General features: G+C 67.5%; 91 protein-coding genes, 1 tRNA gene, 2 rRNA genes and 2 pseudogenes (2 of these 96 cut by a window edge). 55 read left to right on the forward strand and 41 right to left on the reverse strand.

Annotation, left to right across the window (positions count from 1 at the left end):
* The 3 genes from ACCD06_RS03080 to ACCD06_RS03090 all read left to right on the forward strand — a co-directional run.
* Positions 1 to 1,644, forward strand: a 23S ribosomal RNA gene (locus ACCD06_RS03080); it begins 1,102 nt to the left of the window's first position.
* 146 nt (positions 1,645 to 1,790) lie between these two features.
* A 5S ribosomal RNA gene (gene rrf, locus ACCD06_RS03085) occupies positions 1,791 to 1,906 on the forward strand.
* A 78-nt stretch (positions 1,907 to 1,984) separates the two neighbouring features.
* A tRNA-Met gene (locus tag ACCD06_RS03090) sits at positions 1,985 to 2,061 on the forward strand.
* A 236-nt stretch (positions 2,062 to 2,297) separates the two neighbouring features.
* On the opposite strand, the gene ACCD06_RS03095 is transcribed toward ACCD06_RS03090, so the two are convergent.
* From ACCD06_RS03095 to ACCD06_RS03120, 6 genes and pseudogenes are all read right to left on the reverse strand, one after another.
* Positions 2,298 to 2,945 carry a TetR/AcrR family transcriptional regulator gene (locus tag ACCD06_RS03095; protein WP_413338699.1) on the reverse strand — a complete coding sequence of 216 codons (648 nt, stop codon included), beginning with the start codon at positions 2,943 to 2,945 and terminating at the stop codon, positions 2,298 to 2,300.
* 260 nt (positions 2,946 to 3,205) lie between these two features.
* On the reverse strand, positions 3,206 to 4,426 hold the full coding sequence (locus ACCD06_RS03100; protein WP_413338701.1) for an ABC transporter substrate-binding protein: 1,221 nt from the start codon (positions 4,424 to 4,426) through the stop codon (positions 3,206 to 3,208).
* 69 nt (positions 4,427 to 4,495) lie between these two features.
* Positions 4,496 to 6,649, reverse strand: coding sequence for a 3-hydroxyacyl-CoA dehydrogenase NAD-binding domain-containing protein (locus tag ACCD06_RS03105; protein ID WP_413338703.1), 2,154 nt, complete (start codon positions 6,647 to 6,649; stop codon positions 4,496 to 4,498).
* Positions 6,650 to 6,675: 26 nt separating this feature from the next.
* Positions 6,676 to 7,883: pseudogene (locus ACCD06_RS03110) on the reverse strand (acetyl-CoA C-acetyltransferase).
* 111 nt (positions 7,884 to 7,994) lie between these two features.
* Positions 7,995 to 9,575: a class I adenylate-forming enzyme family protein gene (locus tag ACCD06_RS03115; RefSeq protein WP_413338705.1), complete on the reverse strand. Its 1,581-nt coding sequence runs from the start codon at positions 9,573 to 9,575 to the stop codon at positions 7,995 to 7,997.
* A gap of 345 nt (positions 9,576 to 9,920) precedes the next feature.
* Complete coding sequence (locus ACCD06_RS03120) at positions 9,921 to 10,799, reverse strand: LysR family transcriptional regulator (RefSeq protein WP_413338707.1); 879 nt, start codon at positions 10,797 to 10,799, stop codon at positions 9,921 to 9,923.
* A 336-nt stretch (positions 10,800 to 11,135) separates the two neighbouring features.
* On the opposite strand from ACCD06_RS03120, the gene ACCD06_RS03125 reads away from it, so the two are divergent.
* From ACCD06_RS03125 to ACCD06_RS03150, 6 genes are all read left to right on the forward strand, one after another.
* Positions 11,136 to 12,668, forward strand: a complete 1,533-nt coding sequence (locus ACCD06_RS03125; RefSeq protein ID WP_413338709.1) for an acetyl-CoA acetyltransferase — start codon at positions 11,136 to 11,138, stop codon at positions 12,666 to 12,668.
* Positions 12,665 to 13,471, forward strand: coding sequence for an enoyl-CoA hydratase-related protein (locus tag ACCD06_RS03130; RefSeq protein WP_413338711.1), 807 nt, complete (start codon positions 12,665 to 12,667; stop codon positions 13,469 to 13,471). The genes ACCD06_RS03125 and ACCD06_RS03130 overlap by 4 nt, the downstream gene beginning before the upstream one ends.
* Before the next feature lie 144 nt (positions 13,472 to 13,615).
* A complete protein-coding gene (locus ACCD06_RS03135; protein WP_413338713.1) occupies positions 13,616 to 16,090 on the forward strand; it encodes a CaiB/BaiF CoA transferase family protein in 2,475 nt (824 codons plus the stop codon).
* A gap of 61 nt (positions 16,091 to 16,151) precedes the next feature.
* Positions 16,152 to 16,754, forward strand: coding sequence for a MaoC family dehydratase N-terminal domain-containing protein (locus ACCD06_RS03140; protein ID WP_413338715.1), 603 nt, complete (start codon positions 16,152 to 16,154; stop codon positions 16,752 to 16,754).
* On the forward strand, positions 16,751 to 17,245 hold the full coding sequence (locus ACCD06_RS03145; protein ID WP_413338716.1) for a hypothetical protein: 495 nt from the start codon (positions 16,751 to 16,753) through the stop codon (positions 17,243 to 17,245). The genes ACCD06_RS03140 and ACCD06_RS03145 overlap by 4 nt, the downstream gene beginning before the upstream one ends.
* The gene (locus ACCD06_RS03150) at positions 17,245 to 18,381 is read left to right on the forward strand and encodes an acyl-CoA dehydrogenase family protein (RefSeq protein WP_413338718.1); all 1,137 of its coding nucleotides are present in this window, start codon (positions 17,245 to 17,247) and stop codon (positions 18,379 to 18,381) included. The genes ACCD06_RS03145 and ACCD06_RS03150 overlap by 1 nt, the downstream gene beginning before the upstream one ends.
* Positions 18,382 to 18,398: 17 nt before the next feature.
* On the opposite strand, the gene ACCD06_RS03155 is transcribed toward ACCD06_RS03150, so the two are convergent.
* Together ACCD06_RS03155 and ACCD06_RS03160 are read right to left on the reverse strand one after the other, a co-directional pair.
* The gene (locus tag ACCD06_RS03155) at positions 18,399 to 19,514 is read right to left on the reverse strand and encodes an NAD(P)-dependent alcohol dehydrogenase (protein WP_413338720.1); all 1,116 of its coding nucleotides are present in this window, start codon (positions 19,512 to 19,514) and stop codon (positions 18,399 to 18,401) included.
* A gap of 3 nt (positions 19,515 to 19,517) precedes the next feature.
* Positions 19,518 to 20,963 carry an aldehyde dehydrogenase family protein gene (locus tag ACCD06_RS03160; RefSeq protein ID WP_413338722.1) on the reverse strand — a complete coding sequence of 482 codons (1,446 nt, stop codon included), beginning with the start codon at positions 20,961 to 20,963 and terminating at the stop codon, positions 19,518 to 19,520.
* Between the two features lie 236 nt (positions 20,964 to 21,199).
* Here ACCD06_RS03160 and ACCD06_RS03165 point away from each other — a divergent pair, with 236 nt between their 5' ends.
* The 3 genes from ACCD06_RS03165 to ACCD06_RS03175 all read left to right on the forward strand — a co-directional run bounded on the left by ACCD06_RS03165 (position 21,200) and on the right by ACCD06_RS03175 (position 26,519).
* Positions 21,200 to 23,050, forward strand: coding sequence for an AMP-binding protein (locus ACCD06_RS03165; RefSeq protein ID WP_413338724.1), 1,851 nt, complete (start codon positions 21,200 to 21,202; stop codon positions 23,048 to 23,050).
* Between the two features lie 193 nt (positions 23,051 to 23,243).
* Positions 23,244 to 24,482, forward strand: a complete 1,239-nt coding sequence (locus ACCD06_RS03170) for an NAD(P)/FAD-dependent oxidoreductase (protein ID WP_413338726.1) — start codon at positions 23,244 to 23,246, stop codon at positions 24,480 to 24,482.
* A 261-nt stretch (positions 24,483 to 24,743) separates the two neighbouring features.
* Positions 24,744 to 26,519, forward strand: coding sequence for a DUF1302 domain-containing protein (locus ACCD06_RS03175; protein ID WP_413338728.1), 1,776 nt, complete (start codon positions 24,744 to 24,746; stop codon positions 26,517 to 26,519).
* Positions 26,520 to 26,632: 113 nt separating this feature from the next.
* On the opposite strand, the gene ACCD06_RS03180 is transcribed toward ACCD06_RS03175, so the two are convergent.
* Positions 26,633 to 26,950 (reverse strand): 2Fe-2S iron-sulfur cluster-binding protein, encoded by a 318-nt coding sequence (locus ACCD06_RS03180; protein WP_413338730.1) that lies wholly within the window; start codon positions 26,948 to 26,950, stop codon positions 26,633 to 26,635.
* 137 nt (positions 26,951 to 27,087) lie between these two features.
* Here ACCD06_RS03180 and ACCD06_RS03185 point away from each other — a divergent pair, with 137 nt between their 5' ends.
* The gene (locus ACCD06_RS03185) at positions 27,088 to 27,723 is read left to right on the forward strand and encodes a TetR family transcriptional regulator (protein ID WP_413338732.1); all 636 of its coding nucleotides are present in this window, start codon (positions 27,088 to 27,090) and stop codon (positions 27,721 to 27,723) included.
* 307 nt (positions 27,724 to 28,030) lie between these two features.
* A complete protein-coding gene (locus ACCD06_RS03190; RefSeq protein WP_413338734.1) occupies positions 28,031 to 30,547 on the forward strand; it encodes a LuxR C-terminal-related transcriptional regulator in 2,517 nt (838 codons plus the stop codon).
* Between the two features lie 70 nt (positions 30,548 to 30,617).
* On the opposite strand, the gene ACCD06_RS03195 is transcribed toward ACCD06_RS03190, so the two are convergent.
* A complete protein-coding gene (locus ACCD06_RS03195) occupies positions 30,618 to 32,306 on the reverse strand; it encodes a methyl-accepting chemotaxis protein (protein ID WP_413338736.1) in 1,689 nt (562 codons plus the stop codon).
* 281 nt (positions 32,307 to 32,587) lie between these two features.
* Between ACCD06_RS03195 and ACCD06_RS03200 the strand changes: the two genes are divergently transcribed.
* Together ACCD06_RS03200 and ACCD06_RS03205 are read left to right on the forward strand one after the other, a co-directional pair.
* Positions 32,588 to 33,841, forward strand: coding sequence for a cytochrome P450 (locus tag ACCD06_RS03200; RefSeq protein ID WP_413338738.1), 1,254 nt, complete (start codon positions 32,588 to 32,590; stop codon positions 33,839 to 33,841).
* Between the two features lie 300 nt (positions 33,842 to 34,141).
* Positions 34,142 to 34,280 (forward strand): annotated as a pseudogene (locus ACCD06_RS03205) (DDE-type integrase/transposase/recombinase); the annotation flags it as partial.
* 184 nt (positions 34,281 to 34,464) lie between these two features.
* On the opposite strand, the gene ACCD06_RS03210 reads toward ACCD06_RS03205, so the two are convergent.
* The 9 genes from ACCD06_RS03210 to ACCD06_RS03250 form a co-directional block, all read right to left on the reverse strand.
* Positions 34,465 to 35,757 (reverse strand): gallate dioxygenase, encoded by a 1,293-nt coding sequence (locus ACCD06_RS03210; protein WP_413338740.1) that lies wholly within the window; start codon positions 35,755 to 35,757, stop codon positions 34,465 to 34,467.
* A 159-nt stretch (positions 35,758 to 35,916) separates the two neighbouring features.
* Entirely contained in the window at positions 35,917 to 36,852 is a 936-nt protein-coding gene (locus ACCD06_RS03215) for a DUF1932 domain-containing protein (protein ID WP_413338742.1), read from the reverse strand.
* A 17-nt stretch (positions 36,853 to 36,869) separates the two neighbouring features.
* A complete protein-coding gene (locus ACCD06_RS03220) occupies positions 36,870 to 37,583 on the reverse strand; it encodes an ABC transporter ATP-binding protein (protein ID WP_109074124.1) in 714 nt (237 codons plus the stop codon).
* Positions 37,576 to 38,331 (reverse strand): ABC transporter ATP-binding protein, encoded by a 756-nt coding sequence (locus ACCD06_RS03225; protein WP_109074125.1) that lies wholly within the window; start codon positions 38,329 to 38,331, stop codon positions 37,576 to 37,578. Before ACCD06_RS03225 ends, ACCD06_RS03220 begins: the two co-directional genes overlap by 8 nt.
* Positions 38,331 to 39,356 carry a branched-chain amino acid ABC transporter permease gene (locus ACCD06_RS03230; protein ID WP_413338745.1) on the reverse strand — a complete coding sequence of 342 codons (1,026 nt, stop codon included), beginning with the start codon at positions 39,354 to 39,356 and terminating at the stop codon, positions 38,331 to 38,333. Before ACCD06_RS03230 ends, ACCD06_RS03225 begins: the two co-directional genes overlap by 1 nt.
* A gap of 47 nt (positions 39,357 to 39,403) precedes the next feature.
* Positions 39,404 to 40,270: a branched-chain amino acid ABC transporter permease gene (locus ACCD06_RS03235; protein ID WP_247871201.1), complete on the reverse strand. Its 867-nt coding sequence runs from the start codon at positions 40,268 to 40,270 to the stop codon at positions 39,404 to 39,406.
* A 30-nt stretch (positions 40,271 to 40,300) separates the two neighbouring features.
* Complete coding sequence (locus tag ACCD06_RS03240) at positions 40,301 to 41,488, reverse strand: ABC transporter substrate-binding protein (protein WP_109074127.1); 1,188 nt, start codon at positions 41,486 to 41,488, stop codon at positions 40,301 to 40,303.
* A gap of 61 nt (positions 41,489 to 41,549) precedes the next feature.
* Positions 41,550 to 42,260, reverse strand: coding sequence for a 4-carboxy-4-hydroxy-2-oxoadipate aldolase/oxaloacetate decarboxylase (locus ACCD06_RS03245; RefSeq protein ID WP_109074128.1), 711 nt, complete (start codon positions 42,258 to 42,260; stop codon positions 41,550 to 41,552).
* Positions 42,257 to 43,006: a PIG-L deacetylase family protein gene (locus tag ACCD06_RS03250; RefSeq protein ID WP_413338748.1), complete on the reverse strand. Its 750-nt coding sequence runs from the start codon at positions 43,004 to 43,006 to the stop codon at positions 42,257 to 42,259. The genes ACCD06_RS03245 and ACCD06_RS03250 overlap by 4 nt, the downstream gene beginning before the upstream one ends.
* 214 nt (positions 43,007 to 43,220) lie before the next feature.
* On the opposite strand from ACCD06_RS03250, the gene ACCD06_RS03255 reads away from it, so the two are divergent.
* Both ACCD06_RS03255 and ACCD06_RS03260 read left to right on the forward strand, forming a co-directional pair.
* Positions 43,221 to 43,880, forward strand: coding sequence for a TetR/AcrR family transcriptional regulator (locus tag ACCD06_RS03255; protein ID WP_413338750.1), 660 nt, complete (start codon positions 43,221 to 43,223; stop codon positions 43,878 to 43,880).
* Between the two features lie 21 nt (positions 43,881 to 43,901).
* Positions 43,902 to 44,999 carry a 4-oxalomesaconate tautomerase gene (locus ACCD06_RS03260; RefSeq protein ID WP_413338752.1) on the forward strand — a complete coding sequence of 366 codons (1,098 nt, stop codon included), beginning with the start codon at positions 43,902 to 43,904 and terminating at the stop codon, positions 44,997 to 44,999.
* 116 nt (positions 45,000 to 45,115) lie between these two features.
* Here the strand turns inward: ACCD06_RS03260 and ACCD06_RS03265 are convergent, their stop codons facing one another.
* The 3 genes from ACCD06_RS03265 to ACCD06_RS03275 form a co-directional block, all read right to left on the reverse strand.
* Positions 45,116 to 47,005 (reverse strand): sensor histidine kinase, encoded by a 1,890-nt coding sequence (locus ACCD06_RS03265; protein WP_413338754.1) that lies wholly within the window; start codon positions 47,003 to 47,005, stop codon positions 45,116 to 45,118.
* A gap of 24 nt (positions 47,006 to 47,029) precedes the next feature.
* Positions 47,030 to 50,227, reverse strand: a complete 3,198-nt coding sequence (locus ACCD06_RS03270; protein ID WP_413338756.1) for an ATP-binding protein — start codon at positions 50,225 to 50,227, stop codon at positions 47,030 to 47,032.
* Positions 50,228 to 50,341: 114 nt separating this feature from the next.
* Positions 50,342 to 50,875, reverse strand: coding sequence for a response regulator transcription factor (locus ACCD06_RS03275; protein WP_413338758.1), 534 nt, complete (start codon positions 50,873 to 50,875; stop codon positions 50,342 to 50,344).
* A 183-nt stretch (positions 50,876 to 51,058) separates the two neighbouring features.
* Between ACCD06_RS03275 and ACCD06_RS03280 the strand changes: the two genes are divergently transcribed.
* A complete protein-coding gene (locus ACCD06_RS03280; RefSeq protein ID WP_413338760.1) occupies positions 51,059 to 51,715 on the forward strand; it encodes a response regulator transcription factor in 657 nt (218 codons plus the stop codon).
* A gap of 31 nt (positions 51,716 to 51,746) precedes the next feature.
* Here the strand turns inward: ACCD06_RS03280 and ACCD06_RS03285 are convergent, their stop codons facing one another.
* The 6 genes from ACCD06_RS03285 to ACCD06_RS03310 all read right to left on the reverse strand — a co-directional run bounded on the left by ACCD06_RS03285 (position 51,747) and on the right by ACCD06_RS03310 (position 58,974).
* Entirely contained in the window at positions 51,747 to 52,253 is a 507-nt protein-coding gene (locus ACCD06_RS03285; protein ID WP_413338762.1) for a helix-turn-helix domain-containing protein, read from the reverse strand.
* Positions 52,254 to 52,380: 127 nt separating this feature from the next.
* Entirely contained in the window at positions 52,381 to 53,496 is a 1,116-nt protein-coding gene (locus ACCD06_RS03290) for an FAD-dependent monooxygenase (RefSeq protein WP_413338764.1), read from the reverse strand.
* A gap of 14 nt (positions 53,497 to 53,510) precedes the next feature.
* A complete protein-coding gene (locus tag ACCD06_RS03295) occupies positions 53,511 to 55,781 on the reverse strand; it encodes a xanthine dehydrogenase family protein molybdopterin-binding subunit (protein WP_109074136.1) in 2,271 nt (756 codons plus the stop codon).
* Complete coding sequence (locus ACCD06_RS03300) at positions 55,778 to 56,269, reverse strand: (2Fe-2S)-binding protein (protein WP_109074137.1); 492 nt, start codon at positions 56,267 to 56,269, stop codon at positions 55,778 to 55,780. The genes ACCD06_RS03295 and ACCD06_RS03300 overlap by 4 nt, the downstream gene beginning before the upstream one ends.
* Positions 56,266 to 57,588 (reverse strand): c-type cytochrome, encoded by a 1,323-nt coding sequence (locus tag ACCD06_RS03305; RefSeq protein ID WP_109074138.1) that lies wholly within the window; start codon positions 57,586 to 57,588, stop codon positions 56,266 to 56,268. The genes ACCD06_RS03300 and ACCD06_RS03305 overlap by 4 nt, the downstream gene beginning before the upstream one ends.
* Before the next feature lie 174 nt (positions 57,589 to 57,762).
* Positions 57,763 to 58,974: an acetyl-CoA C-acyltransferase gene (locus tag ACCD06_RS03310; protein WP_413338767.1), complete on the reverse strand. Its 1,212-nt coding sequence runs from the start codon at positions 58,972 to 58,974 to the stop codon at positions 57,763 to 57,765.
* A gap of 155 nt (positions 58,975 to 59,129) precedes the next feature.
* On the opposite strand from ACCD06_RS03310, the gene ACCD06_RS03315 reads away from it, so the two are divergent.
* On the forward strand, positions 59,130 to 59,717 hold the full coding sequence (locus ACCD06_RS03315) for a TetR/AcrR family transcriptional regulator (protein ID WP_413338769.1): 588 nt from the start codon (positions 59,130 to 59,132) through the stop codon (positions 59,715 to 59,717).
* A 13-nt stretch (positions 59,718 to 59,730) separates the two neighbouring features.
* Here ACCD06_RS03315 and ACCD06_RS03320 read toward each other — a convergent pair whose 3' ends face one another.
* Positions 59,731 to 60,039 carry a putative quinol monooxygenase gene (locus ACCD06_RS03320; protein ID WP_136703316.1) on the reverse strand — a complete coding sequence of 103 codons (309 nt, stop codon included), beginning with the start codon at positions 60,037 to 60,039 and terminating at the stop codon, positions 59,731 to 59,733.
* A gap of 274 nt (positions 60,040 to 60,313) precedes the next feature.
* On the opposite strand from ACCD06_RS03320, the gene ACCD06_RS03325 reads away from it, so the two are divergent.
* A complete protein-coding gene (locus tag ACCD06_RS03325) occupies positions 60,314 to 62,617 on the forward strand; it encodes a mechanosensitive ion channel domain-containing protein (RefSeq protein WP_413338771.1) in 2,304 nt (767 codons plus the stop codon).
* A gap of 217 nt (positions 62,618 to 62,834) precedes the next feature.
* Entirely contained in the window at positions 62,835 to 63,332 is a 498-nt protein-coding gene (locus ACCD06_RS03330; protein ID WP_413338773.1) for a BLUF domain-containing protein, read from the forward strand.
* Between the two features lie 2 nt (positions 63,333 to 63,334).
* Here ACCD06_RS03330 and gcvA read toward each other — a convergent pair whose 3' ends face one another.
* A complete protein-coding gene (gene gcvA / locus ACCD06_RS03335) occupies positions 63,335 to 64,288 on the reverse strand; it encodes a transcriptional regulator GcvA (protein ID WP_109074144.1) in 954 nt (317 codons plus the stop codon).
* 208 nt (positions 64,289 to 64,496) lie between these two features.
* On the opposite strand from gcvA, the gene ACCD06_RS03340 reads away from it, so the two are divergent.
* The 9 genes from ACCD06_RS03340 to tkt all read left to right on the forward strand — a co-directional run bounded on the left by ACCD06_RS03340 (position 64,497) and on the right by tkt (position 73,921).
* Positions 64,497 to 65,246, forward strand: coding sequence for an SDR family NAD(P)-dependent oxidoreductase (locus ACCD06_RS03340; protein ID WP_085091592.1), 750 nt, complete (start codon positions 64,497 to 64,499; stop codon positions 65,244 to 65,246).
* Between the two features lie 25 nt (positions 65,247 to 65,271).
* Positions 65,272 to 66,129 carry a transketolase gene (locus tag ACCD06_RS03345; protein ID WP_413338776.1) on the forward strand — a complete coding sequence of 286 codons (858 nt, stop codon included), beginning with the start codon at positions 65,272 to 65,274 and terminating at the stop codon, positions 66,127 to 66,129.
* A complete protein-coding gene (locus ACCD06_RS03350; protein WP_413338778.1) occupies positions 66,126 to 67,130 on the forward strand; it encodes a transketolase family protein in 1,005 nt (334 codons plus the stop codon). The genes ACCD06_RS03345 and ACCD06_RS03350 overlap by 4 nt, the downstream gene beginning before the upstream one ends.
* Before the next feature lie 65 nt (positions 67,131 to 67,195).
* Positions 67,196 to 68,179, forward strand: coding sequence for a TRAP transporter substrate-binding protein (locus ACCD06_RS03355; protein ID WP_109074147.1), 984 nt, complete (start codon positions 67,196 to 67,198; stop codon positions 68,177 to 68,179).
* Positions 68,179 to 68,739 (forward strand): TRAP transporter small permease, encoded by a 561-nt coding sequence (locus tag ACCD06_RS03360; RefSeq protein WP_413338780.1) that lies wholly within the window; start codon positions 68,179 to 68,181, stop codon positions 68,737 to 68,739. The genes ACCD06_RS03355 and ACCD06_RS03360 overlap by 1 nt, the downstream gene beginning before the upstream one ends.
* Positions 68,736 to 69,995, forward strand: coding sequence for a TRAP transporter large permease (locus ACCD06_RS03365; protein WP_109074148.1), 1,260 nt, complete (start codon positions 68,736 to 68,738; stop codon positions 69,993 to 69,995). The genes ACCD06_RS03360 and ACCD06_RS03365 overlap by 4 nt, the downstream gene beginning before the upstream one ends.
* A gap of 46 nt (positions 69,996 to 70,041) precedes the next feature.
* Positions 70,042 to 70,944 carry an NAD(P)-dependent oxidoreductase gene (locus ACCD06_RS03370; RefSeq protein ID WP_413338783.1) on the forward strand — a complete coding sequence of 301 codons (903 nt, stop codon included), beginning with the start codon at positions 70,042 to 70,044 and terminating at the stop codon, positions 70,942 to 70,944.
* Positions 70,941 to 71,900 carry a D-2-hydroxyacid dehydrogenase gene (locus ACCD06_RS03375; protein ID WP_413338785.1) on the forward strand — a complete coding sequence of 320 codons (960 nt, stop codon included), beginning with the start codon at positions 70,941 to 70,943 and terminating at the stop codon, positions 71,898 to 71,900. The genes ACCD06_RS03370 and ACCD06_RS03375 overlap by 4 nt, the downstream gene beginning before the upstream one ends.
* A gap of 41 nt (positions 71,901 to 71,941) precedes the next feature.
* Positions 71,942 to 73,921, forward strand: a complete 1,980-nt coding sequence (tkt, locus tag ACCD06_RS03380; RefSeq protein ID WP_413338787.1) for a transketolase — start codon at positions 71,942 to 71,944, stop codon at positions 73,919 to 73,921.
* A gap of 6 nt (positions 73,922 to 73,927) precedes the next feature.
* Here the strand turns inward: tkt and ACCD06_RS03385 are convergent, their stop codons facing one another.
* From ACCD06_RS03385 to ACCD06_RS03400, 4 genes are all read right to left on the reverse strand, one after another.
* On the reverse strand, positions 73,928 to 75,499 hold the full coding sequence (locus ACCD06_RS03385; RefSeq protein WP_413338789.1) for a GMC family oxidoreductase: 1,572 nt from the start codon (positions 75,497 to 75,499) through the stop codon (positions 73,928 to 73,930).
* Positions 75,500 to 75,563: 64 nt separating this feature from the next.
* Positions 75,564 to 76,118, reverse strand: coding sequence for a twin-arginine translocation signal domain-containing protein (locus ACCD06_RS03390; protein ID WP_413338791.1), 555 nt, complete (start codon positions 76,116 to 76,118; stop codon positions 75,564 to 75,566).
* Between the two features lie 44 nt (positions 76,119 to 76,162).
* A complete protein-coding gene (locus ACCD06_RS03395) occupies positions 76,163 to 76,558 on the reverse strand; it encodes a VOC family protein (protein ID WP_413338793.1) in 396 nt (131 codons plus the stop codon).
* Positions 76,559 to 76,590: 32 nt separating this feature from the next.
* Complete coding sequence (locus tag ACCD06_RS03400; RefSeq protein WP_136703325.1) at positions 76,591 to 76,983, reverse strand: c-type cytochrome; 393 nt, start codon at positions 76,981 to 76,983, stop codon at positions 76,591 to 76,593.
* A gap of 502 nt (positions 76,984 to 77,485) precedes the next feature.
* Between ACCD06_RS03400 and ACCD06_RS03405 the strand changes: the two genes are divergently transcribed.
* From ACCD06_RS03405 to leuD, 21 genes are all read left to right on the forward strand, one after another.
* Positions 77,486 to 79,150, forward strand: a complete 1,665-nt coding sequence (locus ACCD06_RS03405) for an aromatic/alkene/methane monooxygenase hydroxylase/oxygenase subunit alpha (RefSeq protein ID WP_413338795.1) — start codon at positions 77,486 to 77,488, stop codon at positions 79,148 to 79,150.
* Positions 79,151 to 79,267: 117 nt separating this feature from the next.
* Complete coding sequence (locus ACCD06_RS03410; RefSeq protein ID WP_413338797.1) at positions 79,268 to 80,326, forward strand: NADH:ubiquinone reductase (Na(+)-transporting) subunit F; 1,059 nt, start codon at positions 79,268 to 79,270, stop codon at positions 80,324 to 80,326.
* 32 nt (positions 80,327 to 80,358) lie between these two features.
* Positions 80,359 to 81,498 (forward strand): aromatic/alkene monooxygenase hydroxylase subunit beta, encoded by a 1,140-nt coding sequence (locus ACCD06_RS03415; protein ID WP_413338799.1) that lies wholly within the window; start codon positions 80,359 to 80,361, stop codon positions 81,496 to 81,498.
* A 36-nt stretch (positions 81,499 to 81,534) separates the two neighbouring features.
* Entirely contained in the window at positions 81,535 to 81,891 is a 357-nt protein-coding gene (locus ACCD06_RS03420) for an MmoB/DmpM family protein (RefSeq protein ID WP_012977409.1), read from the forward strand.
* Positions 81,892 to 81,970: 79 nt separating this feature from the next.
* On the forward strand, positions 81,971 to 83,608 hold the full coding sequence (locus ACCD06_RS03425; protein ID WP_413338801.1) for a molecular chaperone GroEL: 1,638 nt from the start codon (positions 81,971 to 81,973) through the stop codon (positions 83,606 to 83,608).
* Positions 83,609 to 83,830: 222 nt separating this feature from the next.
* A complete protein-coding gene (locus ACCD06_RS03430; RefSeq protein ID WP_413338803.1) occupies positions 83,831 to 85,900 on the forward strand; it encodes a sigma-54-dependent Fis family transcriptional regulator in 2,070 nt (689 codons plus the stop codon).
* 48 nt (positions 85,901 to 85,948) lie between these two features.
* Positions 85,949 to 86,326: a ribbon-helix-helix domain-containing protein gene (locus ACCD06_RS03435; RefSeq protein WP_413338805.1), complete on the forward strand. Its 378-nt coding sequence runs from the start codon at positions 85,949 to 85,951 to the stop codon at positions 86,324 to 86,326.
* 220 nt (positions 86,327 to 86,546) lie between these two features.
* Entirely contained in the window at positions 86,547 to 87,440 is an 894-nt protein-coding gene (locus ACCD06_RS03440; protein ID WP_109074160.1) for a GntR family transcriptional regulator, read from the forward strand.
* 5 nt (positions 87,441 to 87,445) lie between these two features.
* Positions 87,446 to 88,690 (forward strand): ABC transporter substrate-binding protein, encoded by a 1,245-nt coding sequence (locus tag ACCD06_RS03445; protein ID WP_109074161.1) that lies wholly within the window; start codon positions 87,446 to 87,448, stop codon positions 88,688 to 88,690.
* 107 nt (positions 88,691 to 88,797) lie between these two features.
* Positions 88,798 to 89,670, forward strand: a complete 873-nt coding sequence (locus ACCD06_RS03450) for a branched-chain amino acid ABC transporter permease (protein ID WP_109074162.1) — start codon at positions 88,798 to 88,800, stop codon at positions 89,668 to 89,670.
* Positions 89,667 to 90,665 (forward strand): branched-chain amino acid ABC transporter permease, encoded by a 999-nt coding sequence (locus ACCD06_RS03455; protein WP_109074163.1) that lies wholly within the window; start codon positions 89,667 to 89,669, stop codon positions 90,663 to 90,665. The genes ACCD06_RS03450 and ACCD06_RS03455 overlap by 4 nt, the downstream gene beginning before the upstream one ends.
* On the forward strand, positions 90,652 to 91,398 hold the full coding sequence (locus tag ACCD06_RS03460) for an ABC transporter ATP-binding protein (RefSeq protein WP_413338808.1): 747 nt from the start codon (positions 90,652 to 90,654) through the stop codon (positions 91,396 to 91,398). Before ACCD06_RS03455 ends, ACCD06_RS03460 begins: the two co-directional genes overlap by 14 nt.
* On the forward strand, positions 91,391 to 92,104 hold the full coding sequence (locus ACCD06_RS03465; RefSeq protein WP_109151621.1) for an ABC transporter ATP-binding protein: 714 nt from the start codon (positions 91,391 to 91,393) through the stop codon (positions 92,102 to 92,104). The genes ACCD06_RS03460 and ACCD06_RS03465 overlap by 8 nt, the downstream gene beginning before the upstream one ends.
* 26 nt (positions 92,105 to 92,130) lie before the next feature.
* Positions 92,131 to 93,558 (forward strand): MmgE/PrpD family protein, encoded by a 1,428-nt coding sequence (locus tag ACCD06_RS03470; RefSeq protein WP_413338810.1) that lies wholly within the window; start codon positions 92,131 to 92,133, stop codon positions 93,556 to 93,558.
* Position 93,559: 1 nt separating this feature from the next.
* On the forward strand, positions 93,560 to 94,462 hold the full coding sequence (locus tag ACCD06_RS03475) for an isocitrate lyase/PEP mutase family protein (protein ID WP_413338812.1): 903 nt from the start codon (positions 93,560 to 93,562) through the stop codon (positions 94,460 to 94,462).
* Positions 94,459 to 96,201 (forward strand): hydantoinase B/oxoprolinase family protein, encoded by a 1,743-nt coding sequence (locus ACCD06_RS03480; RefSeq protein ID WP_413338814.1) that lies wholly within the window; start codon positions 94,459 to 94,461, stop codon positions 96,199 to 96,201. Before ACCD06_RS03475 ends, ACCD06_RS03480 begins: the two co-directional genes overlap by 4 nt.
* Positions 96,202 to 96,220: 19 nt before the next feature.
* Positions 96,221 to 98,293, forward strand: a complete 2,073-nt coding sequence (locus ACCD06_RS03485) for a hydantoinase/oxoprolinase family protein (protein ID WP_413338816.1) — start codon at positions 96,221 to 96,223, stop codon at positions 98,291 to 98,293.
* Positions 98,290 to 98,904, forward strand: a complete 615-nt coding sequence (locus ACCD06_RS03490; RefSeq protein WP_413338818.1) for a cysteine hydrolase family protein — start codon at positions 98,290 to 98,292, stop codon at positions 98,902 to 98,904. Before ACCD06_RS03485 ends, ACCD06_RS03490 begins: the two co-directional genes overlap by 4 nt.
* Positions 98,901 to 100,307, forward strand: coding sequence for an FAD-dependent oxidoreductase (locus ACCD06_RS03495; protein WP_413338820.1), 1,407 nt, complete (start codon positions 98,901 to 98,903; stop codon positions 100,305 to 100,307). The genes ACCD06_RS03490 and ACCD06_RS03495 overlap by 4 nt, the downstream gene beginning before the upstream one ends.
* On the forward strand, positions 100,304 to 101,710 hold the full coding sequence (gene leuC, locus ACCD06_RS03500) for a 3-isopropylmalate dehydratase large subunit (protein WP_413338822.1): 1,407 nt from the start codon (positions 100,304 to 100,306) through the stop codon (positions 101,708 to 101,710). The genes ACCD06_RS03495 and leuC overlap by 4 nt, the downstream gene beginning before the upstream one ends.
* 1 nt (position 101,711) lies before the next feature.
* Positions 101,712 to 102,323 (forward strand): 3-isopropylmalate dehydratase small subunit, encoded by a 612-nt coding sequence (leuD, locus tag ACCD06_RS03505; RefSeq protein WP_413338824.1) that lies wholly within the window; start codon positions 101,712 to 101,714, stop codon positions 102,321 to 102,323.
* Between the two features lie 11 nt (positions 102,324 to 102,334).
* Here the strand turns inward: leuD and ACCD06_RS03510 are convergent, their stop codons facing one another.
* Positions 102,335 to 103,195 (reverse strand): polyphosphate kinase 2 family protein, encoded by an 861-nt coding sequence (locus ACCD06_RS03510; RefSeq protein ID WP_413338826.1) that lies wholly within the window; start codon positions 103,193 to 103,195, stop codon positions 102,335 to 102,337.
* A gap of 216 nt (positions 103,196 to 103,411) precedes the next feature.
* Here ACCD06_RS03510 and ACCD06_RS03515 point away from each other — a divergent pair, with 216 nt between their 5' ends.
* On the forward strand, positions 103,412 to 106,732 hold the full coding sequence (locus tag ACCD06_RS03515) for a maltotransferase domain-containing protein (RefSeq protein WP_413338828.1): 3,321 nt from the start codon (positions 103,412 to 103,414) through the stop codon (positions 106,730 to 106,732).
* A 193-nt stretch (positions 106,733 to 106,925) separates the two neighbouring features.
* Here ACCD06_RS03515 and ACCD06_RS03520 read toward each other — a convergent pair whose 3' ends face one another.
* The 4 genes from ACCD06_RS03520 to ACCD06_RS03535 all read right to left on the reverse strand — a co-directional run bounded on the left by ACCD06_RS03520 (position 106,926) and on the right by ACCD06_RS03535 (position 109,576).
* The gene (locus ACCD06_RS03520; protein WP_413338830.1) at positions 106,926 to 107,165 is read right to left on the reverse strand and encodes a hypothetical protein; all 240 of its coding nucleotides are present in this window, start codon (positions 107,163 to 107,165) and stop codon (positions 106,926 to 106,928) included.
* A 138-nt stretch (positions 107,166 to 107,303) separates the two neighbouring features.
* Complete coding sequence (locus ACCD06_RS03525; protein WP_109074176.1) at positions 107,304 to 107,483, reverse strand: hypothetical protein; 180 nt, start codon at positions 107,481 to 107,483, stop codon at positions 107,304 to 107,306.
* 97 nt (positions 107,484 to 107,580) lie between these two features.
* Positions 107,581 to 108,588, reverse strand: a complete 1,008-nt coding sequence (locus ACCD06_RS03530) for an alpha/beta hydrolase (RefSeq protein WP_413338832.1) — start codon at positions 108,586 to 108,588, stop codon at positions 107,581 to 107,583.
* Positions 108,578 to 109,576 (reverse strand): ABC transporter ATP-binding protein, encoded by a 999-nt coding sequence (locus tag ACCD06_RS03535; protein ID WP_413338834.1) that lies wholly within the window; start codon positions 109,574 to 109,576, stop codon positions 108,578 to 108,580. The genes ACCD06_RS03530 and ACCD06_RS03535 overlap by 11 nt, the downstream gene beginning before the upstream one ends.
* A gap of 180 nt (positions 109,577 to 109,756) precedes the next feature.
* Here ACCD06_RS03535 and ACCD06_RS03540 point away from each other — a divergent pair, with 180 nt between their 5' ends.
* On the forward strand, positions 109,757 to 109,945 hold the full coding sequence (locus ACCD06_RS03540; RefSeq protein WP_085086595.1) for a zinc-finger domain-containing protein: 189 nt from the start codon (positions 109,757 to 109,759) through the stop codon (positions 109,943 to 109,945).
* Positions 109,946 to 109,973: 28 nt separating this feature from the next.
* On the opposite strand, the gene ACCD06_RS03545 is transcribed toward ACCD06_RS03540, so the two are convergent.
* Positions 109,974 to 111,746 (reverse strand): protein kinase domain-containing protein, encoded by a 1,773-nt coding sequence (locus ACCD06_RS03545; RefSeq protein WP_413338836.1) that lies wholly within the window; start codon positions 111,744 to 111,746, stop codon positions 109,974 to 109,976.
* Between the two features lie 74 nt (positions 111,747 to 111,820).
* Positions 111,821 to 112,657, reverse strand: coding sequence for a formate/nitrite transporter family protein (locus ACCD06_RS03550; RefSeq protein ID WP_109074179.1), 837 nt, complete (start codon positions 112,655 to 112,657; stop codon positions 111,821 to 111,823).
* Between the two features lie 661 nt (positions 112,658 to 113,318).
* Here ACCD06_RS03550 and ACCD06_RS03555 point away from each other — a divergent pair.
* A protein-coding gene (locus ACCD06_RS03555; protein ID WP_109074180.1) for an EAL domain-containing protein crosses the window boundary here: on the forward strand, positions 113,319 to 115,343 show its 5' portion. 33 nt of this gene lie beyond the right edge of the window; the window shows 2,025 of its 2,058 coding nt (coding positions 1–2,025); the start codon lies at positions 113,319 to 113,321; the stop codon falls past the right edge of the window.

Below are 115,343 nucleotides of genomic sequence, written 5' to 3' on the forward strand. Positions count from 1 at the left end.
GGCCTGCGCCGAAAATGTATCGGGGCTCAAGCCGTGTACCGAAGCTGCGGATGTGATCTTTGATCACGTGGTAGCGGAGCGTTCCGTAAGCCTGCGAAGGGTGTCCGTGAGGCCGCCTGGAGGTATCGGAAGTGAGAATGCTGACATGAGTAGCGACAAACAGTGTGAGAAACACTGTCGCCGAAAGTCCAAGGGTTCCTGCGCAAGGTTAATCCACGCAGGGTGAGCCGGCCCCTAAGGCGAGGCCGAAAGGCGTAGTCGATGGGAACCACGTTAATAGTCGTGGGCCTGGCGGAGGTGACGGATCGGAAAGCGTGTATGTCCTTATCGGATTGGACATGCTGTGGACCGGTTCCAGGAAACAGCCCCGCCGTATAGACCGTACCCCAAACCGACACAGGTGGACTGGTAGAGTATACCCAGGCGCTTGAGAGAATGGTGTTGAAGGAACTCGGCAAATTGCCCTCGTAACTTCGGAAGAAGAGGGCCCCGTTGTGGCGCAAGCCATGGCGGGGGGCACAGACCAGGGGGTAGCGACTGTTTACTAAAAACACAGGGCTCTGCGAAGCCACACAAGGCGACGTATAGGGTCTGACGCCTGCCCGGTGCCGGAAGGTTAAGAGGAGGAGTGCAAGCTCTGAATTGAAGCCCCGGTAAACGGCGGCCGTAACTATAACGGTCCTAAGGTAGCGAAATTCCTTGTCGGGTAAGTTCCGACCTGCACGAATGGCGTAACGACTTCCCCGCTGTCTCCAACACCAACTCAGCGAAATTGAACTCTCCGTGAAGATGCGGAGTTCCCGCGGTCAGACGGAAAGACCCCGTGCACCTTTACTACAGCTTTGCAGTGGTGCTAGGGACTTCATGTGTAGGATAGGTGGGAGGCTTGGAAGCATGGGCGCCAGCTCGTGTGGAGCCATCCTTGAAATACCACCCTTGAAGTCTCTGGCATCTAACCGTGGCCCGTGATCCGGGTCCGGGACCCTGCATGGCGGGTAGTTTGACTGGGGCGGTCGCCTCCCAAAGTGTAACGGAGGCGCGCGATGGTGGGCTCAGAGCGGTCGGAAATCGCTCGTCGAGTGCAATGGCATAAGCCCGCCTGACTGCAAGACTGACAAGTCGAGCAGAGACGAAAGTCGGCCATAGTGATCCGGTGGCTCCACGTGGACGGGCCATCGCTCAACGGATAAAAGGTACGCCGGGGATAACAGGCTGATGACTCCCAAGAGTCCATATCGACGGAGTCGTTTGGCACCTCGATGTCGGCTCATCACATCCTGGGGCTGGAGCAGGTCCCAAGGGTTCGGCTGTTCGCCGATTAAAGTGGTACGTGAGCTGGGTTTAGAACGTCGTGAGACAGTTCGGTCCCTATCTGCCGTGGGTGTCGGAGTTTTGCGAGGATCTGTCCCTAGTACGAGAGGACCGGGATGGACATACCTCTGGTGCACCGGTTGTCACGCCAGTGGCATGGCCGGGTAGCTAAGTATGGACGGGATAACCGCTGAAAGCATCTAAGCGGGAAACCCACCTCTAAACCAGAGCTCCCTTGAGAGCCGTGACAGACCATCACGTCGATAGGAGGCATGTGGACGGGCAGCAATGCTCGAAGCTAAGCCTTACTAATCGCTCGATCGGCTTGATCTCGACACCACATTACCGCGCCATGCGCAGCAGCAAGCCTGCTTGAGAGCAGTGCTTGACCAGCGCACCGCCGTTCGATACATCCTCACCTCACTTGCACTGAACAAGCTTAGCGCTTCGGAAGACGCGTCGGTCTTGAGCCTTGGTGACCTGGTGGTCATGGCGAGGTGTCAAACACCCGATCCCATCCCGAACTCGGCCGTGAAAAGCCTCCGCGCCAATGGTACTGCGTCTTAAGACGTGGGAGAGTAGGTCGCCGCCAGGTCACCAAGCCTCAAGAGACGCTCAATCACGAAGCATAAGCTTGCATCTTCACCGTCCGTCATCCCATATCAAGGACATCCGCGGGGTGGAGCAGCCCGGTAGCTCGTCAGGCTCATAACCTGAAGGCCGCAGGTTCAAATCCTGCCCCCGCAACCACCATTACAGAACGCACCTGTTCCCGAAGGCCGGCCGCTTCCGCAGCGCCGGCCTTCGGTGCGTTCGGGCTCAGCCCGAGGCTGAGCAACGCCACCAGATCGCCCTCCTGCTCGATCTCGACGCCGCCGGTACCGGCCGTGCTGAAGCGCACCGCCACCTGCTCGATCCGCGGGCGCAGTCGGCAGTGCGCTTCGATCCTTTCGTGCACGCATGTTGCTCTTTTGTCCGATTACCGCCTAATCGGTGTCCGTCCTATGCCAAGGGCGCAACATTCGGACGAGTTGGCGGCCAATATCCGACGGAAGTAGCCCCGATCCTGGCCGATACCAAGCCTGTGTCCAGTTCAGCGCGCCGAGGAAGTGCAAGCGGAAAATATGTGGATCGATGTTGTCCGGCAAACCCAGTGCGGAGATCAGGCCGGCGACAAGCTGCTCATAGTTGTCGCGCTGACGGACGAGTTCGTCGCGGTGCATTCCGATGGAGACCGGGAATTTCGGTACGACCATGACCATATATTCCCCCTTCTCCAGCAGGGCGGTGCAATGACCGGCCGCAGCCGCAGCCAGCCGATCCCACGGGTCATCGATACCTTCGATGGCGGCTTTTACTGCGTTGACCAGAACCTCCATACCGGCGGCGTGCACCCCGACGAAGATCTCCTCCTTGGATGCGAAGTGATGATACAGGGATCCGGAGAGAATCCCGCTTGCCGAGGCTATGTCACGGATGGAGGTCGCTTCGAACCCTTTGCTGGCGAAGAGGCTCGCGGCCTCGATGATGATCCGTTGGCGCCGGTCCACGGGTTCGACTATCTCGTGATCGGTGCCCGGGCGACGCTTGCCGCGGCTGGTCGGGGAGGGATGCATCACCGCTTTCGCTTTCATATCGCTTCCGTGCTGATGTCGGCAGGCCCGTTACACTAACCACACAACGGTGCGACGAAGTCCGACCAAGCTTCGTACCGCAGGCCGGACTCCACAAATAACGTCACCGGCCAACTCGCCTTGCCCCGTGGAACATAGAGGGGTGTATTCTTCCTAACAAGTGCTTGCTTGGGAAAGAATGCGGAAGATGCAGGGTGAATCCTTCGACGGTTCCAGCGGCAAGTCGGCTGGATGAACCGATCAGCCGCCGTTCCGCCGCATCATGATCGCGGGCTGTCCAAGCGTGTGCAGCCGCCGTCTTCGATGGGCCGAATGATGTCGGCGGCCTTGACGGTCCGGATGACCTTCAGGACATCCCATGGCCTCTGCATCTCCTCCTTGCCTTTCCCTTCGACCAGATACTGGTCGTTCATCAGCCGGCCATCGGCCCGGATGGTGGCTCCCGGCGCGAAGAAGTCGTCCAAAGGCGTTGCTTTCATTTGCCGCATCACCGTCAGGCCGTCGTGACTCTTGGCTGCCTGTACGGCGCGCAGGTAATGACGGACCGCGCTGTAGACCCCTGCATTCGGTTCGGACGGCATGGCTCCGTTCGATACCGCCGCATACCGTTTCGCGAAGGCACGGCTTCCGTCGTCCCGGTCCCAGTAATAGCCGGAGAGATATTGCAGCCCTTTCCCGATCTCCGGCCCGGCTGCCTTCATCATCTGCGTATAGAAAATGAACGTCGCGAATTTGGTATTGCCCGTCATGCCGAACTCCTGCGCCTGCTTGAGGGAGTTCAGGACGTCCTCGCCGGTGTTCAGGAGGCCGATGACCTTGGGTTGGGCGCCTTGGGCCTGCAGCAGGAAGGACGAGAAATCCTGGGTTCCCATGGGATGGCGCACGGAGCCCAGGACTTGGCCGCCCAGCGCCCTCAAGGTGCTCGAAACTTCAGTTTCGATCGCCTTGCCGAAGGCATAGTCAGCTGTCAGGAAGTACCAGCTGGTGCCGCCTTCCGCGAAAACGGCGCTGGTCAGGCCACGGCCGAGCGAATAGGTGTCGTACAGCCAGAGGGCTCCCGTCGGCGAGCAGGCCTTGCCGTACAGATCTGACACCGCCGAACCGACATGGACCACGATCTTGCCGCGCTCCCGCGCGATCTCCTGCACGGCGAGCGAAGCGGCAGAGTTGGCGATGTCGAAGATGGCGTCGACGCCATCCTGATCATAGGCCTTGCGGGCGGCAGCCGAGGCGATGTCGACCTTGGTCTGATGGTCTATGGCGATCACCTCGACGGGCGAGCCGTCGATGCTGCCGCCGAAATCCTCGATTGCGAGCTTCGCCGCCCTCACGCTGCCAAGGCCGGAAGCCCCGGACGAGACGCCCGTCTGGTCGTTGAGGACCATGATCCGGATCGGCTTGCTGTCGGCGTCCGCCGTACCGGCAACCGCAAGACCGATGGCCGCGCCCGCCAAACCACGCATGATCCATTTCGCACGCATCTTTTCCTCCCTGTTGGTCTTTATGAGGTGCGGACCTGAAAGGCGCCGGCCCCGGTCCCTCCGGCAAACTCAGCCGGCGGCTTCATGGAAGCGCCGATCCTGCGCGGCGCGGTCGAGGAGCCAGGGCGACGGCTCGAAGCGGGGGCCGTACAGTGCCGCCAGACGCCGGCATTCGGCGACGAATGCCCGGATGCCCACTGTGTCGATGAAGGACAGGGTTCCCCCGGTCCAACTCGGGTAGCCGAGGCCGAGGATCGAGCCGAGATCGGCCTCTCCCGTGTCGGTCACCACCCCTTCCTCGACACAGCGCGCACTTTCCAAGGCCTGGATGTAGAGCAGGCGGTTCTTGACCTCGCCCACATCCGGCTGCACCGCCTTCGTTGGCAACTCGGTCGCCAAATCCGGCCACAGCGCCTTGCGCCCGCCCGGCGGGAAGTCGTAGAAGCCGCCGCCGCTCTTGCGGCCCAGCCGGCCGAGTTCGTTCATCCGCCCGATCACCGGCTGCGCGTGCGTCCGCCGGAACTTCTCCGGCAGCCCGTCCTTCACCGCCTGCTCGACCACGAGCTTCTGGAGGTCGAGCGACACCTCGTCGGTCACGGCCAGCGGTCCCGTCGCGAAGCCGGCCATGCGCGCCGCATTGTCGATCAACGCGGGGGCGATCCCCTCCGCCAGCATCGCCATGCCCTCGTCGATGTAGGAGCAGAAGATGCGGCTGGTGTAGAAGCCGGGACTGTCGTTCACCACGATGGGCGTCTTGCGCAGCTGGCCGACCAGATCCAGCGCTCGGGCCAGCGTCTCCGGCGCGGTCTCCTTTCCCAGGATGATCTCGACCAGGGGCATGCGCTCCACCGGCGAGAAGAAATGGATGCCGATGAAGCGGTCCGGCCGGCTCGAAGCCTTCGCCAAGCCGGTGATCGAAAGGGTCGAGGTGTTCGACGCGAAGACCGCGTCCGGCCCCAGCACCGCCTCCGCAGCCCTGGTCACCTCGGCCTTGACCGCACGACTCTCGAACACCGCTTCGACCACCAGATCGCAGCCGTCGAGTGCTGCATAGGCGGTGGTCGGTGTGATGCGTGCCAGCAGCGCGTCCGCCGCCTCGCGGCTGGTCCGGCCCTTTTCGACGTCGCGCGCCAGGTTCCGGGCCGAATAGCCTTTCCCCTTCGCGGCGGCATCGTCGCTGCGGTCGAGCAGAACCACCTCGATCCCCGCAGCAGCGGCGACCTGGGCGATGCCCGCCCCCATCATGCCGGCTCCCAGCACCCCCAGCTTGCGGACCACCGCCTTCTCCACCCCGGTGGGGCGGCGTTCCAGCTTGTCGGCACGGCCCTTGTTGAGGAACAGAGTGCGCATCAGGTTGCGCGCGACCGGATTGCTCAGCAGCGTGCCGAAATATTTGGCTTCGATCCGCAGGCCGACGTCGATGGTGGTCTGGGTGCCTTCATAGACCGCCGAGAGGATAGCGAGCGGCGCCGGCCTGTTGCCCTGCGTTTCGCGCTTGATCAGCGAAGTGCCGGCCATGAAGCTGCGCGGGGCGTGCGCCGCCAGCGGCCCGGCCCCGCCGGGGATGCGGAAGCCCTTGACGTCCCACGGCTGTACCGCACCCGGATTGGACAGCACCCACTCCCGCGCTTCGGCTACCACCCGATCCGCCGGGACCACCGCGTCGACCAACCCGAGCGCCAGCGCCTCGGCCGGCCTGACATGCCGTCCGTCCAGCAGCAGCGGCAACGCCTTCTCGATGCCGATCATCCGCGGCAGCCGCTGGGTGCCGCCGGCGCCGGGCAGCAGGCCGACGGTCACCTCCGGCAGCCCGACGACCGCCTTGGGATGGTCGGCCAGCACGCGGTGATGGCAGGCCAGCGCCAGCTCGAAGCCGCCGCCGAGCGCCAGACCGTTCAGCGCGGTCGCCACCGGCTTGCCGCAGGTTTCCAGCCGGCGGTACAGGGCCGAGGCGCGCTGCGCCCAGCCGGCCGCCTCGGCGGCGGTGATGCCGCGGTCATAGGCGCCGACGAGATCCTTGAGGTCGGCTCCGGCCATGAAGCCGCCCGCCTTGCCCGAGGTGAGAACCGCGCCCTTGACCGCCGGATCGCCGGCGATGCGTTCGATGGTGGCGTCGAGATGGGCGGCGAAGGCGTCGGTGAAGACGTTCTGCGGGCGATCCGGCAAATCGATGGTGAGAAGGGCGACGCCGTCGCTGCCCAGCTCGAAGCGGATGGTGCTCATCTGTCGTTTCCTGTTCCTGCTGGCGTTCAGACGCGCTCGATGACGGTGGCGGTCGCCATGCCGGCGGCGGCGCACAGCGTGACGACGGCGGTGGTCAGGCCGCGTCGTTCCAACTCGTCCAGCACGATGCCGAGGATCATGCCGCCGGTGGCGCCCAGCGGATGCCCCATGGCGATGGAGCCGCCGGCGACGTTGACCCGGTCATGCGGCAGGTCGAACTCCCTCATGTAGCGCAGCACCACCGAGGCGAAGGCTTCGTTGACCTCGAACAGGTCGATGTCGCCGATCGCCATGCCGGCCTTGGCCAGCGCCTTGCGGGTGGCGGCGGCGGGACCGGTCAGCATGATCGCCGGTTCGCTGCCGATGGAGGCGTAGGCGCGGATGCGGGCACGCGGTTTCAGCCCGGCCCGGACGCCGAAGTCCCGGCTGCCGACCAGCACGGCCACGGCGCCATCGACGATGCCGCTGGAATTTCCGCCGGTGTGGATGTGGGAGATGCTCTCCACCTCGGGATAGCGTTGGAGCATGACGCCGTCGAAACCGCTCTGCTCGCCCATGGCGGCGAAGGCCGGCTTCAGCTTTGCGAGATCGGCCATGGTGCAGCTGGGCCGCAGATGCTCGTCCCGGCTCAGCACCACCTCGCCGATGACGTCGCGCACCGGCAGGACGGAGCGGTCGAACCAGCCTTGGTCCCAGGCATGGGCGGCACGGCGCTGGCTTTCCACGGCGAAGGCATCGACATCTTCGCGGGAATAGCCGTCCATGGTGGCGATGAGGTCGGCGCCGATGCCCTGCGGGATGTACCATGTGTTCCAGTTGACCTGCGGGTCGCTGTAGCAGGCGCCGCCGTCCGAGGCGATGGGAACGCGCGACATGGATTCGACGCCGCTGGCGACCACCCCGTCGAGCATGCCGGAGGCGACCTGCGCCGCGGCGAGGTTGACCGCCTCCAGGCCGGAGGCGCAGAAGCGGTTGAGCTGCTGGCCCGACACCGTTTCGGCGTAGCCGGCGTTCAGCGCGGCGACGCGGCCCATATTGCAGCCCTGCTCGCCGATGGGCATCACCACGCCCATCACCACGTCGTCGACCAGCGCGGTGTCGAGCGCGTTGCGGTCGCGCAGACCGGCCAGCACCTGGGTGGCGAGCTGGATCGGCGTTACTTCTGTAGCGCGCCGTCCGCGCGGCCACGCCCGCGCGGCGTCCGGACATGGTCGTAGAGATAGGCTTCGAGCATCGGCGGTCACCGTGAACTTGGCGTCGGCTTGGGCGCTCTCTCCGGGACGGGGCCTGGAGAGGTGCGGTGCGACGCGGGGAGTGGAAAGGGCGAAGGGGGAAGCCGGGCTCTTCAGGACGCCGCTTCGCCGAGTTCGGCGCGGAGTTCGCGCTTCAGCACCTTGCCGAGGGCGTTGCGCGGAAGTTCCGGCCGGATGTCGAGGCGTGTCAGCCGCTGGTGCTTGGCCAGCCGTTCATTGGCCCAGGCCATGATCTCTCCGGCGGTCGCCGTGGCGCCCTCGCGCAGCACGGCGATTCCGACCGGGGTCTCGCCCCATTTCTCGTGCGGCACCCCGACGACGGTGATGTCCAGGATGTCGGGGTGACTGCTGACGGTCTTCTCGATGTCGGCGGGAAAGATGTTCAACCCGCCGGTGATGATCATGTCCTTCTTGCGGTCCAGGATATAGAGGTAGCCGTCCGCATCCAGCCGGCCGATGTCGCCGGACCGTATGAAGCTCCGCCCTTGCTCGTCGCGCCAGATGGCGGCCTCGGTCTCCTCCGGCTTCCCGTGGTAGCGGGTGAGCAGTCCGGGGCCGTGGCCGGCGATCTCACCCGGTTCGCCGGGCGGCATTCGCTGCCCGTCGCTGCCGATGATCGCGATTTCCTGCCCCATCAGCGGCGCGCCGACCGACAGGAACTTCGTGACGTGCTCCTCGGGCTTCAGCAGGGTGGAGGACCCTTCGGTGAAGCCGTACAGCTCGTAGAAGGCGTGACCGAGATGGGCCAGCAGCTTGGCCTTCAGGTCGGGCCGCAACGGCGAGCCGGCCGAAAGCAGCGTGCGCAGGCTGCCCAGATCATAGCCGGGGTCGTGTTCCTCCAGACGCCCCTCGGTCAGGACCATGATGATCTGGCTCGGCACGACGAAGCTGTGGGTGATGCGTTCGCGCGCGACGGTCCGCAGGAACGCGTCTGGCGTGAAGCGGGGCAGGATATGCAGGGTGCCGCCGACGAACAGGACGGGCATCACCATCAGCCAGGTGCCGGCGGTGTAGAGCGCCGTGCTGGTCAGCGCGCGCGCCGTCGCGTCGAAGCGCATCTCGAAGCCGTTGGACACGCAGAAATACTGGCGCGCCCGGTGGCTGTGGACGACCCCCTTCGGCAGCCCGGTGGTGCCGGAGCTGTACATGATGCTGAAGGGGTCATCCATGGCGAAGCGGACGCCGGGCTCATCGGCCGGGGTGTCGGCGACGAAGGAGTCGTAGGAGCGCCAGCCCAGCATGTCGCCTTCCGCCGCACCGGTGCAGACGAACCCGTCGACACGCATGGTTGCCAGCCGGTCGCGGATCGGGTCGATCAGGGGGCGCAGATCGGGCGACACCAGCAGGAAGGTGGCGCCGCCGTCGTTCAACAGCGTGGCGAGCTGGTCGGACGTGAGCAGGCTGCTGACCGGAACCAGGCAGGCGCCGGACTTCACCACGCCGAACATGGCGACGACGGCCTCGACCGAGCTGGACATCAGCACCGCCACCCGGTCGCCCTTGCGCAGGCCGGCGCCCAGCAGTGCGTTGGCCAGCCGGTTCATGGACTCGTTGAAGCCGCGCCAAGTCAGGCTGTGATCACCGCACACCAGCGCGGTCTTTTCGGGAGTCCGACGGGCATGCCCGGCCCAGACGTCGGGCAGGAACAGGTTGATGTCGTCGAAGGCAGTCACGAAATGCTCCTCCCTCATTTCTTTGATTACGGATCTGGCCGGCTGGGCTGCCGCCAGGGCTAGAGCCGTCGCCGCGCTCAGGAAGGAGTGGCGCGCCGCGGCCTTTCGGGAGCGAGGCGCGAACCCTCCCTCCGCCCGGCGACGCACCCGGCGGCATCGCGACGCGGACTTGTGTCCTGCTATCCAATGGATTGGCATTCGCTGGAACGATCGCGGGCCGTCGGTTCCGGCAGCGGCACTTGAAACCGTTGATCAGCCCAGCGATCGATTTCATCCTACCAAGCGCTTGCTTGGTGTCAATGCGTTTTATCGGCCGGCTGTTCCGGCATCAGTTTGGCGATGGACTCACGCCGACCCGGTGGCCAGCCTCCAGGCGGTTTCCACGATCTTCGAACGGTCGCCGCGATGGCGGACGATGCTGAAGTCCGTCATGTCGACCATCAGGGAGCGCCTTTCCAGCGCAATGTCCTGCTTGGGAAGACCGGAGCAGGCGAAGATCGCCATCAGCATTTCCCCGCGGCCGACGCGCTCGCTCATGCTGCTGCTGATTTCCGGCATCTGGACGAGATCCGCGCCGGCCAGCGAGAGAGGCTTGAACAGCCTGTCGTGCAGCGTCGGATGGAGAGACCGGGTGAACACGCCGACCTTGCGTTTTGCCAACTGGTCCGGCCGGACCTGGCGTTCCCCGGCCAACGGGTCGTCGCCCGGCATCACCACGTCGAGGGCTATGCCCGTAAGCCGGTGCGCTTCCAGATCCTCCATCGGCGGCGGTGCCAGAGCGAACGCCAGATCGAGGTCGCCGCGCCGCAGGCGATCCATCAGGATCGGTGTCCAGCCGATGTCGAGTTCGATGACGAGGTCGCGGTCCTGCTCGGCCAGTCTGGCGATCAGGATGGAGCGCTCGGGGATTTCAGCGCTGTAGGGAGGCGCGCCGATCCTGATCCGGCGTTGGTCGCGCCGTTGCAACCGATCGGCCATCGCCTCCGCGCTGGTCAGCGCGTCGGCGATCCGCTTCGCCGCTTCCAGGAATTCGGCGCCACGTTCGGTCAGCTGGACACGGCGGGTGGTCCGGTCGAACAGCGGAAAGCCGAGATAGCCTTCCAGGCGGCGGATCCGAAGCGACAGCCAGGGTTGCGCGACCCGCAATCGGGCCGCGGCCTTGGTGAAGGACGCCTCTTCCGCAACGGCGGCGAACTGTATCAGGGCATCCGGATCGAGCTTCATCGCCGTGTCGTCATCCCCGGTGGCGGTCCCAACCGCGTGGCTTTCCCCCTGGGAGTGGAACGCGGTGGAGCGGTTTCATTCATAACGATCCTATATCAATGCCGGGGGCTCGCCAGTTGGAGATTCGCCGTCGGCGGGCTGCGGCGGCCTTGGCTTCCACGCCTGATTAAGATGGAAAGCATCTTAATCAGGGATGAATTGATATTGGACTGCCGATGCCGCCAGCTTGATGCTAGCCGCTGATGGTGGGGCACGCGAGCAATCAGGCCAACGCCCATGTGCAGCCCGGCAAGAACCGTGAGTCGCCGCCATCTTCGATTTGCCCGATCGCCGGCCTTGAAGGGCCGGAAAACAGAGATGAGGGTCCGCGTGTCCGAAGATCGAATTCCCGTCATCGTCGGTATCGGTGAGGTCAAGGACCGGCCGGATGATCCCATGGATGGGCTTGAACCGCTGGCGCTTATGGCGGCGGCGCTCGACCGAGCGCATCAGGATGCCGGGGGCGGCGTACTGGCAGCGGTGGATTCGCTCGATGTCGTCAATCTGACGAGCTGGCGCTATGCCGATCCGGCCCGCCAGCTTGCCTGCCGGCTCGGCATCACGCCGGCCCGTGCCGTCTACGGCGCGATCGGCGGGGAAAGTCCCGTCCGCTTCCTGCATGAGGCCGCCCTTCGGATCGCCCGCGGCGAGAGCGCCGCCGTGGCCATCGTCGGCGCGGAAGCGCAACACACCGTCAATCAGGCGCAGAAGGCGAAGCTCACCCTTCCCTGGACCGAGTTCGCCCGCGACGCGCCGGTCCCGTTGCGCGGCGCCGATTTCCTCCATCCCCTGGCCGTCAAGCTGGGGGTCGCGCAGCCGATTTCCGTCTATCCCTTCTATGATGCGGCGAGCGCGGCCCATTGGGGTCAGACACCGCGCGAAGCCCTCATGGAATCCGGCGATCTGTGGTCTGTCTACTCCCGCGTAGCGGAGACGAACCCGTTCGCTTGGCTGCCAAAACCCTATGCGAGCGACGACATCGTCACGCCGACGGCCGACAATCGCCTGATCGCCTGGCCCTACACCAAGCGGATGGTGGCCAACCCCACCGTCAACCAGGGGGCGGCGATCCTGGTCACCAGTCTGGCCCGAGCCAGGGCGGCCCGGATTCCGGATGGCGCTCTGGTCCATATCTGGGGTGGAGCCGCCGCCAATGAGCCCCGCGACTATCTCGACCGCGACCAGTTCCATGAAAGCCACGCGCAAGACGCGGTGCTCGATGCCGCCACAGCAATTGCGAGTGGCGACGCCTTCGACGCCCTGGAATTGTACAGCTGCTTTCCCTGCGTGCCGAAGATGGCCCGTCGGGCGCTCGGCCTCGGGCCGGATGTCCAGCCGACGGTGACGGGGGGCTTGAGCTTCTTCGGCGCGCCGCTGAACAACTACATGACGCACGCCGCTTGTGCCATGGTCCGCCGGCTTCGCATCGCGAATGGAGTTGGTCTGCTGTACGGGCAAGGAGAGTTCGTAACCAAGCATCATGCGCTGGTGCTGTCTTCCTCGCCGTCACGAAAGCCGATCACCGGCTGGCCGTCCTCGGTGCAGGACATGGCCGACAGCCGGCGGGGGCCGGTCCCGCCCTTCCGCGCCAACGTCGCCGGACCATGCCGGCTGGAAACCTTCACCATCCTCTACGGACGCGACGGCTCCGTCAGCCACGCCGTGGTGATCCTGCGCGGCCCCGGCGGAACACGCGGCATGGCCCGGGTTCCTGCTGGCGATGAACGAACCCTTGCCCGCCTGACCGACCTCGACGTGTCGCCAGTCGGGATCGACGGCGTTGCGGTGCCGGCCGTGGACGGGATACCCAACTGGAGAGCTTTGCCATGACCGATGGCTTTGAAACGACGACGTCCGATGACAGTCCGGTTCGTCTGCAGCTTCTGTCCGCCCATGTCGCGCTGGTGACGATCGACCGGCCGCTGGCGCGTAATGCGGTCGACGGTCAAGTCGCCCGGGGATTGGAGCGGGCCGTCCGCCAAACCGAACAGGACCCGGACGTCTGGGCGGTCATTCTGACGGGGGCCGGCGAGCAGGCTTTCTGCGCCGGCGCCGATCTGAAGGCGGTTGCCGCGGGGCAGGCCGAGACCCTGTTCACTGCGGACGGCGGCTTCGCCGGTTTCGTGCATCACCCGCGGGCCAAGCCCTGGATCGCCGCGGTGAACGGGTTTGCCCTGGCGGGCGGAACGGAAATCGCCCTGGCCTGCGATTTCATCGTCGCCTCGCAGACCGCGGTCTTCGGACTGCCGGAGGTGAAGCGCGGCCTGGTCGCCGCGGCGGGAGGGGTTTACCGCCTCGTTCGGGCGCTCCCGCGCGCCCTGGCGCTCGAACTCATCGCAACCGGCGCGCCGCTCGCCGCCGAGCGCGCGCAGGCCCATGGGCTGGTCAATCGCGTCGTGGCGCCGGACGCGCTCATGGCCGAAGCGCTCCGCTTCGCCGAGACGATCTGCGAGAATGCGCCGATCGCGGTGCGTGAAAGCCTCGGCATCGCACGCCGTGCCTATGACCTGCCGGACGATGCCCTGCGCCAGCTCAGCGAACAGGCCGCTCGGCGGATCAGGCTGACCGAGGATTTCCAGGAAGGCCCGAGCGCCTTCATCGAGAAGCGGCAGCCGCGCTGGCGCGGGCGATAATACAAGCGGGGGGCGGCCGGGGCGACTGACCGTCGGCCAACCTGTGCGTTTTGCTGAATTCATGACTGTCCGGTGAATGCCCGCCCCCGCTTCGGGTGGCGGCCGACGGCTGCCTATCATCAAAAAAACCGTGAAGGAACGAAAATGCCGGAGGAAACGACTGCGGAGAACCGTGCCGGAGAAGACCGGAACCTGCCGTTGGACGGCATGCTGGTCATCGACATGGTGAGCGGCACGCTGGCGGCGATCGGCCGCCGTCTGGCGGATCTGGGGGCCGACGTGCTGAGGGTGGAACCCCCCGGCGGGGCCGCGGATCGCCGGGACGGTCCGCTGTTCGACGGCGTCAGCCTGAGTTTCATCGCCGCGAACGCCGGGAAGTCGGCCGTTACCCTTGATCCCGCTGATGCGGTGGACCGCGAGCGCTTCGAAGCGCTGCTCGACCGCGCCGACATCCTGATCGAAAACACGCGACCGGGCTCGGCGGAGGCCGCGGCTCTGGATGTCGCCGGCATCCACCGGCGCAAGCCGGCGCTCGTCATCCTGTCGGCCAGTGATTTCGGCCAGGAAGGCGAATATAGCCGCTGGCAGGCGACCGCGCCGGTCATCCATGCGCTCTCCGGGGAACTCGCACGCTCGGGCAAGCCGGGCCGCGCGCCGCTTCTGCCGCCGAGCGAGCTGCCTTACGAGTGCGCCGCGTCGCAGGCCGTGTTCGCGATCCTCGTCGCCTTTCTGAACCGGCTGAAAACCGGGTGGGGAGACCATCTGGATTTCGCGTTGCTGGATGGGGCGAGCCAAGCGCTGGATCCGGGATTCGGCGTTGCCGGCAGTGCCACTGCCGGGGCATCGGCCAGCGCCCAGCCGCGAGGCCGTCCCGACGCCGGCCACCAGTACCCGATCCTTCCCTGTGCCGACGGCTATGTTCGGCTGTGCATCCTCTCGGTGCGCCAATGGCGCGGGATGTTCGAGTGGCTGGGGCGGCCGGCGGAGCTTTCCGACCCAGCCCTCGACGACATGCGCACGCGCTTCGCGTCGCCTCAGGTGACCGCCGCGATCGCCCGCCTCGTCATAGACAAAAGCCGCGCCGAACTGGAGGAGGCCGGCCAGCGGCACGGCGTGCCGGTCGCCGGGGTGCTGGAGTTGGCGGAGGCGATCGAAAGCGATCAGGTCCGGGCGCGGAACCTGTTCGTTCCGGTTCCGGCCGATTCCGGCATGACCGTACCATTGCCGGATGGGTTGATGGAGATCGACGGACGGCGGGTGGGTGTGCGCGGTCCGGCACCGGCGCTCGGAACCGGCTGGCCGCCCGCGCTGCCGTCCGCCGATCGCCCATGGAACGGCTTGCAGGATGCCGGGACTCCGGAGCCGGGGGAGAGACCGCTGGCGAGGATTCGCGTGCTCGATCTCGGCGTCATCGTCGTCGGGGCGGAGGCGGGGCGGCTGCTCGCCGACCAGGGCGCCGAGGTCATCAAGGTCGAGAATTCCGCTTTCCCGGACGGCATGCGGGAGTCGATCCGCAAGGTGAAGATGACGCCGAGCTTCATGGCCGGGCATCGGAACAAGAAGTCCCTCGGCATTGATCTGCGTCACCCGGAAGGCCGGGCGCTTTTGCTGAAGATGGTCGAGAAGACCGACATCGTCCTTTCCAATTTCAAGCCGGGAACCCTGGAGTCCCTCGGGCTCGGCCATGATGTCCTGAGCGCCGTCAATCCGCGCCTCATCATGGTCGACAGCTCCGCGTTCGGGTCGACCGGACCATGGAGCCGCCGGATGGGCTACGGTCCGCTGGTTCGGGCGGCGGCGGGGCTGACCACGCAATGGCGCTATCCCGACGATCCGCAGAGCTTCAGCGATGCGGTGACCGTCTATCCCGACCATGTCGTCGGCAGAGTCTGCGCCATCGGGGCGCTGGCCCTTCTCATCCGGCGTCTGCGTTCCGGCCGCGGCGGAACCGTCGGGGTCGCCCAGTCGGAGGTCATGCTGAACCATATGGCCGTCAAGATCGCGGCTGCGTCGCTGGCCCGGTCCGGTCATGCGCCGGACGCCGCACCGGAGCGGGATGCTCCCTGGGGTGTTTTCCCCTGCGCGGGCGAGGATGAATGGTGCGTGGTGACGGTCCGCGGCGATGGCGACTGGCAGGCGCTGTGCCGCGTCCTGCGGCGGCCCGACCTGGCTGGCGATCCCGCCCTGGCGACGGCGGCGCAACGCGATGCTCGGCGCGACCGGGTCGATCAGGCCCTTGTCGCATGGCTTCGGCAGCGCAGCCCGCAGGACGCGATGGGCGAGCTTCAGACTGCGGGTGTGCCCGCCGGTGCGATGCTTCGTGTCGCCGAATTGCCGGATTTCGGCCATTTCAAGGATCGTGGCTTCTTCCACCGGATGACCCATTCCCTGATCGCCGGCGCATTCCATGTCGAGAATGCCCCGGTCCGCTCGAAGAGGTTGCCTGATCCCAAGAAGAAGCCGGCACCGCTGTTCGGCGAGGACACCGTGGAGATCGCGCAGGACCTGCTCGGCTTGTCGCCGCGACAGATCGATGACCTCGTGGAGAAGGGTATCCTGGAGACTGGTGACACCCGCCACGCGAAGGGGGCCGGTGCCGCACTTGCGGGATCGGCTTGAAGGTATCGGCCCGGCCGTCGAGCAGGGGCCGGGCGCCATCCGTCTTTCAGGAGAGGACGACATGAACGATACGGTATCGACAGACACGCAGGATTGGGCGGCCGCCTGGCAGCCGGTGATCGCGTGCGTGGGCCAGGACTTCGCCCCCGGCCTCGATCCGCCGGACGCCGACCCCGTCGAACGCGGCGCCATCCGCCGCTATCTGGAGCCGCTGGAGTTCGACTGTCCACTGCACTACGACCCGGAGGTGGCGCGCGCCTATGGTTATGCCGACGTGGTCCTGCCCTGCACGGCGCTGATGACCTTCACGCTGGAGCCGGCATGGCGGCCGGGCGAGACCATCTTCGACAGCGCCGACCGCGATGCCCAGCCGCTGCGCAGCGCCGTCACCGGCGTTCGCTGTCCGCTGGAGCCGCCGACCACCGGCTTCTTCGCCACGGAGTATGACGTGGAGTATCTGCGCCCCGTCGTGGCCGGCGACCGGCTGGCCCGGCGAGGTGCCAAACTGCTGGCCTGCACGCCCAAGGAGACCAAGGTGGGCCGCGGCGCCTTCCTGACATGGGAGACGGACATCGTCAACCAGCGCGGCGAAGTGGTGGCGCACATGCGCTCCAGCTTCTTCCGTTACAACCCGCATCCTCGAACTTCCGGAGCCTCCGCATGACCCGGCGCATCGATGATCCCGTCTGGCAGGAGGTGGAAGAAGGAGAGGAGCTTGCCCCTCTCGCCTTCCCCTTGAGCGTCTACCGTCTGGTGATGGCGGCCGGCGCCAACCGCGATTTCAACTCCATCCACCACAATTCCGACTATGCCAGGGTAAGCGGAGCACCGGAGATCTACGCCAACAATTTCCTGCTGCAGGGCATGTGGGAGCGGCTGGTGCGCGACCGCATCGGCCTGGGCAGCGTGATCCGCCGGCTGTCTGGGTTCCGCATGCGCATCTTCAACACGGTCGGCGACACCGTCACCGTCAGGGGCCGCGTGCGCCGCAAGTGGCTGGAAGGCGGCGAGGGCGTTCTCGAGGGATTTGTGGAGTTCGAGATCTGGTCGGAGAATGCCGGTGGCGTTTCCGTCGGCCCCGGCACAATGGTCGCAACCATGCCGCTCGCCGCCGGGGCCGCTCATCGGCGCGACGGCTTGGCAGGGGAGGGCTGATGATGGACCAACTCGTCAACGAGGAACTGCGCATGCTGCGCGACACGGTCCGCCGCTTCCTGGAGCGCGAGGTGGTGCCGAATTGCGACCGCTGGCGCGGGGAGGGCCGTGTCGATCCCGCCGCGTGGCGGCTGGCGGGGAAGGCCGGGCTGCTGTGCCCGGCCGTGCCGGAAACCTATGGCGGCGGCGGCGGAAACTTCCGGCACGAGGCGGTCATCATCGAGGAGCTTTCCCGCATCGGCTTCCCGGACTTCGCCATTCCCCTGCACAACGGCATCGTCGCGCCGTACATCCTGCATTACGGCAGCGAGGAGCAGAAGCGGCGCTGGTTGCCCCGTCTCGCCAGCGGTGCGCTGATCGGTGCCATCGCGATGACCGAGCCGGGGGCTGGATCGGACCTGCGCGGCATGCGCTGCACGGCGGCGCGCACCGCCGACGGCTATGTGCTGAACGGGCAGAAGACCTTCATCACCAACGGCCAGATCGGCACTCTGATCATCGTCGCCGCGAAGACCGATCCGAAGGCCGGTGGCAAGGGGATCTCGCTGTTCGTCGTCGAGACGGACGAGACTTCCGGCTTCCGGCGCGGACGCGCGCTCGACAAGGTCGGGATGAAGGCGCAGGACACCTCGGAACTCTTCTTCGACGATGTGCGCCTGCCCGTCGACAGCCGTCTTGGCGACGAGGGGGATGGCTTCCGCCAGCTGACCGAACAGCTGCCGCAGGAGCGCCTGATCATCGCCGTGCAGGCGGTCGCCGCGATCGAGGCCGCGCTCGACCATACCCGGCGCCACGTCAAGGAGCGGCAGGCGTTCGGACAGCCGCTCATCGACTTCCAGAACACCCGGTTCCGGCTGGCGGAGGCGAAAAGCGAGGCCGACATCGCCCGCGTCTTCATCGATCATTGCGTGGAGCGGCTGGTCAACCGCGACCTGGACGTCGCCACGGCGGCGACGGCCAAATGGTGGACGACCGAGAAGCAGAACGAGATCATCGACCTGTGCGTCCAGCTGCACGGCGGCTACGGCTACATGCTCGAATACCCCATCGCCCGCATGTGGGCGGACGCGCGGGTCCAGAAAATCTATGGCGGCGCCAACGAGATCATGAAGGAGCTGGTGGCGCGTTCCCTGTAGCGCCACCGGACTTTTCCTCAGGGCGTGGTGTCAGGCAACAGCAGCACGGCCTTGATGCAGGCGCCGTGATGCTGGTCCTCCACCGCCTCGTTGATGGCGTCGAAGGGATAGGTGCGGATCAGCCGGTCGAAGGGGAAACGCCCGGCGCGATAATGGGACAACAGCTCGGGGATGAACTGGTCCGGTTCGCTGTCGCCCTCGATGATGCCGCGGATCGTGTGGCCGAGCATCAGCACCGCAGAGCCGATGCCCGGCGTGGGGGAGCGGGGATCGCGCGGCACGCCGACCAGCCCGAAGACACCGCGCGGGCGCATGGCGCGGATGGCGGCGTCCATGACGTCGCCGACGCCGGTGGTGTCCAGGCTGAAGTCGCACCCGTCGGGAAGGATGCGGCGGACGGCAACCTCCACCGCCTCCGCGGCGGGGTCGATCACATGGGTGGCGCCCAGTTCCAGGGCCAGATCGCGCCGTGACGCCATCGGATCGGAGACGATGATGGTGGAGAGGCCGCGCAGGGCGGCGGCCATCACCGCGGCCAGCCCCACCGAACCCGCCCCGGTGACCAGCAGGGAGCTGCCCGGCGGGCAATCGAAGCTGCGCAGGACGGCCCCGGCGCCTGTCTGGATGCCGCAGCCCAGCGGGCCGAGCAGTTCCACCGGCAGGTCGTCGGCCACCTTGACCATGTTGCGTTCGCCGGTCAGCACGTGGCTGGCGAAGGATGACTGGCCGAAGAACGGGCTGGACAGCCGTTGGCCCTGCCGCGTCATCGTGGTGGTGCCGTCCTTGCGGCGGCCGGCGTAGTTCAGCGCCGGCCCGGTCATGCAATAGGCCGAATCCCCGTCCTCGCAGCGCGGGCACGCCCCGCAGGAAGAGAAGGAGAGGACGACCTTGTCCCCGGGGGCGACCTTCGTCACGCCCGACCCGACGGCGACCACCACGCCGGCACCCTCATGGCCGAGAACGGCGGGCAGGCGGATGGGCATCGCCTGGTCGCGGGCGACGAGATCGGTGTGGCACAGGCCGACGCCCAGGATGCGGACCAGTGCCTCTCCGGCCCCAGGGGCATCCAGTTGCACCGTCTCCAGGCTGAAGGGGCCCTTGGCTTCGTTGACCACGGCGGCGAGAATGTCCATGGCTCAATGCTCCGTTTCGGTCGACATGACGATGGCCGGCATGACGATGGTTCGGGGGATACAGTATTCCAGCAGCCCGTCCAGGCCGTTCTCTACGCCGAAACCGGACTGCTTGTGTCCGGCGAAGGCGACGGTGGGGGCGAGGATCTGCACGTCGTTGATCCAGACCGTGCCGGTCTCCAGCCTCTCGGCGATGGCCTGGGCCCTGGCCGGATCACCGGACCAGACGGAGCCACCCAGTCCATACTCGCAGTCGTTGGCGCGGGCCACGGCACCATCGATGTCGTGGAACTTCAGCAGCGGCAGGACCGGACCGAACGCTTCCTCCCGCACGACGCGGGACGTTTCAGGCGGATCGTCCACCAGGGTGACGGGGATGAAGTAGCCGTCCCGCCCGCCGTCGATGTCGCCGCCGCACAGGAAGCGGTGCCCCTGGGCGCGGCAATCCTCGATGATGTCCTTCACCCGCTCGAACTGGCGGGCGTTCTGGACCGGACCCAGCTTGGTATCGGGCATGGCGCCGTCGCCCATCGGCAGGCTGGCGGCATAGGCGACCAGGGCCGCGGCCAGCCGGTCATAGATGTCGGCATGGATGTAGAGCCGCTTGGTCGCCACGCAGATTTGCCCGCTGTTGCGGAAGGCCGACCAGAAGATCCTGGGCGCCATGGCATCGACGTCGATGTCGGGCAGCACGATGGCCGCGTCGTTGCCGCCCAGTTCCAGGGTGATCCGCTTCAGCCCCTCGGCGGCCGAGGCCATCACCCGGCGGCCCGTCGCGGTCGAGCCGGTGAAGCTGACCTTGTCGATGCCGGGATGGGCGGTCAGCCAAGGTCCCAGATCGTCCCCACCACCGACCGCGTTGAGCACGCCGGCCGGCAGCACCGACTGCAACAGTTCCACCGCCTTCAGGGTCGCCAGCGGGGTGAAGGGGGACGGTTTGACCACCACCGTGTTCCCTGCCTTCAAGGCGGGAGCGATCTTCCAGAAGGCCAGCAGCAGCGGGAAGTTCCAGGGCGCTATGGCCCCCACCACGCCGAGCGGCATCTGGTGGGTCTCCGTCCGCCGGCCGGGACCGCTCTGGCCGACGGTGACGGGGATGTCCATGCGCGCGAAGGACTTCAGCCAATAGGCGGCACCCGCCACTTCGCCCGCTGCATCGTCCAGCGGCTTGCCCTGTTCGCGGGTCAGCAGCGCCTTGAGCGGTTCGGCATTCGCCGCCATCAGGTCACCGGCCTGCTTCAGCAGGGCGGAACGCCGGTCCGGTCCCAGGTCGCGCCAGGCGGGAAAGGCCGCACGGGCGGCCGCGACGGCGCGGTCCAGCAGTTCCGGCGTGCAGTCCGGGGCGGCGGCGAACACCTTGCCGGTCGCCGGATTGACGACCGGCAGGGTGGTGGACGTGGCGACGGGGCGCCCACCGATGCTCATCACGAAATCGCCATCGAAATTCATGGGTCTTGTCTTCCACCGGTTGCGGCGGCATCGGGCGCGAGTGGTTCGCGCAACCCTGGCCGCTCACGATTCCAAATCTTCGCTCCGAGCATCTGACCGGAGGCCCGGCGCCGCCGCCCCATCCGGAAGGATGGCCTGTTGGCTGCCAAAACAATCGACGACCCCCACTTTTCGGATGGGGGCGCTCGCGCCGGGCGCTGCCAGGGTGTCCCGAAATCACATCGGGGAGGCATGCCGTGAGCAGCATCGGGGCGCAGGCCCAACAGTTGAACGCGCGTGAGAGGGAGGCCCTGCGGGGCGTGGACGAACGGATCTTGGCGGCGGAGACGTTGGCAGACGTCTTCCTCCGGCTTGCCGAGGTCTATGGAACCGGCAGTGCGCTGACCATGGCCTGGACCTGTGCCGCGGACGGTACCGTGGAGAGCCTGGATCATGCGCGTCTGGCCGGCGAGGTGCTGCGGGCGGCCAACCATTTCCGCCGTCTGGGCATCGGCCCCAACGACCGGGTGTTGTTCCTCGCCCTGCCGACGCCGGAGGCCTATTTCGGCTTCTGGGGCGCGCAGGTGGCGGGTTGCGCCGTGCCGGTCAATCCCTTCCTGTCGGTCGCGGCCCTGGTGGACATCGCCCGCAATGCCGGTGCCCGCATGGTGTTCGCCAGCAGCGCCGCCATCAGCCAGCTCTGCGCCGACAAGGCGGCGGAGATCCTGCGTCAATGTCCCGGCATGCAGCTGGTCGTCTGCGACGATCCGGACGGTGGGTTCGCCCGTGCCCGCGCGGCCATGCCGGCCGATCGGCTGGAGGGTCCGGCACCGGGACCGGACGACATCTGCGCCTGTTTCCCCACCGGTGGGACGACCGGCAATCCCAAACTCGCCCGGATCAGCCATCGCGGCCTGCTCGCCAGCGCGCTGTCCTCGGCGCTGATCCATTCGACGGACCGTGGGCAGGTGGTGCCGAACGGCCTGCCGCTGTTCCATGTCGGCGGCGGCGTGATCGTGACCTTCCGCACCATCATGCTGGGCCAGCATCTGGTGCAATTGAGCCCGGCCGGCTATCGCGGCGAACATGTCCTGCCCAATTTCTGGGAGCTGGCGCGACGGTTCGGCTTCACCATGATGATCGCGGTGCCCACCGTCTTCACCGACGCCATCGACCGCTACGACGGCAAGGGCATGCCGATCCGCCTGTTCGTGTCCAGCGCCAGCAAACTGCCGGAAACGGTGTTCGACAAATATCGCCGGACCTTCGGCGTCGGGGTTCACGAAGGGTATGGCATGACCGAATGCGCCGGTCTGTGCGCCTCGACGCCGGTCTGGGCGACGCCCAAGCCCGGCAGCAGCGGTCCGGCGGCGCCTTTCTACCGGGTCCGCGTCGTCGAGGTCGGGCTGGACGGCGGCATCGTTTCGGACTGCCCGGTGGGGCAGGCGGGCATCGTCGCCGTGCGTGGTCTGCCCGTGTTCAGCGGCTATACCGACCCGGCGCTGACCGCCGGGAAGTTGCTGACCGATCCCGCCGACGGCAGTCTCTGGGTGGACAGCGGCGACATCGGCCGGTTCGACGAGGACGGGTTCCTGTGGGTCACGGGGCGGGCGAAGGACGTCATCATCCGCGGCGGCCACAACATCGACCCGGCCTGCATCGAGAACGCGCTGCTGGCGCTGCCGCAGGTGATCGACGCGGCGGCGGTCGGCATGCCGGATGCCCGTGTCGGCGAACTGCCGGTCGCCTTCGTGCAATTGGCACCCGGTGCGGCCGATCCCGAAACCTTGCGCGAACTCTGTGCGGCGAAGCTGGACGAGCGGGCGGCGGTTCCGGTGCAGCTGTTCGCCGTGGAGGCGATTCCCCGCACCGCCATGAACAAGACCTTCAAGCCGGAACTGCGCCGCATGGCCGCTGCCGCCGCCGTCCAGCGGATCATCGCCGATCTGCCCGTGGGAACCGTCTCGGGCTGGTCGGTCAGGCTGGACGACGGTGGCGGTCTCGGCGTCGAAATCGAGCTGTCGGCGATGGATCAGTCCAACGTCGTCGTCGAGCGGATCGGGGCACTCGGCCTGTCCTGCGCCATCGGCCCCTGCGAAGGGGCATGAGCCGTTGGCTGGCTGTGTCATATGCCGAATTGTTTCCAATGCCAGCAATACCATCCCAAAGGAGGGGGCGACCCGTCCGGCCGTCCCTCACTCTGCCGGCAGCTTCCTCGCATTGGGTACGGAGTAGCCTCTTGCAGACGATTGCCACCACCGCCCACTCCTCCGCCGGTGCCTTCGGGCCGAAGGGGGGAGCGTGACGACCCCCTCCGAGCGTGATCAGCGGATCGTCATCGTCGGTGCCGGGCATGCCGGCGGCGCCGCGGCGGCCTGCCTGCGACAATTCGGGTTCGCCGGCGAAATCACCCTGATCGGGGCGGAATCGCTGCCGCCTTACCAGCGCCCGCCTCTCTCGAAGGCCTGGCTCAAGGGCGAGGCCGGAGCGGCGGACCTGTTCCTGAAGCCGGCCGGCTGGTACGCCGACAACGGGGTCGATCTGCGCACCGACAGCGTGGTGACGACGATCGACCGCCCGCCCCGGCTGGTGCGGCTGGAAAATGGGGAGGTGCTCGGCTACGACCAGCTGGTGCTGGCGACCGGCGCCCGTGCGCGATCACTGCCGATCCCCGGCGGCGATGCCGACGGCGTGTTCTCTCTGCGCTCGGCGGCGGATGCCGAGGCCCTGAAGGGGCGTCTTGGCCCCGGCCGCCGCCTGGCGGTGGTCGGCGGCGGCTATGTCGGGCTGGAGGTGGCAGCGTCCGCCCGTGCGCTCGGCGGGGAGGCCGTGGTCGTGGAGCGGGAGGCCCGCATCCTGGCCCGCGTCGCGTCGGCACCCCTGTCGGCCTTCTTCCAGTCCTACCATGAGGCAAGGGGAGTCGCCTTCGCCTGCGGCGCGCAGGTGGAGGAGATCGTCGGCGAGGGCGGGCGGGTCCGCGCCATCCGCTTGACCGATGGGCGGGTCCTGCCTTGCGATGCCGTCCTGATCGGTGTCGGCGCCATACCGAACGATGAACTGGCCCGCGCGGCCGGGCTGGAGTGCGCCGACGGCGTGGTGGTCGATCAGCAGGCCCGGACGTCCGATCCCAGCATCTTCGCGCTGGGCGATCTGACATGGCGGCCCGTACCCCGCTATGGGCGCAGCTGCCGGCTGGAGAGTGTTCCGAACGCTCTCGAACAGGCCCGGCAGATGGCGGCGGCGGTGACCGGCCGTCCGCCGCCCGCGCCGGAGGTGCCGTGGTTCTGGTCGGACCAGTACGACATCAAGCTCCAGATCGCCGGCCTGCCGTTCGATGCCGATATGACCGTGGTCCGCGGCGACCCCCGAACCGCCAAGTTCGCCATCTTCCATCTCGCCGGTTCGGTGGTGCAGGCGGTGGAGGCCGTGAACGCCCCGGCGGAGTTCATGGCCGGCAAGACCCTGATCGCCGGCAAGGTGGCGCCCGATGCGGTGCAACTGGCCGATGCGGCCATTCCGATGAAGAGTTTTCTGCGCTGACCGAGGCGACCCGGCGGTCTGGGGTGGCTTGGCGCTTCAGCCCGCCGCCCTGATCCCGGCATTCCCACCGCCTTATCCCGGCCCCATCCGACGCGCTGCACATCGATGCCGGGCGGAAACGCCGCCACGTCAAGCGGGCGGCGGCTGAAGAAGTCTTTGAAATTTGAAAGGGGAGGAAACCAAATGACCAGAGATGTTCCGTCATCTCAGCCCGCTGCCGTCCTGTGCCGGCGCAGCCGTGGCCGCAGCCGGAAAAAACGAATGGCCGTTCCCGGCTGCCGGGAATGGATTGCCGTCGCCGTGCTGACGGCGGCCATGCCGGCCCATGCCCTGGACTTCGAGGCCGGGGATTGGACGGGGTCCGTCCGCTCCACCGTCACCGCCGGCACGGCCATCCGCACCAGCCGCACCGATCCTGCCCGCGTTCCCGCCGCCGACGCCGCGCTGGCGGGCATCCGCGGCACCGCGCCGGCAGGGGTCAATTCGGATGACAGCAACCTGAACTACAAGCGCGGCGATCCGGTTTCCACCGTCGCCAAGGCGGTCGTCGATTTCGAGGCCAACAACAAGGACGGCTGGGGCGGCTTCCTTCGCCTGAAGGGCTGGTACGATTACACCCTGTCCCATGACAGCGTCGTGCTGGGCAACGAGCCGAACCACTATGGCGGCGGGAGATTGTCCGACCGGGGCTTCTCCCGTGGCGCGAAATTCCGCGGCGTCTCACTCGCCGACGCCTATGTCAAAGGGCAGTTTGCCCCGGGCGGCCTTCCGCTGTCGCTCAAGCTGGGCCAGCAAACCATCGACTGGGGCCCCGCCTTCACCATTCCCGGCGGCCTGCGCGACATCAATCCGCGCGACTATGCGGCCCTGACCCGGCCCGGCGTGCAACCCCAGGAGGGCTGGGTGCCGTTCCTTGCCCTGTCCGGCAAGGTGGATGTCACGCCGCTGGCAAGCCTGGAGGCCTTCTATCAGTTCCTCTGGGAGCGTTCGACCCTGCCGGGTTGCGGGACCTTCGGCGCCACCGCCGACTTCATTGCTCCGGGCTGCGACAAGGCGATCATATCGAGTGCCTTCACCTCACCCGGGGCGACGTCAAGCGGGCGCTTCCTCAAGCGTGCCGGTGACCGGGAGGCGAGCAATGCCGGCCAGTTCGGCGTCGGCGGCTCCTACACCGTGCCGCCCATCGGCACGAAATTCTCGCTCTATTACACGATGGTCCATTCGCGCGACCCCTATATCGACGTCATCCGGACCGGCCGGGGCGGCACGGCGTTCCTCACGGGTGATCCCGACGGCCTCAATCCTCGCTACGCGACAGCTTTTCCCGAAAACATCAAGATGCTGTCCGGCAGCTTCGCCAGCAGCATTCCCTCCTTCAACATGAAGGTCGCCGGCGAGATCGATCACAAGTTCAACCAGCCTCTCTCGTTCAACTCCCTCGACATATTGCTCGGCTCGCTCGGGGCTGGCGGCGTCCTGGCCGGGGACTTCGACAGGACGCCGCTGGGCGGGACCTTGAAGGGATACGAGCGTTTCCACGTCACCCAGGGACAGGTCGCCGCGTCGAAGGATGTCCAGGATGTGCTTGGCGGCTCTCTGACGCTCGGCGGCGAGGTGGGCGCGAAATACGTCCATGGGCTCCCCGATCCCAATTTCCGCCGCTACGGTCGTGCCGACGTCTTCGGCACCGGTCCGCTCAACGGCGTCTGTCCCGCCGGTGCCGATCCGAAATTCTGCTCCACCCGGGGCTTCGTGACGCCCTTCTCCTGGGGATACCGCCTGCAGACGAGCCTGAGCTACCAGGATGTCCTGCCGGACCTGAACCTCAAGCCGTCAGTGGGGTTCATCCATGACGTCTCCGGCTGGTCGTACGACGGTGCCTTCAACAAGGGCCGCAAGGCCCTCCGGTTGGGTCTCGATGGCAGCTTCAAGACCAGCTATTTCTTCAACGTCACCTACCAGAGGACCCTAACCGGTCCCTACGATCCCCGTTCCGACCGGAACCTCCTCCTGGCGAGCACCGGGGTCAAGTTTTGACGCCTGCAGCCCTTGATCCCGACCCGTCTGGATCGAGGGCATTGTCGAGGGATTTCGAGGCGCCACCGCCCATCGCCGCACCGCAGCGGTGATGGGTGGTGGCGCCTCGTTGCCTATTGGGCTTCCGGAACCAGCACGCTCAATCCGTCCAGTTCCGCCGTCAGGACGATCTGACAGGCCAGCCGGCTGGTCGGCCCCGCGTCCTGCACATAGTCCAGCATGGACGCCTCGATCTCGCCGGCGGGCGGCAGGTGGCCGATCCACTCCTCGTCGACATGGACATGGCAGGTGGCGCAGGCGCAGGCCCCGCCGCACTCCGCCAGGATGCCCGGCACATTGGCGCCCACCGCCCCCTCCATCAGGCTGGAGCCGGACGCGGCATCCACCAGACGCACCACGCCGTCCGCCGTCCTGAAAGTAACCTTCGGCATATCTGTTCTCCTGATTGTCGCTGAAGCCATGGGGCGGCGGCGCCTGTTCGCATCGAAGGGGCCGCCGCGCAGATCCGGCTTGCCGAAAGTTAGTCAGCCATATAAATTATATCAACAGATAAATTGGAGTTGAGACAATGGCTGCAACCGCCTCATCGCCCCGGCAGCGCGCCGTACCGCGGACCGACTCCCGCGACCGCTTGCTAGAAGCGACGAGCCAGCTCCTGGTCGAGAGGGATACGCTGGATGTGTCGTTGCTCGACATCGCGGCGCGGGCCGAGCTGAATCATGGACTGGTCGGCTACTATTTCGGCAGCAAGGACGGGCTGCTGCTGGCGCTTTTGAAGCGCGACGCCTTCAAGGCGCTGGAAAGCCTGAAGCTGCTGGTCGAAGCGGACATGCCGCCGATCCGCAAGCTGCAGCTCCACATCGCCGGGATCATAAAAACCTATTTCCGACATCCCTACATCAATCCGCTGATCAACCGGCTGCAAGGCAGTGGCACCGACAGCGCCCGCGAACTGTCCGAGTTCTTCATCAAGCCCCTGATCGCGTTGCAGGGGCAGATCCTGTCCCAGGCGGAGGCCGCTGGCCAAATCCGGGCGATCGACCCGATGCTCTTCTATTACAGCACCATCGGTGCCGCCGATTTCCTGTTCCGCAGCCGCGGCACGCTGCCCTTCGCCTTCGGGATCGATGCGATCGACCAGGACTTGGCGGAGTCCTACGCGCGGCATGTGGTGAGCACCATTCTTCATGGGGTTTGTAAATAAAAAACGGAGAATTGATATTCGAGTATTTTAAAATCCGGAAAATATACCATTGCGGTAAATTCAAAAGAATAACGGCGGCAACACGCCATGAGAACGGGGGCAAGCAGCCCGTCACAGGTCGATTGGAACAGAGGGAGGAGAGACCATGGCAAGCAAGGCTGTCGCACCCATGGAAACCCGGCATGGCATAGGCGCTTTTCCGGCGTCAGTCCGGCCTGCGCCGAGTGGATCAAGCCCAACCGCCGATCAGGAGAGATTCGTCGAAACGCGGGCTCTGACGAAAGCCGCGGATCCCGACGGGCCGACCGTGACCTTCATCGCGGCCCCCGCCGGATTCGGGAAAAGCGCCCTGCTGCGTGAACTCTGCCGTCGCGCGTCGCGGGAGGGCCGGCCGACCGTCTGGTGCGATTACGAGACCGGGGAGGGTGAACTGCCCACCGATTGGCGGCCGACGGCTTTTGCCGACATGGCGAGCCTCCAGCGGAAAGCCCAGGCGGTGGGAGTGCGATCGCGAAAGCCGGCCTGGATCTTCGTCGACAACGCCCACCTTGCCGACCAATCCTCCCTGAGCATGCGCCTGCGCAGCCTGACGGCGGGCACAATGGGGGGAGTGCGCTATTTCTTCGCTGCGCGGTCGTTGCCGGACCTGAACTGGGTCGAGTTGGAACTGTCCCGCAGGGCTCGGGTGCTGCGCACCGAGGATATGGCGTTGACCTGGGAGGAGGCGCACGACTTTCTGCATCTCCATGCTCAACGCAGGCTGGAGACGGAGGTGGTGCAGCAGATTCATGGCACCACGGAAGGGTGGCCGATCGCCCTCCAGCTTTACGGCATGGCTGCAGGCGCGGTCACCGAATGGTCGCAGGTGCAGGAGGGGGATCTCCGGATCGAAGAGGCGCTGGAGCGGTACATCGATGCCGCCGTTCTCGGCCGCCTCAGTCCCAGGATGGTGTCCTTCCTGGCGGTGCTGGCGCGGTTCAACCGCTTCTCGCGCGACATGTGCGCGGCGGTGATGCCCGATACGGATGCCCCTGCTCTGCTGGACCAAGCCGTCCGGAAAAATCTGCTGGTCGTTCCGGCGGTGGGGAAGGGCCGGTGGTTCCGCTTGCACGCCATGGTCGCCTCCCACCTCCGCAACCATCCGGTGGCGTCCTGGTGCGACCCCGACGGCGACCTGCTGGACCGGGCGGCAGCCTGGTGCGCCGCCAACGGGGCGGTCGAGGACGCGGTCGACTATGCTCTGCTCGCCGGACGGCCCGAAATGGCGCAACGCCTGCTGCTGGAGAACGCGTGCGCCCTGATCCGCGAGCGCGGGATGCTGCCGCAGATGCTGGGCTGGGTCGGCGCGCTGGAGCGCAGCGGGATCGACATCGCTCCCATGCTGCACCTGTGGAAGATATGGTCCCTGGTCTTCCTGATGCGGCTCGACCATGCGCGGACGGAGTTCGATCGCCTGACTGCCGCGCTGCCGGATTTGCCGGTCCAGGAGGCGGAGGCCCTCCGCCCCCATCTGGAGCAGGTGCGCGGCAGTATCGAATTGCGTCGGGACCGGTTGACCGATGTGGTGGATCTGACCGGCCGGTGGCTGGAATGCTGGGACCACGGCGATCCCTTCCTGGTCGCCGCGGTGCTCGGAGCCAGGTCGATCGCCCGCTTCAACCGCCACGAGGAGGTGGCGTGCCGCCGCACCCTGGAGACCGCCTGGCGCGCGGCCCGATCCTCGGCGAGCGAATATGCCCAGGCGTGGCTGACGGTGCTGGAAGGGATGTTCGAATGCGCCAGCGGCCGCACCGTGCTGGCGACGCGCATCGTGGAGCAGGGCCTGTCGCAGGCGCGGACGACGATGGGGGCGTCGACGCCCGTGGTCTCGACCCTGAGCCTCGTTGCCGCCCGCCTGCGCTGCGAAGCCGGTGATTTTGCCGAAGCTCGACGGCATCTGTCGAAGGGGCTCGCCCATTTCCATGATCATGGCTTGACGGATACTGCCGTCATCGGCCTGGAGGCGGCGGCGGCCTTGACGGAGTACGAGCAGGGAGGCCAAGCCGCCCTGGCCCTGCTGCGCCGGTTCCTGGCCAAGGGCCGGCGCTATACCCTCCGCTACGATCTGGAGGCTCACCGGATTTCGGTTCTGCTGCTGCTGCGCCTCGGGGATGTGCGCGGTGCGAGGGAGGAGTTCACGGCCAACTTCGTCGACCGGGCGGCATCGGTGATGGACGCCACCTGGGACGAGGAGATGCGGCAGCTCTACCGCTGGCAGATCGATTTCCTCGAAGCGGCCTTTGCGCTGGCGGAGCAGCGGTTCGGCGCGGTCCTGGACCTCTGTGCCGGGCTGCTGCCCTATGCCGAAGCTCACGGGCGCACCCGCCGCATGGTGGAACTGCTGCTGCTGAAGGCGGCGGCGCAGGCGGGGGAAGGGCAGACGTCCGTCGCCATGCGCAGCTTCTCGCGGGCGATCTGGCTGGCGGCGGAGAATGCCTTGGCGCAAACCGTCTTCGAGCTGAACTGGGCCGTGCGTCCCCTGCTGACGGCCAACGGGTTGGGCACGGCCGACCGGACGGTGGTCGGATTCCTCGACGGGCTGCGCCGCCGGCTCAATCTCGCCGCCACCGTGCCGGAGGACGAGGCGCCGGTCGACACGCTGACGTCGCGTGAGCTGGAATTGCTGCGGGCGCTCGATTCCGGGCTGACGAACCAGGACATCGCGGAATGCTTCAGCCTCAGCATCGCCACCGTGAAGTGGCATCTGCAGAATGTCTACAGCAAGCTCTGCGTGGCCAACCGGTCGGGCGCCCTGGCGAAGGCCCGTTGCTTCGGCCTCCTTTGAGGGCTCCCGCCCGGGACCGCCCGCATCGTTGCCACCCGCATAGTCGGGGCGGCCCCGGTTCCGCTATGGATCACGCCGCCTCGAGACCGGACAGGAAGCGGTTCACTTCACCGCTCAGCGCATCGGTCTGCCCGGCCAATGTGCCGGCCTGCTTCAGCACCTCCTCGGCCGAGTGGCCGCTCTCGTCGGCGGCGGTGCTGACGCCGGCGATGTTCCTCGACACCTCTTCGGTGCTGACCGCCGCCTGCTGGATGTTGCGCGCGATCTCCTTCGTCGCGGCACCCTGCTGTTCGATCGCCGACGCGACCGCGATCGCGATTTCCTGCATCCGTTCGATGACGTGAACGACGTCGACGATCTCCTTGACGGCCTCCTCGGTGGCGGTCTGGATGCCGGAGACCTGACCGGCGATCTCGTCGGTCGCCCGGGCGGTCTGGGTGGCCAGGGCCTTAACCTCGCCCGCCACCACGGCGAAACCCTTGCCGGCGTCTCCAGCGCGTGCCGCCTCGATGGTGGCGTTGAGCGCCAGCAGGTTGGTCTGGCCGGCGATCGAGTTGATCAGTTCGACCACGGCGCCGATCTTGTCCACGGCGGTGGCCAGCCCGCCGATCTTATCGCTGGCTTGGCGCGCTTGCACGACCGCGTCGCTTGCCGTGCTGCGGGCATAGCCGATCTGGCTGCCGATCTCCGCCACCGAGGTGGACAGCTCCTCCGAAGCGGCGGCGACCGTCTGGACGTTGGACAGGGTTTCGCCGGTGGCGGTGGCCACCGCACTGGCAAGGTCGTCGGTCCTCTTCGCGGCATCGACCATGCTCTGCGCGTGCCGTTCGACCCGCCAGGTTTCGTCGGAAACCGAGCGGATCAGCGATGCGACGGTCCGTTCGAACGAGTCCGCGAGCTGGCGCAACGCCTGACGCTTTTCCTCGGCGGCCTTGTGTTCCGCTTCCGATTTTTCGGCTTCCAGGCGCTGCTTCGCCTGGGCGTTTTCCTTGAACACGCGGACCGCCCGTCCCATCGTCCCGATCTCGTCCCGGCGGTCGGCCTCGTCGATCGCATCCGACAGGTCGCCGTCGCTCAGCCGCCGCATCTTCGCGCTCAGGATCGTGATGGGCTGCGTGATACTGCGGCCGATCAGCATCGCCATGACGATGCTGAGCGCCAGCACGGCCGCGCCGATGCCGATGACGTGCAGCGCCAGCTGCCGGACTTCGGCATCGACGTCATCCATGGAAATGGACGCCGTGATCATCAAGTCCCAAGGCTTGAACAGCCGGGTCACGCCCAGCTTCGGCACCGGCGGTGCATCCGGAGATTTGGTCGTATGATAATGCAGCAGGCCGTAATCGGAGGATTTCACCATTCCGGCAAGCTCGCGAATGATGTATTTACCGTTGCTGTCCTTGAAGTCCCATGAATTCTTACCGATGAGGTCGGGGCGGAGAGGATGGGAAACCGCATAGCCGTCCGTCCTGACGAGATAGACATAGTCGTCCCTGTAGAACCGGATGCGATCCAGCGACTTTCTGATTTCGAGGATCGCGCCGTCATAGGTCATCGTCCCGGAAGCGACTTCCGTTTCATAGCGCTGGACGGTGCCATAGGCACTGTCGACCGCCGCCTTCAGCATCAGCTCCCGGCCATGTACCAGCTCCGTGCGCATGGCCTGGGCAGCCACCGCAAGGACGATTCCGATCCCGGCGGTGATGACAATCAGCAAAAGCCAAAGACGCCATTTGATCTTGAGATGTCCGAAGCGCATCGGTGAGTTCCTCCCCTGTCGACTGATCGAATCCCGCGGCTGCCGAAATTTCCTTCGCGGTCTGCGTGATGCCCGTTCCGTCTCCGCCTTGCCTCTTCGCAGGACGGACGCGGTCAGGCCTCGGTCATCCGCATACGAGGTTATGCGGCAATTGCGGTGTCGGCCCCGGACGAAAGGATGGGGTCCGGCACCGGCCGCCGATGCCAGTGTGCGGGATGCAGGACGACCAGCCGGGCCGAGGGCTTCGGGCGGAGATCCGGTGTCTGGAAGGGGAGCAATCCATGATGAATGACGTGTTGAGTGCGGACGCGCTCGCCTCGCCGAAGACGTTCGGCGATCCTGATCGGGTGCGGGCCCTCTATGCCCGGCTGCGCCGCGAGGAACCGCTGGCTCGGGCCGAACCGCAGGGCTACCGGCCATTCTGGGTTTTGACCCGCCATGCCGACATTCAGGCGGTCGAACGCGATCCGGAAACCTATGCCGCAGGCACCCGCACGGTGCTGATCCCGGAGAAGGTCGAGGCCATCTACCGGGCGAAGTACGGCGATCCGAATGGTCCTAAGCCGCTGACCCATATGGACGGGCTCCACCATCACCAGCACCGTGCCGTCACGCTCGAATGGTTCTCCCGCAAGAATTTGGGGGAGTTCGAAGCCCTGATCGCCGGAATCGCGAAGGAGTTCGTGGACCGGATGGAGGATATGGGCGGTTCATGCGACTTCGCCGCCGACATCGCCTACTGGTATCCGTTGCGGGTGGTGATGACCCTGCTGGGCGTGCCGAAGGAGGATGAGCCCGAGGTGCTCAGGATGACCCAGCGCCTGTTCAGCCCGGCGGACAAGCAACTGGGCAACCGGCGAGAGGGATCGGCGGAGGGGCAGGGGACGCGCGACGTCCTCGACGATTTCCGGTCCTATTTCGACGTGCTGACGGAAGACCGGCGGGCGAAGCCGCGCAACGACATCGCCACGACCCTGGCCAATGGCCAAGTCGGCGGCTGTCCGATGGCCGGCCATGAGCGGTTGAGCTATTACGTCATCGTTGCGACCGCCGGCCATGACACGACGGCGGCCTCAATCGGCGGCGGAATGCAGGGGTTGCTGGAATTCCCCGACGAGATGGAGAAGCTGCGCGGGAATCTCGGCCTTCTAGGCACGGCGGCGGAAGAGTTCGTCCGCTGGACCGCGCCGGTGAAGCATTTCATGCGGACGCCTCGCAAGCCCGTCGAGTGGCATGGCACGACCATCCCCGCCGGTGACACCATCATGCTGGCCTTCGCCTCGGCCTGCCGTGACGAAGCGGTGTTCGAGGAGCCTGACCGTCTTAGGGTCGACCGTTCCCCGAACCCCCACCTCGCCTTCGGCATCGGGCCGCATTTCTGCCTGGGCAAGTACCTCGCCAAGATGGAGATCGAAGCCTTCTACCGCGAGCTGCTGCCGCGTCTGAAGCACATCGAACCGGCCGGTTCGCCGAGCTTCGTCGAATCGGCTTTCGTCAGCGGGTTGAAGACGCTTCCGGTGTCCTACCGGTTCTGATCCGGCCGAGTTGGTCTTGTCCCGGCCGGGAGGATGGGGGAGCAAGGCGGATTGCCGCTCCTCTTATGGCGGAGGCTTGCATTTCCAAGTCGTTTGCGGGAACCGAATGGCTCCATCCATTCATGGACGCCGAGCACGCGTTCGGTAAAGGCCAAATCCTGCCCCCGCAACCAAATCACCAGAAAGCCCGCCTCCATCTGGAGCGCGGGCTTTTTGGTGTCCGCATGGTTCGGCCGGCTGGGCGTGACATCCGGCCGCTTCATTTGTCCAGGGCCCCGACGGTCGGGTGTGAGTAGCGCCAACAAGGGGCTCAACAACCGGGCGGAGAACTCACATCAGCCGACCCGACGACGCGAACGGCAGATGAAGTGCTTCAAGTCATCTCGGCAGGTGCAGCGCTTCCTGTCCATCCACGACCTGGTCAACAACCTCATCCACCTCCGTCGCGATCATCGCCCCGTTTCCGACCATCGTACCGCCCGAGTTCAAGACCCCCCGGTTTGGGCCGAGATGGTCGGCGCGCCGCTGGCCGCGTGATCGCCCCATCTATAGGACATTCTTGGTCAAGACGCGCTTACCATCACTGAGCGTACCTACAAGTTGACAGGGCCCACGAAGGCAGGTCAGTTCTTTTCCTTGTCCCAGGCCAGCGCCGCGGCATCCTTGCCGGCTACGGAATAGAGAGCGTCGGGGGCGTTCCGCGTCTTCTGGAACTCCTCCAGCGTCTCGCCACGCATGGCCGCGTAGATGTGCAGGTTGGAGGTGCCGACCACCGCCCCCAGCTTTTCCAACATGAAGAAGATCACTCCGTGATGGATCATGCCGCGCCAATTGCGGTCGCGGACCAGCCGGCGCTCCTCCTCCGTCAGGCCGGCTTCTTCGAAGGCGGATTCCGGATCGGCGAGGAAGCGGGCGCGGTGCGCCGGCTCCACCATCCGATGCAGGAAGCGGTTGAGACGGTAGGCCTTGGCGCTGGTGGCGTGGGTGAAGGGATAGGTGCCGGCGAGGTCCTCGGCGCCGGCCAGCTGGCGGGCCATATGGGCGCGATGCGTGCCGACGACGTCGGCCGGCGGCTCGATCGCTTCGTTCTCGTAGATGACGGTGGCGATGCCGGTCATCGAAGGCAGGTAATAGGTCTGGTGGATTTTGCGCACCGTCGCCGACATCGCCCCGCGCATCACCAGCCACATGATGACCTCCGCCCCCTCGAGCCCGCCGAGACGGGCGAAATCGGCGTGGGTCATGCGGGTCAGCGCCTCCGGGTCCTTCTCGATCATCTCCAGGAAGCGGGCGTCCCATTCGACATTGTTGAAGCCCGCGCGCTCGCCATGGACCTGGTGCGACAGGCCGCCGGTGGCGACGATCACCACCTTCAGATCCTCCGGATAGCTCTCGATGGCACGACGGAGCGCCTGACCCATCTTGTAGCAGCGCAAAGCGGTCGGGATCGGGAACTGCAGAACGCCGACCTGCAACGGCACGATGGGAACCGGCCAGTCCGGTTCGTGCGGCAGCAGCATCGACAGCGGCGAGAAACAGCCATGGTCGAGCGGCCGTTCCTGGAAGAAGGACATGTCGAACTCGTCCGCCATCAGTGAGGTGCCGATGTGGCGCGCGAGTTCCGCATGCCCCTTCACCGGGGGCAGCGTCCGCGCCCCGCCGCCCTCGTCGGCGACTTGATAGGATTCGCCGATGCCCAGCGTGAAGGCCGAGTAATGGTCGAAGAAGAAGGAGGTGACGTGGTCGTTGTAGACGAAGAACAGCACGTCCGGCTGCTTTTCGGCCAGCCATTGGCGGACCGGCTCATAGGCCGCAAAGATCGGTGCCCAGACGGGGTCGTTCTGCTTCTGCCGGTCGAAGGCGAAACCGATGGTCGGGGTGTGAGAGGTCGCGATCGACCCTATGATGCGTGCCACGTTGTCCTCCTCGGGGGGGTAGTTGGTTTTTTGTGAGTGGTTGTTTCGCTTGCCCCCACCCCGACCCTCCCCCGCCCAGCTCTCGCACAAAGCATTGCGTTGTGCGAGACCGGCGGGCGACCGTAGGTCCGCTGAGAGCAGGGGAGGATAGGTAGGGGTTTAACGCTGCACCTCACGGCGCTCCGCAAGCGCCGCCAGCACCTCGCGCGCGATGCGCCTTGCGTCGCTCGGCACCTCGCCGCCGAAGCGCTCCTTCACGCCCAGGTCGGAGACCCATTGCTGGTGGGCGGCGGTGGCGGTGGGGAGGAAGCCGCTGACGCCGGCATGGTCCAGCGTCGCCGCAACCTCGCGCATTTCGGCGGCGCGGCGTTTTCCGTGGACGACGACCCGTTCCATCACGTGATCGGCAAGGTCGGCGAAGTCGATGTTGGACAGCGACGAGGCGACCGACGGGATGATGCGGTCCTCGATCCCCAGCTTCACCGCGGCGGTGACGCATTCCATCGTCACGCTCTCGAAGCCCTTGATGGCGATGCTGCGGATCATCTTGATGGTGGAGGCGTCGCCCGTCCGCTCCGACACCAGCTCGACCTTCATGCCGAGCGCCGTCAGGATGGGGGCCGCCTTCGCCGCAGCCGGACCGCTGATCAGAAGCGGCGTCTGGTGCAGGCGGGGATGCACCGGCGCCATCACCGCCACGTCCACCGTGCCGGCGCCGTGCGCAGCCACCCGCTCCGCCGCGTCCGCCTTGCGGAATGGGGCGGCGGAGTTGATGTCGAGCCACAGCAGGCCCGGCTGCACACCCGGCAGCACGCTGTCCGCCGCGGTCAGCACCTGATCGGCGGTGACGGCGGAGATGACCATGTCGGCCTTCGCTGCTGCCTCGGCGGCGCCGGCGACCGGCTCCACGTCCAGAGCACGGCATTCGGCGCGCTTGGCTTCTGCATGGGCCGGGTCGTCGAACAGGATGTCGTAGGCGAGGACGGTGACGGGACCGCGCGAGCGCCAGCCGCGGGTGAAGGCCTGGGCGGCTTCGCCGAAGCCGATGAAGGCGATGGTCGGGGCAGGGGCGGGGGCAGGGGTCGGGTTGCTCATTCTGGTGTCCCGGTGGCTCAGTGCAGGGCGCCGCCGATGCCGCAGAGGGCGTCGAGCTTGGCGGGATCGTCGATCAGGGTCTGGCTGGCGCCGTCGAAGGCGATGCGGCCACGGCTCATCACCATGGTGCGCGGGGCGAAGGCGAGCGCCAGCTTGGCATGCTGCTCCACCATGATGATGGACAGGTTACCCTCGTCGCGCAGGCGCAGCAGCGCATGGAACAGCTGCTCCACGATCACCGGGGCTAGCCCTTCAAAGGGTTCGTCCAGCAGCAGCAGGCTGGGGTTCGTCAGCAGCGCGCGGCCGAAGGCCAGCATCTGCTGCTCGCCGCCCGACAGTTGGTTGCCCATGTTGGTCCGGCGCTGTCGCAGGCGCGGGAACAGGTCGTAGATGCGATCAAGCGTCCAGGCGCCGGGACGCAGGCCCACCAGCAGATTTTCCTCCACCGTCAGGGAGGGGAAGATCTCGCGTTGCTGGGGGACGAAGCCGATGCCGGCATGGGCGCGGCGGTTGGGCCGCAGCGCTGCGATGTCGACGCCGCCAAGGCCGATGCGGCCGGCATGCAGGCGGGTCAGCCCCATGATGGTGGCGAGCAGGGTGGTCTTGCCGACGCCGTTGCGGCCGATGATCGACAGCTTGCCGCCGATCGGCAGATCGAAGCTGAGATCCTCCAGCACCACAGTGGCGCCGTAGCCGGCGCGGATGTTCGACAGGGACAGCGCCTCAGGCATGGATGCCCTCCCCCAGATAGACGGACTTCACCGTCTCGTTGTTGGCGATCTCGTCCGGCGTGCCGCGGGCCAGCACCGCACCCTGGACCAGCACGGTGATGCGCTGGGCAAAGCGGAAGACGAGGTCCATGTCATGTTCGATGATCAGCACGGCGAGATCGCTGGCGAGGTTTTCCAGCACCTCGATCACCGTCCCGGTCTCCGTCGACGGGATGCCGGCGGCCGGTTCGTCCAGCAGCAGCACCTTCGGCCGCAGGGCCAGCGCGATGGCGATCTCCACCAGCCGCTGGCGGCCATAGGGCAGTTCCCGCACCTCGCGGTTGCCCCAGGGATCGAGGCCGAGGCGGCCGAGGATCTCGTATGCCTCGTCGCGGATCAGCCGGCGGCGCGACGGGCTGGGCAGCGGCCGCCAGCCCTGGCCGTGGAACTCGTCCAGCGCCAGGATGACGTTCTCCGCCACCGTCAGGTTGTTGAACAGCGTGTTGATCTGGAAGGTGCGGACGAGGCCGCGCTTCACCCGTGCCTCGATCGACAGCGCGGTGACGTCCTCGCCGTCCAGGATGACGGAGCCGGAGGTCGGCGGGACGAGGCCGGTCAGCAGGTTGACGAAGGTGCTCTTGCCGGCGCCGTTGGGGCCGATCAGCGCCTCGAAGGTGCCGGGCTCCAGCGAGAAGTCGATGGTCTGCGCGACGGTCAGCGCGCCGAAATTCTTCTGGAGCGCGTGTGTTTCGAGAATTGCGGCAGGCATCACGCGGCCTCCTTCCGGTGCAGCAGGGCCAGCAGGCGGTCGACCAGACCGATCAGCCCCTTCGGTGCGAACAGCACGATCACCGCCAGCAGCAGGCCGAGCCAGAAGTACCAGTAGGCGGGGTCGAGTGCCGACAGCCGGTCCTTGAACAGGGTGAAGACCACCGCCCCCAGCAGGGCGCCCCACAGCCGGCCGGCGCCGCCCAGCGCCACGATGATCAGGATCTCGCCCGACAGGCTGAAATGCAGGACGTTGAGGCCGACGAACTGCGATGTCTGGGCCAGCAGCGCCCCGGCGATGCCGGCCAGCGCGGCGGAGACGATGTAGATCGACAGCAGGCGGCGCTGCACGCCGGTGCCGATGGCCTGCATGCGCACCCGGTTCTCGCGGATGCCGACCAGCGAGCGGCCATAGGGCGAGCGCGTCATCAGCACGGCGAAGACCACGATGACGATCAGCACCGCCAGCGTGTAGAGGAAGGCGGTCAGGCCGAAGATGTCGAACTCGAACAGGCCGGCGACGGGGGAGACGATCATGCCCTGCAGGCCGTCGGCACCGCCGGTCAGGGGCTTGGCCCGGTTGGCGATCTCGTAGACCAGCGACGCGAAGGCCATGGTCAGCATCAGTTGCCCCAGGCCGCGGGTGCGCAGAACCAGGACGCCGGTGGCCGCCCCCAGCAGGGCCGAGACCGCGCCGGCCAGCAGCAGCGCGGACAGCGGCTCCGTCCAGCCGAGTTGGACCGACGCGATGCCGACCGCATAGGCGCCCAGCCCGAAGAAGACGGCATGGCCGAGCGTGACGATCCCGGCGAAGCCGACCAGCAGATCGACCGACAGCGCGAAGATCATGGTGATGGCGACCTGGGCGGCGAGCAGCCAGTAGGCCTCGCCGAACAGCAGGGTGGCAAGCGCACCGAGGCCGAGCAGGACGGCGATGACGAGGTCGCTGCCGCCCCGGCCCATCGCCAGCCCCCGCCAGGTGGAGGGCGCCGCGGCCCCCTGGTAGGAGACGGAGAGGCTTTTCACAGGTTCGTTCCTTGGGATTGGCCGGGACATCGGTCGTTCCATGGGTCTCAGCTCCGCACGCCGAAGAAGCCGGCCGGCTTCGCCAGCAGGATGGCGATGACGACGCCGTAGATGAAGAAGGCGCCGAATTCCGGGATCAGGTACTTGCCGGCCACATCGACGACACCGATGCACAGCGCCGCCAGGAAGGGGCCGAAGATGGAGCCCAACCCGCCGACCGCGACGACGATCAGGAACAGGATCAGATATTCCTGCCCGTAGGTCGGCGTGATCGACAGCACGTCGGCACCGATGCCGCCGCCGAGCCCGGCGATGCCGGTGCCGAGCGCGAAGGTCAGGGTGAACAGGAGGCGGGTGTCGACGCCGACGGCCTCCGCCATGTTGCGGTTGTCCACCGCCGCCCGGATGCGCATGCCCATGCGGGTGCGGCCGATCAGCAGCCACAGCGCAGCCAGGATGGTGACGCCGGCGACGATGACGAAGGCGCGGTAGGCCGGGAAATCGATCCCGCCCAGCGTCACCTGACCCGACAGGGCGGCCGGAATCTCCGGCTGCTGCTGCAGCGGGCCGAAGGCCAGCGTGAAGCCGGCGATGGCCATGAACAGCAGGGCGATGGAGAACAGCACCTGCCGCAGTTCGTCGGCGCCGTAAAGGGTGCGGACCACCAGCCGCTCGACCACCGCCCCGGCCAGCGCCACCGTGACGAAGGCGGCCGGCAGGGCCACCCAGAATTGCAGCCCCAGCGACCGGGTCGCCATGACCACGACATAGCCGCCGGCGGCGGCGAAGGCGCCATGGGCGAGGTTGGCGAAGTTCATCAGGCCCATGGTGATGCCGAGCCCGACGGAGACGATGTAGAGGACCATCGCGAAGGCGAGGCCGTGGAACAGGATGGTCAGAGCAGCCGTGATCACGGGGCCGCACTCCCTTTTTCAAGAGCGGTGTTACTTGGCCTTGCCCGGATCCTTCACCGCGGCGAAGGTCTCGAACTCGACGTTGCGCAGCGTGCCGTTCACCGTCTCCACCCGGCGGATGTAGATGTTCTGCACGATGTCGCGGGTCTCGGGATCGACGGCGATGGGGCCGCGCGGGCTTTCGGCGCTCCAGTGGCTCATCGCGTCCACGGCGGCCTTGCCGTCGCCCTTGCCCTTCATCGCCTTGATGGCGTGGTGGATGGCGGCCATTCCGTCATAGCCGCCGACGGCCATGAAGGTCGGCGTGCTGTCGGCGCCATAGGCGGCCTGCCATGCCTTCAGGAAATCGGCGTTGGCCTTGCTGTCATGCGCGGTGGAATAATGGAAGCCGGTGACCACGCCCAGCGCGGCATCGCCCATGTTGGGCAACTCGTCTTCCACCGTCACCTCGCCGGAGCCGATCAGGCGGATGCCGGCCTCCTTCAGGCCCAGGCCATGGTACGCCTTCATCAGCGCGGTCGACTGGGTGCCGCCGGGCAGGAAGACATAGAGCGCGTCGGGCTTGGCGTCCTTCACCTTTTGCAGGAAGGGGACGAAATCGGGGCTCTGGACCGGCACGCGGACCGACTGCACGACCGATTTCCCGTCACCCTTGAAGCCGGCGGTGAAGGCCTCTTCCGCCTCGACGCCGGGGGCGTAGTCGGAGACCAGCGTGTAGACCGTCCTGATGTCGGCCTGCTTGGACGCCCATTGCGCCAGCGGCTGGGTGAATTGCGGGATGGTCTGCGAGACACGGACGATGTAGGGGGAGGCCTTCGTCGTCGCCGACGCGGCGGCGTTCATGATGACGAAAGGAACCTTCGCCTGGGTGGCGATCGGGGCGATAGCGTTGGCGTTCGGCGTGAAGATGATGCCGGCCAGGAAATCGACGTGGTCGCGCACCACCAGCTCCTGCGCCAGCCGCTTGGCGACGTCGGGGGCCGGGCCGGTGTCGTCGCGCACGACCAGTTCGACCGTGTCGTCACCGAGGTCGGCCTTGTGCAGTTGTTCGTAGAGCCGCGCCCCGCGCTCGATCTGCTGGCCGAGCGAGGCGGTCGGGCCGGAGAGCGAGGCGATCAGCCCGACCTTGTAGGCCTTGGCGGCGGCGCTGCCCGCCATCGGCAGCAGGGCGGCGGCGGCCATGGCGGTGCCGAGGGTGAGGGTGCGGAAGCTGGTCATTGTGGTGGGTCCTCCCAGGGAATTTGTTGTGGGTGTGTTGGGTGGGGGTGAAAAAGGCGCGTCAGCGCCCCAACTCCTCCAGACGGTCGACATAGACCAGCCCCGCCTCGGCCAGTGCCGGGCGCATGTCGTACATGTCCAGGCCCAGTTCGCCGGACGCGAGGCGCTTGCGCTTGTCCTCCTCGTTGGCCGAGCGCTTCTGGGCAAGGGCAGCCACTTCCGCAGCGCGCGAGGCCGGCACTACGACGACGCCGTCGTCGTCAGCGACGATCACGTCGCCCGGATTGACCAGCGCCCCGGCGCAGACCACCGGAATGTTGACGGAGCCGAGAGTCGCCTTGACGGTGCCCTTCGCGGAGACCGCGCGCGACCAGACCGGGAAGCCCATCTCCTGCAGGCTGGCCACGTCGCGGCAGCCGGCATCGATCACCAGCCCGCGCACCTGCCGCGCCATCAGCGAGGTCGCCAGCAGGTCGCCGAACATGCCGTCGGTGTTGTCGGTCGTGACGCCGACCACCAGGATGTCGCCGGGGCGGCACTGCTCCACCGCCACATGCAGCATCCAATTGTCGCCGGGCTGGGCCAGCACGGTGACGGCGGTGCCGGCGACCCGCGCCCCCGGCCAGACAGGGCGCATGTAGGTCTTCATCAGCCCCAGCCGCCCCATCGCCTCATGCACAGTGGAGACGCCGAGCGTGGCGAGGCTTTCGACCGCCGCCCCATCGGCACGGTCGATGCTGCGGACAACGACGCCGAGCTTGGTCGGGATCATGCCAGCTCCTCCAGCACCATCGGGAAGACGCGCTGGTAGGCTTCGCCGTGGGTCATGCCCTGTCTGGTGCCATAGGTGGCGCCGCGCCCGGCGTTGCGGCCGCCCTGGGCGCCGCGCTGCAACGCCACGCGGGTGTAGTAGTCCCACAGATGCGTCTGGGCCGGCAGTGTCTCGAACGCCTTGCGTTTGATGTCCCAGACCTCGTCGATGTTCAGGATGACGTTCGGTTTGAAGTCGCACTGTTCGGGCTGGTGCGGCTCGAACAGGAAGACCGGCGGGGCGCCAAGCGTTTTCGCGCCGGGATCGTGGCCGGCGGCCTGGGCGATGATGCGGGCCTGCTGGGCGAAGCGGGCGGCGTCGGGGTGGTCGTGGTTGTAGGGGTCGGCCGCCGCATGAGTCAGGACGAAAGCCGGCTGGACATCGCGATAGATGTCGACCAGCCGGTCCAGCATCTCGCGGTTCAGCGCCAGCGGATAATCCTCCGTATCGAAGAACTCGATCTCGGCGCCGAGGATCTCGGCGGCACGCAGAGCTTCGTCATGGCGCTGGCGCTTCACCGCCTCCAGCGTGGCGCCCGGCTGCTTCCACGCACCCTGGCTTTCGCCGCGGGCACCATAGGACAGGCAGACGATCTTGACGTGGTAGCCGCGTCTGGCGTGCAGAGCGATGGCGCCGCCGGCGCGCCAGACGAAGTCTCCCGGATGCGCGCTGACGACCAGCGCGCCCTTTTGCGATTGCGTGCTCATGGCGGTGTGCGCCTGTGGTTCGGGGGTTTTGGTTGAATGACCGCCTTATTTGGACGGATGTACAAATGCTAGGCATCGCCGCAGTCCTGTGTCAACATGAATTTTACGGACGTACAATCGGCCAGATACTCCGTTCAAATTATTTGAACGGACGACCAAATGGCGCTAGGATGGCGGCAGTTGTTCCGCTCCATCCGATCCGGAGGTCGATCCCGTGCTGACCGCGCAACGCCAGAACTCGATGAGGGAGGCGATCCTTGATGCCGCGGAAGATCTGTTTTCCAAGAACGGCTTCCGTGCGGTGTCGATGCGGGAGATCGCCCAGGCGTCGGGCGCCAATCTCGGCAGCATCAGCTATCATTTCGGCTCGAAGGACGGGCTGCTGCGCGCGATCTACGAACGCCACTCCGGCCCGATGAACCGGCGCCGGCAGGAATTGCTGACGGAGGCGCAGCGCATCCGCGATCCCGACGACCGGCTGCAGGCGATCGTGCGCGCCTTCATCCTGCCGTCGCTGTCCCAGACGGAGGGCAGCATCGGCGGCGGCGCCCGCTTCGCCCGGCTGCGCGCCGTGGTGATGGCGGAGCGTCACGAGGAGGCGCAGAAGATCATCGCGGAGACCTTCAACCCCATCAATCTCGCCTTCATCGACGCGTTGCAGGCCTGCCTGCCGCATCTGGCGCGGGCCGACATCGTCTGGCGCACGCATTTCCTGCTGGGGGCGGTCAGCTACACGCTGATCAACCCGTGGCGGGTGACGCGCCTGTCGGACGGCGAGGCGAATGGCGAAAACACCGAAGAGGCGCTGGTCCAGATCGTCCGCGCCGCCGTCGCCGCCTTCCGCGCGCCGGCGGGGAGCGATCCCGCGCCCTGACTGATTAGGGAGCTTGAGACGATGACCGAGCAGATCGGCATCCGCTGTGCGCTGATGCGCGGCGGCACCTCGAAGGGCGCCTATTTCCTGGCGTCGGATTTGCCGGACGATCCGGCGGCTCGCGACCGCATCCTGCTGGCAGCACTCGGCTCGCCCGATCCGCGCCAGATCGACGGCATCGGCGGGGCGCATCCGCTGACCAGCAAGGTGGCGGTGGTGTCGAAATCCGACCGGCCGGACTGCGACGTCGATTACCTGTTCCTGCAGATCGTGCCGGACAAGCCGATCGTCTCCGACAAGCAGAATTGCGGCAACATCCTGGCCGGCGTCGCCCCCTTCGCCATCGAACGAGGGCTGATGCGGCCGGCCGGAGAGCGCACCACCGTGCGCGTCTATATGGTCAATTCCGACAGCAAGGCGGAGGTGACGGTTGAAACGCCGGGCGGGCGCGTGCGCTATGACGGCGACGTCGCCATCGACGGCGTGCCGGGCACCCATGCGCCGGTGACCCAGGCCTTCCTCGACACGGAAGGCTCGGCCTGCGGCGCGCTGCTGCCGACCGGGCGGACGATGGACGAGATCGACGGCGTGCCTTGTACCCTGATCGACAACGGCATGCCGGTGGTCGTCCTGCCGGCATCCGCCCTCGGCCTGACCGGTTACGAGGATGCCGACGCGCTGGAAGGCGATGCCGTCCTGAAGGAGCGGTTGGAGAGGATTCGGCTTGCCGCCGGGCCGCTGATGGGGCTGGACGACGTGCGGGCGCAGACGGTGCCGAAGCTGACCCTGGTGGCGCCGCCACGTGACGGAGGAATGATCTGTACCCGGACCTTCACGCCTTTCAGCCTGCATGCCTCCATCGGTGTGCTGGGCGCGGTGACGGTGGCGACGGCCTGCCTGCTGGACGGATCGCCGGCCCATGCGCTGGCGGCGGTGCCATCTGGCCCGTCCAAGCTCTGCGATGTGGAGCATCCGTCGGGCCGGCTGACGGTGGCGCTTGAGATCGATCCACCTGCAATCGACGGGGGCGCCGCGGACTTGAAGTTGCGCCGCGCGGCCCTGGTGCGGACGGCGCGGCTGCTGATGGACGGGACCGTGTTCGTGGCCGTCGCGCGCTGACCTCCTGGGGACGAGCCGCTTCAAAGGCGATCTCGACGAAAGCGACGAGCCACCGGAGTTCCAGCGATTGCCAGTCACCCGTCCAGGTCGCTGGCATATCTGAACTCCCGCCTCGGTCAGGTGAACGTGACACTGCCGTCCGCCGCGACGGGCAGGGTGAAGGTGAAGCGGCTGCCGCCGCTGTCACTGTCCGCCGACAGGGTCCCGCCATGGGCGGACATGACCGAGCGGCAGATGGACAGTCCCATTCCCATGCCGCTGTCCTTGGTGGTGAAGAAGGGATCGAAGATCCGCGCCAGGATGTCGGGGGAAATGCCGCTGCCGGTGTCGCCGATGCTGACCGCGAGTACGCCGTCGGTCACCCGGCTTTCGACCAGAAGCTCGCGCTGTCCGCCATGGTCGGCCATGGAATCCAGCGCGTTGGTGACGAGATTCAGAACCACCTGCTGCAGCTGTGTGCGGTCGCCCCGCACCTGGACGCCGTCGCTGCGGAGATCGGCGGTCAGGCGGACGCCGCGCTTGCAGATCTCGTCGGCGGTCAGGGTCAGCACCTCCTCCACCAGGGGATCGACGGACAGCGGCTCCAGCACCAGGGGGGCCTGCTTCGCAAGCGACCGCAGCGCGCGCAGGATATCGGCGACGCGCAGACCGGCGGTGCGGATGTCCTCCAGGTTCGACAGGGCCTCCGCCACGTCGGGAGTGGGGGCCTTCAGCCAGCGCAGGCTGGCGCCGGCGCTGGCGACGATGCCGGCGAGCGGCTGGCTGATCTCGTGGGTGATGGAAGCCGCCAGTTCGCCCATGACCGTCAGGTGGCTTGCCCGCGCCAGATCGGCGCGCGCGACACGAAGGGCCGCCTCCATTTCCTGGCGGCGGCGATTCTCCAGCATCAGGTCGGTGTAGAGCCGGGCCGCTTCCAGCGCGTTGGCTGCCTGCGGGGCCAGCACCTCCAGCATCGCCGCCTTGCGCGGCGTGAAGACGTTCAGCGCAAGGTCGTTTTCCAGATACAGGACGCCGACCAGCCGGCCCTGCTTGATCAGGGGCTGGCAAAGGAACGACCCCGCCTTCGCGCCGGCGGTCGCCGCATCGCCGGATGAGAGCGTCCGTCGGGTGCGCAGCACGGTGTGCAGGACGGCGGCCGGCACGCGATCCTCCGCCGGCACGTCGTCGGTCAGCCGGACCACGATGTCGCTGTCGACCACGGTCGCCGTCGCCTCCACCCGCGGTTCGTCACCGCGCATCAGCAGCAGGGCGCCGCGCCGGGCACCGGCATGGACGATCATGTTGACCATCAGCCGCTCGACCAGCCGGTCCAGCAGGATCTCCTCCGACAGGGCATGGGCCGTCTTCAGCACCAGCTCCATGTCCAGATCCTCGATGCCCTGACGGGCGTCGGCGGGACCGTCAGCGGCCAGGAAGGGGAATTCCGCCTCCAGCCCCTTCACCTTGGCCAACGCCCCCCAGCGCCGGTAGGCGGCCGACGCCAGCCTCAGCTGGTCGCGCGCGGCATAGCCAAGCTGCAGCGACCGGGCATGGCGGCCGGCCAGTTCGTGGGCCAGTCCCTGTTCATGGGAAAAGCCGGCCGCAGCCGCCGCTGCTGCGGAGTCGTCACAGAGACGCATCGCCTCGACGTCGCGTCCGTCCAGCCTCGCCATCTCCGCATCGACCAGGGCCAGCTTGTTGCGGAAGGTCAGCGGATTGATGTCCGCCCACAGGGCCAGCCGGCGGCGGCAGTGCGCCACCTCGTCCCGCGCCGCTGCGGCATCTGTCCCAGGATCCTGGGTGTGCAGCACGGCGTTGTAGAAGGTCAACTCGCCGACGGAGATATGGGCCGGCGCCGCCCAGGTCATGCCGAAGGCCGGCGTCAGATTGGCCCGGGCCAGGGCGAAATCGCGGTGGTAGAGCGCGGCCTGTCCGCGCAGCTGCCAGGTCCAGAAATACAGCGCCGACATCGGCGTGCGGCCCGGTGCCGTCGCGGGATCCTGGAAGGCGGCTTCCCAAGCGCCCACCGTCTGGCCGGCGTTCTCCTGCAGCTACTGCACATAGTCCTGTTGGGTCGACATCAGATCGACGATGTCGTCGAATCCCGCGTCCCGCGCGATGGCGATCAACGGGTCCGTCTCCTCCCGCACTGCCGACAGCCGCTCCCCCATCGCCAGCAGGTCGGAGACGATGTGGTTGCAGCTGTAGCAGAGCATCCGCAGCTCGGCGCACTGGTGCCCAACCTTCTTGGCCTCGCGCGCGCGGGCAAGGCCGTATGACAGCGGCTGCGTCCAGGGGCCGACCTGATCCAGCGCGACCAGCACCGGGGTGCGGTAGCGTTCGAAGCCATGGCGGTCCACCAGCTCCAGCGCCGCTGAGGCGTAGGCGAACCCTTCCACATACTCGTCGAAGACGGTCGCCAAGGAGACGCCGAACCACGCGATTCCCTGGGCCGAGGCGGCGGTCACGCCATGCGTCAGCGTCAGTTCCACCATCCTGGCGAAATGAAGGTGCAGCAGGTCCCCGGCCGGATAGAAGAAGGCCGCCTCCAGCGCCGTCAGCAGTGCCATGGCGGCTTCCATCCGCGGATCGTCCATCGGCGGCAGGTCGGCCAGGGCCGAGACCGGCCGGCCATCCAGCAGGCGCCTGATCCGGTCGTAAGTGGCGGCGACCGCCCCCGGCGGCGGATCGGTGGGCAGGTCGATCCCCAGCTGCGCCAATCCTTCCAGCGCCACCCGCACCGCGCCGCGGAAATCCGACGCCACGGTCAGCCGCGCCGCCTTCAGCCGGTACGCCTCGGCGCCGTCGATGGCGCCGTCGGCGTGGCGGAACAGCCCGTCGATGGCGCGGTCAGCCCCGGCCGCGTCGCCGCTCGCCAGCAGGCATTCGGCCGTCAGCACCGCCGCCCGCCAAGCCAACGGGTAGGATTGGGTCCAGCGTTCCTCCCCCAGGATGCGGTCGGCGCCTGCCAGATAGGTCAGTGCCCGGCCACGCGCGGCGGCGGCGACCGCCTGACCCGCCGCGTCGATCAGGGTGCCGGCGAACTGATCGGCCCGCTCGGTACACAGCGGGGCGCCGTATGACAGCTCGATCTGTGCGGCGATCCTGAAGAGTTCCTCCGGACCGCGGTCTGGCCACAGAGACAGCATGGCCGAGGCGATGGCCGCATGCTGCGCCGGGCGGTCCTCTACCGGCGTCAGCCCATAGGCGGCCTCCTGCACGCGGTCATGCACCAGCACCCAGCCGCCGGAATCCCCGTGCAGCACCAGCCCCGCCGCAGCCGCAGGCGCGAGCGCGGCCTGCACCGCGGCGGGCGGCAGGCCGGCGACCGACGCGAGGAGCCGGTCATCGGCGCCATTGCCGATGGAGGCCAGCAGCCGCACCGCGGTCCGGCTGGCGGCCGGCAACCGGCGCAGCCGGACGACCAGCAGGTCGGTGACCGTCTCGCCGCCCGGCAGCAGGGCCGCCGTTCCGGCCGTCCATGTCCAGGCCGAGCGGCCGGCGTCGTGGCGCAGCGCCCCGTCATCCGCCAGGGTGCGGAGAAGCTGCAGGATGTGCAGCGGGTTGCCGCCGGTCTTCTCGCCGATCAGCCGCAGCAGGTCCTCCGCCCGGTCGACCGGCTCGTCCAGCACGGCCGTGACCAGGGCGGCGGTCGCCTGCGGGCCGATCGGCCGCAGGGCGATCCATGCCGGCGCCGTCGCGTCATCCCGCAAGGCCGACAGGAAACCGAGGAAACCCGGCTGGATGTCGGCGCTGGTGTCCCGATAGGCGGCGATCACCATAAGGCCCGGCGGTGGACTGTCGGCGATGGCGCGAATGAAGGCCAGCGTCGCCTCGTCGGCCCATTGCAGGTCGTCCAGGAACAGCAGGACCGGCGCACCGGGACGGGCGAAGGCCTGCAGGACGCCGGTCAGTATGCGGCGGATGCGCAGCGGCTGCTGGCTCGACGGATCGTCCAGCGTGTGGGCGGCCGGTCCGGTCACCGGCTCGAATTCAGGCAACAGGTGGAGCAAAAGCGCCAGCTGCCCGTCCAGCCGTTCGGCCAGACCGGCGCGCAACGCCTCCAGTTCCTCCAGCGGACCGGCGACCACCGCGGCCGCCAGCCGGCGCAACGCCTGGAGCACCGGGGCGTAGGGGACGGCAGGCTGATACTGATCGGTCTTGCCGGCGGCGATGCGGGCATCCGCCGGAAGCCGGTGCCGCATGAAGCCGGCGACCAGCGCGGATTTGCCCGATCCCGGGGCGCCGCCGACGAAGACCAGCTGCCCCCGCCCGCCCGCCGCGGCACGGCCATAGGCATCGCCCAGCCGGCCGAGTTCCTCCTCCCGCCCCAGCAGGGCATCGGGCGGCACCAGCCGGCGGATGCGGTCGGCCCGCGCCAGTTCGAAGGCGGGGATGTCCCGATGGGCGGACCAGTCCCGCAGGCAGCGCGTCAGGTCGTCGGCCAGCGAAGCGGCACTCTGGTAGCGGTCGTCGGGCGCCTTGGCGATCAGTTTCAGGATCAGCGCGTCCACCATCGGCGGCACGTCCGGACGCAGGCTGCTGGGGCATGGCGGCCGCACCGCCATATGAGCGTGCAGCCATTGCGCGGCGGACTCGCCGCTCAGCGGCAGACGGCCGGTCAGCAGACCGAACAGCACGATGCCCAGCGAATAGAGGTCGCTGCGCTCGTCGCCCGGCTGTCCTTCCGGTCCGGCGGTTTCCGGTGCGGTGTAGGCGGTGGGGCGCCGTCCGGCCTCGCCCTCTGCCTGTCCCGCCTGAAATCCGGTCAGGCGGACCTTCCCGGCCGGGGTGAGGATCAGAGCCTGCGGATGCAGGGCGCCATGCAGCAGATGGCGCCGGTGGGCCTCGGCAAGAGCCCCGGCGGCCTGGGCGGCGACCTCCAGGAACTGGTCGAGGGGCGGCCTGTGCAGGGTGGACAATGGCTGTCCGCCATCGTCCGGATAGATCAGCGCCGGTCCGTCGCGGGTCAGCCGCAAATCCAGCGGGACCAGGGCCCAGTCCTCTTCCAGCAGGGATTTCAGGCTCAGCTCATGGTCAATCTGCCGGCCGGCGGCCTCGTTGGCCCAGCCGGCCCGCGCGGCCAGCCAACTGACCCCGTCCGCCCCCGTCAGCCGCAGCAGGCTGCGGTTTCCGTCCGTGGCCAGCAGCTCGGGCCGGGCGTCGTCCAGCCACTCGGCAGCCGGTGCCGCGGGCCGGGTGGAAACAGGTGTTTCCCTGTCCCGGAGATTATCGATACCGGACGCCATCGGACCTTGCTGGCTGCGTGAAAGGAATCACGATCCGGTGATACATCAGTCATCGACGGCGGTATAACCGCCAAACGGCTTATTTCCCTCTCCGAAAGGGATAGGGGCGGTGCGTCAGGCCGTTTCGCTGTCCTCCAGGATCCGGTGCAGGATGGCATGGAGATCGTCGGGATCGACGGGTTTCTCCAGGAACAGGCGGGCGCCAGATGCCATCGCCCGGTCGCGCATCCGCGGGTCCGGGAACGCCGTCAGCAGAAGGACCGGAACCTCCGGCATGCGGGCCTTGACGGCAACCTGCAGGTCCAGCCCGCTCATCCCCGGCATGGTGACGTCCGAGATCAGGCAGCCGACGCCGGCGGGCGGGCAGTCAAGGAAGTCCTCGGCGCAGGCGAACAGAGAGATGCGATAGCCGAAGGAGCGGATCAGGCTGCCCAGGCTGTTGCGGACGATCGGGTCGTCCTCGACGATCGCAATGGTCGCGCTGGCGGGGGCCGGATGCATCGCGGCTAACGGCCGGCGTCCCCAGCCGGAGAGGCTGCGGCCGGTGCGGACGGGAACGGGCAGCCCGATGGGCTCATGGCGGCGGCCTTGCTGACTGATGGAAATGCCGCCTTCACTATGGGTGACTTTATCGGCCGGCAGAACCATACGTCCGCGAGGTGCCTGCGAACCTTGGGTGGGGGAACCCCATACCAAAGGTTAGGTGCCGGACGCGGGGGCGCGGTTCATCATGGCGCGGCCCCTTCGCACGCCAGCCGGTTCTTCGGTTGCCCGGGCGTCGGAACCCTGCCGCCGCAACCCTGCCGCCGCAACAGCGAGTGATCGTAGACCATGCACCCCGCCACGGCCGGCCGACCGGCCGAGCAGACCATTTCGGACCGCAGGATCGTGCTGATCGTCGATGACGATCCGCTGCTGCGTTCATCGCTGGACAGCCTGTTCCGCTCGGTCGGGCTGGAAACCCGCCTGTTCGCCTCGGCCCAGGACGTGATGGATGCCCAGTTCTCCGACGTGACCTGCTGCATGGTGATGGACATCCGCATGCCGCGGATGAGCGGGCTGGAATTCCAGGCCCAGTTGAACGCGCGCGGCATCCGCGTTCCGATCATCTTCATCACCGGCCACGGCGATATTCCCATGTCGGTGCAGGCGATGAAGGCGGGCGCCTTCGATTTCATGACCAAGCCCTTCCGGGACCAGGAAATGCTCGACGCGGTGGAGGCGGCGCTGACCCGGGACGGCGAACGGCGCGGTCAGGACCGCATCCTGGCCGACGGCCGCGCCCGCTACGATGCCCTGACCCCGCGCGAGAAGGAGGTGATGGCGGGGGTGACCCGCGGCCTTCTGAACAAGCAGGTGGCGGCCAAGCTTGGCATCAGCGAAATCACCGTGAAGCTTCACCGTTCCAGCCTCATGAAGAAGCTGGGGGTACGGGCGCTCGCCGACCTCGTGCGTCTGGCCGAAGCGCTCGGCATAAACCGCGACTGAGACGGCCGCCGGCGCGGGGTTCGGTGGCGTGCTAACGCCGCGCCGCCTTGCGCCACCGCATCGGTGTCTGGCCGACTGCCCGGCCGAACAGGCGCGTCAGGTGGGCCTGATCGGAAAAGCCGCAGCTGCAGGCGATCTGGCAGAGCGGCTCGTCGGTTTCCAGGATCAGGCGCTGGGCCAATCTCACCCGCCGTTCGATGATGTAGGCGTGGGGTGTCACGCCCGTGCTGGCCTTGAAGGCGTCGGTGAAGCGTCCGCTGCTGAGCCCGGCGAGGGCGGCCAGCGTCTCCACCCTTATCGGCCCGGCGATGCTTGCCTCGATATGTTCGGTCACTCGGCGGAGCTGCCAGGAGGCCAGTCCTCCTCTGGGCTGGGACGGTGTGGCGATGGCTGCCGGCTCGTTCCGCCGGTCCGCAACCAGGGAGGCGAGCCGGTCGAGGCAGAGCCGCGCGCCGTTGGGATCATGGTCGAGCACGGCAAGGGCGCGGGTCACCAGCGTGGCGACCGTCCTGTCATCGGCGGCGACTGGCTGAAGCATCGGGGGACTCCCTGCGTGACATGGCGTGCAGGGAGTTTGGCCGGATTGGGGTGCGTCGCGGAATCGCACGCTGGGGTCGCCGGCCCCGTGCCATGGCTTTACGGCTGCTAGCCCTTGGTGTGATGGCTCACTCCAGCATCGCGCCCAGCCGGCGCCCATAGGCGGCGATGGCGGCGCCGGCGGGATGGCGCTCCTCGTTATAGGCTTGCAGGGCGATCTCGATCTCCCGGTGGGCGGACAGATGCCGTGCGAGTGCCATGGCGTCGCCCGCGGCCTTGGCGACGCCCATCGCCGTGTGCGGACGGACCACGAACGCCGCATCGCCCAGCAAAGCCACCCGACCGCGTGTCATCGCCGGCACCTCGTAATCGAAGATGGCCTGGACAAAGGGGCGGGGCTCCGCCGCGATCGCCGCCGCGAAGGGGGGCGGCAGCAGGTCCGCTGCATCCTGCCGCAGCCTCGCAGCCAATGTCCTCGGCACCTGCCCGGGCGCCAGCGAATAGGGATGGTGGCGTCCCTGGGCGTCCGTCAACAGCGCCGGCAGTTCGGCCGCCGCCACCCGCCGGTACCAGACCCAGTTGTAGCGCCGCTCCCCCACCGCGGTCTCCGCCGCCGGCCCGGTGACCAGATAGCCCAGTGTGTGCGATTGCGGCATGTCGTAGAAGGCGAAGCGGTCAAGCAGGATGGCGGCCTCCGCCGGCAGATCTCGTTCCGGCACCAGCCCGCGCCACGCGACATAGCCGGCATACTCGTTGGCAGCGTGCCTGCCCACCACCGCGCAGCGAACGATGGAGCCCAGCCCGTCGGCACCGATCACCAGATCGGCCTCCTCCCGGCTGCCGTCGTCGAAGCGCAGGCTGGCGGAGGTGGCGTCCTGCTCCACCCCCAGGACGGTGCGGCCCAGGACATAGGCGTCGTCGGGCACCTTGCTGCGCATCGTGGCGTAGAGATGATCCCAGGAGATCTGCATCTGCGGTGTCGCCTGCCGCTGCCGGATTTCGCCGGCGCGGTCGAGGAAGATGCGTTCATGGGCGACGACGCCGACATGGGCCACATGCTCGCATCCCACCGCTCGCAGCAGGGCGAAAAGGTCGCGCTGGCCGACCAGCCCGGCGCCACGGCCGGCGAGCCCGCCGCCGGAGCGCTCATAGAGGCGGACGTCATGCCCCTCCTGCCGCAGCAGGGCGGCGGCGAACAGACCGCCGACGGAGCCGCCGACGATCCTCACACGCAGGGTCTTCATGGTCTTTTCCCTTCTCATACCGGACCGAGTGCAGCCTTGAGCCGTTCGGGGCTGAGCGGCATGTCGCGCAGGCGAACGCCGGTGGCGTCGGCGATGGCGTTGGCCAGGGCGGCGGCGGACGGTCCCTGCGCCGCCTCGGCCGTGCCGAGGAACGGCGCGCCGGGGCGGTCCATCACCAGCACCTCGACCGATCCCGGCACATCGTCGAAGCGCAGGATGGGATAGCTGCTCCAATCGAAGCTGGCGCGGCGGTCGGCGGCGAAGCGCACCGCTTCCCGGCCGGTCCAGCTGAGCGATTGCACCAGCCCGCCCTCGATCTGGTTGCGCACGCCGTCGGGGTTGGCAGGCTGGCCGCAATCGACCGCGGCGACGGCGCGGCGGACCCGCGTCCGGCCGGTCTCGCGATCGACCTCCACCTCCATCGCCACCGCGCAGTAGGCGCCGAGATTCTTGTAGCGGGCGAAGGCCATGCCGCAACCGCGCCGGCCGTCGCCTTTCGGCCGGTTCGACCAGCCGAAGCGGTCGGCCGCCGCCTGCATCACGTCACGCGCCCGCTCGTCCCGCATATGGTCGAGGCGGATCGACAGCGGGTCGATGCCGGCCCCGGCGGCCAGCTCGTCCAGCATGCTTTCAATGGAAAAGACGTTCAGATGCGCGCCCAGCGACCGCAGGGCGGAAACGCGCGCCGGCATGTCCTTCAGGAAATGATAGACGACATGGGTGTTGGCGAAACTGTAGAGCGGGTTGGAATTGCGGCTGCCGTCGCCCTCCGGCATCGGGATCGGCTTGCCTTCGGGGGCGGGGAAGGGTGGATCGGCCTCGTTGCCGGCCAACACGCCGCCGGCCCCGACCGGGCGGTTGTTGTGCGGGTTGCTCCAGACCGCGTGGCGCCAAAAGACGATGCGGTTGTCGGCGCCCAGCGCCGCCTCCAGCTCCGTCATCATGCCGGGGCCGAGCGGTTCCCAGCCGAACTCCTGCTCGCGCATCCATTGCAGGCGGATGGGACGGCCGGGCAGGGCCTTGGCGATGACTGCCGCGTCGGCAGCCACGTCGTCGGCGCCGTTCTGGCCGTAGCAGCCGGCGCCCTCGGCATGGATGGCGTGGACCTTCTCCGGCGGCAGGCCGAGCAGTTCGGCGACGACGCGGCGGACGTCGAAGGTACCCTGGCTGTGGGTCCAGACCGACATCGTGCCGTCTACATACTGGGCGATGGCGCAGGACGGGCCGATGGAGCCGTGGCTGATCCAGGGCCGCGTGTATCGTGCCTTGACGGTGCGGACGGCCGGTCCCGCCGGTTCGCTGGTGTCCATGATCGGGATGTCGCGCGCCGGCAGAGCCTTCAGCGTCGCGGCCACGGCGTCGCCGGTGCCGTCCGTCGGCAGGGGCGGTTGCGTGGCGCGGGCGTAGGTTGCCCGTTGCAGGTGGCGTAGAGCTTGGATCGCCGTCCATTGCCGCTCCGCCACCACCGCCAGAAAGCCGCCTTGCCGGACGATCTTCACCACGCCCGGCATGCGGGCGACGGCGTCGAGATCGGGCGATTGCAGGCTGGTGCCGACGCTGGGGCCGCGGACGACGCGGGCGTGCAGCATGCCGGGCAGGCGCATGTCGTGCAGATAGGCGGCACCGCCGGTCAGCTTGGCCGGGATGTCGATCCGCGGCAGATCCCGGCCCATCGTGCGGTAGTCCGATGGCCGGCGCAGCGGCGCGTCGGGCATTGCCTGCACATGCAGCGACAGTCGGGCCGCGACCTCGCCATAGGGCAGGGTTCGACCGTCCGGCGCGCGCAGCCTGCCGTTGCCGCCGGTGGTCACCTGATTGGCCGGCAGTCCCCAGACCCGCGCCGCTTCGGCCGCCAGCAGCATGCGGACGTTGGCGGCGGCGTTCTGGATCGCGGTGCCACTGTCCTGCATGGAATGGCTGCCGGCGGTCAGCCCCTCGTCCGGCGTGCGTTCGGTGTCGGCGGTGACCAGGGTGATGGCGGCGGGCGGGATGTCCAATTCCTCCGCCGCGACCTGGGTCAGAGCGGTGCGGATGCCCTGACCCAGTTCCACCTTGCCGGTGAAGACGGTGACCCGGCCATCGGCGTCGATGCGGATCCAGGCGTCGAGCCAGGGCGTGGATTTCAGGCTGCCCTTCAGGTCGGGCGCCACGACGGCCGGGCCGGCGCCGCCCTCGCCGCCGCCGGCGAGCTGGGCGAAGGCCCTGGGCGCCAGGGCGAAGGAGACCACCAGGGCGCCGCCGGTCAGGAAGCCGCGGCGGGAGACGGATGACAGGACGGGGCTCATGGCCGCACCTCCTGCGCCGCTTGGGTACCCCTGCGCATGGCGACGGCGCGACGGATGGCGCGCAGGATGCGCATGTGGGTGCCGCAACGGCAGAGGTTGGTCTGCAAGTGGGCGCGGATCTGCGCCTCGTCGGGGTCGGGGACGCGGTCGAGCAGGGCCTGCGCGCGCATCAGCATTCCGGCGATGCAGTAGCCGCACTGGGCGGCCTGCTCCTTTTCGAAAGCCTGCTGCAGCAGGCCGGGGGCTTCCGCGCTGCCCAGCCCCTCCACCGTGCGGACGCGGCGGCCGGCGACGGCGCCGACCGGCGTCAGGCAGGAAAAGGCGGGCTTGCCGTCGATGTGCACGGTGCAGGCGCCGCACTGGCCCAGGCCGCAGCCGTATTTGGCCCCGTTCAGTTCCAGGTCGTCGCGCAGCACATAGAGCAGCGGCGTGGCCGGGTCGATGTCCAGCGCGTGCTCGGCGCCGTTGACGGTGAGGGTGACGGTCATGGCTGGGACTCCTCCTTGCGGACCGTGGCGGCCGCCGTCGCCAGCGAGGTCCAGGCCGGGCGGTCGCTGAAGCGGGATCGCAGATAGGCGGCGAGGTCGGCGACCTGCGCGTCGGTCAGGCTGGCGGCAAAGGGCGGCATCGTCGGTCCGGCCGGTCCGGTGGGCGGGCGGATACCTTGCAGGATGGCGCGGATCGCAGTGTCGGGTTGGTCGAGTTGCAGGGCGGTCACCGTCGACAGGCCGGGCCGGCCTTGCGTCATCATCGGCGCGCCGCCGTCGTGGCAGCCGGCGCAGGCCCCGGCGAACAGGGTGGCGCCGGCCGGGTTCGCCTTGGCCGCCTCCGCCGCGCGGTCCGGAGGGGAGGGCGCTTTCGGAGCGGCGCGGTTCGCCGACAGCGAGGCGATGTAGGTGGCGATGGCGCGGACGTCGGCCTCCGGCGCGCGGGACAGGCCATGCACCACCGGTCCCATCGGCCCGGCGGCGGCGCCATGGCGGCCGTCCACGCCCGTGCGCAGATAGTTGAACAGGTTGTCCGCGGTCCAGGGTAGGGCGGCCGGGCTGGCGCCGTTCAGCGCGGGCGCCACCCAGCCCTCGGCCATGCCGCCGGAATAGGCGCTGCTGCCCGTTTCCTCGGCCCCGGCCGGGTTGCGCGGGCTGTGGCAGCCGCTGCAGTGGCCGAGACCTTCGGCGAGATAGGCGCCGCGGTTCCACTCCGCATCGCGGTCCGGCCGCGGCGTGAACTCCTCCTGATGCAGGAACAGCAGCTTCCAGCCGGCCAGCAACGGGCGGAAGCCCAGCGGGAAGATCAGGTCGTTCGCCTTGGCCGGGGCGGAGGCCGCCGGGCGGGTCATCAGGAAGGCGTAGATCGCGTCCAGATCCCCGTCATGCACCCAGCGGTAATGGTCGTAGGGCAATGCGGGATAGAGATGACGGCCGTCACGCGACACCCCGTCGCGCATGGCGCGTTTGAAAGCCTCCTTCGACCAGCCTCCGATCCCGGTTGCCGGATCCGGCGTGATGTTGGTGGAATAGAGCGTGCCGAACGGCGTCGCCAATGCCCGGCCGCCGGCGTAAGCGACACCACCGTCCGCGGTGTGGCAGACGATGCAATCGCCGACCGTGGCCAGCGCAGCACCGCGGGACACCAGTTCCGCCGGGAAGTCGGAGGCTTTGGGCGTGGGAACGGTGGGCAGGCCGCTTCGGTAGGCGATCCCCAGGAACGCGCCGACACCGGCAAGGCAGGCCAATGCGCCACCGGCCGCCCATCTGCCTACCGTCCATCTGCCCACCGGACGGCCGGCCCATCGGGTTGGTTTCATGCTGCACCTCCTCTGGTCCGCCGCATGCCTTGTGGGCGGGCGGATAAGTCCAGGGAGGGTGCCGGAGCGTGCGGCAGTCGTATTGAAGATTGGACGCGGGATTTTTGAACGAAACCCGCACGCCCCTACGCCGTTGGTCCAGCGGTTTCGGTTCGCCCGGTCTGCCCGGAAGCCTCAGCCGATGCGCTCGATGGCGATGGCCGTCGCCTCTCCGCCGCCGATGCACAGAGAGGCCACGCCGCGGGTCAGTCCGCGCGCCGCCAGCGCGTGCAGCAGCGTCACGATCAGCCGCGCGCCGGTGGCGCCGATGGGATGGCCGAGTGCGCAGGCTCCGCCATTGACGTTCAGCCGGTCAGGCGCGATGCCGAGGTCGCGCTGTGCCGCCATGGCGACCACGGCGAAGGCCTCGTTGATCTCGAACAGGTCGACGTCCTCCACCGACCAGCCGATTTTGTCGAGCAGCTTGGCGATCGCCGGAATGGGGGCGGTGGTGAACCAGGCCGGATCCTGGCTGTGGGTGGCGTGGCCGCGGATCTCCGCCAGGATCGGCAGGCCGGCGGCTTCGGCGACCGAGCGACGGGTCAGCACCAGCGCCGCGGCACCGTCGGCGTTGGCGGACGAACTGGCGGCGGTGATCGTCCCGTCGCGGCGGAAGGCCGGTTTCAGCGCCGGGATCTTGTCGGGCGAGACCTTCAGCGGAATCTCGTCCTGACCGACCAGCCGGTCGCCGCCTTTCGCGGGCACGGCGACCGGCATGATCTCCGCCGCGAAGGCGCCGCTTTCCACCGCCGTCCGGGCGCGGGTCAGCGTCTGGGCCGCATAGGCGTCCTGTTCGGCTCGGGTGAAGCCGTAGGCCTCGGCCGTCGCCTCGCCGAAATCGCCCATGGCCCGGCCGCCCTCATAGGCGTCCTCCAGCCCGTCCAGCATCATGTGGTCCAGCAGCCGGTCGTGGCCGATGCGATAGCCGCCGCGCGCCTTCGCCAGCAGATAGGGGGCGTTGGTCATCGACTCCATGCCGCCGGCCACCACGATGTCGGCCGAACCGGCGCGGATCAGGTCATGGGCCAGCATGGTGGCCTTCATGCCCGAACCGCAGACCTTGTTGATGGTCGTGGCGCCCGTCGCATCGGGCAATCCGGCGCCGCGGGCCGCCTGCCGGGCCGGTGCCTGCCCCTGTCCCGCCGGCAGGACGCAGCCCATCAGCAACTCGCCGACGCTGGCGGGCGGCAGGCCGGCCCGTTCCACCGCCGCCGCGATGGCGTGGGCACCGAGTGCGGTTGCCGGCAGTGCCGCAAGCTCTCCCTGAAAGCGCCCAAGCGGCGTGCGGACGGCGGACACGATGACGACGGGATCCTGGCTGGAAGGAGGGATGGAAGGGGTGTGCATGGTTGCGGTCTCCGGGTCTGCATCCCGACGGGGGCTGTTAAATTATGATCGTCATGTTTGCATAATTGATGATGAACGTCATATAAATTGTCAATGGGTCTTCAGCCGATTTTCGGGAATGGCACCGGTCAAGGTCCGGTCACGGAAGGTGCATCATGCGGGTGAGCAAGGAGCAGGCGGCGGAGAACCGGCGCCGGGTCGTGGAGGTGGCAAGCGGGCTGTTCCGCGAGCGGGGCTTCAATGGGATCGGCGTCGCCGACCTGATGAAGGAGGCCGGGCTGACCCATGGCGGGTTCTACGGCCAGTTCGCGTCCAAGGAGGATCTGGCGGCGGAGGCCTGTGCCCGCGCGATGGATGTGATGGCGGAGCGCTGGAACGATTCGGCGGAGACGCCGCCGGGGGACAAGGCGCTGGCGGCCTTGCTGGACAGCTACCTGTCGCCGCGTCACCGCGACCACAGCGCCGCCGGCTGTCCCATTGCCGCGCTCGGCGTCGATGTGTCCCGGCAGGGCGGGGCGGTGCGCGGCGCCTTTACCCGGGGCCTGCGCCCGTTCATCGACAGGCTGCAACGGCTGGTGCCGGGCCGCTCGGCGGAGGCGAAGCGCAAGGCCGCCCTCGCCACACTGTCGGGCATGGTCGGCGCCCTGATCCTCGCGCGCGCCGTCGATGATCCCACCCTGTCGGAGGAGATTTTGGAGGCGGCACGCGAGAGTCTCGGCAGGTCGGGAGCGGCCGGCGAATAGCCGGCGGCTCGGGTCAGGCGATGCGGCGCAGCAACTCGATCCGCAGCGGTTCGCCCAGCAACCTATCGAACTGCGCGGCGAGGCCGGTGAAGGCCGCGCCCTTGGCATGGGTGTCGAGAGCGGCCTGATCCTGCCAGACCTCGTACATCACGATGGTACCGGGCCGTTCGCGGTTGACATGGGCGGAGTAGGCGAGGCAGCCCGGCTCCTTCAACACGGCCGGGACGATGGCGGTGATGGCGTCGGCCAATGCCTGCTCCTGACCGGGCTTGGCGACGAGATAGGCGACGAGTTGCACCTGATCGCTCGGCGGAACGCTCATTGCGGTGTTTCCCTTTGAGGTGGCTGACGGAACGGTGGCTGCGGCCAGACTGGCCCATGGACGGGTTTCTGGCAACCCGCCGCGGCGCGCCCGCACCCGTGCGCGAGGTTCGGCTGCCTCGGCGGCCGGACGCTCCACCCTGGCCTGTTGGTGATCGGCGTTCCTGCGTACGGGCTATGCCGTCCCAGAGCGCGTGGATGCGTGACAAGAGGCTTTTCCCGCTTGTTGTCCTCGGATCGCCCATCCACGCTTTCATCGAACGCCCCAGGAGACCATGGCTTTTGTCGAATGCAGCGCGCAAGCGCCCGCAGACCGCCGCGGACGGACGAACCGCCTTTTCACCACCCTGATCTGCCTCGCTTTCCTGTTCCTGTCCGCCATCGCCACGGCAGGCTCCGCCTTCGCGCAGTCCCCGCCCGTTGCGCCCGCGACGGCGCAGGACCCGAGCCCGAAAGAGATCGGACGATTGATCGATTCGCTGGAGACCCCGGCCAAGCGCGAGGCGCTGCTCGATCAGCTCAAGGCTTTGCAGCAGGCCGAACAGGCGGTGAAATCCGACCGGGAGCCGGAGGGGCTCGGCACCCGCCTGCTGACCCTGCTGTCCTCACGCCTGGACGATCTGGGGCAGGAGGTCCGGACGACCGGCGAGGTGGTGCTGAATGCTCCGCAGGGCATGCGCTGGCTGCAGCGGCAGGCGCTGGATCCGGCGCGGCAGGCGACATGGGCTTGGCTGTTCGCCGAACTGGCCCTGGTCGTGGTGGGCGGACATGCCGCCCGGCTGGTCGCGACGCACCTGCTGCGCCGGCCCCGGTCGGTCCTGGCGGCACGGCCGTTCCATTCCGCCATCGCCAAGGTTCCGCTGCTGCTCGTCCGTGCGCTGATGGATCTGGCCCCGATCGCCGCCTTCGCCGTGGCCGGCTTTGGCGTGCTGGTGCTGATTGACCCGCCCGGCACGGTGCGGCTGCTGGGGATTGCCTTCCTCAATGCCAGCCTGTTCGTGCAGGTCGTGGTCCTGGTGATGCGGGGGCTGCTGTCACCGCGCTCCACCAACCTGCGGCTGGTCCCGATGAGCGATGAGGCGGCGCGGCGGCTGCTGGTGTGGAGCCGCGCCATCGCGGTCTCCACTGTCTATGGCCTGTTCGCAGCCGGGACGGCGCGCACGCTGGGGCTGCCCGAGCAGTCCTACGACACGCTGGTAAAGCTGGTCGGCTTCGCCGATGCCCTCATGCTGACGGCGTTGGTTCTGCAAAGCCGTGCCGCCGTCGCCTCATGGCTGCGCGGGGAGATTTCGGCCGTTCCCCCGCCTGTGGAGGATGGGCCGGCCGCGGCGCCGGCGGCGAGAACGACGCGCCCAGGCCGCCTTCTGCGCGCCGCCGGCCGGCGTCTGGCCAATGTCTGGCATGCCGTCGCCATCCTCTACATCGTCGCATTGTTCGGCATCTGGGCGCTGGATGTCGAAGGTGGGCTGTGGTTCGTTCTGCGCGCCACCGCCGTGTCGCTGGTCGCGGTCGCGGTTGCCCGGATGGTCGGGCGCGGGATCGCGCGTGGCTCCACGGCGCTGCGGCTCCGCCTGGACCGCCAGCGTTCCACCTTGGGCGATCGGCGGATAAAGCGCTACATCGGGCCCGGCACGCGGCTGCTGCATTGGGTATTGGCAGCGGTGACCGGGCTGGTCGTGCTGGACGCCTGGGGGCTGGACGTGCGCGGGACACTGGAAACGGCGATGGGCTGGCGGTTCCTGGCGTCCGGCCTCGCCATCCTGCTGGTGGCCGCCATCGCGCTTGCGGTTTGGGAGCTGACCAACGCCGTGATCGAGCGGAATCTGGCGACCACCGACCGTTATGGACATGCCATCCAGCGAAGCGCGCGCATCCGCACCCTGCTGCCGCTTCTGCGCAACGCCCTGATGGTGGTGCTGCTCACCTTCGTGACGCTGATCACCCTGTCGGAACTGGGGTTGGACATCGGGCCGTTGCTGGCCGGTGCCGGTGTCGTCGGTCTGGCCGTCGGCTTCGGTGCCCAGACGCTGGTGAAGGACGTCATCACCGGTCTGTTCATCCTGTTCGAGGACACCATCTCGGTCGGCGACGTGGTCAATGTCGGCGGCAAGGGCGGGCTGGTGGAGGGCATCACCATCCGCACCATCCGTCTGCGCGATTTCGACGGAACGGTGCACACCGTGCCGTTCAGCGCGGTGACCAGCATCTCCAACATGACCAAGGATTTCAGCTATTACGTGTTCGACGTCACCGTCGCCTATCGGGAGGATGTCGACCGCGTGGTGTCGGTGCTGCACGAGATCGGGGCGGGGATGCGCGCCGACCAGCGTTTCGCCCCGTTGATCCTGGAACCGCTGGAGGTGCTGGGCGTCGATGCCTTCCAGGACTCCGCCGTCCTGATCAAGGCGCGCATCAAGACCCTGCCGATCCAGCAGTGGACTGTCGGCCGCGAATTCAACGGGCGCATGAAGAAGCGCTTCGGAGAGTTGGGGATTGCCATCCCGTTCCCGCAACGCATTCTGCACATCGCGCCGAATGGGATGTCCAGGGCAAGCGCCTATGGCGAAGCCGCGGAGTGACTGCAGGGAGCGGCCGCGTTTCCCGCCTAGGTCGGCCGGATCGCGGCCGCACGCTGCCTGACCAAAAGATCCGTGCGCAAACAGCCATTCGTTGTCGTTTCCGCACGGAAAGCGATCCTGCTTTTTTGCGCAGTGACAGGCTTTTCAATTCGAATAGTTTAATGGAAATCAGTCAGTGAATAAATAGTGCAGAGCTTCTCCGGTGGAGAGAACTGACATGTTGCAAATCGTCTTTCGCAGCCAATTGACGAAGTTACTATCTTACACCGATATTCAAAAGTTGTGTCTGATCTCCGCCAGGAACAACAGGAAGGCTGGGGTCACCGGGTTCATGGTCGAATGCGGCGGGGTTTTCCTGGAGACGATCGAAGGGGAAAGCCGCGCGGTCGACAAAACATTCAACCTGGTCTGTCAGGACACCCGCCGCGATCATTTAGAGATCGTCTATTCCGAAAAGGAAGTCGAACGGCGACGGTTTGGGGCCTGGGCCATGAACGTCATGTTCCTTGACGACGACATATTCTGGCAGACCGTGTTCGGAGCCGGCTTCTCCTGTGATGAGATGCTGTCTCCCCGGGCATTGGAACCGGCTTTTGCCCTTGGGTTGCTGGTCATGGCTTACCAGTACGCCTGCGCACAGGCCAAAATCGCGCCACACCCGTCTGGCGCAAGGCCGGGAAGAATCCCGCGGATCGGCCACATGCTCCGCCGTTGAGGTCAATCCTCGGCGGAACTGCCGACCGCGCCCAGGGAACCGAGATATTGCTCCTCCCATTCGCGTCCGGCTTCCAGCTCGCCGAACAGCCAGTCGCGGAACAGCTGGATCTTCGGCAACGCGGCGGTCGATTTCAGCGTGACGAAGCCATGCCCCTGCGCCCGCAGCCCATGGGTGGGGAAGGGGACGACGAGTTGGCCGGACTGAAGTTCCTGGCGGGCGAGGAGCAGGCTGTCCAGGCACACGCCCATCCCGTTGACCGCGGCGTTGATCGCCATGAAGGAGCGGTCGAAGCGCAGGCCGCGCTCCATGTCCAGATGGACGCTGCGATGGCGGCGCATCCAGTCGCGCCAGCCCAGGATGTTGACCTCCGAATGGATCAGGACGTGACGGCTGAGGTCCTTCGGCTCCCGGATCGGGTTGAGGCCGTTCGCCAGCGCCGGCGAGCACATCGGGACGATGATGTCCTCCGGAAACTGCTCCAGCACGCAACCGGCCGGCGGCGGCCCGGGGTTGTAGCGGATGTCGACGTCCACCGCCCCCGCCGTCAGGTCGATGGGCGAGACCGAAGCCTGCAGCCGGATGTCGATGGCGGGATGCAGCGCCTTGACCCGGTTTAGCCGCGGCATCAGCCATTGGGTGGCGAAGCTGGGCATCGACCGGACGGTGAGGATCGTCGTCCCGCTGCCGGTGCTGGTGACGTTGCGGGTGGCCGCATCCATGCGGGCGAAGGCGCCGATGATCTCGTTGGCATAGGTCCGGCCGGCGTCGGTCAGGGCAACCGACCTGTGAACACGATGGAACAGTGGAAGGCCCAACTGTTCCTCCAGAATTTTCACCTGATGGCTGATCGCCGACGGCGTCAGTCCCAAATCCTCCGCCGCGGTCGCGAAGGAACCCAGCCGCGCCGCGGCTTCGAAGGCTTGCAATGCCTTGATGGAGACCCGTTTCCGCATCGCACCCTTCAGATGAATTCAGCTCATCGATGAGCGATCTTATTCGTTTGTCGAATTCATCTCAAGACCATAGGATCACATCAATCATCGGCTGAACGAATCATCGGGCGGCCTGATCGAAATCACCACAACCGAGCGAAACCGACGCTCCGTCGCGGCACCCCCTGTGCCGCCACGGCGGAGCCTGCTTCGACAAGAGGGAGCGAGCATGCTGCTGTCCAACAAGGTCTGCGTGATCACCGGCGCCGCGTCGCGCCGCGGCATCGGCCGGGCGACCGCAAGGCTTTTCGCGCTGCATGGCGGGCGCGCGATCATCCTGGACCTCGACGGCGCGCAGGCGGCCGAAGCCGCCGCCGAGCTGGGCGAGGCGCATCGCGGCTTCGCCTGTGACGTGACCGACCGCGACGCCTGCTTCGCCGCCGCGACTCGCGTGGTGGAGGAGTTCGGCCGAATCGACGTGCTGGTCAACAACGCTGGCATCACCCAGCCGCTGAAGTTCATGGACATCGGCCCGAAGAATTACGAAGCGGTGACCGACGTCAGCCTGCGCGGCACGCTGTACATGAGCCAGGCCGTCGTCCCCCACATGCGCGAGCGCAAGTCCGGCTCCATCGTCTGCATCTCGTCGGTGTCGGCGCAGCGCGGCGGCGGCATCTTCGGCGGTCCGCATTACAGCGCGGCGAAGGCCGGCGTGCTGGGCCTCGCCAAGGCAATGGCGCGCGAACTGGGGCCGGACAATGTCCGCGTGAATTCGGTGACGCCGGGCCTGATCCAGACCGACATCACCGGCGGCAAGCTGACCGACGAACTGCGGGCGGAAATCCTGAAGGGCATCCCGCTGAACCGCCTGGGCGATGCCGAGGATGTGGCCCGTTCCTGCCTGTTCCTGGCGTCGGAGCTGTCCTCCTACATCACCGGCGCCACGCTCGACGTCAACGGCGGCATGCTGATCCACTGATCCCGAAATGCTGGAGACACCTTCCGTGGACACCGCACTCGACACCACCCCGCTCGGGCACAATGTGCCCTTGGCCGAACGCGCCTACCGCATCCGCCGCAACGCCCTGCTGATGGGCGAGGTGCAGGGGCAGGGCTATATCGGCCAAGCGCTGGACATCGCCGACGTGCTGGCGGTCTCCTACTTCCACGCCATGAAGTATCGCCCCGAGGACCCGCATTGGGAGGAGCGCGACCGCTTCCTGCTGTCCAACGGCCATTACGCCATCGCGCTGTACGCAGCATTGATCGAAGCCGGCATCATCCCGGCCGAAGAGCTGGAGACCTACGGCAGCGACGACAGCCGCCTGCCGATGTCGGGCATGGCCAGCTACACGCCGGGCATGGAGATGTCGGGCGGTTCGCTCGGCCTCGGCCTCAGCATCGCGGTCGGCATCGGCCTGGGGCTGAAGCGCAAGAATTCCGCTGCCCGTGTCTACACGCTGTTCTCCGACGGCGAACTGGACGAGGGATCGGTGTGGGAGGCCATCATGTCGGCCGCCCATTACAAGCTCGACAATATGATCGCCATCGTCGACGTCAACAACCAGCAGGCCGATGGGCCGTCCGGCCAAGTGATGGCGTTCGAGCCGCTGGTGGACAAGCTGGAGGCCTTCGGCTGGTTCGTCCAGCGGGTCGACGGCAACGACATGGACGCGGTGGTCGCCGCCTTCGACGCCGCCAAGTCGCACCCCGAGCCCAAGCCGCGGATGATCGTCTGCGACACCAGGATGGGCAAGGGCGTGCCCTTCCTCGAAGCCCGCGAAAAGAACCATTTCATCCGCGTCGACGCGCACGAATGGCAGCTGGCGCTGGATGCGCTCGACGCCGGGAGGACCGCATGAGCACCGCTGCAAACACCACCGCAAAGCCGCGCCTGAAGACCTCCGCCATGATTGCCTCGATCGCGGCGGAGGGGCAGCGGACCAGGCCGGCGCCCTTCGGCCATGCGCTGGTCGAACTGGCGAAGCAGCGGACCGAGATCGTCGGCATGACCGCCGACCTCGCCAAATACACCGACCTGCACATCTTCGCCCAGGCCTATCCCGACCGCTTCTATCAGATGGGCATGGCCGAGCAACTGCTGATGGGGGCCGCGTCCGGCATGGCGCATGAGGGCATGATGCCCTTCGTCACCACCTACGCCGTCTTCGCCTCGCGCCGGGCCTACGACTTCGTCCACCAGACGATCGCGGAGGAGAACCGCAACGTCAAGATCGCCTGCGCCCTGCCGGGCCTGACCTCCGGCTATGGCCCCAGCCATCAGGCGGCGGAGGATCTGGCGCTGATGCGCGCCATGCCGAACATGGTGGTGATCGATCCCTGCGACGCCCACGAGATCGAGCAGGCGGTGCCGGCCATGGCCGCGCACAACGGCCCGGTCTATATGCGGCTGCTGCGCGGCAACGTCCCGCTGGTGCTGGACGAGTACGATTACAAATTCGAACTCGGCAAGGCCAAGCTGCTGCGCGACGGCGCGGACGTGCTGGTCATCTCGTCCGGCATCATGACGATGCGGGCGCTGGAGGTGGCCAAGCTGCTGGAGGCCGACAAGGTCGGCGTCGCGGTTCTGCACGTCCCCACCATCAAGCCGCTCGACACCGAGACCATCCTGCGCGAGGCGGCACGCACCGGCCGCATGGTGGTGGTGGCGGAAAACCACACCGTCATCGGCGGTCTGGGCGAGGCGGTGGCCGGCGCCCTGCTGCGCGGCGGCGTTGCCCCGGTGTTTCGCCAGATCGGCCTGCCGGACGAGTTCCTGAAGGCCGGCGCCCTGCCGACCCTGCACGACCTCTACGGCATCTCCACCGACGCCATGGCGGCCAGCATCAAGGGATGGCTGTAAGGCGACACCCGCCCGACCCGATCACACCCGACCAACCAACAAACATCCATAGGGAGAGAGATCCGATGAAGAAGCTGCTTTTGTCGCTGGTGGTGGGCACCGCCCTGGTCGCGTCGCCGGCCGCCTGGGCCCAGCAGGTCCTGCGCCTGGCCCACAACGCGGCGCCGGGCAATCCGAAGGCGGAAGCCTCGCTGAAATTCGCGGAACTCGTCGCCAAGAAGACGGACGGCCGGGTGAAGATCGAGGTCGGCGGCAGCGCCCAGTATGGTGATGACGCCGAGGCGCTGACCAGCATGCGGCTCGGCACGCTGGCCTTCAGCGCCAATTCGCAGGGCACCGCCTCGGGCGTCGTGCCGGAATATGCCGTGCTGGGGTTGCCCTTCCTGTTCCAGTCGCTGCCGCAGGCGTGGAAGGTTCTGGACGGCCCGGTGGCGAAGAAGCTGGACGAGGCGTCGAAGGCCAAGGGGCTGGTTCTGCTGGCGATGTGGGACAACGGCATCCGCCATGTCTCCAACAACGTCCGGCCGATCACCAAGCCGGAGGATCTGGCCGGCATCAAGATCCGCACCCCGCCGGACCCGATCACGGTGGACATCTTCAAGGCTCTCGGCGCCAACCCGATGCCGCTGGCCTTCTCCGAGCTTTACATCGCGCTCCAGCAGGGCGTGGTCGACGGGCAGGAGAACCCGCTGATGAACATCTACTCGTCGAAGCTCTTCGAGGTGCAGAAATACATCTCGCTGACCGGCCACAAGTATGAATCGACCCCGCTGCTGGCCAGCAAGATCGTCTTCGACACCCTGTCGAAGGCCGATCAGAAGGCGGTGCTGGACGCGGCGGCCGAGGCCGGCAAGCTGAATCGCGAGATGTCCGCCAAGGCCGACAAGGAACTGCAGGCGAAGATGGAAGACGCCGGCGTGAAGTTCAACACGGTCGATCCGGCGCCCTTCATCGCCAAGACCAAGTCCGTCTATGACAAGTGGGAGAAGCAGTTCCCCGAACTGGTCGCCCTGGTCCGCAAGGAAGCCGCCGCCGGAGCGGCGCAGTGATGACGGTGTCCCACGAGCGGGAGCATGAGGTGGCGGGACTTCCCGCCACCCTTCTCCAGGCGGCCGACGGTGCCATCTCCGTCGTCTCCGCCGGCGTGGCGATCCTGTCCCTGATCGTGCTGTTCCTGGCGCTGGGCGCCGAGGTCGTCGTCCGTTACCTGACGACGCAAGGGCTGGGCTGGCCGTCGGAACTGCCGAACCTGCTGTTCCCCTGGCTGGTGATGGGCGGCGTGGTCCTGGCGGCGCAGAAGGGCGCGCACATCTCGGTCACTCTGCTGCTCGACCTGCTGCCCCGCCCGCTGGCCCGCGCGCTGCTGCTGGGGATGCAGGTGGTGGTGGGGGCGACCTTCTTCTACCTCGCCTACATCGGCCTCGCCGTCATCGAGATCACCGGCGCCGAGATTTACCCGGTGACGGGTGTCAGCGCCCGCTGGGCCTACCTGTCGCTGATCGCCGGCTTCGTCGGCGTCGGTCTGACCGCCGTCACCACCTTCCTGCGCCTGCTGATCGCCGAAGATCCGCGGTCCGTCCGCGCCCATGTGTCGGAGGAAGAGATATGACCGTCGTGATGGTCGCCGTCTTCGGCCTTCTCCTGCTGCTCTCCTTTCCCGTCGGCTATGCGCTGGTCATCAGCTCCGGCGCCGCGGTGATGACCATGGGGTCGGTGCCGACCGTGATCGCGGTCGTCAAGCTGTTCCAGCCGACCCAGAGCTTCCCCCTGCTGGCGATTCCCTTCTTCATCCTGTCCGGCGCGCTGATGATGAGCGGCACGCTGGGCCAGAAGCTGGTGCGTTTCGCCGCCGCCCTGGTCGGGCGCTATCCCGGCGGGTTGGCCCAGGTCACCGTCGTCGGTTCCACCATCTTCGGCGGCGTGTCCGGATCGGCGGTGGCGGAAGCTTCGGCGCTCGGGTCCATGCTGATCCCCTGGCAGAAGCGCGAAGGCTATCCGGCGGCCTTCGGCGCGGCGGCGACGGCGTCCTCGTCGGTCATCGCCGGGCTGATCCCGCCCTCGATCCCGCTGATCCTCTATGCCGCGGTGTCGAACGCCTCCATCGCCTCGCTGTTCCTCGCCGGCATCCTGCCGGGCCTGCTGCTGGCCGCCGGTATGATGGTGGTGTGCTATGTCAGCGGCCGGACCCGCAACTTCCCCCTGCTGAAGGACGGCGGTGGACTGCGGGCGCTGGCCCAGGCGACCGTTTCCGCCCTGCCGGCGCTGCTGATGCCGGCTTTCATCCTGGTGCTGCTGCGCTTCGGCATCGCCACCCCGACGGAGGTCAGCGTCGTCGCCGTCGCCTATGCGCTGCTGGTCAGCGTGCTGATCTACCGCGACCTGACCTGGAAGCGCATCCATGCCGCCCTGATGGGAACGGTGGTGACCACGGGCGTCGTCATGCTGGTGATCGCCGCGTCGAACCTCGTCGGCTATGTGCTGATCACCGAAGCGATCCCCAATGCGGTGGCCGCCTATGCGCAGACCGTGCTGCAGGAGCCGTGGCTGATCATCCTGGCGATGAACCTGATCATGCTGGTCGTCGGCATGTTCCTCGACCTGCCGGCGGCGATCCTGCTGCTGGGTCCGACCTTCGTCGCCGTCGGCGGCGCCATCGGCATGGACCCGATCCAGTTGGGCATCATGATGGCGGTCAATCTCAGCATCGGCCTGTTCACGCCGCCGATCGGCACCACGCTGTTCATCTCTGCCGCCATCTCCCGCGAGCCCATCGGCGCCATCGTGCGCGAGCTGTGGCCCTTCTATCTGGTGGCGCTGATCGTGCTGGGCCTCGTGTCCTACGTGCCGGCGACCATCCTGTACTGAGCCGGCGGCATCCAAATCTGCCGAGCAATCCAAGGATCATGACACGATGACGACAGTCGGTTTCATCGGCCTCGGTTCCATGGGGATGCCCATGGCGCGCAATCTGCTGGCGAAGGGCTTCGCCGTCCAAGGCTTCGATGTGCGGGCCGGGAGTGTCGGGACGCTGGAAGGCGTCGGTGGAAAGGGCGCCTCCAGCGCGGCGGCGGCAGCGGCCGGTGCGGACGCGCTGGTGCTGATGGTGGTCAATGCCGCGCAGGCCGACGCCGCCCTCTTCGCCGATGGCGCGCTGGAGGCACTGCCGGCCGGCGGCTCGGTGATCCTGATGGCGACCTGCCCGCCGGGCGCCGTCGCCGCCCTGGCCGAGCGGGTGGAGGCGGCGGGCCGCCGCTTCGTCGATGCGCCGGTTTCCGGAGGCGTTGTGGGCGCGGTGGCGGGAACGCTGTCGATCATGGCCGCCGCCGACACCGCGACGGTGGAGCGGGTACGCCCGATCCTGGCGGCGATGGGTGACAAGGTCTTCCATGTCGGCGAAAAGCCGGGGCAGGGGGCGACGGTCAAAACCGTCAACCAGTTGCTGTGCGGAGTCCACATCGCCGTGGTGGCGGAGGCCTTCGCGCTGGCCGCCAAGGTCGGGGTCGATCTCGACATCCTGCTGCAGATCATGAGCGGGTCGTCGGCGTCGAGCTGGATGCTGAAGGACCGCGGCCCGCGCATGCTGGAGGCGGATCCCGAGATCACCAGCGCGGTGGACATCTTCGTCAAGGATCTGGGGATCGTGCTGGAGGCCGGGCGCGACGCCAAGGCGGCGCTGCCGCTGGCCGCCGTCGCCCACCAGATGTTCCTCGCCACCTCCGGCCGCGGCGAAGGGGCGATGGACGACAGTCAGGTCATCCGCAGCTATCACGCGGTGAACGGCACCGCCGGGGGGCGGCCCGAGGGGAGGCAATGATGGAGCGCATCGTCTTCCTCGACCACGACACCATGGGGGTGGACATCGCGCTGCGCCGTCCCGCCGTTCCGCACGAGTGGAGTGAATACGGCCGCACCGCGCCGGAGCAGATCGTCGAGCGGGCGCGCGGGGCGACCGTCCTGATCGTCAACAAGGTGCCGATCCGCGCCGAAACGCTGGAGCAGCTGCCCGACCTGCGCTTCGTTGCCGTTGCCGCGACCGGAACCGACAATGTCGATGTCACCGCCTGCCGCGCACGCGGCATCGCGGTGTCGAATGTCCGCGCCTATGCCATCCACACGGTGCCGGAGCATGTCTTCGCCCTGATGCTGGCGCTGCGCCGGTCCCTGCCGGCCTACCGGGAGTCGGTGGCGGCGGGGGCGTGGCAGGCCTGTGGCCAGTTCACCCTGCTGGACCACCCGATCCGTGATCTGTACGGCTCGACGCTCGGCATCGTCGGGCGCGGCGCCATTGGGCAGGCCGTGGCAACCATCGCCCGCGCCTTCGGCATGCGCGTGCTGTTCGCCGGCCGCAAGGGGGAGGCGGCCAGCGGACCGGAGCATGTGCCGTTCGACGCGGTGCTGGCCGAAAGCGACGTGCTGACCCTGCATTGCCCGCTGACGCCCGCTACCCGCCATCTGCTGGGCGAGGCGGAGTTCGCCCGGATGACGCGCCGGCCGCTGGTCATCAACACCTCGCGCGGCGGGCTGATCGACGACATGGCGCTGGTCCATGCGCTGGAAGGCGGGTTGATCTCCGGCGCTGCCGTCGACGCCACGGCGGTGGAGCCGCCGCCGGACGACCACCCCTTCCTCCGCCTTGCCGGACGCACCGACTTCCTGCTGACGCCGCACATCGGCTGGGCCAGCGTCGAGGCGCGGCAGGCCGTCGCCGGGCAGGTCACCGCCTGCATCGAAGCCTTCGCGGCCGGGCGACCGATCAATCTGGTGACGTGACGGCGCCGCCCCGCACCATTCCGCATTCCCGAAAGGACCACATGATGACCAGCGTCGATCCGCGCCGGATGGCGAACGCGATCCGCTTTCTGTCCATGGATGCCATCGAGCGCGCGGGCGAGGGGCATCCCGGCACCCCGCTCGGCGCCGCCGACATCACGACAGCGCTCTTCACCCGGCACCTGAAGTTCAACGCCGCCGACCCGCTGTGGTTCGACCGCGACCGCTTCGTCCAGTCGAACGGCCATGGCTCGATGCTGATCTACTCGCTGCTGCATCTCAGCGGCTACGAGGCGATGACACTGGAGGAACTCAAGCGGTTCCGGGTGCTGGGGGCGCACACCGCCGGCCATCCGGAAATCCACCAGTCCTGCGGCATCGAGGTGACGACCGGCCTGTTGGGCCAGGGCATCGCCAACGCCGCCGGCATGGCGCTGGCCGAAGCCTTCCTGAACCGGCGCTTCGGCGACGGCATCGTCGATCACCGCACCTACGCGCTGGTCGGCGACGGTTGCCTGCAGGAGGGCGTGGGGCAGGAGGTCATCGCGCTCGCCGGGCATCTGCGGCTGGGCAAGCTGACCTATCTGTGGGACGACAACCGCATCACCGACGACGGCGGCATCGACCTTGCGCTGTCCGACGACATGGCCGCCCGCTTCCGCGCCAGCAACTGGCATGTGCAGGAGGTCGACGGCCACGACATCGATGCGGTGTCGGAGGCGCTGCGCCTCGCCAGGCTCGACCCGCGGCCGTCGATGATCGCCTGCACCACCAGCATCGGCCGTGGCCTGCCGCATGAGGGCCAGCGCGCCGCCCACAGCGCCCGGCTGTTCAAGGAACACACCGACGCCGCCCGCCGGGCGCTCGACTGGCCTTACGCAGCCTTTGAGATTCCCGATGATGTCCGGGCCGCCTGGCTGGAAGCCGGCCGCCGGGGTGGGGCGGAACAGCAGGCGTGGCAGGCCCGCGTTGCCGCGCTGCCCATCGAAAAGCGCCGCGAGTTGGACCGGCTGCGCGAGGGGCGGCTGCCTGACGGCTGGGCCGCTGCGCTGCATGCCTTCAAGCGCCGCATGGCGGAGAGCGGGCACAGCGACCATGGCTACAAGATCTCCGGCGACATCGTCGACCTGATGACGGAGATCATCCCGGAGATGCTGAGCGGCGCGCCGGACCTGGAGGGCGCCACCCTGCACAAGCGGCGGCTGGCCGCCTTCACCGCCGACGACCGCGCCGGCCGGTACGTCCATTACGGCGTGCGCGAGCATGCGATGGGCAGCATGCTGAACGGCATGGCCGCCCATGGCGGGGTGGTGGCGACCGGCATCACCTATCTGGCCTTCTGCGATTACGAACGCCCGGCCATTCGCATGGCGGCGCTGATGGGGCTGCCGGTCACTTTCGTGTTCAGCCACGACTCCATCGGCATCGGCACCAACGGTCCGACGCACCAGCCGGTGGAGGTGCTGGCGGCGCTGCGGGCCATTCCCAACCTGCTGGTGCTGCGACCGGCCGATGCGGTCGAGGCGGCGGAGTGCTGGGAGATCGCGCTGGAGCACCGCTCCGGCCCGACCGCGCTGGTCTTTGCCCGCCAACCGCTCGACCCCTTACGCCGCGACGGCGATGCCGGTAACCAATGCCGAAGCGGCGGTTATGTGCTGGCCGAGGCGGCGGGGGGCGAGCGCCGGGTCACCCTGCTCGCCACCGGGTCGGAGGTCGCCATCGCGTTGCAGGCCCGCGACCTGCTGCAGGCCGACGGCGTACCCACCGCCGTGGTCTCGCTGCCCTGCTGGGAGCTGTTCGAACGGCAGGATCAGGCCTATCGCCGCGCCGTCATCGACCGGTCCACCGTGCGGGTCGCCGTCGAGGCGGCGGTGGTCCAGGGGTGGGAGCGTTACATCGGCGAGGATGGCGGCTTCGTCGGCATGACCGGCTTCGGCGCGTCCGGCGCGGTGCCCGACCTCTACCGCCACTTCGGCATCACGCCGGAACGGGTGGCGGAGGAGGCGCGGGCACGGCTTTAGCGGTCCTCAGATCTCACGCTTGCCCATCTGGTCGGCGATGTAGTCGGCCTGCCGGATCGCCAGCGCGACGATGGTCAGGGTCGGGTTCTCCGACCCGCCGCTGGTGAACTGGCTCCCGTCGGACACGAACAGGTTCTTGACGTCGTGCGCCTGTCCCCATTTGTTGAGGACGCCGTCGCGGGCGTTGGCGCTCATGCGGTTGGTGCCGAGATTGTGGGTGGAGGGGTAGGGCGGGGTGTGGATGGTCCGCACCGCCCCGACCGCGTCATAGACCGCCGACCCGCGGCCATAGGCGTGGGTGCGCATGGCGATGTCGTTGGGGTGGTCGTCGAAATTGACGTTGGGGATGGGCAGGCCGAACTTGTCCTTGTCCGTCGCGTGCAGGGTGACGCGGTTGGTCTCGCGCGGCATGTCCTCCCCCACCAGCCACATGCCGGCCATATGGTCGTAGGCGTCCAGCGCCGAGCTGAAATCGCGGCCCCAGGCTCCGGGGTCGAGGAAGGCCGCCATGAAAGGAACGCCGAGCGACAGCGTTTCCATCTCGTAGCCGCCGACGAAGCCGCGGCGCGGGTCGAAGCGGGATTCGTCGCGGATGATGCCGGCCATGGTGGTGCCGCGATACATATGCACCGGCCGGTCGAACAGCGCATAGACCGAGCCGGTCATGTGCCGCATGTAGTTGCGCCCGACCTGACCGGATGAGTTCGCCAGCCCGTCCGGGAACATCGTCGAGGCCGAGTTCAGCAGCAGACGCGGGCTTTCGATCGAGTTGCCGGCGACCGCGACGATGCGGGCCTTCTGCCGGTGGATGGCGCCGGTGCTGTCGGCATAGAGCACGGCGTTCACCTTGCCCTTCGCGTCATGCTCGATCTTCAGAACCTGGGCGTCCGGCCGGACCTCCAGATTGCCGGTGGCCTCGCCCTTGGGGATCTCGGTGTAAAGGGTGGACCATTTCGCGCCCGATTTGCAGCCCTGGAAACAGAAGCCGATCTGCTGGCAGGCGCCGCGGCCGTCGCGCGGCTTGCTGTTGATCGACATGTTGCCGGTGTGGAACTCGTTGTAGCCCAGCTTCTTGGCCCCGGCCGCCAGCACCTTGTAATTGTTGTTGCCGGGCAGGCGCGGGATGCCGTTGGTGCCGGTCGTCCCCATCTTGTACTCGGCCTTGTCGTAATAGGGCTCCATCTCCGCCAGCGTCACCGGCCAGTCGAGCAGGTTGGCGCCCTCCACCTCGCCGTAGGTCGTGCGCGCCTTGAACTCGTGCTCCTGAAAGCGGAGCGAGGCGCCGGCCCAATGGATGGTGGAGCCGCCGACCGCCTTGACGATCCAGGCCGGCAGGTTGGGGAAGTCCTTCGCCACCCGCCAGCTGCCGGACGTGGTGCGCTTGTCCAGCCAGGAGATTTGCGAAAAGCTCTTCCATTCGTCATTCACGAAATCCTGGATTTCGTGACGCTTGCCGGCTTCCAGGCAGACGACCTTGATGCCCTTCTGGGCTAGTTCGTTCGACAAAGTGCCGCCGCCGGCACCCGATCCGATCACCACCACGACGCTGTCGTCGTCCATTGCGAATTTCGCGACCATGTCTCGGTCCTCCCCATTTTTCGGGCATTCAGTGGGCGTTCATTCAGGCCAGTCGGTGGTGCCGTCAGGCGTCCTTGATCCAGTCGATGTCGTCGAAGCCGCGGTGGATGTAGCCGCCATATTCGGCCGACGCCCCTTCGTAGCCGAGCTTCGCCCATACCTCCGGCTGGTTGTAGAGAGCGACCACCATGTCGCCGCGGACCTTGGCGAAGAACGGTGTGGTCTCGATGGATTTCAGCACGGCGACGCGATCCGCCTCCGCCTTGATGGCGGCGTAGGGCGTGCCGTGCAGCTTGCGCGCGGCGGCGTCGAGGGCAACCGCGCCTTCGTTGAGCTGGCCTGCCAGCGTGGCGTCCTTGGCCGCCGCCTGGTCCATCGAGGCCAGCGCCGTCTCGTAATAGGCGTCGCTCAGCCGGTCGTGCGGATAGAGGTCGCGCACCATCACCAGCAGGGTCTTGGCGGCGTCCGGCTTGATGGCGGTCAGCGCCTCGGCCCAGGCCGGGGTCGCGGTGATCGACACCATGCCGCCGGAAACCGCGCCGGCCGCCGCCATCGACGCGGCGGAGGTCTTCAGAAAATTGCGCCGGTTGAGCCGTGTCCGTTTGTCGAGAACGCGCATGATCGACGTCTCCTTCCCAAGTGGATTGTTTTTGCTGTCAAGACTCAGCGGTAGCGGCCGTGGCGTTGCAGGACCTCGGTCTTGTAGCCGTCCGGATCGGTGATGAAGAAAAAGCGGGCCAGCAGGGTGCCGCCGGGGGCGAATTCCTTCACCGGCGTCACCGGGAAACCCAGCGCGGACATGCGGGCGTGTTCGCCGTCCAGATCGTCCACCGCCACCGCCATGTGGCCATAGCCGTCGCCGTGGGTGTAGGGCGTGGTGCGGTCGTGGTTGACCGTCAGTTCCAGTTCCATGTCGTTTTCGGCGTTGCGCAGGTAGATCAGCGTGAAGCCGTCGAACCCCAGCCGCTCGGCCGGTTCCAGCCCGAAGGCCTTGGCGTAGAAGTCCAGCGACCGCTGTTCGTCGAGGACGCGCACCATCATGTGGATGATCTTGGCCATGATGTTTCCTGCGGAATCGTGGTGGGGCAGCGCTAGCCTTTGGTCTTGGCTTCCAGGAACTGGACGATGCTCTTGCGGATGGCGTCGTCGTCCTGGCGGTAGTTCATGTAGCTGCCGGGAACGAACTGGTTGGAGTTCGCCAGCCAGCGTTCCAGATGGCCGGCGTCCCAGGCGAAGCCGGCACCGCGCAGCGCATCCGAATATTCGAAGCCGTCGGCCGTGCCGGCCTTGCGGCCGATGACGCCGTAGAGCGGCGGTCCGGCGCGCGGCCCATCGTCCTTCTTCACCGAATGGCAGGTTCCGCATTGCTGCCGGAACAGCACCTCGCCATCCGCCGCCGCCGATTTCGGCGTGAAGGGCGAGAAGGGAATGGAAAGAAGGAGCAGCAACATCACCCAGCGGTGCGGCGACATCCTCGCGTGCATCGCATGCCTCATTGTTTGAAAATCCTCCCGAAGCGGGGCGCCGACACTTCGGACCAGCCGGAGCGGCGCCGTCGATGGGGTAGAGCAAGGGGCATGCCACGCCGCGGGAAACAGCTTTCGACAAGCTTGTAAGCCGGTTTTAGCCGGTCTGGCCGGTGCCGACCGTCCCAACTGTTTCATTTTGGGACATCGCGGCGCGACAGATTGTCCCGGTATGAGACAGTGCGTTATGCAAACCTTCTTTAAAATCGGCGATCCCTGGCGGCTTGGGCTTTTGGCACGCCGGTTGCTTTATGAGGTCGGCGATGCGGCTGCCCTGGTTCGGCGGCCGTAAGCGGCCTGAAACCGGCGGACTGTTGCCGCCGCGCTGCCGACAAAGGCCGGTCCGGCCGACTTCGCCCTTCAGACTGCCGAGGTCCCTTCGCCCGGCATCTGCGGCCGACCCGATCCTTCAGGCCCCGACCATCGGAACACCATCATCAAAATCATGGGGAGAGACGACATGCCGGATGGATTGACGCTGAACAAGATCACCAGCCAGAAAGGCATCGGCATCACCGAGGCTGCGCGCCGGGTCGCCGATCTCGGCTGGACGCCGTCCTACGTCAAGGAGGCGATGAGCTTCCCGACCGACTACAAGATCTCCAAGGCGCCGCGCGACCCGATGAAGCAGGTCCTGCGCTCCTACTTTCCGATGCAGGAGGAAAAGGACAATCGCGTCTATGGCGCGCTGGACGCGGCGCTGCGCGGCGACATGTTCCGCAATGTCGAGCCGCGCTGGATCGAATGGATGAAGCTGTTCCTGGCGATCATCCCCTTCCCCGAGATCTCGGCGGCGCGGTCGATGGCGACCCTGGGCCAGCTGGCGCCCGGCGACGACCTGCGCACCGGCTTCACCATGCAGATGATCGACGAGTTCCGGCACTCGACGATCCAGATGAACCTCAAGAAATGGTACATGGAGAACTACATCGACCCGGCCGGGTTCGACATCACCGAGAAGGCGTTCGGCAAATGCTATGCCACCACCATCGGCCGGCAGTTCGGTGAGGCCTTCCTGACCGGCGACGCCATCACCGCGTCGAACATCTACCTGCAGGTCGTGGCGGAGACCGCCTTCACCAACACGCTGTTCGTCGCCATGCCGTCGGAAGCGGCGCGCAACGGCGACTATGCCCTGCCCACCGTCTTCCTGTCGGTCCAGAGCGACGAATCCCGCCACATCGGCAACGGCCATTCCATGCTGATGTCGGTGCTGAAGGAGCCGGACAACCACATGCTGCTGGAACGCGACATCCGCTATTCCTTCTGGCAGAACCACATGATCGTCGATGCCGCCATCGGCACGATCATCGAATACGGCACCAAGCACCGCGACAAGAACAAGGAATCCTACGCCGAGCTGTGGCACCGCTGGATCTTCGAGGATTATTACCGCACCTACATGCTGCCGCTGGAGAAGTACGGCATCAAGATCCACCATGACGACGTTCACGAAGCCTTCGACAGCATCGTCAAGAAGAATTACGTCCACAAGATTGCGCAGTTCTTCTCCGCCGGCTGGTGGGCCAATTTCTGGCGCATCGAGGCGATGACCGAACGCGACTTCGAATGGTTCGAAAGCAAGTATCCGGGCTGGTACGACGAGTTCGGTGTCTGGTGGGAGAATTACGCCAAGCTCAGCAAGCCCGGCAGCGTGCCGATCACCTTCGCCGACACCGGCTACGTCTATCCGCACCGCTGCTGGTCGAGCCTGGTGCCCTGCGTCATCCGCGAGGATTTCCAGGTCGATGAGGTGGACGGCGAGCTTTACACCTACGCCTCCGAAGTCGACCGCTGGACCCACAAGGAGGCCTTCGCCGCCGAATACCAGGGCCGTCCGACCCCGGCGATGGGCCGCTTCTCCGGCCGGCGCCAGTGGGAGGAGGTCTATGACGGCTGGGACCTCGCCGACGCCATCCAGGACATGGGATTCGTCCGTCCCGACGGGAAGACGCTGGTCGCCCAGCCGCACCTGTCCTTCGAGGAGAAGGACATGTGGACGCTGGACCATGTGCGCGGCCACACCATCCGCAGTCCGCTGCTGGCTCTGCGCGAAATGACGCCGCAACAGCGTCAGGCGCATGTCGAGGAATACCGCAAGGGCTTCAAGATCCGCCGGGTCTGATCCCCCGCCTATTCACTCGGGCCCGCCCCCTTTTCCGGCCCCCTTTCCGGCTGGAGAGGGGGAACGGGAGCCCATGCGGACATCACAGGCGGACATCACCGCGGAGATCGACAGACCATGACCGCACAAGCGCTGCACAACAGTCCGGCCGTCCACACGGTGCGGCTGGAGCCGGTCGGCATCGAAATGGAGGTTGCGGAGGGGGAAACCATCCTCGACGCGGCCTTCCGCCAGGGCGTCTCGCTGATGCATGGCTGCAAGGAGGGGCAATGCTCCGCCTGCAAATGCCTGCTGATCGACGGCGACGTGGAGATGCTGAAATACTCCACCTTCGCGCTCTCCGATCCGGAGCGTGACAGCAACCACATCCTGCTTTGCCGTTCGCTGGCCTACAGCGACGTGGCGGTGGAACTGCTGAACTATGACGAGGATCTGCTGTCCCGCTCCATCCCGGTGAAGGACTTCAACGCGCGGTTGGCGGCGGTGGAGCCGCTGACCCACGACATCGTCGCCATCGCGCTGGAGCTGGACCAGCCGATGAAGTTCTGGGCCGGGCAATATGTCGACATCACGCTGCCCGGCATCGGCCTCACCCGCTCCTTCTCGATGGGCAACCCGCCGGCGGACGGCAGCCGGTTGGAGTTCATCATCAAGAAATACCCGGACGGCGCCTTTTCCCGCCAGCTGGACGGCGGCCTGTCGGTCGGCGACCGGGTGACCGTCCGCGGCCCCTACGGCACCTGCTTCCGCCGCGAGGGGCGGGACGGGCCGATGATCCTGGTCGGCGGCGGGTCGGGCATGGCGCCGCTGCTGTCGATCCTGCGCGATCAGGCGGCCAGCGGCGAGACGCGGCCGGTTCGCTTCTTCTACGGCGCCCGCAGCCGCCGGGACCTGTTCCACCTCGACCAGTTCGAGGAATTCGCCCGCAACCTGCCGGACTTCGCCTTCATTCCCGCCCTGTCGCATGCCGAGGAGGGCGACGGTTGGACCGGCGAGACCGGCTTCATCCACGAGGTGCTGCGCCGGCACCTGTCCGACATGGCGGAGGTGGAGGAGGCCGACGTCTTCTCCTGCGGGCCGCCGCCGATGATCGACGCGGTGCTGCCGGTCCTGCAAATGGCCGGCGTCGATTCCGCGCGCGTCTATTTCGACAAATTCACCCCCGCCACCCGCTGAGCCGGGATTTTGCAAATACGGGAGGAAAGACGATGACCATGCAGGAAACCACATCCGCCGCCGCCGGGGCCAAGGCCTTTCCGGGCTCCGACAGCCGCCGCTACAACTACTTCGAACCGAAGGGCCGCAAGGCGACCCATTACGAGGACGTGACGGTCGACGTCCAACCCGATCCGGAGCGCTATCTGCTCCAGAACTGGATCATCTCCTTCGGCGACGGCACGCCCACCTATTCCAAGGACTGGACCGCGCTGAAATGCACGGATTGGCACGGCTTCCGCGCGCCCGATCAGGAATGGGAACGCACCCATTACCAGCGCCAGTCGACCATCGTCGGCATGATCCAGAACGTGGTGGAGAACGCACGCCGCGCCGGTGCGCCCCAGCGCTTCGACAAGGCCTGGGTCGCCGTGCTGCAGAACCATGTCGGCGCCTTCAAGCATGCCGAATATGGGCTGGGCACCGCGCTGATGCGGGCGCAGCGCTACGGCTACACCCAGATGGTCAACAACGCCATCCTGACCAACGCCTCCTACAAGCTGCGCTTCGCCCAGGATCTGACGCTCTATCTGGCCGAGGTCGGCAGCGACATCGGCGGGTTCGATCTCGACGCCGGCAAGGCGCACTGGCTGGACGACCCGATCTGGCAGCCCTGCCGCGAGGCAGTGGAGCATATCCGCGCCGCCACCGATTTCCTGGAGCAGTATTTCGCCGTCAACCTCGTCTTCGAGCCGCTGGTGGGCGAGCTGTTCCGCAGCGGCTTCGTCATGCAGGTCGCCGCGGCGCAGAACGACTTCTCCACCCCGTCGGTGATCTCGGCGGCGGAGGCCGACTATGAACGGAACCTCGCCAATGCGGTGGAGCTGTTCGCCCTGCTGCTGCGCGACCCGGCGCATGGCGAGGACAACCGGACCATGCTGCAGAGCTGGTTCACCCACCACGGCGGGCTGGCGGTGAAGGCGGCGTTGCAGTTGCAGCCGCTGTGGTCGCTGCCGCGGGTCAAGGCCGCGAGCTTCACGGACGCCTTCGAGCGGGCGCGCAACCGCGTCGCCGCCATCGGGCGCGAGATCGGCATCGACGCCGACCTGCCGGCCCTGCCGCCGGTCGAGGTCGGGCAGCCGGCCGCCGAGGCTGCCGTTACCGCTCCGGTCACCGACGCCGCGGCCGAGTGATCCTTCCCGCATCTCCGCCACAAGAGGACGAAAACCATGAGCGTCACCACCGTGCAGCAGCTTTTCAAGCCGCTGAAGGACATCACCCAGGACGGCACCATCTCCCACCAGTGCGGCGTGACGATGAACGACAGCGTCGAGGCGCGCTGCATCGCCGAGGTGATGGAGAGCAAGCCGGGCATCACCGTCACCTATCTGCCGGCGATGATCCGCATCGACGGCGAGGGCAAGATCGAGTTCAGGATGAGCGAGATCGGCGAGGCTCTCGGCCGCGAGATGACTCCGCACATCTTCGAGATCTCCACCTCCACCCACTATGGCCGCATGGTCATGATCGACGAGGACACTGTCGTCCTCTTCGGCAACATGGATGACGCGCTGGCCTACGAGTGATGCGTGAAATCTCCCTCTCCCCCCGGGGAGAGGGGATCTTTTCAAATCCGCAAAATCAACAATGGGAGGGGACCAGACCATGCCGAAGATGATGCTGCACCGTGCCGAGGCGCGGGCTGCGCTTGCCCGTGGGGTGGGCAAGCTGGCGTTGGCGGTGCGCGGCACGCTGGGGCCGAAGGGGACGAACGCGATCATCGACCGCCCCATCGGTACGCCGATGATCTCCCGCGACGGCGTCAGCATCGCCGCCGAGATCGAGCTGCCCTGCCGCTTCGAGAATATGGGCGCCCAGGTGGTGCGCGAGGTGTCGAAGCAGACCAACGACGTGGCCGGCGACGGCACCACCACCGCAACCGTGTTGGCCGACGCGCTGATCCAGGACGGCGTCGCCGTGCTCGCCGATGGCCATGGCTCGGTCGAACTGGTGGATGGGATGGAGCGCGCCTGCGGCTTCGTCGTCGATCACCTCCGCGGCATGGCCCGGCCGCTGGAGCGCGATGCGCAGCTGGAGCAGGTGGCGACCGTCGCGGCGACCGATCCGGCGCTGGGCCGGCTGGTGGCGGATGCGTTGCGCCGGGTGGGGACGGAGGGTGTGATCGACATCGAATACGGCCAGCCGGGGGCGCCGACGGCGCTGCATGTGCTGGAGGGCATGGTGCTCGACCGCGGCTTCCTGTCCCATCACATGGCGACGGAGCCGACCGGCCAGACCGCGGTGCTGGAACGGCCCCGCATCTTGATGACCGACCACAAGATCGCCGATCCGGAACCGCTCCTGCGCCTGATCGACCGCATCGTCGACAAGCGTCCCCTGCTGGTCGTCGCCGACAGCGTGGCGCCGGAGGTGGTGGCGGCGCTGATGGCGCTGCGCCGCGACGGACGCGCCACGGTGGTGGCGATCAACCCGCCGGAATTCGGACATTGGCGTCAGGCGATGATGGAGGACATCGCGATCCTGACCGGCGGGCGCGTGATCGCCCGCGACCTCGGCGGACGCCTCGACAGCGTGACGGTGGAGGATCTGGGGGGCGCCGACCGCATCGAGGTGTCGGCCGGCCGCACCACCCTCCTGCGCGGCCATGGCGATCCGGACGCGCTGGCCGCCCGCCGTGCCCTGGTGCAGCGCCAATGGGAGGAAGCGCCGCCCAACATCGAGCGGGACAAGCTGTCCCAGCGGCTGGCGAAGCTGACGCACGGCACCGCCCTGATCGAGGTCGGCGGCGCCACGCCGGTGGAGCAGAAGCGCACCGCCCAGCTTCTGGAGGATTCGCTCGCCGCCGCCCGCGCGGCTTTGGCGGAAGGGGTGGTGCCGGGCGGCGGCACCGCGCTCGCTCGCGCCGCCCCGCTGCTCGACCGGTTGGCCGGGGATGTGGGCGAGGGCGAGCGCGCCGGGGTGAAGCTGGTGCAGCGGGCGATGCTGCAGCCCGTGATCTGCATCGCCGAGAATGGCGGACTGGACGGAGCCGGCGTCGCCGCCCGGATTGCCGAGCTTCCCGACGGCTCCGGCTTCGACGCCCGCACCGGCCGCTTCGGCGACCTGTTCGCCGCCGGGATCATCGATCCGGTCAAGGTCACCACGCTGGCATTGCTGAACGCGGTGTCGGTCGCCAAGCTGATCCTGACCACCCACACCCTGGTCGCCGACATCCCCGACGACGTCGATCCCACCGCCGGCCCGGCGCGTGGCGGCGGGATGGAGCGGTACGGGCGCAGCTGATCCCGCCTTGCCGCGGCGGCTGACCTCCACCTTCGGGGAAAAACACAGGAAAAAGGCCATAGAGTATTCCGCTACTACCGCTCCCGCTTAAGTCCGGCTTATAATTTCCTACACAAACAATCGTGGATGCGGAGTACTTCAGGGCGAGTCTCCGCACCCCGTTTAAGGACAATCGGCGCTACGGGAAATCCGCGAAAGACGCCGGGAAGCAGGGAGGGGACTGTGTTGGCCAACGAACAGGTCGGTATCGGCCGTCTGGCCGTTGCTTCGTCCGGTCCGGCGTTCCATGCGCTGGTGGACGGCGAAACGGCGACGATGAAGGCGTGGGAGGATTTCGTTTCCGGGTCCCGGCGGGAGAATCTGCCGGTCCGCGACGTGGTCATCCGATCCTGGGCGCGCTGCCAGAGCTTCCTGGTCGATGCGCGGGCGGATGCGGCGCCTGTGGTCGGCAGCGACCTTGTCGAGGCTCTGCGTCGCGACAACCGCGATCTCCTGCAGGCCGCCGCCACGACCCTGGCGGAGGCGGCGAACCTGCTGGCCGGAACGCGGACGGTGATGCTGATCACCGATGCCAACGGCGTGGTGCTGGAGGCCGCCGGCGACCGCGCGACGATGAACGCGGCCCGCGACATCAGCCTGGCCTGCGGCGGCCAGTGGGGCGAAACCTGCGCCGGCACCAACGGCATCGGCACCGCACTGGCCTCCAAGCAGCCGGTGCTGGTCCAGTCGGCGGAGCATTACTGCGCCGGCATCAAGGGGTGGAGTTGCGCCGGCGCGCCGATCCACGACCCGGTCGACGGATCGGTCGTCGGGCTGCTCGACATCTCCGGCCTGAAACAGAGCTTCAGCGGGCAGGCGCTGGCGCTGGCCGTGGTTGCCGCCCGGCAGGTGGAATGGAACCTCGCCCGCCAGACGGAGGCGGAGCATGTGCGGCTTCTGGAAGCCTGCCTGGAAGACAGCCAGAAATACGCCGGGGAGGGGTTGATCGCGCTGGATGCGCGTGGGCGTCTTCTCTTCGCCAGCCGCAAGGCGGCGCATCTGCTGAAGGCGAGCCTCGGATCGGAGCTGCCGCCGCTGAACCGGGGGACGAAGCTGCCCCTTGTCGGATTGGACGGCGCCGCCGGCGGCCGGCTGCCGGTTCCGTCCGATTGGGTCCGTCCGCTGATGCTGGACGGCGAGCGGCGCGGAACGCTGCTGGTCATTCCCGGTTCGGCGCCGTCCCGCCCCTCCGCCGGGCGCCGGGCGGTGCCGGACGAGTCCGACCACAGCCGCTGCCGCTTCGCCGACATCGTCGGGGCCAGCGACAGCCTGCGGGCCGTGATCGGGCAGGGGGAGCGTCTGGCGCCGCTGCCGGTCCCGATCCTGATCGAGGGCGAGACCGGCGTCGGCAAGGAGTTGTTCGCACGCGCCATCCACGGCCACAGCGCGGTGGCCGGCGGTCCCTTCGTGCCGTTCAATTGCGGCGCGGTGTCGCGCGAGATGCTGGGCAGCGAGCTGTTCGGTTATGTGCGCGGCGCCTTCACCGGCGCGGCGGCGGAGGGGCGGATCGGCCGTTTCGAACTGGCGGACGGCGGCACGCTGTGCCTGGACGAGATCGGCGAACTGCCGCTCGACCTTCAGCCCTATCTGCTGCGGGTGCTGGAGGAGGGGGTGCTGTACCGCATCGGCGACAATGTTCCGCGCCGGGTGTCGGTGCGGCTGCTGGCCATGACCAACCGGAACCTGCGCCACGAGGTCGCCGCCGGCCGGTTCCGCCGCGACCTGTACCACCGGCTTGCCGTGACGGCCCTGCGGGTGCCGCCCTTGCGCGAGCGGCATGGCGACGTTCCGCGCCTGATCTCCCACTTCAACGGCGTGCTGGCGGAGCGGCATGGCCGCGCCCCCGTCTGTTTCACCGCCGCGGCGTTGGACCTGCTGCAAGGACACGACTGGCCGGGTAATGTGCGGGAACTGCGCAACGTGGTCGAACGCGCGATTCTGCTGTCCACCGGCGGAACCGTCGATGTTCGTGATCTTCCGGATGAGCTGCGTGATGCCTGCGGTGGCGTGGAGGCCGGTGGGTGGCCTTCGCCCTATCCGGCGGTCGCTGGGCCTGCCATGCCAATCCAGACACCGGCTGGAGCCGCCCCCATGTCGCTCACGGTCACCGAACAGCGGACGATCGAGGATGTGATCGCCGCCACCGGCGGGAACCTGTCGGATGCCGCGGCGGTGCTGGGGATTTCACGCAGCACCCTGTATCGCAAGATGAGCCAGCACGGCATCCAGCGAAACGTGGTTCGCCGGGGATGAGCTGGATTCGATGTGCGACAGGTCCATCGTTGGAAGGAGGATCGGCGCATGTGCCAAATCTTTGTCAACACCGACCCGATCCTGTACGAGGCCCGATCGCGCTCCGTCCGCATCCACGGGATGGTGACCAGCATCCGGCTGGAGAACCTGTTCTGGAACGTCCTGGCCGGCATCGCCGCCGAACAGGGAATCACGACCAACCGCCTGATCGTCACACTCTATGACGAGGTCATGGAGGTGCATGGCAGCGTCCAGAACCTCGCCTCCTTCCTGCGGGTGAGCTGCGTGCGCTATCTGACCCTGACCCCCGAAGCGGCGACGCGCGGCGTTGCCGGGGGGATCAGCACCTCCGATCCCGCACCGGGCGGCGACGGGGCGTCCGTCGTCGCCTTCCCTGCCGATCGCCAAGTCTCCGCCAAATCGTGACGGCAATCGTGACGGCGGCGCAGTCCGAATTCTGACCAGTTGGACTGCGCCGGCCACCGAAGCCGAACCCAGCCTGCACCCGATTGAATGACTTGGGTGCGGGCCGCAACCGTTGGTGCCCCCAACATCGCTGTTGACCGAAGCTGTATTATCCATCATACAGGTTCCTGTCTGGTGAATGGACAGGCGACGGTTTCCGGTGAAGGGGAGGCGGAGTGCTGTGAAGTCGGCGGTCGAACCCCTGAAGGCGCGCAGGATCTATTTGCTGCTGCGCGACCGCATCGTTGCCGGCGAACTGCCGCCGGGCGTGCGGCTGCCGGGCGAGCCGGCGCTGGCGACCGAACATGCGGTGTCGCGGGTCACCGTGCGCCGCGCGCTCGACCTTCTGGAAAAGGAAGGGCTGGTGCAGCGCAAGGCCGGCTCCGGCACCTTCGTCCACGACACGCGCGCCGTCCGTCCCATCGTCGCCGATCTGTCGAACGTGCTGTCGCACCTGATCGACATGGGCCGCAGCACCGATGTGAAGCTGCTGTCCTTCGGTTACGGCATCCCGCCTGAGTCCATCGCCGAAAGCTTGGGTCTGAAGCCCGGCGAACGGGTCCAACGGTCGGTGCGCGTGCGCCTGATCGACGGGGAGCCGTTCTCCTACCTGACCACCCATGTGCCGGAATGGATCGGCCTGACCTATTCGGAGGCGGAACTGGCGGCGCGTCCGCTGCTGGAACTGATCGAACGGTCGGGCGTGACGACGGAGCGCGCCACCCAGGCGATCAACGCGACGCTTGCCGGACCGGAAGCAGCGGCGGCGCTGGATCTGGAGATCGGATCGCCGCTGCTGACCCTGACCCGCATCGTCTACGAGCCGTCGGGGCGTGGCGTGGAGCATCTGCACGCGCTGTACCGGCCCGACCGCTACAGCTTCCACATGGATCTGGTGCGCACCGGCAACGACGGCGAACGGCGCTGGAGCCCGGCGCTTGGCTGGCCGCGCACCACCGAGAAGGCCGAGCGCAAGAAGGCCGACAAGAGCAAGACTGACAAAAGCAAAACCGACAAAAGCAAATTGGGCGAAAAGCCCACCCGCACCCTGCGGGCAATCAAACAGAGGAGTTGAGCGTTATGGGACGTTCGGTTCAGGACTCCGCGATCTCCGGGATTTCCCGCCGCACGGTGCTGAAGGCCGGCGCCGCGGCTGCCGCGTTCGTCACCGTGCCGGTGGCCGCGCCGTCGATCCTGCGGGCGCAGACCCCGGTGGTGAAGGTCGGCATCCTCCAGCCGGTGACCGGCGCGCTGGCCCATGATGGCGATCTCGGCCGGCTGGGTGCGGAGATGGCGATCAACGAAATCAATGCGGCCGGCGGCATCAAGTCGCTGGGCGGCGCCAAGCTGGAGATGGTGTTCGGCGATGCCCGCTCCATGCCCGAAGCCGGCACGCAGGAGGTGGAGCGTATGCAGGCCGACGGCGTCTGCGCCATCGTCGGCGGCTTCGCCAGCCCGATCTGCCTTGCGGCGTCGCAGGCGGCGGCGCGCTACGATCTGCCCTATCTGGTCGATGTCGGCGTGTCGGACCAGATCATGTCGCGCGGCCTGACCAACACCTTCCGCTTCAGCCCCGGCTTCGGCAAGGTCACGCAGGTGGCGCTCGACAACCTGACCGCCATCAACGACAAGGCGGGCAAACCGGCGAAGACCGTCGTGCTGGTGCATGAGGACGGGCTGTTCGGCTCCGGCCTCGCCAAGCTGCTGCAGGCCGAGTTGCCCAAGCGCGGTTTCGAGGTGCTGGAGACCATCGCCCATCCGACCCCGGCGCGCGACATGTCCAACGTGGCGCTGCGAATCCGCTCGCTGAACCCCGATCTGGTCATTCCGTCCAATTACTATGGCGAGTTCGTTCTGCTCGCCCGCACCATGCAGCAGCAGCGCATCAAGCCGAAGGGCGTCTATGCGATCCTGGGCGGGGCGGCGTCGAACGGGCGCTTCGTCAAGGAATTCCCGCAGGCGGCCCAGAACGTCATCGACTGCAACCACTGGCACGATCCGAAGAACCCGAAGGCGCTGGCCCTGCGCAAGGCGGTGGAAGGGCAGGGCAAGTCCTTCGCTTACAACGTCTCGCTGAACTATTCGAACGTGCTGCTGCTGGCCGACGCCATCGAGCGGGCCGGCTCCGCCGACCGCAAGAAGATCATCGAGGCGCTGAACGCCTCCACCTTCGCCGGCCACATCATGCCCTATGGTCCGACGAAGTTCGTCAACGGCCAGAACGAGGGCGCCACCCCGATCAACACCCAGATCCAGGGTGAGGACATCAAGGTGATCTATCCGGAAGCGTTCGCCGAGGCGAAGGCCAATTTCCCGGCGGCCTGATCCGTTTTTCGCCGTCGCACCTCCGCATTCCCCCACCCGTCCGGGACGCCGCAAACAGGTGCATCGCGGACGAGTGACGGGACCATTCCCCTCATGCGCGGGCTGCCATGTATTCACCTCAGATCATCCTGGAAGCGGCGCTGAACGGTCTGATGACCGGTGCGGTCTATGCCCTGATCGCGCTTGGCCTGACGCTGATTTACGGCGTGCTCCACATCATCAACTTCGCCCATGGCGCGCTGCTGACCTGCGCGATGTTCGCGGTCTGGATTGCCTGGGCGGTGTTGGGGATGGACCCCTATCTGGCCATCCTGCCGCTGGTGCCGCTGATGTTCGCGCTCGGCTATGGCCTGCAGCGCTTCGTCATCGGGCCGGCCAGCCATGGCGACGACGGCAACATCCTGCTGGTCACGCTGGGCCTGTCGATCGTGCTGGAGAATGTGTTGCTGGCGCTGTTCCAGTCCGACACCCGCACGCTCGACACCGACTATTCCTTCCAGGTCGTGGCGCTGGGGCCGCTGCTGCTCAGCTATCCGCGCCTGATCGGGCTTGGGGTGGCGGTGGTGGTGACCGGCCTGCTGTGGCTGGTGCTGAACCGCACCGACACCGGCAAGGCGATCCGCGCCGTCGCCAAGGAGAAGCTGGGCGCCAATCTGGTCGGCATCGACGTGCCCCATGTCTATGCCGTCACCTTCGGGCTCGGTTGCGCCTGTCTTGCCGTGGCGGCGGGGCTGCTGATGCCGACCTTCTACGTCAACCCGCGCATCGGCGGCGCCTTCGTGCTGGTCGCCTTCACGGTGGTGGTGCTGGGCGGCATGGGATCCATCCCCGGCGCGCTGCTGGGTGGCCTGTTCATCGGCGTGGTGGAGAGCCTGTGCGGCCTGTTCCTGGGCGACAGCCTGGGCCAGCTCGGCATCTTCCTGATCTTCATCGCCGTGCTTCTGGTGCGGCCGACCGGCCTGTTCGGAGCAAAGGCATGACCGCGCGCGACCTGATCCCGATCGCCGTCCTGACCCTCCTGGCGGCCCTGCTGCCGCTGGTGGTGACCTCCAGCCCGGTGCTGAACTTCCTTGTCTTCATGCTGATCGTGGCGCTGGGCGCGCAGGGCTGGAACATCCTCGGCGGCTTCGGCGGCCAGTTCAGCTTCGGCCATGCCGCCTTCTTCGGCACCGGCGCCTATGTGACGGCGATCCTGCAACTGCGCTACGGCGTCAATGCCTGGGCCGGGCTGGTGCTGGCGACGGCGGCCGGCGGTGTGGTCGGCTGGGTCATCGGCTTCCTCAGCTTCCGCTCGGGGCTGCGCGGCTCGTACTTCGCGCTGGTGACGCTGGCCTTCGCCGAGGTGTTCCGCATCCTCGCCAACGCCGCGTCCTTCACCGGTGGTGCGGCGGGGCTGCTCATCAAGCTGGATGTCCGCGCCGCCAACCTGCAATTCGACGATCGCGCCGTATTCTACTGGCTGGTGCTGGCCTTCGTCGCCGCGGTGCTGCTGCTGACCCGCTGGATCCAGCGCTCCCGCTTCGGGGCGCAGCTGGTGGCGGTGCGCGAGAACGAGGATGCCGCCAAGGCGCTGGGTGTGGATTCCCTGAAGGTGAAGCTGCGCGCCATCGCCCTGTCGGGCGGCGTGACGGCGCTGTCCGGCTGCCTCTATGCCCAATACTTCCTCTACATCGACGCCAACATCGCCTATGGCAGCTGGATTTCGGTGGAGCTTCTGCTGGCCCCGATCATCGGCGGCGTCGGCACCGTCTTCGGCCCGGTGGTGGGGGCGCTGACCCTGCACGGGCTGGGCGAGGTCGCCAAGCAGTTCGCCGGCCGCATTCCCGGCATCGACCTGATCGTCTTCGGCGGCGTGCTGGTGCTGGCCGTGGCGTTTGCCCGCGGCGGCATCCTGGGCCTGCTGGAGCGGCTGCGCGACCGTGGCCGGGGGATGATGGCGCGCGGACCCAAGGAGGTTTCCCATGCTGGCCGTTGAGAGCGTTTCCAAGCGTTTCGGCGGGCTGATGGCGGTGGACTGCGCGACGCTGTCGCTGCAGCCCGGCGGCATCATCGGGCTGATCGGTCCGAACGGGGCCGGCAAGACCACGCTGTTCTCGATGATTTCCGGCTTCATCGCGCCGACCGACGGACGCATCCGCTTCGAGGGCACCGACATCACGGCGGAGGAGCCGCACCGCCGGGCGGAGCGCGGCATCGGCCGCACCTTTCAGATCGTCCAGCCCTTCGCCGGGCTGACGGTGTGCGAGAACATCGCGGTCGGCGCCTATCTGCGCCATGCCAAACGCGCCGACGCCACCGCCAAGGCGCGCGACGTGGCGCGCCGCGTCGGTCTGGGGAGCGAGCTGGACCGGCCGGCGGGCGGACTAACGGTGGCCGGGCGCAAGCGGCTGGAACTGGCCCGCGCGCTGGCGACCGAGCCGAAGCTGCTGCTGCTGGACGAGGTGCTGGCCGGCCTGAACCCGTCGGAGATCCGCGACATCATCCCGGTGATCCGGGGCATCCGCGACGAAGGGGTGACGATCCTGATGATCGAACACGTCATGCAGGCGGTGATGAACCTGTGCGAGCGCGTCTATGTGCTGGCCCAGGGCCGCATGATCGCCGAGGGGCCGCCCGCCGTCGTCTGCGCCGACACCCGCGTGATCGAGGCCTATCTCGGCCACGGTGCCGCCGCCCGTCTGAAGGCGGAGGGGGTGGCCCATGGCTGAGCAGCTTCTGGAAATCCGCGGGTTGAAGACCGGCTATGGCGCCACCGAGGTGCTGCGCGGCATCGACATGGCGGTGCATGCCGGCGAGATCGTCACGGTGCTGGGCTCCAACGGCGTTGGCAAGACGACGCTGAACAAGGTGCTGTCGGGCGTACTGCCGCCCTGGACCGGCGAGATCCGGTTCGGCGGTACCCGCATCGACGGTAAGTCCGCCGCGCGCATCGTCGAGGAGGGACTGATCCAGGTGCCGGAAGGCCGCAAGATCTTCCCCAACCTGTCGATCCGCGAGAATCTGGAACTCGGCAGCTACCGCCGTGGCAAGCCGAACCGGGCGCGGAACCTGGAGCGCATCTTCGCGACATTCCCCCGCCTGAAGGAGCGCGAGGCCCAGTTCGCCGGCACCCTGTCGGGCGGCGAGCAGCAGATGCTGGCGATCGGCCGCGGCATGATGGCGGAACCGCGCCTGCTGATCCTCGACGAACCGTCACTCGGCCTCTCGCCGCTGGTGGTGGAGGAGATGTTCGGGCTGATCCGCAAGCTGAACGGCGACGGGCTGGCGATCCTCCTGGTGGAGCAGAACGTCGTCCAGTCGCTGGAGGTCGCCCGCCGGGCCTACATCCTTGAAAACGGCGTCTTCGCGCTGTCGGGACCGTCCGACGAGATCGCGCGCGACCCCGAACTGAAACGCACCTATCTCGGCCTTTAACGGGCCGTCCGCCTGGGAGCGGTGACATGACAAGCCTGTCCTTTGACGTGAAGCCGGCGAGCGAACTGCTCGCTGCAGCCCGCCCGTCCTGGCTCGACCGCTGGGGCGCCTTCGCCGCCGGCCTGACCTTCGCCGACCTGCCGGCCCCGGTGGTGGAGCGGGCGAAGCTGGTGCTGCTCGATTGCATCGGCGTGATCGCCGCCGGCATGCAGGAACCGGAATGCCGGGCCCTGGTGGGGCGCATGGCCGAAACCGCCGGTGCCGGAGACTGCCCGGCCATCGGTTCGGGCCGCGGTTTCGCCGCCGGTTCGGCCGCCTTCCTGAACGGCGTCGCCGGGACCATGCTGGAGCTGGACGAGGGCAACCAGTATGCCCGCGGCCATCCGGGAATCCATGTGCTGCCGGCCGTGCTGGCTGCCGGGCCGCGGCTGAACTCCTCTGGCACCGACCTGTTGACGGCGCTGGCGCTGGGCTACGAGATCGGCTCGCGCATTGGCATCGCCGCCAAGCTTCTGGTCACCACCCATCCGCACGGCACCTGGGGCACGGCGGGGGCGGCGCTGGCGGTGGCGCATCTGAACCGGGCCGATGCGGCGGCGATGATCGAGACGATCAACATCGCCTCCACCCTCGGCCTCGCCACCAGCCGGCGGACGATGCTGGAAGGCGGCACCGTGCGCAACGCCTATGCCGGCGTGTCGAGCCAGTTGGGCCTGACTGCCTGGGATCTGGCGGCCAGCGGCTTTGTCGGAGAAACCGACGGCGTGGGCAGCGTGTTCGGCGGCGTCATCGCCCGCGACTTCCGGCCGGAACTGATGGTCGATGAGTTGGGCGAGCGCTGGGAAATCGCCCGCAACTACTTCAAGCGTCACGCCGCCTGCCGCTACACCCACGGCGCGCTGGATGCGCTGGGCGACGTCGTGGCACAGGCCGGCGGGCGGATCGCCCCGGAGCAGGTCGCGGCCATCGAGGTCGACACCTATGTCTGGGCCGCTCAGCTGAATGGGCCTGAGCCAAAGAACATGCTGGCGGCGAAATTCTCGCTGCCCTTCGCGCTGGCGACCTTCCTCGCCAACGGTGCGGCGACGCCCGACGCCTTCCGTGACGAGGCCCGGCAGTCTGCGGCGACCCGCGATCTCGCCCGCCGGGTGACGGTGCGCGAGGACACCGCGCTGACCGCCCGCCTTCCCGGCCTGCGCCCGGCCCGCGTCCGCCTGACGCTCGCCGACGGCCGCAGCTTCGCGGCGGAGGCGCTGACCAACAAGGGCGACACCGAGGATCCCTACAGCCCCGACGAGGTGCGGGCGAAGTTCGCCGAACTCGCCGGTCCGGTCTGGGGGACCAAGCACGCCGCCGCCATTGCCGACTGCGTCGAGACCATCGACCGCGCGGCCGATCTTTCAACCCTGACCCGGCTTCTGTCGGCGCCTGCCGCCGCCGGGGGGAGCGTCTGAGATGACCATGCCCGACCTCAGCTTCAAACAGCGGCTGTCCGAAGACCGCGTCGTGCTGGCCCCCGGCGTCTATGACGCCTTCACCGCGTCAATGGCGACCGCGGCGGGATTCGAGGCGCTGTATCTGTCCGGCGCCGCCATCGCCTACACCCGGCTCGGACGGCCCGACATCGGGCTGGTTTCGGTCAGCGAGGTGGCCGACACCATCGCCCTGGTGCGCGACCGGGTGGCGACGCCGCTGGTGGTCGATGCCGACACCGGATACGGCAACGCGCTGAACGTCCAGCGCACCGTGCGCATGTTCGAACGGGCCGGCGCCACCGCGTTGCAGCTTGAGGACCAGAGCTTTCCCAAGCGTTGCGGCCACCTGACCGACAAGGCGGTGATCCCGGCCGGGGAGATGGCCGGCAAGATCAAGGCTGCGGTCGATGCCCGCACCAGTGAAGGCACCCTCATCATCGCCCGCACCGACGCGGTGGCGGTGGAGGGCGTTTCGGCCGCTCTCGACCGCGCCCGCCTCTATGTCGAGGCCGGTGCCGACGTGCTGTTCGTCGAGGCGCCGAAAAGCCGCGAGCAGTTGTCCGCCATCGCAACCGACCTGGGCGGCATCCGCCCGCTGCTGGCCAACATGGTGGAAGGCGGGCAGACGCCGATCAGCTCCGCGTCGGAGTTGGGCGAACTGGGCTACCGGCTGGTGATCTTCCCCGGCGGAATCGTGCGAGCGCTCGCTCGGCAGGCGCAGGACTATTACGGCTCGCTGGCGCAGCACGGCACCACCCAGCCCTTCCGTGACCGCATGTTCGACTTCAACGCGCTGAACGAGCTGATCGGCACGCCGGAGATGCTGGCGCTCGGCGAGACTTATAAAGACTTTGGCCCCGCCAAGCGGGAGGACGCAGCATGACCATGAAGACCGCAATCGATCCCGTCACGCTGGCCGTCCTGAAGGGCCGGCTGGAGCAGATCGCCGACGAGATGGACGCGACGCTCTACCGCTCCGCCTTCAACCCGATCATCGCCGAGGCGCGCGACGCCTGCCACGGCCTCTATCATGCCGAGACCGGCGCCACGCTGGTGCAGGGCACCAACGGCCTGCCGATCTTCGTCGGCGCCATGGCCTTTGCGGTCAAGGCGGTGATCGACAAGGTGGCGAAGGAGGGCGACCTCCACGCCGACGACATCTTCCTGTTCAACGACCCCTATGACGGCGGCACCCACCTGAACGACTTCCGTCTGGTACGGCCGATCTTCCGCCAGGGGCGGCTGTTCTGCTGGATGGCGTCGGTCGGCCACTGGCTCGATATCGGCGGCAATGTGCCGGGCAACTTCAACGCCCGCGCCACCGACAGCTTCCAGGAGGGCGTGCGCATTCCGCCGGTGAAGTTGGTGAAGGCCGGCGTGATGAACCACGACCTGCTGGCGATCCTCGCCGCCAATTCCCGCGTGCCGGTGTCGAACTATGGCGACCTGAACGGGCAGTTGAACGCTTTGGATCTGGGCGTGCGGCGGCTGACCGAATTGCTGGACGAGCATGGCGAAGAGACGGTCGCCACCGCCTTCGACGCCTTCACCGCGCGGGCCGATGCGCTGATGCGCAGCGCCATCGGGAAGCTGCCGGATGGTGTCTACAGCTTCGAGGATTATCTCGACAACGACGGCATCACGGCGGACCGGCTGCGCATCGCGCTGGACCTGACCATCGCCGGCGACCGGATGACGCTGGACTTCTCGCGGTCCTCGGCCCCCTGCGCCGGGCCGCTGAACATCGCCTATTCCACGGCAGTTGCCTGCTGCTATGTCGCGCTGAAGCATGTCTTCACCGACGTGCCGGCCAATGCCGGCTGCCTGAACCCGATCACCTTCGTCATCCCGGAAAGCACGCTGCTGGCGGTGAAGCCGCCGAAGCCGGTCGGCGGTTATACCGAGACGATCCTGCGGGTGATCGGCGTGGTGTTCGGCGCGCTGGCGCTTGCCGATCCGGCCCGCGCCACCGCCGCGCCCTTCGGCACGATCAACGCGCTGTCGCTGGCCGGCCACCGCAAGGACGGCTCGCGCTGGGTGATGTTCTCCTTCTTCGGCGGCGGCTTGGGCGGCAATCCGGAGACGGACGGGCTGAACCACGCCAACAACCCGATCTCCACCGCCACCATCCCGCCGGTGGAAATCCTGGAAGCTGCCTATCCGGTGATGTTCACGCAATGGGCGCTGCGTCCGGATTCCGCCGGTGCCGGCCTTCACCGCGGCGGGCTGGGTGCCGTCTACGAGATCGAGGCGCTGACCGACGCCGACGTCTTCCTGCTGGGCGAGCGCGGCGTCTTCGCGCCCTTCGGTGTGGCCGGCGGCACGCCTGCGGCACTGAACCGCTTCACCTGGCAGAGCGACGAGGGCGAGAAGTCGCCGCCGCTCGCCTCCAAGGTCACCGACGTGAAGATCCGCGACGGCCAGCGCGTGCGGCTGGAGACGCCGGGCGGTGGCGGCTGGGGCGACCCGAAGCGACGCGATGCGGAGGCCGTCGCCCGCGACGTGCGGCTCGGCTATCTCGGCCGTGACGCGGCGCGCAGCGCCTATGGTGTGGCGCTGACCGACGACGGCGCGCTCGACATCGCCGCCACCGCAACCTTGCGCGAATCCTCCGCCGCCTGACGAACCCGGAAGCAAGACCATGAACAACGGCATTTCCAAGGGTGCAATCGTCGGCGTCGACGTCGGCGGCACCTTCACCGACCTGTTCCATTACGACGAGGCGCGCGGCAGCTTCCGCACCGCCAAGGTCCCGTCCAACCGCGGCGACGAGGCGGTCGGCTTCCTCGCCGGCCTGCAAAGTTTCGGTCCGGTCGCCGAACTGGGGTCCATCGTCCACGGCACCACCGTTGGCACCAACGCGCTGCTGGAGCGCAAGGGCGCCAAGGTCGGCCTCATCACCACCGCCGGCTTCCGCGACGTGCTGGAGATGCGCCGCCGCGACCGCCGCCACACCTGGGGCCTGTGGGGCGACTTCGTCCCCGTGGTCGACCGCGACATGCGGCTAGAGGTGGTGGAGCGCACGCTCGCCGACGGCACCATCCGCACCGAAATCGACCCGGAGGAAGTGCGCGCCGCCGCCCGCCGGCTGGCCGACCAGGGGGCGGAGGCGCTCGCCATCGTCTTCATCAACGCCTACGCCAATCCGGCCAACGAGCTGGCGGCGCTGGAGGCGGCGCGTGAGGTCTGGCCGAACGCCAACCTGGAATGCTCCTCCCGCATCCTGCCGGAAATCCGCGAGTTCGAGCGCACCTCCACCACCGCGCTGAACGCCTATCTCCAGCCGGTGGTCGGCAGCTATCTCGCCAAGCTCGACAATGCGCTGGCGGGGGAGGGGTTCGGCGGACGCTTCCACATCGTGCAGTCGAACGGCGGCGTGATGTCCACCGACACCGCGCGGCGTCTTCCGGTGCGCACCGCGTTGTCGGGACCGGCGGCCGGTGTCATCGCCGCGGCGGCGATCTCCAAGGCGGCGGGCTTCCCCAACGTCATCACCGGCGACCTCGGCGGCACCAGCTTCGACGTGTCGCTGGTGGTGGAGGGGCAGACCATGCTGGCCGCCCAGACCACCATCGATTTCGGTCTGGTCGTCCGCACCCCGATGATCGAGATCACCACCATCGGCGCCGGCGGCGGCTCCATCGCCGGGGTCGATCCCGGCGGCATGCTGCAGGTCGGGCCGGAGAGTGCCGGCTCGCGGCCGGGGCCGGTCTGCTACGGCCAGGGCAACACCCGCCCGACGCTGACCGATGCCAATGTGCTGCTCGGCCGCATCAATGCCGAGCGCCCCATCGGCGGCAAGCTGGCGCGGCTGGACGTCGATGCCGCCCGAACCGCCATCGCCACCCATGTCGCCGAGCCGCTCGGCCTCGACGTCATGGCGGCGGCGGAGGCGGTGGTGCGCATCGCCAACAGCAAGATGGCCGGCGCCATCCGCCTCGTCTCCATCGAGCGCGGCCATGACCCGGCTAAATTCGCCGCCGTCCCCTTCGGCGGCGGCGGGGCGCTGCATGTCGGCGCGCTGATCAAGGAGGTCGGGTTGAAGGCGGCGCTGGTGCCGCGCTTCCCCGGCGTGACCTCGGCGCTCGGCTGCGTCATCGCCGACATCCGTCACGATCAGGTGCAGACGGTCAACCTGCCGCTGGCCGGCATCGATGCCGGATCGCTCGACCGCCGCATGGTGGAGGAGGCTGCCGCCGCCCGCGCCGTGGTGGAATCGGCCGGCCTCAGCGTCGAGCGCATCGACCTCGTCTTCGAACTCGACATGCACTACATCGGCCAGACCCACACGGTCGCCGTGCCGCTGCCGGTGTCGGTCGAGAACGGCACCACCGGCATCGATGAAGCCACCATCCGCGCCGCCTTCGAGCGGGCCTATCAGGCGTCCTTCAGCCGGCTGCTGCCGGGGGTGGGCGCCAAGATCGTCAACCTGCGCACCGCCGCCATCGGGCGCCGTCCGCATTTCGACCTCTCCGCCCTCGCTCCGGCGGCCGGCGCCACCGTCGAGGGCGCCCATGCCGGGTCGCGGCCGGTGTGGTTCGACGGGGCCTGGCACGACACGGCGGTTTACAACCGCCTCGACCTGCCGGTCGGTGCCGTGATCCAGGGGCCGGCGATCCTGGAGCAGCCGGACGCCACCACCGTCATCGACCCCGACCTCAGCGCCCGCGTCGACGGCTTCGGCAACGTCATCGTGGAAAGGAGCGCCCCATGAGCGCCACCGCCATTCCCATCGAGCGCACCGCCCTGCTGGTCTGCGACCTGCAGAACGACTTCATCCACCCGGATGGCGCCTATGGTCGGGCCGGGCAGACGGCGCCGGAGATTCTGGCCCTGCCGGAGCGGGTCAAGCCGCTGGCCGATCTGCTGCGGTCGCGCGGCGGCTGGGTGATCTCCACCAACTTCACCCTGGTGCCCGGCCGCGGCGGCGAGCCGATGATCTCGCCCCATCTGAAGGCCCTGCGCCCCTTCCTGGCGAAGGGCGATTTCCAGCCCGGCAGTTGGGGGCACCGCACGGTGGACACGCTCCAACCCGTCGATGTCGAGGTGGAGAAGGTCGCCTATTCCGCCTTCTACATGTCGCGCCTGGAATGGGTGCTGCGGAAATGCGGGGTGGAGCGGCTGCTTGTCTGCGGCATCGTCACCAACGGCGGCGTCGCCTCCACCGTGCGCGACGCCCATGTCCGCGAGTTCGACACCATCCTGCTGGAGGACGGCTGCGCCGCCTTCAGCCGCGAGGTGCATGAGGTCTCCGTCGCCGCGTTGCGCCCGGTCTGCCGGGTGGCGACGGTCGCCGCGATGCTGGAGGAGGTGGCGACCTCATGAGCCGCATCCTGCCCGCCGACGGCGTGGAATTCGAGTTCACCGTTCCCGTCGTTGTGATCGGCGGCGGGGCGGCCGGGATGGTCGCGGCCCTGGCGGCCCATGAGCAGGGCGCCGGCGTGCTGGTGCTGGAGCGCGACGCGCTGCCCCAGGGCTCCACCGCCCTGTCGGCGGGGCTGATCCCGGCGCCGGGCACCCGCTGGCAGCGCGATGCCGGGATCGAGGACAGTCCGGAGCGATTCGCCGCCGACATCATCGCCAAGGCGAAGGGCGAACCCGACCCGGCCGAGGTCGCCCGCGTCGCGCAGGCGGTAGGGCCGGCGCTGGAATGGCTGGCCGACCGCTATGGGCTGCCCTTCTCGGTGGTGGACAATTTCAGCTATCCGGGACACAGCGCCCGGCGCATGCACGGGCTGCCCAGCCGGTCGGGGGCGGAACTGATTGACCGCCTTCGTGGAGCCGTGGAAACCGCCGGCATCGACGTGCTGTGCGAGGCGCATGTCACCGCGCTTTATGCCGAAGGCGCTCACGTCCGCGGTGTGGAGATCACCCGCCCGGACGGCAGCGTCGAGCGGGTCGGCTGCGGCGCGCTGGTCCTCGCCTGCAACGGCTATGGCGGCAACAAGGCGCTGGTCGAGCGGCATGTGCCGGAACTGGCCGACGCGCTCTATTTCGGCCATCCCGGCAACCAGGGCGACGCTCTGCTTTGGGGCGAGGCGCTGGGTGCTGCCACCCGGCATCTGTCGGGGCACCAGGGCCATGGCTCCGTCGCGCATCCCGCCGGCATCCTCGTCACCTGGGCGACGATCACCGAGGGCGGCGTGCAGGTGAATGCGGAGGGCCGGCGCTTCTCCAACGAGGCGCAGGGCTATTCCGAACAGGCCGCCATCGTGCTGCGCCAGCCGGACGGCATCGCCTGGACAGTCTTCGACGAGCGCATCGCCGCCATCGCCCGCCAGTTCGAGGATTTCCGGCAGGCCGAGGCGATGGGTGCGGTGCTGAGCGCCGACACGCCTGCCGAGCTTGCCCGGCAGATGAAGATCGACGCCGACACTCTGGCCGCCACGATGGCCGAGATCGACCGGTTGAAGGAGGCGGGCGGAACCGACGGCTTCGGCCGCAGCTTCGCCGGCTCGGCCCCGCTGGTCCCACCCTACCGAACCGTCCGCGTCACCGGCGCGCTGTTCCACACCCAGGGCGGGCTGGTCGTCGATGACGACGCGCGCGTCTTGGATAGCGATGGCGCGCCGCTGCCCAACCTCTATGCCGCCGGTGGGGCCGCCTGCGGCGTGTCGGGATCCAAGGCGTCCGGCTATCTGTCCGGCAACGGCCTGCTGACCGCGGTGGCGCTTGGGCGCATCGCCGGGACGGCTGCAGCCGGTGCCGTTAGTGAGGAAACCCAATGACGCAACAGCCACGCAGCCTGTTCGAAAAGGTCTGGGATGCTCATGTCGTGGCGACCCGGCCCGACGGTCAGGCCCTGCTCGCCATCGACCGTCATTTCCTGCACGAGGGCTCCTTCCATGCCTTCGGCATGATCGACCATGCCGGGCGCAAGGTGCGGCGGCCGGAGCTGACCTTCGCCGTCGCCGACCATTACGTGCCCTCGCACAGCCGGTCCAAGCCGATCGCCGATCCCGAGATCGCCAACATGGTGACGATGCTGGAGGCCAATGCCGGTCGCCACGGACTGCGCCATTTCGGGCTCCACGATCCGGCGCAGGGCATCGTCCATGTGATGGCGCCGGAACAGGGGCTGACGTTGCCCGGCCTGACCATCGTCTGCGGCGACAGCCACACCTCCACCCACGGCGCCTTCGGGGCATTGGCGTTCGGCATCGGCGCCACCGAGGTGTCGCATGTGCTGGCGACCCAGACCCTGTGGCAGCGCCGGCCGAAGACGATGCGCATCACCGTGGACGGGGCGCTGGGGCCGCATGTGACGGCCAAGGACCTGATCCTGGCGGTGATCGCCGCCATCGGCGCCGACGGGGCCGCCGGCCATGTCATCGAATATGCCGGCAGCGCCATCCGCGCCCTGTCGATGGAAGGCCGGCTGACCGTCTGCAACATGTCGATCGAGGCCGGTGCCCGTGCCGGCATGATCGCCCCCGACGACACCACCTTCTCCTGGATCGAGGGACGGCACTTCGCCCCCAAGGGCGCGCTGTTCGACCGCGCGGTGGAGCATTGGCGGAGCCTGCCCAGCGATCCGGGTGCCGTCTTCGACCGCGAGGTGACGCTGGATGCCGCCAGCATCGCCCCGGCGGTGACCTGGGGCACCAGCCCGGAGACCGCGGTTCCGGTGACGGCGGTGGTCCCGGACCCGTTTGCTGAGGCCGACCCGGTGCGCGCCGGCCAGATGCGCAAGATGCTGGATTACATGGGCCTCGCCCCCGGCATGGCGCTGGAGGATGTGCCGATCGACCGCGTCTTCATCGGGTCCTGCACAAACGCCCGGCTGGAGGATCTGCGCGCCGCCGCCGCCGTGCTGCGCGGCCGGCGCGCCGTGGTGCCGGGGCTGGTGGTTCCGGGCTCGGTCCCGGTGTGCCGGCAGGCGGAAGCGGAGGGGCTGGACCGCGTGTTCATCGACGCCGGTCTGGAATGGGGAGAACCCGGCTGCTCCATGTGCGTGGGCATCAACGGCGACCTCGTTCCGGCGGGGGAGCGCTGCGCCTCCACGACCAACCGCAACTTCCCCGGCCGCCAGGGGCCGAACGCCCGCACGCATCTGATGAGCCCGGCGATGGCCGCCGCCGCCGCCGCGACCGGCAAGCTCACCGATGTCCGCAAGCTGGGAGCCTCGTAGAATGGACCCCTTCGTCACGTTGACCGCGCCGGCGGTGCCGCTCGACATCGCCAACATCGACACCGACCAGCTTCTGCCCGCCCGCTTCCTGAAGAAGCCGCGTAGCGCCGGCTATGGCAACTTCCTGTTCCATGACGAGCGCAAGCCCGGCTTCCCGCTGGACGATCCGGCCTATGCCGGGGCGGCCGTGCTGGTGAGCGACCGGAACTTCGGCTGCGGCTCCTCGCGGGAGGGGGCGGTTTATGCGCTGGTGGACGGGGGCTTCCGCTGCGTCGTCGCCCCCAGCTTCGGCGACATCTTCGCCGCCAACGCCGCCAAGAACGGCCTGCTGACCATCACCCTGCCGGAGGAAGCGGTGGCCACCCTGCGCCGCCAGCTGCAAGAAGCGCCGGGCGCCGCTGTCACCGTGGATTTGCCGGCCCAGACCCTGACCGGTCCGGACGGACGGCCGCTGCCCTTCGCCATCGACCCCTTCAAGAAGGAGTGCCTGATCGAAGGGCTCGACGACGTTGCGCTGACCCTGCGCCACCAGGACGCCATCGACCTCTTCGACCGGCGCGACGCCGAGCGGCGGCCGTGGGTGGTACCGGGGGTGGTGCCGGGCGTGGTCTGAGCGGCGGCGCCTTACTCCTGGCCGCTCCGCTCCTCGTCGGAAACGCCTGAAACCGGCAGGTCGGGTTCGATACCCAGCACCTCCGCGGCAATGCGGGCGACGTTGCCGTTGACGGGGGGAGGGGCGATGTTCACGCCCTCTTTCAGGGCGGCGGTGACGATCTCCAGCACCTTGAGGCGGGCAAACCATTTGGAGTTCGCCTCCACCGCATGCCATGGCGCCTGCGGGGTGGAGGTGTGGTCGAACATCGCTTCCGCCGCCTTGACGTAATCGTCCCATCTGGCGCGGTTGCGCAGGTCTTCCTCCGTCAGCTTCCAGCGCTTGTAGGGGTTCCTCATCCGCTCGCGGAAGCGTTCCAGCTGTTCTTCCGGGGTGATGTGCAGGAACAGCTTGATGATGCGCACGCCGTCGTCGGTCAGCAGCCGTTCGAACTCGTTGATCTCGTCATAGGCGCGCTTCCACTGGTCCTTGGTGGCGAATTTCTCCACCCGCTCCACCATGACGCGGCCATACCACGACCGGTCGAAGATGGCGAAGGTGCCGGCCGCCGGCAGCTTGGTCCAGAAGCGGTACAGGTAATGCTTTCCCTGTTCCTCCGCCGTGGGGGCGGAGATCGGCCAGACATGGAAGCCGCGGGGGTCGAGCGGTTCGGTCATGCGACGAATGGCCCCGCCCTTGCCGGCGGCGTCCCAGCCTTCGAACACCACGATGGCGCGGCGCTTCTCGTGCCAATAGGTCTGCTGGATGTGCAGCAGTTCCTTCTGAAGCTTGCCGAGTCGGCGATCGTACTCCTCCGGCGTTTCGATCCGTACCTTCTTCTGGTCCAGTTTACCGAGGCGGATTTTCGAGACCTTGCCGGGCTTCTCGGCCATTAGGTGCATCCTGTGCTGGTGGTATCCGTTGCGGGTTGCCATATGCGGCAGGCGGAACCTTCACCGCCCCAACCGGTTACCGGCGGGAGCACGGTGTCGGCCGCAGCGTGGGCATCGGTGCGTTCCGGAAGGGAACGGCAACGATGTCGCCTCGTCGATCCCACAACGGGGACCGGCGGCTGTCAACGGAGAAGCAGGCCCAAGGAAGGGGGTTCCATGAGCATCGTCGGACCACGCATCTACAACCTGTTTCCGACTCTGGTCGGTCCGGTCCGCGATTGGGCCGGGCACCTGCCGCGGATCCAGGGGATGGGATTCGACTGGATCTTCCTGAACCCGATCCATCAGCCGGGATTCTCCGGCAGCCTCTATGCGGTGAAGGATCCCTATCGGCTGCATGACGCGCTGCGCGGCGGCTCGCACGAGAGCGATGACGAGTTGCTGCGCCGCTTCACGGCCGATGCCGGGGCGCACGGCCAGTCGGTAATGATGGATTTCGTCATCAACCACACCTCCCGCGATGCCCTGCTGGTCGACCGGCATCCCGACTGGTACAAGCGCGGCCCCGATGGTGACCTGCACCGTCCGGGTGCCGTCGATCCCAACAACACCGCCCATGTCACGGTATGGGGCGACCTCGCTTCGCTGGATTATGACCGGGCGGAGTCTCGCGCCGGGCTGATCGGCTACTGGTCCGACTATCTGCGCCACTATATCGGGCTGGGCGTGAAGGGCTTCCGCTGCGATGCCGCCTATCAGGTGCCTGCGGAGGTGTGGAAGAGCCTGATCGACGCCGCCCACGCCGTGAACCCGGAGGTGAAGTTTTTCGCCGAGACGCTGGGCTGCACGGTGGAGCAGGTGCGCGAGCTGTGCGGCGCCGGCTTCGATTTCCTGTTCAACAGCGCCAAATGGTGGGACTTCAAGGCCGACTGGCTGCTAGACCAGTATGACGAATTCCGCTGGATCGCGCCGTCGATCGCCTTCCCGGAAAGCCACGACACCGACCGGCTGGCGGCGGAGGTCGGCAGCCAGGACGCGGTGCGGCTCGCCGCCCAGCTGAAGATGCATTATCTGTTCGCCGCCAGCTTCTCCACCGGCGTGCTGATGCCGATCGGTTACGAATACGGATTCACCCGCAAGCTGGACGTGGTGCGGACCAGCCCTGCCGACTGGGAGCAGCCGAAGCTGGACCTGACCGGCTTCATCGGCGCGGTCAATGCCATGAAGGCCGCCACCCCGGCGCTGAATGTCGAGGGGCCGCAACGCCGCGTGACCTCGCCCCACAGCCCGGTGCTGGGGCTGATCCGGCAGGTGGACGGCGCCGCGCTCGACCAGCCCGACGGCTGCGCCATCCTGGTGCTGAACCCCGACGAGAACCGGCCGCACACGCTGGATGTCGGCCCGGTGCTGGCGGCCACCGGCGGCACCTATGAAACGTTCGAGGATGTGACGCCGGAGGCCGATCCGCTGCCGATGGAACCCGGCGCGCCGATGATGCTGCGCCCGATGGAACTGCGCGTCTTCCGCGCCCGCGCCGCCCGCAGCCACCCGGTCGAACTGCACGACGTGGAGGAGCGGGAATGGATGGACTCCATCGCCGCCGGCCGCATGACCATCGAGAATGTCTATCCGGAGCTGGACGGCGGCCGCTTCGCCATCAAGCGCGCGGTCGGCGACGTGATGGAGGTGTGGGCCGACATCTACACCGACGGCACCTTCGTGCTCGCCGCCTCCGTCATGTACAAGGCGGACGGCGACGAGGAGTGGAGCGAAGCGCCGATGCGCTTCCACGAGAACGACCGCTGGGTTGGCAACGTGCCGCTGACCCGCAACGCCCGCTACACCTACAGCATCGAGGCGTGGCGCGACGTTTGGGAGAGCTGGCGCGCCGACTTCAAGAAGAAGGTCGATGCCGGCATGGTCGTCGATCTGGAACTGGTGGAGGGCCGCCGTTTCGTCGAGCAGGCGCTGGACCTGAACCATGGTGACGGCCGCGCCGCGCTGGAGGCGGTGATCGAGCGGATGCAGTCGCTGGCCGGCCGCGAGGCCATCGACTACGCCCTGTCGGACGAGCCGCGCCGCGTCATGAAGCAGTATGGCGAGCGGCAGTACAAGTCGCGCTATGTGCGCGAACTGGAGGTCTATGTCGACCGCACCGCCGGCGCCTATTCGGCGTGGTTCGAGATCTTCCCGCGTTCCGCCTCGCCCGACCCGTCGCGTCCCGGCAATTTCGACGACGTGGTGAACCTGCTGCCCATGGTGCGCGACATGGGCTTCGACGTGCTGTATTTCCCGCCGATCCATCCCATCGGCCGTGCCTTCCGCAAGGGCAAGAACAACACGCTGAATCCGGGACCCGACGATCCCGGCGTGCCCTATGCCATCGGCGCGGAGGAGGGCGGGCACGACGCCATCGATCCGATGATCGGCGACTTCGACAGCTTCCGCCGGCTGGTGTGCGAGGCCAAGCGCCATGGCATCGAGATCGCGTTGGACTTCGCCGTGCAGTGCTCCCCGGATCATCCCTGGGTGAAGGAGCATCCGCACTGGTTCTACTGGCGGCCCGACGGCACCATCCGCTACGCCGAGAATCCGCCGAAGAAGTACCAGGACATCGTCAATGTCAGCTTCTACCGCCAGTCCTATCCGGACCTGTGGTACGCGCTGCGCGACGTGGTGCTGATGTGGTGCAAGGAGGGTGTCCGCATCTTCCGCGTCGACAACCCGCACACCAAGCCCTTCCCCTTCTGGGAATGGATGATCCGCGAGGTGCAGGACCGCTACCCCGACGCCCTGTTCCTGGCCGAGGCCTTCACCCGGCCGAAGCTGATGAAGCGGCTCGCCAAGGTCGGCTTCACCCAGTCCTACAGCTACTTCACCTGGCGCACCACCAAGCCGGAGCTGACCGAATACCTGACCGAACTGACGCAGAGTGAATCGAGCGAGTACATGCGGCCGAACTTCTTCGCCAACACGCCCGACATCCTGCCGCCGATCCTGACCCATGGCGGCCGGCCGGCGCATATGATGCGGGCGGTGCTGGCGGCGACGCTGGCCGGCGTGTACGGTCTCTACGGCCCCTACCTGCTGTGCGAGGCGGAAGCCTATCCCGGCAAGGAGGAATACAACCACTCGGAGAAGTACGAAGTCCGGCACTGGGACTGGAACAAGCCCGGCAACATCCGCGACTACGTCACCGCCATCAACCGCATCCGCCGCGAGAACCCGGCGCTGCAGCAGTTCACCAATCTGCGCTTCTACAACGCCTTCGACGACAACATCCTGCTCTACGGCAAGATGACGGCGGCGAAGGACAATGTGATCCTGATCGCGGTGAACCTCGATCCCCACAACGGCCATGGCGGAACCATCGAGATTCCGCTGTGGGAACTGGGCCTGCCCGACGGCGCCCATGTCCAGGTGGAGGATCTGTTCAGCGGCCACCGCTTCACCTGGATCGGCAAGTTCCAGCATGTCTGGCTGGACCCCCACCGCAACCCCGCGGCGATCTGGCGGATCGTACCGCCGGGGGTGTGAGCCACGCACTTACCCCCACCCTGACCCTCCCCGCTGGGCGGGGGAGGGAAATGGACCTTTGTCGGCGTTCGGCGGCAGTCCCTCCCCCGCCCAGCGGGGGAGGTTAGGTGGGGGGCTAACTTTTCCATAAGCCAGATAAGAAAAAAGCGGCCCCGCAGGGCCGCTTTTTCTCAATCTCGTCTGTCCGCCGACTTCACCGCCGCCGGATCATCGTCACGCCGCCGACGGTCTTGTCGAGGAAGGCAATCATCGCGTCCGGCTTGTGACCGACGGAGCAGGCGGCGAAGGACATCCACCAGCGCGCCATCGGGGTGGTCCAACCGTAGCGGTCGGCGATGATCTGGACATCCATGGTAGAGGACATGGTCGATTGGGCAGTCGCCGCGGCGCGGGGGGCGCCGGACGGGGTAACCTGGGATTCGACGCTGTGCATGGTTCCTCCCAACGGGGACGTTCGGTGTCCGCTTATGCGGTACCTTAAGCCTCAACCGCTGAAAGTGGCAGAGTTGCTTTGGTCCTAAGGGGTACTATACCTTTGGCTGCAAAGGTCCCATGCCGCCGCATGCGCCTTTCAGGTAGGAGGAAGCGGCAATCCGCTGGCCCAGGCCACCAGCGCCACCAAGGCCGCGCGGTTGGCCGGCCGGAACAGCAGCGCCAGCCGCACCCACAGCGGCGAAACCTTGAATTCGGCAGCCATCGCCTCGACCTCCGCCGGAGACAGCCGCAGGTCGGGAGCGGGGTCTTCATTCATAGTGCATCCTCCGCAAATGCCATGGATCACGACGGAATAGGAACAATCCGCCTCGCCGGCAATTGCGCAGGTCTGTGTGACAATTTGTAGCAGCCCTTTACTTGGCCGCCAGCAACGCCCTTGGCGCCCGGTCGGCGCCGCTCGCCAGCGGCACCTTGGGGTTCTCGATCCAGGCGATGACGTCGTTGACGACCAGCTTGCCCTTCAGGTCGCGCAGCAGCATGTGGTAGCCGTCGGGATAGACGGCGACGACATGACGCCCGCCCGCCTCGAAATCCTTCAGCGCGCGTTCCACCGGCCGCGGCGGCAGAACCTCCTCATGCGCTCCGTAGAGCACCAGCGAAGGCGTCTGCAGGCGCTGGCAGGCGTCGAGCGCGCTGCCCATCAGATCGGTCAGCCCCTCCAGCGCATCGACGCGCGAGCCCTTGATGACCAACGGGTCGCGGCCCAGCGCCCGCAGCATCTCGATGTTGTCGGACGGATGGATGCCGAGGTCCTGCGGCGGATGCACCACCATGCCCGGCACGAGGTTGTAGGTGATCCACAGGGCGGCGCGCGGGAAGAAGCCCATCGCCTGCCGGCCCCAGACGGCAGGGGCGACCAGGATGGTGCCGTCGACCTTAGGCGGGTTGGGGCCGGTCATCGCGGTCAGCACCACCGCCCCGCCCATGCTCTCGCCCATCAGATAGACCGGGACGCCGGGATGGCGCCTGCGCACCATATCCACCGCGGTGCGGGCGTCACTGACCAGGGTGGGGGTGCCGGCCCAGACGCCGCGTTCACGGGTGGCGCCGAAGCCGCGCTGGTCGTAGGCGTAGGTGGCGATGCCGGCTGCGGCGAAGTCGCGGCCGGCGCCGTCGAAGGCGTTGGAATAGTCGTTGTAGCCGTGCAGGGCCACCACCGCGGCCCTCACACGGCCGTTGGCCGGAAGCCAGGAGCGCATCGGCAGTTCGAAGCCGTCGGCGGCGATCAGCACGCGGTCGTTCAGCTGCGGCTGGACGACGGCCGTTCCCATCGGCTGGAAATCCGCGGCACAGCCGCCAAGCAGAAGCCCCAACCCCAGAACAGCCGCCAAGCCGACAGCCGCCGATCCGCTATGCCGCATGGATTACCCCTGTGTCGCTGTGCGCACCACCCGTCAGTTGGAGGAATATATCCTCGAGATCCGATTCCTCGGTCGTGACATCGACTATCCCGATTCCCGAAGCGGCCAGGGCCGACAGGATGGCGCCGGCGCGCTGGCGGCTGGGCTGATAGCGGACGACCAACCGACGCGGCTCCGGCAGTTCCACCGTATACCCTTCCAGCGAGGCCGGGGCGGCGGTCAGATCACGGTCGAGCGTCAGGCACAGCGCCTTGTTGTCGACCCGGCGCAGCAGGGTCGTCTTCGGCTCGCACGCCACCACCTGCCCATGGTTGATGATGGCGATGGTGTCGCACAGCTCCTCCGCCTCCTGCAGATAGTGGGTGGTCAGCAGGACGGTGGTGCCGGACTTGTTCAGCATGCGCACATAGTCCCAGAGCTGGCGGCGCAGTTCCACGTCGACGCCGGCGGTCGGCTCGTCGAGGATCAGCACGGGCGGGGTGTGGACCATCGCCTTCGCCACCATCAGGCGGCGCTTCATGCCGCCGGACAGCGAGCGGGCATGGGCGTCGGCCTTGTCGGCCAGCCCGACGGCCTCCAGCAGCTCCTCCGTCCGGCGTTCCTTCTTCGGCACGCCGTAAAGGCCGGCCTGAAGCTCCAGCATCTCGCGCGGGGTGAAGAAGGGGTCCATGTTCAGTTCCTGCGGCACCACGCCGATGGAGGCGCGGGCGCGGCGCGGATGCTCCGACACCTCGTGGCCCCAGATGGTGGCGGTGCCGCCGGTCTTGTTCACCAGCCCGGCGAGGATGTTGATCATCGTCGACTTGCCGGCGCCGTTGGGGCCGAGCAGCCCGAACAGCGACCCGCGCGGAATGGCGAGGTCGATGCCCTTCAGCGCATGCTTCGGCCCGGCCTTGCCGGTCGGCTGGTAGATCTTGGTCAGGCCGCGCAGCTCCACGGCGTTGGCCGGAAGCGAGACGGGCGTGGGGGTATCGGTGGGCGCGGCCATTGATCCTGAACCATGATGTTTGCGGTTGGCGAAAAAGCCCGCGAGTCCGGTGGTTTCCCCCGTTGATCCGCGGCGCGCGATGGGTATCATCCGGCCCGCGCGCGCGGAACCCCGATCGGGGGGCCCGGACAGCGGGCGTGTCCACGATGGCGTGAACCGGCGCGCCTGTCAAAACAGAGGATGACTGCCATGCAGCCGACCGAGACGATCCTTGTTGAAACCTCGACCGTCGGGTGCGACGGCGGCGGCGGCGCGCTGGGCCATCCGCTGGTCTATCTGACGCTGGATCGCGAAGGGCAGGTCGAATGCCCCTACTGCTCGCGCCTCTACAAGCTGAAGGAAGGCGCCAAGGTCGCCCACGGGCACTGATTGCGCGTTCGTCCTGCTGGCGGGCGGTTCAGACCCGTCCGGCCAGCAGGACCAGCACCGCCAGCGCCAGCAGTGCCGACAGCCCCTGCCAGAAGGCCAGCGGGTTGCGGTCGATCAGCGGCCGGCGCCGCAGTCCCGCGGCATGCTTGCGCGGGTGGCGCAGGTCGTACAGGAACTCCGACAATTCCTGATAGCGCTTGGCCGGGTCCGGATGGACCGCCTTGCGCAGCACGCCGTCAAGCCAGACGGGGATGTCCCGCTGGTCGCTGAGCGCCGTGCGGTAGACCAGCTTCCGTTGGCGCGCCCGCGTGGTGGCGGTCGCAGCGTCGGCGCCATAGGGCAGACGGCCGGTCAGCATCTGATAGGCGATGACCCCCAGCGCATAAAGGTCGGAGGCCGGCGTCCCGCCTTCGCCAAGAAGATATTCGGGGGCGGTGTATTGCAGGGTGCCGAGAATTTCGCCGCGGTCGGCGTCGGGCATCGTCTCCAGGATGCCGGGCACGAGGACCGATCCGAAATCGACGATCTTCACCGTCCCGGTCCGGTCGATCATCACATTGTCGGGCCGCAGGTCCTGGTGCAGCATCTCCAGCCGGTGGAAGGCCTGCAGCCCCTTGCCGATCTGCTCGACGATGGCGCGCACGGTGGGCAGGTCGGGGTCGGGGTGGTCGCGCATCCACTGGGTCAGCGTCTGGCCGTCCAGATGTTCGGTGACGACAAAGAGGTGGCGGCGCGGCCGGTTCTGCGGCGGGGCCTTCAGCACATGCGGGCTGTTGATCCGCCGGGCGATCCACTCCTCCATCAGGAAGCGCCGCAGATGGGCGCGGTCGTCGCGCCGGTCGATGGCCGGCACCTTCAGCGCCACGGCGGGACCGCCTGCGTCCTCCCGGGCTCCATCCTGGGCCAGATAGACATGGCTGCGGCTGCTGGCGTGCAGTTCGCGCAGGATGCGGTAGCCCTCGAACTCGGCCCCAGGTTCCAGCAGGGGCGGTGGGGGCAGGTCGGACAGCCGCGATAGCAGGTCGCCGGCATCCGCATCGGGGATCGCGTCGATTCGCACGATCTGGAGCGTCAGGTTGTCGGTGCTGCCCCGCCGCAGCGCCTCCTCCACCGCGAGTCGGGCCGCGCGGTCGAGGTCGTCGCCATGGTCGGCGATGGCGTTGATTAAAAAATCGGCATCGACATGCTCATAGACGCCATCGGTCGCCAGCAGGAAGACGTCGCCGGCTTCCACCGGCAGTTCCCGGCAATCGATCTCCACATGCGGCACCACGCCGATCGCCCGGCCGAGATAGCTGACCTCCGACGACACCATCACCCGGTGGTCGGTGGTCAGCTGCTCCAGCGCGCGACCGGCGATGCGGTAGATGCGGGAATCGCCGACATGGAACAGATGGGCGGTGGCCGATTTCAGCACCAGCGCGCTGAGCGTGCAGGCAAAGCCGCGGTCCTGGTCGTAGCGGTATTCGCTGCGCCGGTTCTGGGCGTGCAGCCAGCTGTTGGCCGCCGCCAGCACCCGCTGCGCCGAGGTCCTCACCGACCAGCTTTCCGGTGTGCAGTAATAGTCGGTCAGGAAGCTCTTCACCGCGGTTTCGCTGGCGATGTGGCTGACCCGGCTGCTGCTGATGCCGTCGGCCAGCGCCACCGCGATCCCCTTCATGCCAAGCAGCGGCGGCGTCGGGATCAACGCCCCGTGGAAATCCTGATTGGCCTCCTTCCGCCCCTTGTCGGAACATTGGCCGATGGAGATCCGCAGCTCTTTCAAGATGTCGGCATTTGGCACGATGTCGGCACTTGGCACGATGTCCGCCCTTGGCAAGGAAAACCCCGGCCCAAGGCGGACCGGGGTGGTGACGGGATGACGGGCAGGGCGCCTTATTCGGCCGGCTGCAGGCCGGCCTGATGCAGGCGGCGCTTCGGCGCCGTGCGGACATGGGTGGCGTAGAGCGTCAGCCCGGTGAAGGCCAGACCGCCGACCAGATTGCCCAGCACCGTCGGCAGCTCGTTCCAGATCATGTAGTCCATGATCGAGAAGTTGCCGCCCATCAGCATCGCCGACGGGAACAGGAACATGTTCACCACCGAATGCTCGAAGGTCATGCCGAAGAACAGCATGATCGGCATCCACATGGCGATCACCTTGCCGCTGACCGAGGTGGAGATCATGGCGCCGACGACGCCGGTGGAGACCATCCAGTTGCACAGCATGCCGCGCAGGAAGATGGTCAGCATGCCGGCCGCGCCATACTGGGCATAGCCCAGCGTCCGGTTCTCGCCGATGTGCGAGATGACGGTGCCGACCTTGTCCGGCGGGGTGGAGAAGCCATAGGTGAAGACCACGGCCATCATCACCGCGACCGTCAGCGCGCCCAGGAAGTTGCCGATGAACACCAGCCCCCAGTTGCGCAGCACGCCGCCGATGGTGACGCCCGGCCGCTTGTCGATCAGCGCCAGCGGCGACAGCACGAACACGCCGGTCAGCAGGTCGAAGCCCAGCAGATACAGCATGCAGAATCCGACCGGGAACAGGATGGCGCCGATGATCGGGAAGCCCGTCTGGACCGTGACCGTGACGGCGAAGACCGCCGCCAGCGCCAGGATCGCCCCGGCCATATAGGCGCGGATGACGGTGTCGCGGGTGGACATGAAAATCTTGGATTCGCCGGCATCCACCATTTTGGTGACGAACTCGGAGGGCACCAGATACGACATGACGAGTCCCCTTGGAACAAGCGCTGAAGGAGCGGCACGCAGCGTCCGGTGAAGCCCGCGCGGCACCGGTCCGGTGCGGGGCGGGGGAGGAAAGACGCGCTGCGTGTGATTTGGGTGCGGGCCCCGGTCATTGGTCCCGCGCGGGTCAAACCGCCGTTGGCTTGAACGGGGAAAAGCACTGCACGCGATGTGCCAACTGCACGGATGCCGGAAATCCGGCGGAATTCGCCCGTCGCCCTTCCAGTCGCGATGTGACGTGGTGCCGCAATTGCCCAAAGACTGTGCTGCGATGAATAAAAAACAGCCATTGGTATAGGAAGGATTGTGAGACACGGCAGGCTTGCCGTCGTCAACCGCGCCGCGGTTGGGCTGAAGTCTTTCAGATCTTTAACCGTTCCAGAGAAGACTATCGTTCCGCATCAATGCTTTGGCCGAAAACAGGCGAGGCCGGCCCGCCTATGGGTCAGGTTCGGTTACCTTTTTGTTATAATTTCCCTTCATATTGTGAGACAGTATCGGCGATGTCGCTTGACGGGTCTCTCCGAACCGACGTCTACTTTGCCGCATTGCGGAAAAGCGGAAGTTCCACAATCGTTGTTTGAGTTGCAGGCTTATGTTTTTTCCAGGCGGTTCGGGATTGGCGTCGGATGAGGCGCGCACGATGAGTCACGAGACGGAAGAACAGTATCGCAGCATCTTCGAAAATGCTGTCGAGGGCATCTATCAGACGACTGTCGACGGCCGTTACCTGCGGGTCAATCCGGCTCTTGCGGACATCTATGGCTATGCTTCGCCCGAAGACCTGATCGCCAACCTCACCGACATTGCCTGTCAGCTCTATGTCGATCCCGGCAAGCGCGAGGCCTTCGCCGATCTGATGGCCCGCCAGGACCGGGTCCACAGTTTCGAGGCGCGCGTCTTCCGCCGCGACGGGTCCATCATCTGGATTTCGGAGAGCGCGCGCTGCGTGCGCGACGCCGCCGGCCGCATCCGCTACTACGAAGGCACCGTCCAGGACATCACCGAACGCAAGCAGCATGAGGAGAAGATCCGGCTGCTCGCCACCGTGTTCGACAGCGTTGCCGACGGCATCCTGATCGTCGATCCGGAGTTGACGGTCCAGGCGATCAACCCGGCCTACGAGATCATGACCGGCTTCCAGCGGGAGGAACTGCTGCGCCGGCCGCTGGTCCTCTTCGCCCCCGGCTCGCACGAGCGGGAGTTCATCGACGCCATCTGGACCACCGCGCGGCAGGCCGGGCGCTGGCAGGGGGAGGTCACCAGCTTCCGCCATTCCGGCGACGCCTTCGCCGCCGCCCTGTCGGTGACGTCGGTCCGCGCGCCGGGCGGCGTGCTGGAACATTATGTCCTGACCATCGCCGACATCAGCCAGCGCAAATCACAGGAACACCAGATCCGCTATCAGGCCAGCTTCGACCGGCTGACCGACCTGCCCAACCGCTGGCTGGTCTGCGAAAGGCTGGAGGAGGCGATCGTCCGCGCCCAGCGCGGCAAGAGCAAGGTCGCCGTCGCCTTCCTCGACCTCAACCGCTTCAAGCAGGTGAACGACACGCTGGGCCACCATGCCGGCGACGAACTGCTGAAGCTGGTGGCGCGGCGCCTGCGCAACTGCACGCGCATGACCGACACGGTCGGCCGGCTGGGCGGGGATGAGTTCCTGATCGTCGCACCCGACGCCGCCGATCGTTCCGCCGGGGCCCGGCTGGTAGAGAAGGTGCTCTATTCGATGTCGGAGCCGTTCAGCGTCCATAATCAGGAGCTGTTCTGCGGCGCGTCCATCGGCATCGCCTTCTACCCCGACGACGGCGAGACGGCGGACCAGCTTCTGCGCAACGCCGATCTGGCGATGTACCATGCCAAGCGCAACCCGGAGCACAAATACGTCTTCTACGACAACGGGATGCGCGAACGGTCGGGCTTTACGCTGGGGCTGGAGAGCGATCTGCGCCGCGCCAGCGGCGGCGACGAGTTCGAACTGCATTTCCAGCCGAAGATCGACCTTGCCGGCAACCGCACCATCGGAGCGGAAGCGCTGATCCGCTGGCGCCATCCGGTGCGCGGCATGGTCAGCCCGGCGGAGTTCATTCCGCTGGCCGAGGAAACCGGTTTGATCTGGGAGATCGGCGCCTGGACGCTGATCGAATCCTGCCGCCGGCTGGCGGGTTGGATCGAGCGCGGTCTGCCGATCCCGTCGGTGTCGGTCAACCTGTCGCCGCGCCAGTTCCAGGACGCCCGCCTCGTCGGCTTCGTCCGCAGCGTGGTGGAGTCCGCCGGAATTCCGGCCGACCGGTTGGAACTGGAGCTGACCGAAGGCGCCATGATCGGCGACATCGAGAAGGCGGTGACGATCCTCAACGGGCTGAAGGACATCGGCGTCCGCCTGTCGATCGACGATTTCGGCACCGGCTATTCCTCGCTGGCCTATCTGAAGCGCTTCCCGATCGACACGCTGAAGATCGACCGCAGCTTCGTCCGCGACATCGTCAAGTCGACCACCGATCCGGCCATTGTCGGCACCATCGTCAATCTGGCCGAAAGCCTGGGCTTCGACACCATCGCCGAGGGGGTGGAGACGCAGGAACAGGCCGATATGCTTCGCCTGCAGCGCTGCACCCGCATCCAGGGCTACCTCATCAGCCGGCCGCTGCCGGTCGACCAGTTCGAG

Origin of the sequence: Azospirillum sp. CT11-132 (genome assembly GCF_047302835.1) — a bacterium.
In the GTDB taxonomy this organism is placed as follows: Bacteria; Pseudomonadota; Alphaproteobacteria; order Azospirillales; family Azospirillaceae; genus Azospirillum.

What these genes read in the sequence shown, in the direction of transcription:
- ACCD06_RS03140 (WP_413338715.1), top strand. Translation starts at nt 16,152, where the DNA reads ATGAACGATACGGTATCGACAGACACGCAGGATTGGGCGGCCGCCTGG.
- ACCD06_RS03530 (WP_413338832.1), bottom strand. Translation starts at nt 108,588, where the DNA reads ATGCGGCATAGCGGATCGGCGGCTGTCGGCTTGGCGGCTGTTCTGGGG.
- ACCD06_RS03390 (WP_413338791.1), bottom strand. Translation starts at nt 76,118, where the DNA reads ATGCGCGTTCTCGACAAACGGACACGGCTCAACCGGCGCAATTTTCTG.
- ACCD06_RS03280 (WP_413338760.1), top strand. Translation starts at nt 51,059, where the DNA reads ATGCACCCCGCCACGGCCGGCCGACCGGCCGAGCAGACCATTTCGGAC.
- ACCD06_RS03525 (WP_109074176.1), bottom strand. Translation starts at nt 107,483, where the DNA reads ATGAATGAAGACCCCGCTCCCGACCTGCGGCTGTCTCCGGCGGAGGTC.
- ACCD06_RS03245 (WP_109074128.1), bottom strand. Translation starts at nt 42,260, where the DNA reads ATGATCCCGACCAAGCTCGGCGTCGTTGTCCGCAGCATCGACCGTGCC.
- ACCD06_RS03420 (WP_012977409.1), top strand. Translation starts at nt 81,535, where the DNA reads ATGAGCGTCACCACCGTGCAGCAGCTTTTCAAGCCGCTGAAGGACATC.
- ACCD06_RS03330 (WP_413338773.1), top strand. Translation starts at nt 62,835, where the DNA reads ATGTTGCAAATCGTCTTTCGCAGCCAATTGACGAAGTTACTATCTTAC.
- ACCD06_RS03225 (WP_109074125.1), bottom strand. Translation starts at nt 38,331, where the DNA reads ATGCCTGCCGCAATTCTCGAAACACACGCGCTCCAGAAGAATTTCGGC.
- ACCD06_RS03510 (WP_413338826.1), bottom strand. Translation starts at nt 103,195, where the DNA reads ATGGCCGAGAAGCCCGGCAAGGTCTCGAAAATCCGCCTCGGTAAACTG.
- ACCD06_RS03465 (WP_109151621.1), top strand. Translation starts at nt 91,391, where the DNA reads ATGGCTGAGCAGCTTCTGGAAATCCGCGGGTTGAAGACCGGCTATGGC.
- ACCD06_RS03535 (WP_413338834.1), bottom strand. Translation starts at nt 109,576, where the DNA reads ATGGCCGCGCCCACCGATACCCCCACGCCCGTCTCGCTTCCGGCCAAC.
- ACCD06_RS03180 (WP_413338730.1), bottom strand. Translation starts at nt 26,950, where the DNA reads ATGCCGAAGGTTACTTTCAGGACGGCGGACGGCGTGGTGCGTCTGGTG.
- ACCD06_RS03270 (WP_413338756.1), bottom strand. Translation starts at nt 50,227, where the DNA reads ATGGCGTCCGGTATCGATAATCTCCGGGACAGGGAAACACCTGTTTCC.
- ACCD06_RS03405 (WP_413338795.1), top strand. Translation starts at nt 77,486, where the DNA reads ATGCCGGATGGATTGACGCTGAACAAGATCACCAGCCAGAAAGGCATC.
- gcvA (WP_109074144.1), bottom strand. Translation starts at nt 64,288, where the DNA reads ATGCGGAAACGGGTCTCCATCAAGGCATTGCAAGCCTTCGAAGCCGCG.
- leuC (WP_413338822.1), top strand. Translation starts at nt 100,304, where the DNA reads ATGACGCAACAGCCACGCAGCCTGTTCGAAAAGGTCTGGGATGCTCAT.
- ACCD06_RS03135 (WP_413338713.1), top strand. Translation starts at nt 13,616, where the DNA reads ATGCCGGAGGAAACGACTGCGGAGAACCGTGCCGGAGAAGACCGGAAC.
- ACCD06_RS03455 (WP_109074163.1), top strand. Translation starts at nt 89,667, where the DNA reads ATGACCGCGCGCGACCTGATCCCGATCGCCGTCCTGACCCTCCTGGCG.
- ACCD06_RS03160 (WP_413338722.1), bottom strand. Translation starts at nt 20,963, where the DNA reads ATGAATTTCGATGGCGATTTCGTGATGAGCATCGGTGGGCGCCCCGTC.
- ACCD06_RS03300 (WP_109074137.1), bottom strand. Translation starts at nt 56,269, where the DNA reads ATGACCGTCACCCTCACCGTCAACGGCGCCGAGCACGCGCTGGACATC.
- ACCD06_RS03285 (WP_413338762.1), bottom strand. Translation starts at nt 52,253, where the DNA reads ATGCTTCAGCCAGTCGCCGCCGATGACAGGACGGTCGCCACGCTGGTG.
- ACCD06_RS03215 (WP_413338742.1), bottom strand. Translation starts at nt 36,852, where the DNA reads ATGAGCAACCCGACCCCTGCCCCCGCCCCTGCCCCGACCATCGCCTTC.
- ACCD06_RS03105 (WP_413338703.1), bottom strand. Translation starts at nt 6,649, where the DNA reads ATGAGCACCATCCGCTTCGAGCTGGGCAGCGACGGCGTCGCCCTTCTC.
- ACCD06_RS03410 (WP_413338797.1), top strand. Translation starts at nt 79,268, where the DNA reads ATGACCGCACAAGCGCTGCACAACAGTCCGGCCGTCCACACGGTGCGG.
- ACCD06_RS03450 (WP_109074162.1), top strand. Translation starts at nt 88,798, where the DNA reads ATGTATTCACCTCAGATCATCCTGGAAGCGGCGCTGAACGGTCTGATG.
- ACCD06_RS03445 (WP_109074161.1), top strand. Translation starts at nt 87,446, where the DNA reads ATGGGACGTTCGGTTCAGGACTCCGCGATCTCCGGGATTTCCCGCCGC.
- ACCD06_RS03375 (WP_413338785.1), top strand. Translation starts at nt 70,941, where the DNA reads ATGATGGAGCGCATCGTCTTCCTCGACCACGACACCATGGGGGTGGAC.
- ACCD06_RS03155 (WP_413338720.1), bottom strand. Translation starts at nt 19,514, where the DNA reads ATGGACATTCTCGCCGCCGTGGTCAACGAAGCCAAGGGCCCCTTCAGC.
- ACCD06_RS03220 (WP_109074124.1), bottom strand. Translation starts at nt 37,583, where the DNA reads ATGCCTGAGGCGCTGTCCCTGTCGAACATCCGCGCCGGCTACGGCGCC.
- ACCD06_RS03355 (WP_109074147.1), top strand. Translation starts at nt 67,196, where the DNA reads ATGAAGAAGCTGCTTTTGTCGCTGGTGGTGGGCACCGCCCTGGTCGCG.
- ACCD06_RS03275 (WP_413338758.1), bottom strand. Translation starts at nt 50,875, where the DNA reads ATGGTTCTGCCGGCCGATAAAGTCACCCATAGTGAAGGCGGCATTTCC.
- ACCD06_RS03290 (WP_413338764.1), bottom strand. Translation starts at nt 53,496, where the DNA reads ATGAAGACCCTGCGTGTGAGGATCGTCGGCGGCTCCGTCGGCGGTCTG.
- ACCD06_RS03360 (WP_413338780.1), top strand. Translation starts at nt 68,179, where the DNA reads ATGACGGTGTCCCACGAGCGGGAGCATGAGGTGGCGGGACTTCCCGCC.
- ACCD06_RS03425 (WP_413338801.1), top strand. Translation starts at nt 81,971, where the DNA reads ATGCCGAAGATGATGCTGCACCGTGCCGAGGCGCGGGCTGCGCTTGCC.
- ACCD06_RS03320 (WP_136703316.1), bottom strand. Translation starts at nt 60,039, where the DNA reads ATGAGCGTTCCGCCGAGCGATCAGGTGCAACTCGTCGCCTATCTCGTC.
- ACCD06_RS03240 (WP_109074127.1), bottom strand. Translation starts at nt 41,488, where the DNA reads ATGACCAGCTTCCGCACCCTCACCCTCGGCACCGCCATGGCCGCCGCC.
- ACCD06_RS03315 (WP_413338769.1), top strand. Translation starts at nt 59,130, where the DNA reads ATGCGGGTGAGCAAGGAGCAGGCGGCGGAGAACCGGCGCCGGGTCGTG.
- ACCD06_RS03175 (WP_413338728.1), top strand. Translation starts at nt 24,744, where the DNA reads ATGGCCGTTCCCGGCTGCCGGGAATGGATTGCCGTCGCCGTGCTGACG.
- ACCD06_RS03095 (WP_413338699.1), bottom strand. Translation starts at nt 2,945, where the DNA reads ATGAAAGCGAAAGCGGTGATGCATCCCTCCCCGACCAGCCGCGGCAAG.
- ACCD06_RS03520 (WP_413338830.1), bottom strand. Translation starts at nt 107,165, where the DNA reads ATGCACAGCGTCGAATCCCAGGTTACCCCGTCCGGCGCCCCCCGCGCC.
- leuD (WP_413338824.1), top strand. Translation starts at nt 101,712, where the DNA reads ATGGACCCCTTCGTCACGTTGACCGCGCCGGCGGTGCCGCTCGACATC.
- ACCD06_RS03120 (WP_413338707.1), bottom strand. Translation starts at nt 10,799, where the DNA reads ATGAAGCTCGATCCGGATGCCCTGATACAGTTCGCCGCCGTTGCGGAA.
- ACCD06_RS03260 (WP_413338752.1), top strand. Translation starts at nt 43,902, where the DNA reads ATGACCGAGCAGATCGGCATCCGCTGTGCGCTGATGCGCGGCGGCACC.
- ACCD06_RS03100 (WP_413338701.1), bottom strand. Translation starts at nt 4,426, where the DNA reads ATGCGTGCGAAATGGATCATGCGTGGTTTGGCGGGCGCGGCCATCGGT.
- ACCD06_RS03385 (WP_413338789.1), bottom strand. Translation starts at nt 75,499, where the DNA reads ATGGTCGCGAAATTCGCAATGGACGACGACAGCGTCGTGGTGGTGATC.
- ACCD06_RS03200 (WP_413338738.1), top strand. Translation starts at nt 32,588, where the DNA reads ATGATGAATGACGTGTTGAGTGCGGACGCGCTCGCCTCGCCGAAGACG.
- ACCD06_RS03325 (WP_413338771.1), top strand. Translation starts at nt 60,314, where the DNA reads ATGGCTTTTGTCGAATGCAGCGCGCAAGCGCCCGCAGACCGCCGCGGA.
- ACCD06_RS03295 (WP_109074136.1), bottom strand. Translation starts at nt 55,781, where the DNA reads ATGAGCCCCGTCCTGTCATCCGTCTCCCGCCGCGGCTTCCTGACCGGC.
- ACCD06_RS03495 (WP_413338820.1), top strand. Translation starts at nt 98,901, where the DNA reads ATGAGCCGCATCCTGCCCGCCGACGGCGTGGAATTCGAGTTCACCGTT.
- ACCD06_RS03310 (WP_413338767.1), bottom strand. Translation starts at nt 58,974, where the DNA reads ATGCACACCCCTTCCATCCCTCCTTCCAGCCAGGATCCCGTCGTCATC.
- ACCD06_RS03340 (WP_085091592.1), top strand. Translation starts at nt 64,497, where the DNA reads ATGCTGCTGTCCAACAAGGTCTGCGTGATCACCGGCGCCGCGTCGCGC.
- ACCD06_RS03145 (WP_413338716.1), top strand. Translation starts at nt 16,751, where the DNA reads ATGACCCGGCGCATCGATGATCCCGTCTGGCAGGAGGTGGAAGAAGGA.
- ACCD06_RS03150 (WP_413338718.1), top strand. Translation starts at nt 17,245, where the DNA reads ATGATGGACCAACTCGTCAACGAGGAACTGCGCATGCTGCGCGACACG.
- ACCD06_RS03370 (WP_413338783.1), top strand. Translation starts at nt 70,042, where the DNA reads ATGACGACAGTCGGTTTCATCGGCCTCGGTTCCATGGGGATGCCCATG.
- ACCD06_RS03515 (WP_413338828.1), top strand. Translation starts at nt 103,412, where the DNA reads ATGAGCATCGTCGGACCACGCATCTACAACCTGTTTCCGACTCTGGTC.
- ACCD06_RS03540 (WP_085086595.1), top strand. Translation starts at nt 109,757, where the DNA reads ATGACTGCCATGCAGCCGACCGAGACGATCCTTGTTGAAACCTCGACC.
- ACCD06_RS03550 (WP_109074179.1), bottom strand. Translation starts at nt 112,657, where the DNA reads ATGTCGTATCTGGTGCCCTCCGAGTTCGTCACCAAAATGGTGGATGCC.
- ACCD06_RS03130 (WP_413338711.1), top strand. Translation starts at nt 12,665, where the DNA reads ATGACCGATGGCTTTGAAACGACGACGTCCGATGACAGTCCGGTTCGT.
- ACCD06_RS03185 (WP_413338732.1), top strand. Translation starts at nt 27,088, where the DNA reads ATGGCTGCAACCGCCTCATCGCCCCGGCAGCGCGCCGTACCGCGGACC.
- ACCD06_RS03490 (WP_413338818.1), top strand. Translation starts at nt 98,290, where the DNA reads ATGAGCGCCACCGCCATTCCCATCGAGCGCACCGCCCTGCTGGTCTGC.
- ACCD06_RS03480 (WP_413338814.1), top strand. Translation starts at nt 94,459, where the DNA reads ATGACCATGAAGACCGCAATCGATCCCGTCACGCTGGCCGTCCTGAAG.
- ACCD06_RS03460 (WP_413338808.1), top strand. Translation starts at nt 90,652, where the DNA reads ATGCTGGCCGTTGAGAGCGTTTCCAAGCGTTTCGGCGGGCTGATGGCG.
- ACCD06_RS03305 (WP_109074138.1), bottom strand. Translation starts at nt 57,588, where the DNA reads ATGAAACCAACCCGATGGGCCGGCCGTCCGGTGGGCAGATGGACGGTA.
- ACCD06_RS03475 (WP_413338812.1), top strand. Translation starts at nt 93,560, where the DNA reads ATGACCATGCCCGACCTCAGCTTCAAACAGCGGCTGTCCGAAGACCGC.
- ACCD06_RS03435 (WP_413338805.1), top strand. Translation starts at nt 85,949, where the DNA reads ATGTGCCAAATCTTTGTCAACACCGACCCGATCCTGTACGAGGCCCGA.
- ACCD06_RS03250 (WP_413338748.1), bottom strand. Translation starts at nt 43,006, where the DNA reads ATGAGCACGCAATCGCAAAAGGGCGCGCTGGTCGTCAGCGCGCATCCG.
- tkt (WP_413338787.1), top strand. Translation starts at nt 71,942, where the DNA reads ATGATGACCAGCGTCGATCCGCGCCGGATGGCGAACGCGATCCGCTTT.
- ACCD06_RS03415 (WP_413338799.1), top strand. Translation starts at nt 80,359, where the DNA reads ATGACCATGCAGGAAACCACATCCGCCGCCGCCGGGGCCAAGGCCTTT.
- ACCD06_RS03365 (WP_109074148.1), top strand. Translation starts at nt 68,736, where the DNA reads ATGACCGTCGTGATGGTCGCCGTCTTCGGCCTTCTCCTGCTGCTCTCC.
- ACCD06_RS03470 (WP_413338810.1), top strand. Translation starts at nt 92,131, where the DNA reads ATGACAAGCCTGTCCTTTGACGTGAAGCCGGCGAGCGAACTGCTCGCT.
- ACCD06_RS03395 (WP_413338793.1), bottom strand. Translation starts at nt 76,558, where the DNA reads ATGGCCAAGATCATCCACATGATGGTGCGCGTCCTCGACGAACAGCGG.
- ACCD06_RS03195 (WP_413338736.1), bottom strand. Translation starts at nt 32,306, where the DNA reads ATGCGCTTCGGACATCTCAAGATCAAATGGCGTCTTTGGCTTTTGCTG.
- ACCD06_RS03485 (WP_413338816.1), top strand. Translation starts at nt 96,221, where the DNA reads ATGAACAACGGCATTTCCAAGGGTGCAATCGTCGGCGTCGACGTCGGC.
- ACCD06_RS03400 (WP_136703325.1), bottom strand. Translation starts at nt 76,983, where the DNA reads ATGCACGCGAGGATGTCGCCGCACCGCTGGGTGATGTTGCTGCTCCTT.
- ACCD06_RS03350 (WP_413338778.1), top strand. Translation starts at nt 66,126, where the DNA reads ATGAGCACCGCTGCAAACACCACCGCAAAGCCGCGCCTGAAGACCTCC.